This is a genomic window from Mesorhizobium neociceri, from assembly GCF_013520985.1.
GTDB lineage: Bacteria > Pseudomonadota > Alphaproteobacteria > Rhizobiales > Rhizobiaceae > Mesorhizobium > Mesorhizobium neociceri.
Genome location: NZ_JACDTY010000006.1, coordinates 224536 through 339878 on the forward strand (window position 1 = coordinate 224536; position 115343 = coordinate 339878).

Here is a 115343-nt window from a genome sequence, read left to right on the forward strand (position 1 = left end):
CGTTGACCGCCTTCTGCGCCGTCACCGGCCTGTGGGAAAAGACCATGGCGACGGTCTATCTCTGCGGCATCTCGGCCTTTATCGCTTGCCTGATCGGCATCCCGATTGGCCTGATGGCCGCGCGCAGCGACCGCTTCGAAAAGATCGTCACGCCCATCATCGACACGCTGCAGGTGCTGCCGTCCTTCTGCTTCATCATCCCGGTGGTGATGCTGTTCCGGGTCGGCGACGTCACCGCCATGATCGCTACGATCGCCTTCGCCGTGGTGCCGGCGATCCGCTACACCAATCACGGCATCAGGCAAGTGCCGCCGGCGTTGATCGAGGCAGCCAAGGTTTCCGGCTGCACGCCGCGCCAGACTTTCTTTCGTGTGCAGCTGCCGCTGGCGCTTCCGGAAATCATGCTCGGCGTCAACCAGACCATCCTGATGGCGCTGGCGATGATCATCATCTGCGCCATGGTCGGCACACGCGATCTCGGCCAGGAAGTGTTCATCGCCCTGTCGAAAGCCGATTCCGGCCGCGGCATTGTCGCTGGCCTCGCCATCGCCTTCATCGGCATCGTCGCCGACCGGCTGTTCAATGCCTGGACAGCGAAAGCCAGGGCGAGGCTGGGGTAAAGTTCAACCGCCGAACGCCGAAAGGAGAAAGTGATGACAGGCCGGACAGCTCGCTGCACCTGCGGCCAACTGCAGATCCATTGCCCGCAAGAGCCGGCCAAAGTCTCGCTTTGCCATTGCCTGGACTGTCAGCGGCGGACCGGCTGTCCGTTTGGAATCGCCGCTTTCTTCGATAGTGCCGCGACTGAGATCAGGGGCTCATTCCAGACATACCAACGCGATTCCGACAGCGGCTTTCCCGTCACCTTCCATTTCTGCGGAACGTGCGGCTCGACGGTCTTCTGGTATCCGTCACGAAAACCCGCAACTGTGGCCGTGGCAGTCGGCTGTTTCGGAGACCCGTCCTTCCCGGCGCCAACACAGTTTGTCTATGGCGAGAGTCGCCATAGCTGGGTCGCGGTGCCAGCGTGACGGCGAGCCGACCCGTTATTCCGCCGCCACACCCTTCACCTCGAGATAGCTTTCCATGGAATCGTCCAGCGCCTGCAGCCAAGGTGTGTGGTGCAGCGGCGCCATGGTGCCGGTCATCAGCGAGCGGTAGGCGTGGTCGCGGAAGCTCATAATGTCGTCCGCCTTGTGGTGCTCCCACTCCATAAAAGTCTGATTGACCGCCTCGACGTCGAAGCCGGGATAGTCGGTCTGATCCATCAGCTCCTTGGTGTAGTCGCCCTGGAACCAGATCATCTGCTCGGCGTCTTCGAGCGTTTCTTCACGCGCCCGCCACTTGGCGCCGTGCTCGGCCATCGCTTGCACCGACGGCAGCTTGATGCGGCCCATGATGACGTCGCGGGCAAACCAGGCCTGCGCGTCGAACATGTTGAAGGTGTAGAACTGGTCCTGCATGCCGATATAGGACAGCTTCGGGTTCTTCTCCCAGACGACGCCTTCATAGAGGTCGAGCGGCCACATGCGGTTGGCGGTCTTGAGTTTCAGGTCGTCGGTGAGGAAGGGGAAGGAGTGGAGATAGCCGGTGCAAAGGATGATGGCGTCGACATCCTTGGTGGTGCCGTCCTTGAAGTGCGCCGTCTTGCCGACAACCTTTTGCAGCAGCGGCACTTCCTTCCAGTTCTCCGGCCATTTGAAGCCCATCGGCTTGGAGCGGTAGCTGGAGGTGATCGATTTGGCACCGTATTTGTAGCATTGCGAGCCGATATCCTCGGCCGAATAGGAACGGCCGATGATCAATATGTCCTTGCCCTTGAACTCCATCGCGTCGCGGAAATCATGGCTATGCAGGATGCGGCCGTTGAAGGTCGAGAAGCCCTCGAAATAGGGAACGTTTGGCACCGAGAAGTGCCCGGAGGCGACGACGACATTGTCGAACTCTTCGGAGTAGGTGACGTCGTTGGTGCGGTCATGCGCGGTGACGGTGAATTTCTTCGTGACATCCGAGAAGGTGACCATGCGCACAGGGCTGTTGAAGCGCACCCATTTGCGAAGGCCTGATTTCTCGACGCGGCCCTTGATATAATCCCACAGCACGGCGCGCGGCGGGTAAGAGCCGATGGGACGGCCGAAATGCTCCTCGAATGTGTAGTCGGCGAATTCCAGGCATTCCTTCGGTCCGTTCGACCAGAGGTAGCGGTACATCGAGCCGTGGACGGGATCGCCATGTTCGTCGAGACCTGTGCGCCAGGTGTAGTTCCACAAGCCGCCCCAGTCGGACTGCTTTTCGAAGCAGACGATTTCGGGAATCTCGGCGCCCTTGTCGGCCGCCGACTTGAAGGCCCTGAGCTGGGCCAGACCGGACGGCCCGGCTCCAATGACGGCAACGCGAGTTTTCATGGCAGGCCTCCCGGTCTCATTTCGACTTTTGTCTCGACGCAATTCCCAAGGGAGAGCGCTATGAGCTTTTCCCCGGAAAGCTGTTCCACACTTTTCCCAGAATTGCTCTTACGAAACAAATTTCACTCACAGTCACACTAATTGCCTCTTCGATGCTGTCAACAGGCCTTGTGGCGAAACCGCGTTTCGCCCCAACGGATTTCCGGCAAAAACCGATGACAGCGCAAATCCTGTGCGGACACCATTCGACTTAAGGGGCTTGCTGTCGAGGTTGCGTTTCTGTATCGGCACCGAATATGTTCACCTTGAGTGAAATAAATCTGCGATTCTTGTCTGCGATTCTTGGGAGCGGCGACATGGCGAAGACAGCATCCGATCTCAAGCCCGGCCCCGTTCCAGCCAAGGCCTTGCCGAAGGCTGCCGACGGGCGCGCGATCCGCACGCCACTGACGCAGAACCCGCATGCCATTCGCGACACCCGCGAAAAGGTGCTGGAAGTGGCGATCGGCCGCGAAGTGCGCGCATTTCGCAAGAAGCTCGGCATTACCGTTGCCGATCTGGCAGTCGCCACCGACATTTCACTGGGCATGCTGTCCAAGATCGAAAACGGCATCACTTCGCCGTCATTGACCACATTGCAGGCGCTGTCGCGGGCGCTCGGCGTTCCCGTCACCGCCTTCTTCCGCCGCTTCGAGGAAGAGCGCAGCGCCGTCTTCGTCAAAGCGGGCGAAGGCCTCGATGTCGAGCGCCGCGGCACGCGCGCCGGCCACCAGTACAATCTCTTGGGACATATCGGCTCCAACACCAGCGGCGTGGTGGTCGAGCCCTATCTGATCACGCTGACCGAGGATTCGGACGTCTTCCCGACCTTCCAGCATGAGGGCATGGAGTTCCTCTATATGCTGGAGGGCGAGGTGGTTTACCGCCACGGCAGCAACCTCTACCCGATGAAGCCGGGCGACAGCCTGTTCTTCGATGCGGACGCGCCGCATGGACCGGAACAGCTGACGAAACTGCCGATGCGGTATCTGTCGATCATTTGCTATCCGCAGAATAGTGCGGGGTGAGACACTTGGGTTCCTCGCCCCCACGAAAGTGGGGGAGAGGTGGCTCGGCGAAGCCGAGACGGAGAGGGGGACCGCGCTCTACGAAGGCCCCCTCTCCGGCCGCTTCGCGACCACCTCTCCCCCGCTTTGCGGGGGCGAGGAACCCTGGTCTTGATCAATCCGGCCCAAACCCCGGTGACGTCGCGCTGCCATTATCCAGCTTCGACAGCCATTCGACCAGCGTCGGCCGATACCGCGTCAGGCCCTTATACGTTGCCAACTCCTCCGGCAGGTCGCGGATGACGCGGTGCAGGCGCCGTGCCCATTTCGGCTGCGTCACCAGCTCGTCCATCTTGATGAGATAGCAGCGGATCGGGAAGACGATGCCGTTCGAGCGCGGCAGCCGCCAGAAGCTCTGCAGCTCGACGCGCAGATGCACCTTGTCGCCGACATTTTCCGGCGTCACCGTCGCGCGGTCCGGTCCCCATTTGTGATAATTTTCAGGGCTGGTGTCGAGGCGCGGATTGATGGTCATCGTCCAGTTGAGCCGCCGTGCCGGCTTGCCCTGCTGGATGTTGGTGAGGAATTTCAGCGCCCTGACGAAGATCCCCTTCTCATGCGCAAGCGGCACCGGCGCGTGCCACTCGAAGAAGTTCATACCGATGTCGAAATCGAGCGACCAGTCGGCCTGGGTGGTGACCATGCCGGCATCCATCCACAGATTGCCGTCGCGCTGGTCGAGGATGCAGAAATCGCCCTGGCTCTGGCGGGTGATGTATTCCATCGGCCCGTAGGGCAGCGTCGAGGTGTCGCCGAAGGTGAAGGTGTCGTCGATGCCGAGCGGCCGGTTGATCCAGCGCCAGCGGTCGCCGTCGCGGGTCAGCGTGAAATGCTCGGGATAGCCGAGCGCCTGCTGCTCCATCAGGAGCTCGAGCAGGTCCCAGCCGGCCAGCGTCATATGCGGCAGCGACTGGCAGCGCAGCGGATCCTCGGCCAGCACCAGCGCGCGATCCTGCATCTCGGCGACATAGTGCTCGTCGACGTCGATCAGGTTTTCCAGCACCGAACCCTTGGGGCCAACCACATGCGGCTCGATGTTGACGGCATACATGTAGGCGTCTTCATGGAACGGGAACGGAAACCGCCTGATGTGCTCCGGGCTGTTCTTGAAGGTGAAATCGTCGCGGAACGTTTCCTTGCGAAAGGTGATGCCCAAGCTCGCCTCCTATCTTTCCAAGACCAGGGACTTGCCCTCGAAGCGCGACACGCACGGCATGATCTTGCAGCCGGAACGGTGGTCTTCCTCGCTCAGCCAGTGGTCGTTGTGGATGAACTTGCCGTCATACGAGATGACGTTGGTTTCGCATTGGCCGCAGACGCCGCCGCGGCAGAGATAGGGCGGATCGACGCCGGCGGCTTCGATGGCTTCGAGCAGGCTCTGCTGCTCGCCGACGCGGATTGTCTTGCCGCTGACGGCCAGCGTCACATCGAAAGGCAGGCCGGGCTGGGGTGCCGCGAAATGCTCGTAATGCACGGTCTCCGGCGGCCAGCCAAGTGCTGCCGCGCGCTCGCGCACCCAGTTGATCATGCCCGCCGGGCCGCAGACATAGAGATGCGTGCCGAGCGGCTGCGAAGACAAGAGCCGATCGAGCTCGATGCGCTCCTCCAGATCGTCGTGATAGAGCCGGATGCGGCGGCCGTAGCGCTCCTGCAGCACGTCGGCATAGGTGCCGAGCGAAGCGGTGCGGCAGGTGTAGTGCAGCTCGAAATTGCCGCCGGCCCCGGCGAGCTGCGCGGTCTGCGCCATGAACGGCGTGATGCCGATGCCGCCGGCCAGCATCAAATGCTTCTTCGCGCGCAAATCGAGCGAGAACAGATTGACGGGATAGCTGACCACCATCTCCAGGCCCGGCTTGACCGACCGGTGCATGAATAGCGAGCCGCCGCGGCCGACATCGTCGCGGCGCACCGAGATGGTGTATTCGCGGGTGTCGAGCGGCGACCCCATCAGCGAATAGGGGTTGAGCCGGGTGAGGTCGCCGTCGCGCATCTCGACCACGACATGGGCGCCGCCGGAAAAGGTCGGCAACAGCTCGCCGTCGCGGCGGCGGAAATGGAAGCGGGTGACGAGGTCGTTGACCGGGACGACATCGCTGACCACAACATCGAGCTTGGTGGTGCCGGTGCTCATGGGAAGGCCTCCTCGACAGGAGGAATTTCACTGCGGTCCTCGGCATTGATGCAGACGCCCTGGAATGCGGCGAGACGCCTGGAATAATGGTCGCGCACCAGAAGCAGCAGGCCGCAATGCGCACAGGTGGCCGGCTGCGTCGTCACGTTCTCGGTGATGCCCTTGCAATGCACGCACTGCATGCGCCGCGCCAGCGAGCCGCGATGCTCCGTCTGCATCGAGGTGTGGTCGATGCCAGCTTCGAGCGCCACCTGCATGGCCTGGCCGATCAGCCCTTCGGTGCCGGCGAGATAGAGGCGCAGGCCCATATGGGCGTTGGTCAGCGTCTGCTTCAGGCGCGGCAAAAGGCTCGCGAAGGATGGCGCAACGTGAAGTTGCGCCGACTTCAGCGCTTCGAGGGCTTCGACATACTTGCCGTCGGGACCGGGAATGAAGACGATCTCGGCGCCGTCGAAGAAGCCGGGCGGCGCTGTCTTTGCCATATCAACGATCGCAAGCGCGCCTTCCGCATCCGCCACGAAAAGATGATGCTTGCCGGGCTGCGGAGACAGGGTTCCGTAAATGGGCCGGCTGATGATCGTCTTGGCTGCCATTCTCTCTTTGTGCCCTAAAATCCCTCGCTGTCGATTATGCCTCAGCCTTTTGCCGTACGCTTGGTCTTCTTGGGATCGTCGAAGGGCAGCGGCTGCGCCGTCGCCTTGATCGAGCCGCTCTTGTTGCGGATCTCGAGCTTGGTGTCCTTGACCGCGCAGTCGACGTCGAGACGAGCGATGCCCATCGATTTCTTGACCAGCGGCGAGTACATGGCGCAGGTTACCACGCCGACCTTCTTGCCGTCGCGATAGACCGGCGCGCCCTCGTCAGCCGGTTCCTTGCCGTCGAGCAGAACGCCATAGATCTTGAAGCGTTCCTTGCCTTTCAGCCGATAATGCTCCTCCGCGCCGCGGAAGCCGGTTTTCCCTGGACTGACGGTGAAGTCGAGGCCGAGCTCCCACAGAGTGTCGCCGGGGCCTTCATTCTCGAAGGGATATTTCTGCGAATTGTCGTAGGGATAGAATAGCAAATAGCTTTCGACGCGCAGCATATCGAGCGTGGTGAAGCGGCAGGGAATGATGCCGGCGCTCTTGCCCTCATCGAGGATCCTGTCCCAGATCGTGCCGGCATCCTGGCCGCGGCAGAAGATTTCGTAGCCGCGCTCGCCGGTGTAGCCGGTGCGCGAGATCATGACGGGAAAACCGAAAAGCTGCGTCTGCATGTGATGGAAATAGTTGAGATCGCGAATACCCGGCACGTGCTTGGCGAGGTAATCGACAGCGGTCGGCCCCTGCAGCGACAGATCGTGCAGATTGTCGTCGAAACGCAGCGAGACGTCGCGGCCGACGGAAGCGCGCTGCAATTCCTCATGGCCGGTGCCGGAGCCGTGCACCACCATCCAGGCGTTCGGGCCGGTGCGGTAGAGGATGCAGTCATCGGTGAATTTGCCCGCCTCGTTCAGCATGCAGGCATAGGCCGACTTGCCGGGATAGATCTTTTCGACGTCGCGTGTCGTCGCCAGGTCTATCAGATGCGAGGCATGCGGGCCGGTGATGTGGACCTTCTTCAGGCCCGACACATCCATCAGCCCGGCCTTGGTGCGAATGGCGGTGTATTCCTCGTCGGCATCCTTGTCGTAGGTCCAGGCGGTGCCCATGCCGCTCCAGTCTTCGAGCTTCGAGCCGAGCGCGCGGTGGCGATCCGCCAAGGTCGAAAATCTCCAGGATGCCGTCATGGGCTTGCCTCTCCTCCGCAATTGCCGACGTTTCGCCACTTAAACGCACTGGTTAAGCCGGCGTGGCGTTTCGAACCATATTGACTCAAAACTCCAAAAGCGCGCAATACTAAGATGCAAAAAGTTTTACTGGGAGGCAAGGAATCCAACTGAGCTGAGGGGACATAAAATGGAAGGGAATCTGAACGCACTAACGACCATTTTCACCGAATTCTACTACTGGGTGACCATCGTCATGATGTTCCTCATCCATGTCGGCTTTTGCACCTACGAGGTCGGCGTCTCGCGCCGGCGTAATCACCTGAAAACCCTGATGAAGAACGCGATGGCGATTCCGCTCGTCACGGTGACGTTCTACCTTTTCGGCTGGTGGATCTATTTCGCCTTCCCCAACGGGCCGGGCTTCGTGTCGGGGGGGTTGATTACGGCACACTTCGCCGAACCCTGGAACCCGCTGATGGCCACCCACCTGTCGGGTGTCAACCCAGGCGAACCAGGCGTCACGGCTGCCGACGCCGCAATATGGCACCGGCTGAATGGCGTTTTCTGGGGCGCCTTCCTGCTGTTCTCCATAACCACGGCGTCCATCATCTCGGGTTCGATCATCGAACGCGCGCGCTCGGGCGCGTTTTGGATCATCGCCGTGCTTATCGGTTCGGTGCTGTGGATTCTCGACGCGGCCTGGGGCTGGCATCCGCAGGGATGGATGGTCAAGCTTTGGGGCTATCATGACGCCTATGCATCGGGTGTGGTGCATGCGATCGCCGGCGGAGCGGCCCTCGCCTTCCTCATAGTGCTCGGCCCGCGCATCGGCAAATTCCGGCCCGACGGCACGCCACGCGACATCCCGCCCCACAATGTGTGGCTGGTGACGATCGGCCTGTTCCTGATCTACACCGGTTTCTGGGGTTTCTATGCCGCCTGCAACATTCCCATCATCAGCCCGGCGGCGATCGCCGGTCAGATCACCGGCGACACCTGGACGGCGACCAACATCTATCTTGCGCCGACCTCGCTTTCGGCAATCACCTTCAACTTCCTGATGTCGCTGTCGGGCGGGATGATGGGCGGCTACATCGTCTCGAAGGGCGATCCCTACTGGACGTTTTCGATGGGACTTTGCGGAATTATATCCGCCTCGGCCGGCAACGACCTCTATCACCCGATCCAGGCGATGCTGATCGGCGCGATCGTCCCGGCCATCTGCTACAAGCTGCATTACTATGTCGAGCGCCGCTTCAAGATCGACGACGCGGTGGGCGCCGTTGCCGTGCACGGGTATGGCGGCTTCCTTGGCGTCGTGGTGGCGGGTTTCATGTTGTGGGGACAGCCGTCGTCACCCTATGAGGGCTTCGCGCATATCAATCCGCTCGGCAATTTCGCCGGCGCGGTGCTGATGTTCGGGCTCGGGTTCATTCCGACCTGGATCGCCTGCAGGATCCTCAACAGCATGAACCTGTTGCGCGTGCCGGAGAAGGTCGAACTCGAGGGTGTCGATTTTGCGCTCAATCACGCATTCATGGCGTCGGTGAGCGAAGTCGGGGCCGCTGAAAAAGCGATGATCAAGTAGTCAACGGACAGGAGAACCCGAAAAATGTCGACCAATGGAATGGAAAGCTGGGCCGTCGACCTCAAGGATATCGGCGCAATCTACCCGTTTCAGGGCCTGGAGGTGCTGATGGTGATCATCGGCTTTGTCTTCTGGATCGCCTGGCACGTCATCCAGACCCGCCACGAGAACGCGGAAATCGAGGCCGATATGGCTGCGGATCGCAGTGGCGACGAGACAAGAGAAGCGATCGATCGCTACTAGTCCGACATCCATCACCCGGCGCCGTTCGCGCGCCGGGTGACTTGTTTGTTATGAAAAAAACTTTCATGTGAGTTGAATTTGACAAACGAAGCTGGTAGCACCGAAATCATACTCATCTCGGGAGGCTGACATGTGTGGAATCGTCGGACTTTTTTTGAAGGACAAGTCGCTTGAGCCGCAGCTCGGCTCGATGTTGTCGCAGATGCTGATCTCGCTCAGCGATCGCGGCCCCGATAGCGCCGGCATCGCAATTTATGGCGCGCCTTCGAAGAATGAAGCCAAGATCACCATTCAGTCGGCCAGGCCCGAGCGCGATTTCCGCGGCCTCGACGCAGAGCTGGCCAAGGCAATCGGCGCGCCGGTGAGCATTGCGGTGAAGTCGACGCATGCGGTGCTCAGAACCGTGCCAGGCAAGGTCGACGCCGCGCGCGAGGCACTGCAGTCGATCCGGCCCGATGTGCGCATCATGGGCGCCGGCGAAGCGGTGGAGATCTACAAGGAAGTCGGCCTGCCGGAAGCGGTCGTCGACCGCTTCGACGTTCGCTCGATGACCGGCACGCATGGCATCGGCCACACCCGGATGGCGACGGAATCGGCCGTGACCACGATGGGCGCGCATCCCTTCTCGACCGGCGCCGACCAGTGCCTGGTGCACAATGGCTCGCTGTCCAACCATAACAATGTGCGGCGCGAACTGCGGCGAGAAGGCATGACCTTCGAGACCGAGAACGACACCGAGGTCGCGGCCGCCTACCTCTCCTCGCAGATGGCGCATGGCAAGAACCTCGGCGAGGCACTGGAAGGCACGCTTTCCGACCTCGACGGCTTCTTCACCTTCGTCGTCGGCACCAAGAACGGTTTCGGCGTGGTGCGTGATCGGATCGCCTGCAAGCCCGCCGTCATGGCCGAGACCAACCAGTATGTCGCCTTCGGCTCGGAATATCGCGCGCTGACCAAGCTGCCCGGCATAGACAATGCGAGGGTCTGGGAACCGGAACCCGCAACCGTCTATTTCTGGGAGCATTGAGCCCATGCCGGCAACCAAACTTTCGAAGGCGGCGCAAGACCACGCCTCCCGGGTCTTCGATCTTGATGTGTCGTCGCTGCGAGAGCTCAACCAGGCGCTTCACAATCTGACGTCCGGCTCCAACGAAACGGCGTGGGAAGTGGTGAACCCGAAGGGCAGTCATTCGGTTGCTGTCGGCGTCGACCAGCCGGTCAGCATCGATGTGCGCGGCAGCGTCGGCTATTATTGCGCTGGCATGAATGACGGCGCCGCGATCACCGTGCACGGCTCGGCCGGTCCCGGCGTCGGCGAGAACATGATGTCGGGCTCGATCGTCATCAAAGGCGACGCCAGCCAGTATGCCGGCGCCACCGGCAAGGGCGGACTTCTGGTCATCGAGGGCAACGCATCCTCCCGCTGCGGCATCTCGATGAAAGGCATCGACATCGTCGTGCATGGCAATATCGGCCACATGTCGGCCTTCATGGCGCAGTCCGGCAATCTGGTGGTGCTGGGCGATGCTGGCGATGCACTGGGCGACTCCATCTACGAGGCGCGGCTGTTCGTGCGCGGCAAGGTCGAGAGCCTGGGCGCCGACTGCATCGCCAAGGAGATGCGGCCCGAGCACATCGAACTGCTGCAAGGCCTGCTCGACCGCGCCGGCGTCACCGGCGTCAAGCCGTCGGAGTTCAAGCGCTATGGCTCGGCGCGCACGCTCTACAATTTCAATATCGACAACGCCGATGCGTATTGATCGCTGGATTCAACATCGCCGCGTGGCCGCTTCGTTTCTGGCCACAGCCCTTGTCGGCACTGTGCAACTTCCAAGCGTTGGACATGCGGAGCAGCCAGCCGAATTCGCAACTGTACAGTGCCCGACTGATGTCGTGAGGTGCGTCCGCAAGGCACACAGGCGCTGCCCCATAAATGTGACCTTTATCGCTGATCCTTCGAGGCAACTTGGTTTCAAGATTTATCCAAAAGGTGCGCCTTTGACCAACAACGCTATTCGGGGCAGACCTATGTTTGTCGTCTGCGGCAGGCGCACGAAATGAAAGCGGCCACGCTTTCTGCCGTTGAATGCACCGCGTTATTCACTTGGATTGCCCTGCGATCGGAACCAACAGCATGACCTACAAGAACCCGCCGACGACGCCGCGCAAATCCGCGACCTTCGACGACTACACGCTTTCTGAAATCCGCCGCGCCGCGGCCACCGGCATCTATGACATCCGGGGCGCCGGCGCCAAGCGCAAGCTGCCGCATTTCGACGATCTCCTGTTCCTCGGCGCCTCGATCTCGCGCTATCCGCTGGAAGGCTATCGCGAGCGCTGCGATACATCCGTGGTGCTGGGCTCGCGCCATGCCAAGAAGCCTATCGAGCTGAAGATACCGATCACCGTTGCCGGCATGAGCTTCGGCTCGCTGTCCGGCCCGGCCAAGGAAGCGCTTGGGCGTGGCGCCACGCTGTCGGGTACCTCGACGACGACCGGCGACGGCGGCATGACCGAGGAAGAGCGCGGCCATTCCAAGACGCTGGTCTATCAATATCTGCCGTCGCGCTACGGCATGAACCCGCGCGACCTGCGCCGCGCCGACGCCATCGAAGTGGTCGTCGGCCAGGGCGCCAAGCCCGGCGGCGGCGGCATGCTGCTTGGCCAGAAGATTTCCGACCGTGTCGCCGAGATGCGCACGCTGCCGAAAGGCATCGACCAGCGCTCGGCCTCGCGCCATCCCGACTGGACCGGGCCGGACGATCTCGAAATCAAGATCCTTGAATTGCGCGAAATCACCGACTGGGAAAAGCCGATCTACGTCAAGGTCGGCGGCGCCCGCCCCTATTATGACACCGCGCTTGCGGTGAAGGCCGGCGCCGACGTCGTCGTCGTCGACGGCATGCAGGGTGGTACTGCAGCGACACAGGAAGTGTTCATCGAAAATGTCGGTCAGCCGACGCTTGCCTGTATCCGCCCGGCGGTGCAGGCGCTGCAGGATCTCGGCATGCACCGCAAGGTGCAGCTGATCGTCTCCGGCGGTATTCGCAACGGCGCCGATGTCGCCAAGGCGCTGGCGCTTGGCGTCGACGCAGTGTCGATCGGCACGGCAGCGCTGGTCGCGCTCGGCGACAATGATCCGCGCTGGGAGGCGGAGTACAATGCGCTCGGCACCACCGCCGGCGCCTACGACGACTGGCACGAGGGCCGCGACCCCGCGGGCATCACCACGCAGGACCCCGAACTGATGAAGCGCGTCGATCCCATCGCCGCGGGACGGCGTCTCGCGAACTATCTCAAGGTGATGACGCTGGAGGCGCAGACCATCGCCCGCGCGTGCGGCAAGAACAGCCTGCACAATCTCGAGCCCGAGGATCTCGTCGCGCTCACCATCGAAGCCGCCGCCATGGCCGGCGTGCCGCTTGCCGGCACCAACTGGATACCGGGGAAGAACGGCTTCTAGACAAAGACTAGCCAGATCACATAAGCGAGGAACTATAATGGGGAACGATCTCGCCGCATTCGCCAAAGAGAACGGCGTCAAATATTTCATGATTTCCTACACCGACCTGTTCGGTGGCCAGCGCGCCAAGCTGGTGCCGGCGCAGGCGATCGCCGACATGCAGAAGGACGGGGCCGGCTTTGCCGGTTTCGCCACCTGGCTCGACCTGACGCCCGCGCACCCCGACATGCTGGCGGTGCCGGATCCGGCCTCGGCGATCCAGCTGCCGTGGAAGCCCGATGTCGCCTGGGTCGCCGCCAATTGCATCATGGACGACAAGGAAGTCGAGCAGGCGCCGCGCAACACGCTGCGGCGGTTGATTGCCGAGGCCGCCACCGACGGCATGCACGTCAAGACCGGCGTCGAGGCCGAGTTCTTCCTGATCTCGCCGGACGGCAGCGTCATTTCCGACAAATACGATACGGCCTCGAAGCCCTGTTACGACCAGCAGGCTGTGATGCGCCGCTACGATGTCATCGCCGAGATCTGCGACCACATGCTGGCGCTGGGCTGGAGCCCCTACCAGAACGACCATGAGGACGCCAACGGCCAGTTCGAGATGAACTGGGCCTTCGACGACGTGCTCGCCACCGCCGACAAGCACTCCTTCTTCAAGTTCATGGTCAAGTCCGTAGCCGAAAAGCACGGCCTGCGCGCCACCTTCATGCCGAAGCCTTTCCAGGGCCTGACCGGCAATGGCTGCCATGCGCATATCTCTGTCTGGGACAAGGCCGGCAAGACCAACGTCTTTGCCGACAATGCGATGGAGCTCGGCCTGTCGGCCAAGGGCAAGAATTTCCTCGGCGGCATCATGAAGCATGCCTCGGCCTTGGCCGCGATCACCAACCCGACGGTCAATTCCTACAAGCGCATCAACGCGCCACGTACGATTTCGGGCGCGACCTGGGCACCGAACACGGTGACCTGGACCGGCAACAACCGCACCCACATGGTGCGCGTGCCCGGCCCCGGCCGCTTCGAGCTGCGCCTACCCGATGGCGCCGCCAACCCCTATTTGCTGCAGGCCGTCATCATCGCCGCAGGCCTCGACGGCATCCGCTCCAAGGCCGATCCCGGCAAGCGCTACGACATCGACATGTATCAGCATGGCCACACGGTGAAGGGTGCGCCCAAGCTGCCGCTCAACCTGCTCGACGCGCTGCGCGAATACGACAAGGACAAATCGTTGAAGGCGGCGCTGGGTGAGGAATTCTCGTCGGCTTACCTAAAGCTGAAGCATCAGGAATGGAATTCCTATGCTTCGCACTTCACGCAATGGGAGCGCGACCACACGCTGGACATATGAGCGTCCTAAGCGGTGCGAGCGACCTCGGAATGACCTGATGAAATATTCGATCTTCTCGCTCGCCCGCGCCGCCCTTTCCGGCCACAAGAACTGGCAGCGAACCTGGCGCGATGCCAGCCCGAAAGACCACTACGATGTGGTGGTCATCGGCGGCGGCGGCCATGGGCTCGCCACCGCCTGGTTCCTCGCCAGCGAGTTCGGCATCAAGAACGTCGCCGTGCTGGAAAAGGGCTGGATAGGCTCCGGCAATGCCGGCCGCAACACCACCATCATCCGCTCCAATTACGGCCTGCCCGGCAATACCGGCTTCTACGAGCTGTCGATGAAGCTGTGGGAGCGGATGGAGCAGGACCTCAATTACAATTCAATGGTCAGCCAGCGCGGCGTTCTCAACCTCTACCACTCCGACGCCCAGCGCGACGCCTATGCGCGGCGCGGCAACACCATGCGAATCAACGGCATCGATGCCGAACTGCTCGACCAGGCCGCGCTGAAGAAGATGCTGCCGTTCCTGAATTTCGACCATGCGCGCTTTCCCGTGCAGGGCGGCCTGCTGCAACGGCGCGGCGGCACGGCGCGCCACGACGCGGTGGTATGGGGCTATGCGCATGCCGCGAGCGAACTCGGCGTTGACATCATCCAGAATTGCGAGGTTACCGGTTTTGTCCGGGACGGTAACGGCAAGGTCACCGGGGTCGAGACGTCGCGTGGCAAGATCGGCGCCGGCAAGGTCGGCATGGCGGTTGCCGGTTCCTCCTCGCGCGTGGCGGCGATGGCCGGCCTGCGCCTGCCGATCGAAAGCCATGTGCTGCAGGCCTTCGTCTCCGAGGCGATCAAGCCGCTCATCCCTGGCGTCATGACCTTCGGCGCCGGCCATTTCTATGTCAGCCAGTCGGACAAGGGCGGCCTGGTCTTCGGCGGCGACATAGACGGCTACAATTCCTACGCCCAGCGCGGCAATCTGCCTGTGATGGAGGATGTCTGCGAAGGTGGCATGGCGCTGATCCCGATGATCGGCCGCGTGCGGCTTCTGCGCCAATGGGGCGGCATCATGGACATGTCGATGGACGGTTCGCCGATCATCGACAAGACGCCGGTCGACGGGCTCTACCTCAATGCCGGCTGGTGCTATGGCGGCTTCAAGGCGACGCCGGCGTCCGGCTTCGTCTTTGCCCATCTTCTGGCGCGCGATGAATCGCACAAGGAGGCGGCGCTGTTTCGCCTCGACCGGTTCCAGCGCGGCGCCATGATCGACGAAAAGGGCCAGGGCGCCCAACCGAACCTGCACTGAGGACAGTTAGATGCGTATTGTCTGTCCCTTCTGCGGCGAACGCGAACTCAGCGAGTTCAGCTATCTCGGCGACGCCAAGCCGCAGCGCCCCGTCGCGAATGCCGGCGAAGATGCCGTCTACGACTATGTCTATCTGCGCGACAACGTCGCAGGCGTGATGGCTGAGAACTGGTATCACGGCGGCGGCTGCCGCGCCTGGCTGAAGGTCACCCGCAACACGCTGACGCACGAGATTTCGGCGGTGGAGCCGACGGCGGGTGCTGGTGCCGCAAAGGTTGGTGCGTGATGGCCGGCGCACAGACAAACCGGCTGGACAATGGCGGTCTCATCGACCGCTCGGCGCCGCTGAACTTCCGCTTCGACGGCAAGACTTTCCAAGGCTTCCAGGGCGACACGCTGGCGTCGGCGCTGGTTGCCAATGGCGTCAAACTGGTCGGCCGCTCGTTCAAATACCATCGCCCGCGCGGCATTCTCACCGCCGGCTCGGAAGAACCCAACGCGCTGGTCGAACTGCGCACCGGCGCACGTCGCGAGGCCAACACCAAGGCAACGACGGCCGAACTCTATGAAGGGCTCGAAGCGGCCAGCCAGAACCGCTGGCCGTCGCTGCGCCACGATGTGATGTCGGTGAACCAGTTGTTCGCGCCGATCTTCGTCGCCGGCTTCTACTACAAGACCTTCATGTGGCCGGCGAAATTCTGGGAGATGATCTACGAGCCGGCGATCCGCCGCGCCGCCGGTCTCGGCCGTGCCGCGATCGTCGCCGACCCGGATCACTACGACAAGGCCTGGGCGCATTGCGATGTGGTGATTGCCGGCTCCGGCCCGGCGGGCCTGGCGGCAGCTTTGGCCGCCGGTCGCAGCGGTGCCCGCGTCATCCTGTGCGAAGAAGATTTCACGCTCGGCGGCCGGCTGCTGTCGGATGGCGGCACAATCGACGGGCTGCCGGCCGCGGAATGGCTGACGCGGACACTGACCGAACTCGCCTCGACGCCAGATGTCCGCATCATGACCCGCACGACATTGTTCGGCGTCTATGATGGCGGCACCTATGGCGCGATCGAGCGGGTCAACGACTATCTGCCGACGCCGCCCGAACACCAGGTGCGGCAGCGGCTGTGGCGGATCGTCGCCCAGCGCTGCGTCGTCGCGGCCGGCGCGATCGAACGCCCCATCGTCTTTGCCGGCAACGACACGCCCGGCGTGATGATGGCATCGGCCATGCGGACCTATGTCACGCGCTATGCCGCGACGCCGGCAAAGCGCATTGCGCTGTTCACCAACAATGAGGATGGCTGGCGCACGGTCGAGACGGCGCTCGCAGCCGGGCTGCAGGTCGCGGCGGTGATCGACGCGCGGCCCGACGTCTCGCCCGCCCATCGCTCGCTCGCCTCCAGGAATGGCTTCACGGTGCTGCACGGCTCCGTCAGCGGCGTCGATGGCGGCAAGGACGGCGTGCGCAAAATCGCGGTGTCGCTCACCGGCGGCGCACGCGCCGAAGTCGAGGCGGACGGGCTTGCGGTTTCCGGCGGCTGGAACCCGGCGGTCGGTCTCACCTCCTACCATCGCGGCCGGCCGAAATGGCGCGACGACATCTCAGCTTTCGTGCCCGACGGCGCGCCTCCCGGAATGGCCGCGGCAGGTGCCGCCAACGGCGATTTCGGGCTCGGCGCCTGCCTCAGCCAAGGCTTTGCCACTGGTGCTGCAGCCGCGCGCGATGCGGGGCGCAATGGCAATGCGGGCGCAGCACCGATCGCCGACGACGAGGCGTTCTCGCTCACTCCGCTCTGGCACGTCGCCGGCAAGGGCAAGGCCTTTGTCGACCAGCAGCATGACGTCACCGCTTCCGACATCGAGCTGGCGCAGCGCGAGGGCTTTGAATCGGTCGAGCATCTCAAGCGCTACACGACGCTCGGCATGGCGACCGACCAGGGCAAGACGTCGAACGTCGCCGGCCTCGCCATCATGGCGGCGGTAACAGGCAAATCCATTCCCGAGACCGGCACAACCATCTATCGGCCGCCCTATGTGCCCGTCGCCATCGGTGCCTTTGCCGGCCATCATCGCGACGAAACGTTCCATGCGACGCGGCTGACGCCATCGCATCACTGGGCCGCCGAACAGGGTGCGATCTTCGTCGACACCGGCCTGTGGAAACGCGCGCAATGGTATCCGCGCGCCGGCGAGAAGGACTGGCTGGAATCGGTCACCCGCGAGGTCAAGGCGGTGCGCTCAGGCGTCGGCTTCTGCGATGTCTCGACGCTCGGCAAGATCGACGTGCATGGCCCCGACGCCGGCGCCTTCCTCGACCGCGTCTACATCAACACCTTCTCCAGCCTTGCCGTCGGCAAGGCACGCTATGGGCTGATGCTGCGCGAGGACGGCCTGGTTTATGATGACGGCACGACGTCGCGGCTGGCCGAGGATCACTACTTCCTCACCACCACCACGGCAAAGGCCGGGCTGGTAATGCAGCATCTCGAATTCTGCCGCCAGGTGCTGTTCCCGGAACTCGACGTGCAGTTGACCTCGGTCTCCGACCAATGGGCGCAGTTCTCCATCGCCGGGCCGAAGACACGTGACCTGTTGAAGGAAATCGTCGATCCAGCCGAGGATCTGTCCAACGAAGGTTTTCCGTTCATGGGCGCGCGCGAAGTGGCGCTGCGCGGCGGCATCAAGGCGCGGCTGTTCCGCATCTCCTTCTCCGGCGAGATGGCGTTCGAGATTTCGGTGCCGGCCCGCTATGGTGGGGCGATGGCGCGCAATCTGATGCAGGCCGGAAAACCGTTCGGCGTGACGCCCTACGGCACCGAAGCGCTGGGCGTCATGCGCGTCGAAAAGGGCCATGTCGCCGGGCCGGAACTGAGCGGCACGACGACCGCCGCCGATCTCGGCCTCGGCAAGATGATGTCGACCAAAAAGGACTTTATTGGGCGCGTCATGGCCGGCCGCGAGGCGCTGGTGGCGCCGGACCGGCAGGTCGTGGTTGGCATCAAACCGGTCGACAAGGCGCGCCGTTTGCGCTCGGGCGCGCACATCATTCCGAAGGGGCAGACGCCCGGGCCGGACAACGACCAGGGCTACGTCACCTCGGTCTGCTTCTCGCCGACACTCGACCAGTGGATCGGGCTTGGTCTGGTCGAACGCGGCCGCGAGCGCATCGGCGAGATCGTCCACGCGCATGATCCGCTGCGCGGCGAGGACTATGATGTCGAACTCTGCAATCCCGTCTTCTACGATCCGGATGGAGGACGCCAGCGTGGCTGAGTTTTCCTGGGATATTCGTAGTCCAATCGAGCGGGCACTTGTTGTCGGGCCTTACGGCGCACTAGGCGAAGCCGGTGTGTCGTTGACGGAGATCCGCAACTTCGACCTCGTCCAGGTGATGGCACGGCGCGGCAAGGCGGCCGAGATGACTAAGCCCGCGAAGGCGCGCTTTGGGGTCGCGGCTCCTGAAATGCCGAAGGCAGTCAGCACCGCCGACGCGACGCTGATCTGGTCGGGACCAGACCAGTTTTTCGTTTTGTCGAAGGGCGGCAAGCACACGACTGAAGCACTCGTCCAGACGTTTGCATCTTCCGCCTCCCTATCGGACCAGTCGCATGCACGCGTGTTGATCAGCATCTCCGGCCCGAAGGGGCGGATGATGCTGGCCAAGCTGTCGTCGATCGATTTGCATCCCGATGCGTTCCCGGCTGGGGCGGCTGCTACGACCTCGATGGACCACACCAGCGTTACGCTGTGGCGCGGCAACGACCGGCCGGATGGGCAGGCGGTGTTCAATGTACTGGTGTTTGCGACGTTTGCCGAAAGCCTGTGGCACACGATGCTGGATTCGGCTGCGGAGTATGGTGTCGAGATCGGGCATTCCGAGGATTTGGCGTAGCGCTTGTGCGCTTCTTCCTTCTCCCCCTGTGGGAGAAGGTGGATCGGCGCGAAGCGCCGAGACGGATGAGGGGTGTTCCAGGGAACGCCAACGTCTCACTCCGCTGGAACACCCCTCATCCGTCGCCTTCGGCGACACCTGCTCCCACAGGGGGAGAAGGGGGAGCTTACGTCACCTTCGCCTTGCCAAACGCGACCGCGCTGCTATTCTTGCTGCTAAAGTAATTTTACACACAGGCAAACTTGTTTCTTTAACCGCAAGGCTGAGATGAGCCAGTCGCCCTACCCCACAGTGACAGCCGGACCGCCCCGGCCGAGCCTGATCCTGAGGCCCGGCCAGATCGCGCTGCCGCCCGGCATGGAGCGGTATACGATACAGGGCAATGGCGCGGTGCTGATCGAGGTCGAGACCGGCGATACATTTACCGTCCGCAATATCGAGGGTGGGCAGGCCTGCGAGCTCGTTGCCTGGGACAAATCAGGCGTGACCGATCCTTCGATCCTCGGCGAGAAATCCAACAGCAATGCCGCCGGGATCAAAGCGCTGCTCGCCGACGGTGACAACGGTCTCGCGTCCGTGCGCCGTGGACTCGAGCGCCGCCAGGTGCAGCTCGACCAGCCCAAGGCCGTGCGCGTGTTCGGCGGCGCCACGCCGGCTGGCACGGAACAGGCCTTCACCGTCGCGCGCGACGCTGCTGTGCTAATTGCAGCGCCCGGCGGGCCGATGCTGGTCGATGGCCACGATACGGCAACGCCGCTCACCGTCATCGTACGCCGCGCGACCGTGCGCCTGAAATCGAAATCCCAGCTGGCCGATCCGCTCGCCGAGCCGGTGCTCGATTTGCGCGTCCATTCCGCAACCGCCGAATCCTATTTCGTCAAGGCGGGCGACTATCTGCAGATCATCGACGTCGATGGCCGCCAATGCACCGACTTCCAGTGTTTTTCGGCCCGCAAGCTGGACAAGGGCCTCGACCATCCTCTTGACGTGACGACGACGCGCACGCTGATGGGGTCGAGCTATCCGATGCCCGGCCTGCACTCGAAGTACTACGACCAGGACATGGAGCCGCTGGTCGAGGTGGTGCAGGACACGTGCGGTCGGCACGACGCGTTCGCGCTGGCGTGCGCTGCCAAATATTATGACGACATCGGCTATCCCGGCCACACCAACTGCTCGGAAAATTTTAACCGCGCGCTTTCGGACAAAGGCGTGAATGCCCGCGCCGGCTGGATGGCGATCAACTTCTTCTTTAACACGGCGATCGACGCTCATGGCGTCATGGTGTCCGACGAGCCGTGGTCGCGGGCCGGCGACTATGTGCTGCTGAGAGCCCTGACCGACATCGTCTGTGTCTCCTCAGCCTGCCCCGACGACACGACGCCGGCCAATGGCTGGGACCTCACCGACATCCATGTGCGGACCTATTCCGGCCAGCACAAATTCTCGCGAGCGATCGCCAGACGCATGACGCCCGATTCGGAACCCAAGATGACCCGCGAGACCGCCTTCCACTCATCCTTCGCCAAACACACCCGCAACTTCGCCGAATACAGGGGCTATTGGCTCGCCAATTCCTTCGCCAAGGAGGGCCCCATCGCCGAATACTGGGCCTGCCGGCAGGACGCGGTGATCATGGACCTGTCGCCGCTGCGCAAGTTCGAGGTCACCGGCCCGGATTCCGAAGCGCTGCTGCAGTACACGCTGACCCGCGACGTCAAGAAGCTCGGCGTCGGCCAGGTCGTCTATTCCGCCATGTGCTACGAGCATGGCGGCATGATCGACGACGGCACGCTGCTCAGACTCGGCAAGGACAATTTCCGCTGGGTCGGCGGCGACGATCTGTCCGGCGAATGGCTGCGCGAGACGGCGAAAAAACTTGACCTCAACGTGCTGGTGCGCTCCTCCACTGACCAGATGCACAATGTCGCCGTGCAAGGGCCGAAGAGCCGCGACATCCTCCGCGAGGTGATCTGGACCTCGCCGCTGCAGCCGTCGATCGACGAGCTCGAATGGTTCCGCTTTGCCGTCGCACGCATTGGCGGCGGCAACGGCATTCCGGTCGTGGTGTCGCGCACCGGCTATACCGGCGAACTTGGCTATGAGATCTGGTGCCATCCACGCGACGCCGAGAAAGTGTTCGACGCCATCTGGGAAGCCGGCCAGCCGCATGGGCTGAAGCCGATGGGCCTGCAGGCGCTCGACATGGTGCGCATCGAGGCTGGGCTGATCTTCGCCGGTTACGAGTTTTCCGACCAGACAGACCCGTTCGAGGCCGGCATTGGCTTCACCGTGCCGTTGAAGACCAAGACCGACGATTTCATCGGCCGCGAGGCGCTTATCCGCCGCAAGGAACACCCGCAGCATAAACTGGTCGGGCTCGACATCGACAGCAATGTCACGGTTGGCCACGGCGATTGCGTCCATGTCGGCCGCGCCCAGATCGGCGTCGTCACCTCGGGCATGCGCTCGCCGGTGCTGAACAAGAACATCGCGCTGGCCAGGCTCGATGTCACCCATGCGGCCATCGGCACAGAGGTCGAGATCGGCAAGCTCGACGGCCATGCCAAGCGGCTGCCGGCGCGCGTGGTGGCCTTCGCCCATTACGATCCGCAGAAGACCAAGCCACGCTCCTGACGGTCGCTGTCAAAGCCTGACCGAACTGCTTCGCCGGCTGTTGCCGACGTCGTTTTGGTCCTGTTTCGCAAGCGTGATGTGCACGACATCACAAATCGCTTGACGTGAAAGCGCGTCGGATCAATCTTCACTGTTAAGAAAAAAATACGACTGAGTGGAAACACCGGAGTCGTGACGGTCATGTGCCGGGGGAACAAGCTTCGCGCAGTCGAGGCATCGCCGGCGGGAACAGCGAAAAGGGGAATTCACAGACATGAGCACGATAAGCACGGCCCTGGAGCAGCCTGCGGAAGGCAAGCTGCACCGGAACATCGACTGGCGCGGCGCCTTCTGGGTGGCGAGCGGCGTCCCAGCGCTGGTCCTGTTTTCGATCGGCGGCATTGCCGGTACGACGGGAACGCTAGCCTTTGGGATCTGGATCGCCTCCATGATCATGGGCTTCCTGCAATCCTTCACTTATGCCGAGATCGCTGGCTTGTTCCCGAACAAGTCCGGCGGCGCCTCGATCTATGGCGCCACCGCCTGGCTGCGTTATTCGAAATTCATCGCGCCGCTGTCGGTGTGGTGCAACTGGTTCGCCTGGTCGCCGGTGCTGTCGCTCGGCTGCTCGATCGCCGCCGCCTATATCCTCAACGCACTGGCGCCAGTGCCGCTTTTCACCGATGCGTCGCCGGATGTCGTTGCTTATATCGCGGCGCATGCCGGAACGGCGCCTGCCGACGCCATCGCCGCGGTGACCGCGGCGGCCACGCCGGCGATCCGCAACTGGACGCTGTTCAGCCACACGCTGGGTCCTGTCTCCTTCACCCTCAACGCAACCTTCTTCATCGGCGCGGTGCTGATGCTGATCATCTTCGCCATCCAGCATCGCGGCATTCTCGGCACCGCCAATGTGCAGAAATACATCGGCCTCTTGGTCATCATCCCGATGCTGATCGTCGGCGTCGTGCCGATCGTGACCGGCCAGATCAACTGGGCGAACTTTTCGCCGCTGGTGCCGCTCGCCGCCGCCTATGCGCCGGAGCCTGGCTCGTGGAACATTGCCGGCTGGACGCTGGTTCTCGGCGGCATGTTCATCGCCGCATGGTCGACCTACGGCTTCGAAACGGCCGTCTGCTACACGTCGGAGTTCAAGAACCCGGGCACCGACACATTCAAGGCGATCTTCTATTCCGGCCTGCTTTGCATGCTGTTGTTCATTCTGGTGCCGTTCACCTTCCAGGGTGTGCTTGGCTTGAACGGCATGCTGGCGACGCCGATCGTCGACGGCTCGGGCGTCGCCGATGCACTGGCCGGCATGGTTGGCGGCGGCGCGCTCATCCACAGCCTGCTGGTGATGCTGATGATCCTGGCGCTGGTGCTGTGCATCATGACGGCAATGGCCGGCTCTTCGCGCACGCTCTATCAGGGCTCGGTCGACGGCTGGCTGCCGCGCTATCTCAGCCACGTCAACGAACACGGCGCACCGACCCGCGCCATGTGGACGGATCTCGTCTTCAACCTGATCGTGCTGGCCATCGCCTCGGCCGACGCGACGAGCTTCTTCTTCATCCTCGCCGTGTCGAACTGCGGCTACATCATCTTCAACTTCCTCAACCTCAACGCCGGCTGGATCCACCGCATCGACAACGGCCACATCAATCGGCCGTGGAAGGCGCCGAGCTGGCTGCTCGGCCTCGGCGCCATCTTCGCCTATGTCAATGCCATCTTCATGGGCGCCGGCGCCAAGGTGTGGAACCCGATGGCGCTGTGGGCCGGCCTGATCACCGCGGCCCTGATCATCCCGGTGTTCTGCTACCGGCATTACGTCCAGGACAAGGGCAAGTTCCCCGACCACATGCTGGCCGATCTCGGCATGGCGGGCGCCGACCTTTCGGTCAAGAAAGCTGGCATGCTGCCCTATTTGACGCTGGTCGCCGGCGTGGTGGTGATGCTGCTCGCCAACTGGTACTTCGTCATCTGAAAATGACGGCTTGAAATGAATGGGCGCGCTTCGGCGTGCCCGTTTCCTTTTGCGCTGAAGCGTCAGCCGGCCTTACGAACCGCCGCTTCCTCGCCTTCGAAGAACCGGTTCGGCGGCCGCTTCAGGCCGAGATTCTCACGCAAGGTCGTGCCCTCATACTCGCGCCGGAAGAGCCGACGCCGCTGCAGCTCGGGCACCACCTTCTCGGCGAAGTCGTCCAACCCGGCGGGCAGATAGGGGAACATGACGTTGAAGCCGTCGGATCCCTCGGCAACCAACCATTCCTCCATCGCGTCGGCGATGGTTTTGGGTGTGCCGACGAACGCAAGGCCGGAATAGCCGCCGAGCCGCTGCGCCAGCTGGCGGACGGTCAAATTCTCCCGGCGCGCCAGTTCGATGACGCGCTCGCGGCCGCTCTTCGAGGCATTGGTCTCGGGGATTTCGGGCAGAGGCGCGTCGGGATCGAAGCCGGACGCGTCATGGCCGAGCGCGATCGACAGCGAGGCAATGCCGCTCTCGTAGTAGACCAGGCTGTCGAGCTTCGCCCGCTTGGCCTGCGCTTCTTCGACACTGTCGCCGACGATGACGAAAGCGCCGGGCAGGATCTTGATGTCGTCGCGCGAGCGGCCGAGCTTTTGCGCACGCCCTTTCACGTCGGCAAAGAAGCGCTGTCCGGCCGCGAGATCGCTGTGGGCGGCGAAAATCACCTCCGCCGTTTCGGCCGCCAGTTGCCGCCCCGCCTCCGAGGCGCCGGCCTGAACGATGACCGGCCAGCCTTGCACCGGACGCGCAATGTTGAGCGGGCCACGCACCGACAGATGCTCGCCCTTGTGGTCGAGCACATGTAGTTTGGCGGGATCGAAATAGAGCCCGCTTTCGGCGTCGCGGATGAAGGCGTCGTCGGCAAAGCTGTCCCACAGCCCGGTGACCACATCGTAGAATTCCCGCGCATTGTGATAGCGCTCGTCGTGCTCGACATGTTCGTCGAGGCCGAAATTCAGCGCGGCATCGGGGTTGGATGTGGTGACGATGTTCCAGCCGGCGCGGCCGCCGCTGATATGGTCGAGCGAGGCGAAGCGGCGAGCGATGTGATAGGGCGCGTCGAAGGTCGTCGATGCGGTGGCGACCAGGCCTATATGGTCGGTGACGGCGGCGAGCGCCGACAGCAGCGTGAACGGCTCGAACGAGGTCACCGTATGGCTGCGCCGCAGTGCCTCGATCGGCATGTTGAGCACGGCCAGGTGGTCGGCCATGAAGAAGGCATCGAACTTGGCCGCTTCCAGCGTCTGCGCGAAGCGCTTCAGATGGGCGAAGTTGAAGTTGGCGTCGGGATATGAGCCGGGGTAGCGCCAGGCGCCGGTGTGAAGACTGACCGGGCGCATGAAGGCGCCGAGCCGCAATTGCTTGTTGTCTGCCATGGGATGATCACCTGAGGTGGACGAGCTCTACCTTTATTGGAGCATGATCTTTTCCAAAAACCGGTACCCACTTTTTGGGATCATGCTACCGCTCCGATATATCGCCAAGATCGGACGGCTTTGCCGTGCTGGAAAGGAATTCTGTTTTGCAAAACCCTTGTTGCGGAGCATTTTCCTACGGGTGCCGTTCAATCTATTTTGATGAACACGCCCTTGGTGTTGAGATATTCGCCGAGATGCTCGGCGCCGCCCTCACGGCCATAGCCGCTCATCTTGTAGCCGCCGAAGGGCACCGCCGGATCGATGGCGTGGTAGGTATTGACCCACACGGAGCCGGCGCGGATTTTTCGCGACAGCTGGTGCGCCGTGGCGACGTTCTGTGTGAAGACCCCGGCGGCAAGGCCGTAGGGTGTGCTGTTGGCGCGCTCGACCGCTTCGTCCAGCGTGTCGAAGGGCAGCGCCGAAATCACCGGCCCAAAGATTTCCTCGCGGGCGATCTTCATGTCGTCGGAGACGCCGGCAAAGACGGTCGGCGCGACGAAATTGCCGGCCGCCAGCGCGCCCTCCGTCAGGCGGGTACCGCCGGTGACTAGCTTGGCACCCTCGGCAGCGCCGGCTTCGAGATAGCCCGTGACACGTTCGAGCTGCCGCAGCGAAACCAGCGGGCCGATCTCGGTTGCCGGGTCGATGCCGTCACCGATCCTGAGGCCCTCGGCATAGGCAGCGAGCCGCGCGACGAACTCGTCATGGATGGAGCGCTCTACGAACAGGCGCGAGCCGGCAATGCAGATCTGGCCGGAATTGGCGAACACCGACATCGCTGCCACCGGCACCGCTTTGTCGAGATCGGCATCGGCACAGACGATGACCGGCGACTTGCCGCCGAGCTCGAGCGAGACGCGCTTCAGATTACCGGCTGAGGCGCGTACGATCGACTGGCCGGTCGCGGTCGAACCGGTGAAGACGATCTTGTCGACGCCCATATGCTCGGCAAGTGGGGCACCCGCCTCGGCGCCGGTGCCGGTGACGATGTTGACGACCCCTGCGGGAACGCCGGCCTCGTTCATGATGTCGGCGATCAGCAGCGGCGTCAGCGGCGCCTCTTCCGACGGTTTCAGCACGATGGTGCAGCCGGTGGCGAGCGCCGGGCCGATCTTCCAGACCGACGCCGCGGTCGGCGCGTTCCATGGAATGATGGCGCCGACGACGCCGACCGGCTCCTTGCGGGTGAAGGAGACGATTTCGCCGGCCAGCGAATTGTCGATGGTCTCGCCATGCAGCGCCGTCGCCATGCCGGCGTAATAGCGCAACATGCCGATGACGCGGTTGCGGTTGGCGCGCGTGCGCACGATCGGCATGCCCATGTCCGTGGTGTCGGAGCGGCTGATCTCTTCCCAATGCTTTTCGAAGAGGTCGGCGATCTTGAGGAGCAGCACCTGCCGCTCATAGGGCTTGAACCGGCTCCACGGTCCTTCGAAGGCTTTTCGCGCCGCGGCCACTGCCAATTCTATGTCCTGACGGTCGCCGCGCGGCACCGTGGCGATCACCGCGCCGGTCGCCGGATTGCGGGTTTCCATGGTCTGGCCCGAGCGGGCATCAACCCAGGCACCGTCGATGAACATCTGCCGATGGCGTCCGTCGATCGGCAGGCGCAGGGCGATCGAGGTCTGGGCCAGGGTCATGATCATCCTCCACGCGAAAGGTGGGGCACCATGGCCGCCGGAACGCCACAACGCCGCACGTCAAACGTACGGCGTTGTAGCATCTTTCCAAGAGCGCATCCTATGCGCCAGCGGGGATCACTCGGCTGCCAGGGCGAGTTGCGGCTGTTCATTGTCCTGCACAGCCTCGCCCGCCGGCTCCTTGGCCTTCTTCGGCTCGCGGCCGAAGAACAGCGCATAGCCTGCCGGCAGCACCAGGATGGTGAGCACGGTGGCAACCAGGATGCCGCCCATCATGGCGTAGGCGAGCGGGCCCCAGAACACGGCGCGCGAGATCGGGATCAGCGCCAGCACCGCCGTCATCGCCGTCAGCACGATCGGCCGGAAACGGCGCACAGCCGAGCCGATGATCGCCTCTGATCGTTCCATGCCTCGGGCTATGTCCTGGTCGATCTGGTCGACCAGGATGATCGAGTTGCGCATGATGATGCCGAGCAGCGCGATGACGCCGAGAATGGCGACAAAACCGAACGGCGCGCCGCTGATCAGCAATGCCGCCGCAGCACCGATGATGCCGAGCGGGCCGGTGGCCAGCACCAGCATCGCCTTGCCGAAATGCTGCAGCTGGATCATCAGAAGCACGACGATGATGGCCAGCATGACCGGCGCCTTGGCGGCAATCGAGGCCTGGCTTTCGGCAGAGTCCTCGGCACCGCCCTGGATCTCGATCTTGTAGCCGGGCGCGAGGCCGGCGCGCATGCCCTGCATATCGTTGTAGAGCTTGGTGACGACGTCGTTCGACTGCACGCCGTCCGGCAGCGTGGCGCGCACCGAGATGGTCGGCAGGCGGTCGCGGCGCCATTCGACACCCTGCTCGAGCACCGGCACCACCTTGGCCACCTGCGACAGCGGCACGAAGCCGCCGAAATCGGTCGGGATATAGACCGAGTCGACCGACGACAGCAGGTTGCGGCTGGCGTCCGGTTCGCGGGCGACGATGGACACCGTCTCCTCGCCGTCGCGGAAATCATCCAGCGGCGCACCTGACATCGATGCCTGCAGCATCTGGCGGATGCGCTGCGAGGTGACGCCGAGCGCCCGTGCCCGATCCTGGTCGATGACCAGCTTCATCGCCGGCACCGGCTCCAGCCAGTCGTCGTGGATGGCGCCAAGCAGCGGATTTTCGACGAACTTGGCCTTCACCCGATCGGCGAGGCGGCGCACCTCCTGGCGGTCCGGACCCATGACTCGCATCTGCACCGGCCACCCGGTCGGCGGTCCGAGGAACAGACGATCGACCTTGGAACGGATCGAGGGAAAGTCCTGCGCCAGGACGGAGCGCAGCTTGAGGATCAACCTCTCGCGTGCCGGCTCGTCATTGGCCATCACCAGAAGCTGGGCAAAGTTCGGGTTGCGCAATTGCTGGTCGAGCGGCAGGAAGAAGCGCGGCGCGCCCTCGCCGATATAGGTGGCGATGAAGCGCTTGTCCTTGTCATCCATCATCCTCGCTTCCAGCGCCTTGGCCTGCGTCTCGACCTCCTTGATCGAGGTGCCTTCCGGCAGCCAGAGATCGACGAGGATTTCCGGACGCGAGGACTGCGGGAAGAAGTTCTGCGGGATAAACTGGAACGCCCACAGGCTGGTTGCGAAGGTGACCAGCGTCATCACCAGCACGATGATGCGGTGGCGCACCGCCCAGCCGACCGTGGCGCGCAGCCGCCGGTAGAAGCGGGTGTCGAAGGCGTCGTGGTGATTGCCGGCATGTTTGCGCTGCTTGAGGATCATATAGCCGAGCCACGGCGTGAAATAGACCGCGACGAACCACGACACGACCAGCGCGATGCCGACGACATAGAACAGCGTGCGCACATATTCGCCGGCGGTCGAGGCGGCGAAGCCGACCGGGATGAAGCCGGCGGTGGTGATCAGCGTGCCGGTCAGCATCGGGAAGGCGGTCGAGGAGTAGGCGAAGCTCGCCGCCTCGATCTTGACCAGCCCCTCCTCCAGCTTGCGCTCCATCATCTCGACGACGATCATGGCGTCGTCGACCAGCAGGCCGAGCGCAATGATCAGCGCGCCGAGCGAAATGCGCTGCAGGTCGATGCCGAGCTCGTACATGATGGCGAAGGTCGCTGCCAGCACCAGCGGGATGGCGATGGCGATGACCAGGCCGGAGCGCCAGCCGATCGACAGCAGCGAGACGGCCAGCACGATCAGCAGCGCCTCGCCGAGCGCCTCCATGAACTCCTTCACCGCATCGCGCACGACTTCCGGCTGGTCGGAGATCTGGTCGACAGAAACGCCATAAGGCAGCGCCTCTTCGAAACGCTTGTAGGTCGCCTCGACATCCTTGCCGACATCGGTGACGTTGAAGCCCTTGGCCATGACGACGCCGACCTGGACACTTTCGTGGCCGTTGAAGCGGTACTTGCGCTGATAGGGATCCTCGAGGCCGGAGGACACGGTGGCGATGTCGCCGAGACGCGTCACCTGGCCGCCGGCGCGCAGCCGCAATTCCCTGATGTCCGCGGCCTTGGTGACATCGCCCTCAACCGAGATGCGCACCGAGCGCAGGCCGGTGTCGACCGAGCCTGCCGGGTCGACATTGTTCTGGCCCTTGATGGCGTTCTGCAGGTCGGTCAGCGTCAGCCCGCGTTCGGCCAGCGCCTTGGACGAGATGTCGATATAGATCTTCTCGGGCTGGTCGCCGATGATGACGGCCTTCTCGACGCCTGGCGTCGTCAACAGCATGTCGCGCGCCTGGATGGCGAATTTCTTCAGCTCGGGATAGCTATAGCCGTCACCGCTGATCGAATGCAGCGTGATGAAAGTGTCGCCGAATTCGTCGTTGAAATAGGGGCCGAGCAGGCCCTGCGGCAGGTCGCCTGAGATGTCGCCGACCTTCTTGCGCACCTGGTAGAACGCGTCCTTCACCTCCGAGGCATTGGTGTCCCCCTTGATCTGAACGGTGATGATGGCGCTGCCGGCGCGGGTGTAGGAACGAACGAAATCGAGATGCGGCGTTTCCTGCAGCTTGCGCTCGATCTTGTTGACGACCTGGTCCTCCATCTCCTGGATCGAGGACCCCGGCCAGATCGCCTGGACGACCATGACGCGGAAGGTGAAATCGGGATCTTCCTTCTGGCCCATGCGCATCAGGCCGAGCCCGCCGGCGATGATGATCAGACCGAACAGGAAGCGCGCAATGGAGGGATGGCCGATGGCCCAGCGCGAAAGATTGAAAGGCCGCTTTTCACTGTCGTTGGTGGTGGTCATCGGCGTCAGTCCAATTCGTTGATCGTACGGGCATGCGCTTGGCATGCCATGGGGATTTCCGATGCTGGCTTCCGGGCGGCGAGGCTTTCCGAGCGGGAGAGACTCTCATCGCGGTGGGACGCGTGGATCGATGCGGGGGAACTCGACCTGGCGTCTCGACCATCGGGCGCTCGCCGCCCGGAAACCCTGAATTGCTTGGCCTGCCCTTTCGCCGAAGCGATGATCAAGCCGGCTTCATGCGTCTGCCTTCAGCGCAGGGCCTTTGCGGCGTCGCCTTCCGCGGAGGCGGCCTGCACCGCGTCGCCGGTCAGCTTGACCTTGAGATTCTCGGTCATGAACTGCGTGCCGGCGGCAACGACGACATCACCAGGCTTCAGCCCGTCGGCGACACTGACGCCGTCGGCGGTAAATTCCGCTACCTTGACCGGGCGCTCGTGCACCGTCTCGCCGGCGCGGTCGACGGTCCAGACAATCTTGCGACCATCCTTCTCGGCCAGCGCGCTGAGCGGGATCGATACCATCTCCTGCTTCTTGGCCACCGAAGCCTCGATGTTGGCGGTCATGCCGAGCAGCACGCGCGGATCGTCGGGCAGCGAGACACGCACGGCAAATGTGCGCGACTGCTGGTCGGCGCTGCCGGCCACTTCACGCACCTTGCCCGAGAGCTTCAGCGCATCGTCGGACCAGAAGCTGGCCGTGACATCCTTGCCCGGCTTGAAGGCGGCGATGTCCATTTCGGGAACCGCGATCAGCACTTCCTTTTCGCCGTCGACGGCAACCGTCATCACCGGGGTTCCGGCGCCGACCACCTGGCCGACATCGGCGGAGACGGCAGTCACGATGCCATTCTCGCTCGCCTTGAGATCGGTGTAGACGACCTGGTTCTGCGCCTGTGAAAGGGTTGAACGGGCGGCATCGCGCGTAGCCACCGCCTGATTGTAGCTCAGCGTCGCCTGCTCGAGCTGCGACTTGGACGTGAAGTTCTTGGCAAAAAGCTGCTCGGCGCGCTTTCTGGTCAGATCGACCGTCTCGACCTGCCGCTCGGCGGCATCGAGGCTGGCCTTGGCGCTCTTGACCGACAGCTCATAGTCCGTGGGATCGATGCGGGCGAGCACGTCACCTGTGGTCACGTGCTGACCGATGTCGACCAGGCGCTCAGTGACCTTGCCCGAGATGCGAAAGCCGAGGTTCATTTCGGTGCGGGCGCGCACCGAACCGGAATAGGCGAGTTCGCGGCTGTTTTCGGCCTGGCCGATCTCGACCACCTTGACCGGGCGTATGATGTCCTGGACCTCGGTCTTTTCCTGGCTGCAGGCGGCGAGCCCGAGCGTGGCGACGATCAGGCCGGCAACCGGCAGCTTGCGGATGATGGAACTGGACAAAGACACTTTCGTACTCCCGACTGGAGATGAACGGTCGACACCGGCGCCCGGCGGGCGGCGGCTATTTCAGGGCCTTGATTGCGTAATCGATGAGGTCGTCGGGCATCGCCCGATTGGTCTTGGCAAGGCATTGCGCCACCATTTGCGGGTGGCACAGAATGACGGTGGCGGCGCCGAAGCAGCGCGATGCGATGACCGGATCCTGGTCGGCAAACTCGCCGGCCTCGATGCCTTCGCGGATCACCTCGGCAAACAGGTCGTGGATGCTGTCGATATGCTTGTCGATGACACCCCAGTCGCGCTCGAGCGCGACGATGACCATCTCGTGGACCTTCTGGTCGTCGAGCATGACTTCCAGCGTCATCTTGTACTGCGCATGCACGTAGCGGCGCAGCCGCTCCTCGGCACTGATCGGCAGGCGACAGATCTCGTAGGCCATATTGTAGCTGGCGAGCAGCATCCGGCCGCAGACGGCCTGGTGGATTTCGACCTTGGAGGCGAAGAAACGGTAGATGTTGGCCGGCGACATGCCGAGTTCGCGGGCGATATCGGCAACATTGGTCTTGCCGTAACCATAGTGGCGGAACAGGCGCTCGGCACAGTCGAGAATGCGCGTGACATTCTCCTGGCGGGCGGCGTCGACTATGATGTTGGCGGCTTCGGACATAGCTCTCTGTCAATTAACGAGTGACGAATTTCAATTTTCGTCAGTCGTAAATCCAAAAGAGCGGGATGTCAACGCGGAATCGACGTACGCGTATAATTGGTGACAGATGGTGACAGTTGCGAGTGGCGCAGTTCGTCACACCGAAGGTTGGCGAACGACCCCTGTCCCGTCGTCATCCTAGGGCGAAGCAAGGAGCGAAGCGACGCGGCGCAGACCCTAGGATCCATGCCGGGACGCCGATCAAAGAGTGAGGCAGATCAATGTGTTACGCTGATCAGCGAGCAGCAGCCATCCTCTGCCGTCGGAGTACGGCCGCAAGGTCACGGCATGGATCCCAGGGTTTCCGCGACGTCGCTGCGCGACTGCTCCACCCTAGGATGACGAAGGCACGAAGGCCCGCGGCAAATTGTCAACGCGATGGGCGGCCTACGCCCCCTTCGCCATTTCCCTCAGCCGGAACTTCTGGATCTTCCCTGTCGACGTCTTAGGCATCTCCGCAAAAATCACTGCCTTCGGCACCTTGAAGCGGGCGAGTAGCGCGCGGCAGTGGTCGATGATCTCGGCCTCGCTCGCCGCTTTGCCGGGCTTCAGCTCGACATAGGCGACCGGCACCTCGCCCCATTTGTCGTCAGCCTTGGCGACGACGCCGCAGGACGCTACGGACGGGTGCTTGTAGAGCGCGTCCTCGACCTCGATCGAGGAAATATTCTCGCCACCGGAGATGATGATGTCCTTGGAGCGGTCCTTGAGCTGGATGTAGCCGTCCGGGTGCATGACGCCGAGGTCGCCGGAATGGAACCAGCCGCCGGCGAAGGCCTCGTCTGTCGCCTTCCTGTTCTTGAGATAGCCCTTCATGACGATGTTGCCGCGGAACATGACCTCGCCGATGGTCTCGCCGTCGGCCGGCGTCTCCTGCATCGTTTCCGGGTCCATCACCGTCAGGCCTTCGAGCGCGGCATAGCGCACGCCTTGCCTGGCCTTCTTCTGCGCCTTCGATCCCTTGTCGAGATCGTCCCAGGCGCCGTGCCACTCGTTGACCACCGCCGGACCATAGGTCTCGGTCAGTCCATAGAGATGGGTGACGGCAAAACCGGCATCGGCCATGCCCGACAGCACGGCTTCCGGCGGCGGGGCGGCCGCGGTGTTGAAGGTGACCGTCTGCGGGAAGTGGCGCTTGTCCTCGTCCCTGGCGTTGATCAGCACCGACATGACGACCGGCGCGCCGCATAGATGGGTGACGCCGTGATCGGCGATGGCATCGTAGATCGGCTTCGGCCGTACCCAGCGCAGGCAGACATGGGTGCCGGCCTGGACGGCCAGCGTCCACGGAAAGCACCAGCCATTGCAGTGGAACATCGGCAGCGTCCAGAGATAGACGGCGTGCTTGGCCATGCCGGCATGGATGGTGTTGGTGTAGGCCATCAGGGCAGCGCCGCGATGGTGGTAGACGACGCCCTTGGGATTGCCTGTTGTGCCGGAGGTGTAGTTGAGCGAGATGGCGTCCCACTCGTCGTCGGGCATCGACCAGGCGTAGTCCGCATCGCCGTCGGCGACGAAATCCTCATAATCGATCGTGCCGATACGCTCGCCCTTCGGATAGGGCGCATCGGCGGCATAGTCGGGATCGTCGTAGTCGATGACCAGCGGCTTGACCTTGGCCAGCGCCAGTGCCTGTTTGACGACGGCGGCAAATTCGCGGTCGACGATCAGCACCTTGGTCTCGGCATGGTCGAGCTGAAAGGCGATAACAGCAGCATCGAGCCTTGTGTTGAGCGAATGCAGCACCGCCTTGGTCATCGGCACGCCGAAATGCGCCTCCAGCATCGGCGGTGTGTTGGACAGCATCACCGTGACCGTGTCGCCCTTGCCGATGCCGCGCTTGGAGAGCGCCGAGGCGAGCTTCAGCGAGCGCCGCCAGAAGGTGCGATAGGTGATGCGCTGACTGCCATGGATGATGGCGACATGGTCGGGATAGGTCTTCGCCGCCCGCTCCAGATAGGTGAGCGGCGTCAGCGGCTGATGATTGGCGGCGTTCTTGCCGAGATCCTGATCGTAGGCATTGCCCATCCCGTCCTCCCCGAATGTTCTTTGTTGAGAACTTCTAACCACAGGTTCCGGCCACGTCACCATCAGCGATTCCCGACCGGACGCATTTGGCGCAATGATCATCCAGATTTTGCGGGCAAGAAGGTACTGCGTACCCACGCCAATTTGACTTTTGTCGAGAGCCGTGAATAATGTCAGCCGAGGAGACGGCATGGCGATCCGACCGGCAGAACAGCTTATCCACAAGGCCGCCTGGCTCTATTATGCCCATGGCCTGCGCCAGGACCAGGTCGCAAGCCAGCTTAACATTTCCCGCGCCTCGGTCGCCATGTATCTGCGCAAGGCGCGCGAGACCGGCATCGTCAACATTTCGACCTCGACGCAGCTGTTTACTGACGATGTGCTGGCGCGCAAGCTCGAGGATGCGCTCAAGCTCGATGCCGTCTGGATCGCGCCGGAGAACGACTATGTCCTCGATCCGTCGACAGACATTGCGGTGCTGGCGGCGAGCGTCTTTCTGGAGCTGGTGAAGAAAGGCGACCGCATCGGCGTCGCCTGGGGCCGCACCGTCTATACCATCGCCGACATCATGTCCTATGCCGACCTGCAGGACGTCACCGTGGTGCAGCTCTGCGGCAATCTCGGCGCGCCCTATTCCTACAGACCCGACCAATGCACGATGGAAATCGCGCGCCGGCTCAACGCCAAGGGGCTGAACTTCTACGCGCCGCTGGTGCTGACGACGGAATTGCTGGCGCATGGGCTGCGCGCCGAACCGGTGATCCGCGAACAATTGGCCAATATCAGCAACTGCGATCTGGCGCTCTATTCGGTCGGCACCGTCGATGCCGACTGCCATGTCGTCAAATGCGGCGCGCTGAGCGCCGGCGAGATGACCCTGTTGCGCGAGTTGGGTGCCGCCGGCGTCATCGCCGGCCAGATCATCGATGCCGCCGGCAAGGCGCTCGACTGCAGCTACAACCGCCGCGTCATCTCGGCATCCCTGTCGTCACTGCGACAGATCGAAAAGCGGCTGATGGTGGTGCAGGAGGACAGCAAGTTCGAACCGCTGCTCGCCGCACTCGCCGGCGGGCTCTGCACGCATCTGGTCGTCGGTGCCAGCATGGCGCGGCGGCTGCTCGACCATGCCGGAGCCAGTGCGGGGGCAAAAAAGGCTTCCTGACAAACGAAATCCCTGCAGCCGGCGCATTGTCATCAAGGCGTCGCGGCGTTCCTGTTCACACCAACACAACAAAGACAGCAAAGCGGACGAAAGCGATATGAAGAACCTTTGGAATGATGGCGAGGCCGAAAAGCTGGTTGCCGATTATGCGAAAAAGGGCGTTGCCCGCGACCTCGCGCTGCGCGTCTACACGACCCGGCTGCTCGGCGGCGAGCCGCGGCTGGTGCTGCATGGCGGCGGCAACACGTCGTGCAAGACCAAGGCGACCGACCTCGTCGGCGACGAATGGGATGTGCTGTGCGTCAAGGGCAGCGGCTGGGACATGGGCGTCATCGAGCCGCAAGGCCTGCCGGCGGTGAAGATGGGCGCGCTCTTGAAAGCGCGTGCGCTGGACACCCTCGCCGATGAGGATATGGTGGCGCTGCAGCGGGCGAACCTGATCGACCCCGCCTCCCCCAATCCTTCGGTCGAGACGCTGCTGCACGCCTTCCTGCCGCACAAGTTTGTCGACCACACGCATTCGACCGCGATCCTCGCCATCGTCGACCAGGCGGACAGCAAGGCGCTGATCAGGACCGTGTTCGGCAACAGGATGGGCTATGTTCCCTACATCAAGCCGGGCTTCGACCTCGCCAAGGTGGCGGCCGATGTCTATGACGCCGACCCTAGCGTCGAGGGCCTGATCCTCGACAAGCACGGCATCTTCACCTTCGGCGACGATGCCAGGCAGGCCTACGATCGCATGATCCACTATGTGAACGTGGCGGAAGAGTATGTCGCCAAGAACGGCAAGCCGCAGCCGGCCAGGGCAGCGCTGCCGGCAACGCTTGCGACCCCTGCCTCCATCGCGCCGACACTGCGCGGCGCTGTGGCGGTATCGCGTGGCGAGGGCCGCTTCGACCGCATGATCAGCGACTTCCGCACATCCGATGCCATCGTCGATTTCATCAATTCGGCCGCGATTGCCGACTATGCCGGGCGCGGTGTCTCGACGCCCGACCTGTCGATCCGCATCAAGACCGGGCCGATGGCCGTGCCGGCGCCGGATGCCGACAGGGCCGGCGACTACAAGGCCGTCATCAAGAGCCATGTCGACGCCTTCGCCAACGACTACCGCACCTACTTCGAAACGAATGACGCGCTCGACGACGTGAAGCGCACCATGCTCGACCCGATGCCGCGTCTGACGCTGGTGCCGGGCCTCGGCATGTTCGGCCATGGCCGGACGCTGAAGGATGCGAAGATCGCGTCGGATGTCGGCGAGATGTGGATCGAGGCGGTGCGCGGCGCCGAGGCCGTCGGCAGCTTTTATCCGCTGTCTAAGGCCGATCTGTTCCCGCTCGAATACTGGTCGCTGGAACAGGCCAAGCTTGCCTCAAACAAGCCGAAGCCGCTGACCGGCCAGGTGGTGCTGATCACCGGCGGCGCCGGCGCCATCGGTGCAGCGACGGCAAAGCTGTTTGCCGCCAATGGCGCCCATGCCGTCGTCGTCGATCTCGACGCGGCGAAGGCGGCGGAAGCCGCCAAACAGGCCGGCAACAATTCGATCGGCGTCGGCGCCGACATCACCGACCCCGCACAGATGCGCGCCGCCTTCGACAAAGCGGTCGCCGTCTATGGCGGCGTCGACATTCTGGTCTCCAATGCGGGTGCGGCCTGGGAAGGCAGGATCGGCGAACTCGACGACTCTCTCCTGCGCAAGAGTTTCGAGCTCAACTTCTTCGCCCATCAATCGGCGGCGCAGAACGCGGTCCGCATCATGCTGGAACAGGGTACCGGTGGTGTGCTTCTGTTCAACACCTCCAAGCAGGCGGTCAATCCCGGTCCGAAATTCGGCGCTTATGGCGTGCCGAAGGCGGCGACGCTGTTCCTGTCCCGGCAATATGCGTTGGACTACGGCGCGCATGGCATCCGCTCCAACGCGGTCAATGCCGACCGCATCCGCTCCGGCCTGTTGACCGACGCCATGATCGCCAGCCGTTCCGGCGCGCGCGGCCTGTCGGAGAAGGAATACATGTCTGGCAATCTGCTCGGACAGGAAGTGACCGCCGAAGACGTGGCGCAGGCCTTCCTGCACCACGCGCTGGCTGAGCGCACCACTGCGGACGTGACGACCGTCGACGGCGGCAACATCGCGGCGGCACTGCGCTAAAGATAGAACTGGAGCGGTTCATCGTTTCACCAAAATGGCGAACCGCTCCACCTCCCGGTCTTAACGGACTGCAGGCTGAAAATCGCTTTCGCACTTCGTGCTGAAAAACTGCTCGAACCGGTCAAAATCCCACTCCAATCCTTCGCTTATTGCTCTACCAGTTTAGGGGGCACCATGTGTTTCGCATGCGAGCGCCAACCCTGATCATTGGTGGAGTTGTCCATGGCAGCGAAAAGACTTCGTATCGGCGTGCTCTTCGGCGGGCGCTCCGCCGAACATGAGGTTTCGCTGCTCTCAGCGACCAACGTGATGGCCGCGCTGGATCCGGCGAAATACGACGCCGTTCCCATCTTCGTCAGCCGCGAGGGACAATGGCTGCTGAGCAGCTTCGAGAATGGCGCGCTGGCGACGCCGTCTGATGGGACGCAGATCTGCCTGGTGCCTGGCGGGCATGGACGGATGCTGGCGATCCCCGCTAATAGCGCGCCGCACGACTTGCCTGATATCGATATGCTGTTCCCGGTGCTGCACGGCCTGCATGGCGAGGACGGCGCGGTGCAAGGGCTGGCCGAGGTGGCGCGCGTGCCGCTCACCGGCTGCGGCATATTGGGGTCCGCCACTGCACTCGACAAGGACATCGCCAAGCGGCTGCTGAAGGCGGCCGGTGTGCCCGTCGCCCGCTCGGTGACGATCGAGGAGGGTGCGGTCCCTCCCCTCGCTGCGCTGGAAGATCAACTCGGCCTGCCACTGTTCATCAAGCCGGCACGGCAGGGCTCGTCGGTCGGCGTTGCCAAGGTCAATGGCAGCCAGGAATTCGACCGGGCGCTGGCAGATGCCTTCCAGCATGATCGCAAACTGCTGGCGGAGGAATTCGTTCGCGGCCGAGAGATTGAATTCAGCGTGCTGGAGAGCCCCGAAGGCAAGCTCTTCGTTTCGCGGCCGGGCGAGATCGTGCCGGCGGAAAGCCACGGCTTCTACAACTACAACGCCAAATATATCGACGAGATTGGCGCCGCATTGATCGTGCCGACCGAACTACCGCCGGCGGTCGAGGCAGCCATGCGCGCCATGGCGGCAAAAGCTTTCCGAGCCGTCGGTTGCGATGCGATGGCACGCGTCGACTTTTTCCTGATGCCGGACATGACGTTCGTGATCAACGAGCTCAACACCATCCCTGGCTTCACCGACATCAGCATGTACGCCAAGGCGATGGCGGCAAGCGGCGTCAGCTATACCGAAGTCATCGACCGGCTTATGGCGCACGGGCTGGCGCGCGCGGGGCGGCCACGATGAAAGGGCAGCTTTAACTGCTTGCCTGAGTTTTCGTGCTTGGTGGTTGTGCCTGTTTTTCGACGAGTGCGCGTTTCATGAGCGCCTTCCCCCACTCCGTCGCCGCTTCGCGGCGCCACCTCTCCCCCCTCCGGAGGGAGAGGAAGGCGCCAGCTGGAATAAGGTCGCGCCTTTCCTCTCCCCCGTCGATCGGGGGAGAGGTGTCGAGCGAAGCTCGACGGAGTGGGGGTCGACGGCTCCCCTTTCGCTTTTATCAGACCTTACTTCGCGTTCGGGTTTGGCATCCAGGCCGGCATGGCGACATCGGCATGGGCGAACTGCGGCAGCTTGGCCGACAGGTCTTCCATGTTCTTGATGTCTTTGTCGATCAGGTCTTTCTGGGTGATCAGCGTCGGCGGCACGATGACGTTGTGGCCGGGATCTTCACCGGCCAGCAGCTGCGCAAGCGCGCGCACCGAAACCTGACCGACGACGGCCGGGTTGGTGGCGGCGGTGGCGGCCCAGGCGCTGTCGGTTTCGCGCATCGCCGCGATGTCCGAGGTCGAGATGTCGGCGGAGTAGATCTTGATCTTCTTGTTCAGGCCCGCCTCGTCGACGGCGATCTTCACGCCCTTGGCGAATTCGTCATAGGGCGCGAACATGACATTGATGTCGGTATGCGCCTGGAGCACCGAGCGCGCCTGGTTGGCGACGGAGTTGGCGATCGGGTTGTCGAGCGTGCCGAACATCGCGGCTTCCTTGATGCCGGCATACTTCTTCTTCACATCGACCCAGGTCTCGTTGCGGCGGTCGAGCGGCGCGATGCCGGCGACATAGACATAACCGGCGTTCCAGCTCTCGCCATTGTCCTTGACCGCTTGCTCAAGCGCGAGGCGCGCAAGGTCCTTGTCGGACTGTTCGATCTGCGGGATCTTGGGGTTTTCGACATTGACGTCGAAGGCCACCACCTTGATGCCGGCGTCGACCGCGCGCTGGGCGGCGTCCTTCATCGATTCCGTCAGGCCGTGCTGGATGATGATGCCCTGCACGCCAAGCGCAATGGCCTGGTCGACCATGTCGGACTGAAGGGCGGCATCCTGGCGGCTGTCGAGCACGCGCAGATCGATGCCGAGCGCCTTTGACTGGGATTCGACACCCGAGAGATAGGCCTGAAAGAAATCGCCGGTCGAGAGATAGCGCACCAGCGCGATCTTGACGCCCGGCTTGTCGAACGGCGCCGGCTTGTCGGCGGCAAATGCCCCCGGCATCAGCATCGTTGCACCGGCCAATCCGAGCACGACCTTCCCCAGAAGTCTTCTTGTAATGTTCACTTTGTTTCCTCCACTTGTTGAACCCAAAACTGTCCCGGCAGCCGTTCTATCTCCTGCCCCGGCCGGAAAGGGCGAAGGTGAAGACAAGGGCGACGACGAGAACCACGCCCTTGACGAAATCCTGCGTGTAGTAAGGCGCGTTCATCATCGTCAGGCCTTGCAGCAGGATGCCGACGAACAGCGCGCCCACTGCAGTTCCGAAGGCGTTCGGCTTGGCGGCGCCGAGCACCGCGTAACCGATCAGCGCCGCGGCAACCGCATCGAGCAGCAGATTATTACCCGAGGCGATGTCGCCGCGTCCAAGTCGTGCCGCGAGCAAAATGCCGCCGATCGAGGCAAAAACTCCTGAAATGACGTAGGCCCAGATTTTGTATGCCTTGACAGGCGCACCGGCGAGTTCCGCGGCGCGCTCATTCGAGCCGACCGCATACATCATGCGGCCGAAGCGGGTGTATTCGAGGAAGAACCAGATCAGCACGGCGAGCACGATGAGCACGACGACCGACACCGGGATGAGGTTCGGGATGAAGAAGTCGAAGCGGTGGCGGCCGAGCGCCAGGAAAGCATCTGAGAATTTGCCGTTGGCGACGGAGCCGTCGGGCATGGTCATCCCTGTGGCGATGGAGCGCCCTTCGGTCGGGATGCGCTGCAGGCCGACGAGCAGGAACATCATGCCGAGCGTCGCCAGCAGATCGGGCACGCGCATATAGACGATCAGCCAGCCATTGATCAGGCCGACGATGGCACCGATGAGCAGGCAGACGACGACCGCGACGACGACATTCTGCTCCAGCACCACCATGACATAGGCCGCCGCCATCATGGCCGACGTGGCGACCGAGCCGATCGACAGGTCGAAACCGCCGACGACAAGCGTGGCGGTGACACCGAGCGCCAGCACGCCGGTGATGGCGACCGACTGGAAGATGAAGACGGCACTTTGCGGCGAGACGAACCCATCGGCGGCGATGGCGAAATACGCGATCAGCCCGAACAGAAGCACGATGAACCCATAGCGGATGGCGTAGTCGCGCAGCGTCATTCAGCGCCCGCCGTCAACATCCAACTCAAACCCATGCGCTCCATTCCAATTCTCATCGTTCTTCAATCATCGTGGCTCAGGCCGCGCTGTGCAGCGGACCGCCCGCCACTTCAGCCAGCAGGCGGTCGAGATCGACATCGGTGTTGCGGTGCTCACCGACGATGGTCTGCTCGGACATCACCAGGATGCGGTCGGCGGTCTCCAGTGCCTCGTCGAGTTCGGTGACGAACAAAAGCGTGGCGCGGCCATTGGCGCTGGCCCTCAGCTTGGCGGCGATGTCGCGCCGGGCCGAGATGTCGACGCCCTGGAATGGCTCGTCGAGAATGAACAGTCTCGCGTCCTGCGCCATCCAGCGCGCGACCATCACCTTCTGCTGGTTGCCGCCGGACAGCGTCGGCATCTCGTCTTTCTCCGAGCGGCAGACGATGCCGAGCTCGTCGATCTGCCGGCGGGCCGTCGTGCGTTCGAGCCCGCGCTTGAGTACGGCAAAGCGCGACATGCGCTTGTGGAAGGGAAGGCTGATGTTTTCCTGGATGTTGAAGCCGCCGACAATACCGTTTTCGCCACGGTCCTTGGCGACAAGGAACACGCCGGCCGCAATGGCCTCGCCTGTCGATGCGGGCGCATACGGCCTGCCGTTCAAATGCATCGTGCCTGACAGTGGCTTGCGCAGGCCGAACAGCGTCTCGGCCAGTGCAGTCTTGCCGACGCCGACGAGACCGGTGACGGCAACGACCTCGCCGTCGCCGAGTGTCAGCGAGAGGGGTCGCGCGCCCGGCGCAATGCGCAAGGCATCGATGGTCAGGATCGGCTTGGCCGCATTCCTCACTTCGATCCGGTCGAGATGGATCTTGCGGCCGAGCATGGCGTTGACAGCGCCCTCATAGTCGAGCGGTTTCTGGTCGAAGACGCCTGCGATGACGCCGTCACGCATCGAGACGATGCGGTCGGCCAGCCGCCTGATGTCGGACATACGGTGTGAAATGTAGAGGATGGCGACGCCTTGCTCGCGCAGCCGGTCGAGCAGGGCGAACAGCCGATCGGCCTCGGCGCTGGACAGCGACGAGGTCGGCTCGTCGAGGATCAGCACTTTCGGCTGATGCGCCATGGCGCGCGCGATAGCCACCATCTGGCGGTCGGCAAGCGACAGGTCGCTGACCCGCGCCCTGAGGTCGATGGCGAGCCCCAAGCGGTCGGCGACCGCCCTCGCCTCACGGCGCACGCGGCCGGGATTGAAGAGCAGCGGCGCGCCCTTGCCGCTCAATCGGTCAAGCGTCAGATTGGTGGCGACATCGAGGTCGGCAACGACGCCGTCATTGATGTTCTGGTGAACGGTGACGACGCCGGCGCGGATCGCTTCAGCCGGCGTGTTCGGCGCGAAGTTGTCGCCAGCGAGGTGCATGGTACCGCCGGCATGGTCGTAGACGCCGCTGATGATTTTCACGAGGGTGGATTTACCGGCGCCGTTGGCGCCCATCAGCACGGTGATTTCACCGGCATGCAATTCGATCGAGACGCCGCCAAGCACCTCGATAAGGCCGAAGGACTTCCTCAGGCCGTCCACGCGGAACACGGCATCATTGCCCATTCGTTCCTCCCTGACGATGACGCTATGGGCTATGTCATCAATTGTCAACTCGATTGACAATTGCCAAACAGCTTCCTAGCTTGGCCCGGCCGCCATCGCTCCACTATGATTGGAGCGAGCAAGCGGGAGGATGAGGAATGACTGGGAAATTGCCGTTCGAAGCACTGTCGGTGGAGACGCTTACCGCGCGCCTCGGTACGAACGAAGCGCTGTGCGCCAGCATCGGCAAGGACACGAGCGCCTGGAAGGTGCGCGAGGTCGGCGATGGCAATCTGAACCTCGTCTTCATCGTCGAGGGCGCCTCGGGCGCAGCCGTCGTCAAGCAAGCCTTGCCCTATGTCCGCCTTGTCGGCGACAGCTGGCCGCTGCCGCTGAAGCGTTCCTTCTTCGAATATCACGCACTGACAAGGCAGGAAGCGCGCGCGCCGGGCTCGGTGCCGGCGATCTATCATTTCGACGAAGGCCAGGCGCTGATCATCATGGAGTATCTGGCGCCGCCGCACGTCATCCTACGCCGCGCCCTCATCGATGGCCGCCAGCTGCCGAACATTGCCAAGGATATCGGCCTGTTCATGGCCCGCACTTTGTTCCGCGGCTCCGATCTCTCGATGACGACCAAGGATCGCAAGGCCGACCTGGCGCTGTTCGCCGACAATGTCGAGCTCTGCGGCATCACCGAGGATCTGGTGTTTTCCGATCCCTATTTCGACGCCAAGCTGAACCGCCATACATCGCCGCAGCTTGACGGCCTGGTCGCCGAGCTGCGCGTCGACCGCGACCTCAAGGTCGAGGCGCAGCGGCTGAAGCATATCTTCGCCGCCAATGCCGAGACGCTGCTGCATGGCGATCTGCATTCCGGCTCGATCATGGTCACCGATACCGAGACAAGGATGATCGATCCGGAGTTCGCCTTTTACGGTCCGATGGCCTTCGACGTCGGCATGCTGCTCGCCAATTTCTGGATGTCCTTCTTCTCGCAGCGCGGCCACGAGCAGAACGGCAAGCGCGACGCGATGCGCGCCTATCTGCTCGAGGTCACCAACGAGACATGGTCGGTGTTCCGCGCCGAATTCTCGGCTCTGTGGCGCAGCGAGCGCACCGGCATGCTTTACCAGAAGAGCCTGTTCGAGGATCAGGGCGACGTCCTCGCCTCCGAGCAGGCGCTCGACCATGTGCTGCACCAGATATGGACCGACCTGCTCGGCTTTGCCGGCATCGAGGTGCACCGCCGCATTCTCGGCCTCGCTCACAATGCCGATTTCGAGACCATTGAAGACGAGGATCTGCGCGCCTCCTGCGAGGCCAAGGCGCTGAAGTTCGGACGCCACATCGCCGTCAACCGGCGCCATATCCACAGCATGGACGAGGTCAACAATCTGGCCACGCTGATCGAACGGGAGAGCAGGATTTGAACGTCGGCGATCGCCATTACCGCACCATCTGGCTGAGCGACGACAAGCGTTCGGTCGAGATCATCGACCAGCGCTGGCTGCCGCATGAATTTCGCGTGGAAAGGATCGGCACGGTCGACGGCATCGCCACCGCGATCCGCGACATGTGGGTGCGCGGCGCACCGCTGATCGGCGTCACCGCGGCCTACGGCGTCGCCATCCAGATGCTGGACGATCCGTCGGACGAAGCCCTCGACGCGGTCTGGGAGAGCCTGCACAAGACGCGGCCGACTGCGATCAATTTGCGCTGGGCGCTGGACGAGATGCGGCGCTCCTTGAAACCGATCGCACCGGCGCAACGCGCAGAAGCCGCTTACAAGCGCGCCGCCGAAATCGCCGACGAGGATGTCGGGTTAAACCGCGCCATCGGCGAAAACGGGCTTGCCATCATCAAGGAGATCGCGGCGCGCAAGAAGCCGGGCGAGCCGGTCAACATCCTTACCCATTGCAATGCCGGCTGGCTGGCGACGGTCGACTACGGCACCGCCACGTCGCCGATCTATCTCGCCGTCGAGGCCGGCATTCCTGTCCATGTCTACGTCGACGAGACGCGGCCGCGCAACCAGGGCGCCCAGCTGACCGCCTGGGAGATGGCCGGCCACGGCGTGCCGCACACGCTGATCGTCGACAATGCCGGCGGCCATCTGATGCAGCATGGCGACATCGACATGGTGATCGTCGGCACAGACCGCACGACGGCCAACGGCGATGTCTGCAACAAGATCGGCACCTATCTCAAGGCGCTCGCCGCCGCCGACAATGACGTGCCGTTCTATGTCGCGCTGCCGTCGCCGACCATCGACTGGACGGTGGGTGACGGGCTGACCGAGATCCCGATCGAGGAGCGCTCCGGCGACGAGGTGTCCTTGGTCTGGGGCAAGACCGCGGACGGCAAGATCGCGCAGGTGCGGGTTTCGCCTGAGGCGACGCCAGCGGCCAATCCTGCCTTCGATGTGACGCCGGCAAGGTTGGTGACCGGGCTGATCACCGAGCGCGGGGTGGCGAAGGCCTCGCGTGAGGGGTTGAAGGCTATGTTTCCGGAGCGGGGATAACAGCCAATCTCCCCCCTCGTGGGGGAGATGTCCGGCAGGACAGAGGGGGGCGCTGTCCCGCCAGCATAGCAATACTTGGATTGAGCCTGCTAACTTTCCCAATCCGATGGCTTCACGAACGAGATCGGCCGCGATCCTTCGCGCCCCCCTCTGCCCTGCCGGGCATCTCCCCCACGAGGGGGGAGATCGGCTAATCACCGATTGACAGCCCCTTCCCACCCTTCCATACCTCCCTCGTTAATGTTCTCAGGGCGGGGTGAAAGTCCCCACCGGCGGTAAGGGTTTCGGCCCAAGCCCGCGAGCGCTTTCCGGCAACGGAAGGGTCAGCAGATCCGGTGTGATTCCGGAGCCGACGGTTACAGTCCGGATGGAAGAGAACGAAACGGAAAACGGACCATTCGCGCGGGCCGGATTTCGTATCGTGCGTCCTGATTCTGGTTCGAAACGGAAGGATGGACCCATGAATCAGCATATTCCAAAAGACTATGAAACGACCCGCATCGCCGTCATTCGCGCGCGCTGGCACGCCGATATCGTCGACCAATGCGTGCAAGCTTTCGAGACGGAACTTGCCGCTCTCGGCGGTGGGCGCTTCGCCGTCGATGTGTTCGACGTACCGGGCGCCTTTGAAATCCCGCTGTACGCCAAGACACTGGCTGCGACCGGCCGCTACGCCGCGATCCTCGGCACCGCTTTTGTCGTCAATGGCGGCATCTATCGCCACGATTTCGTGGCGGCCGCCGTGCTCGACGGCATGATGACAGTGCAGTTGTCGAGCGGCGTGCCGGTGCTTTCGGCGGTGCTGACGCCGCACAATTATCACGACAGCGGCGAGCACCACCGCTTCTTCTTCGAGCACTTCACCGTCAAGGGCAAGGAAGCGGCCAATGCCTGCGTTCAGATCCTGGCCGCGCGGGCGTCAATCGCCGCCTGAGCCAAGGAAAACGCCCGGATTTCAGCCCTGCAACAAGAATTGCGGCCTCGGCGGCTGCTGACGGTTGCCGTTCTGCCGAAATCCGGCCAGAAGCATCTGGGTCGGCAACCGGCCGGCCCGCGACGTTGCGCTTGAAACCAGATACGGGAGACTATTGGGTGGCTCGCATAACACTGAGACAATTGCTCGATCACGCCGCCGAATACGGCTACGGCGTACCCGCTTTCAACATGAACAATATGGAACAGGGCCTCGCCATCATGGAGGCGGCCGAGGAGACCAAGTCGCCGGTCATCCTGCAGGCCAGCCGCGGCGCCCGCGCCTACGCCAATGACGTGGTGCTCGCCAAGCTGATCGACGCGCTGGTCGAAATCCACCCCGACATTCCGGTCTGCATGCATCTCGACCACGGCAACAACGAAGCCACTTGCGTCACCGCCATCCAGTACGGCTTCACCTCGGTGATGATGGACGGCTCGCTGAAGGAAGACGGCAAGACGCCGGCCGACTATGCCTATAACTCAGGCATCACCCGGCGCGTCGTCGACATGGCGCATTGGGGCGGCGTGTCGGTCGAAGGCGAGATCGGCGTGCTCGGCTCGCTCGAGAGCGGCGGCGGCGAGCAGGAAGACGGCCACGGCGTCGAGGGCGCGATCAGCCACGACCAGCTTTTGACCGATCCGGTTCAGGCGGTGGAGTTCGTCAAGGACACCCATGTCGACGCGCTGGCGGTGGCCATGGGCACCAGCCACGGCGCCTACAAATTCTCGCGCAAGCCGGACGGCGCGGTGCTGGCGATGAACGTCATCGAGGAGATCCACCGCCGGCTGCCCAACATGCATCTGGTCATGCACGGCTCGTCCTCTGTGCCGGAGGACCTGCAGGAGATCATCAACAAATATGGCGGCCAGATGAAGCCGACCTGGGGTGTGCCGGTGGAGGAGATCCAGCGCGGCATCAAGCACGGCGTGCGCAAGATCAACATCGACACCGACAACCGCATGGCGCTGACCGGCGCCATCCGCAAGGTGCTGACCGAGAACCCGAGCGAGTTCGATCCGCGCAAATATCTGACGCCGGCGATGGCCGCGATGAGGAAGCTGTGCAAGGAGCGCTTCGAGCAGTTCGGCACCGCCGGCAACGCGCAGAAGATCAAGCCGCTGCCGGTTGCTGAGATGGCCAAGCGGTACAAGTCAGGTAGTCTTGATCCGAAGTTTGGGTGAGTTGACCTGACCTTACCTTCTCCCCTTGTGGGAGAGGGTGTCGCCGAAGGCGACGGATGAGGGGTGTTCCAGCGGAGTGAGGCGTTGGCGTTTCCTGGAACACCCCTCATCCGTCTCGGCGCTGCGCGCCGATCCACCTTCTCTCACAAGGGGAGAAGGAAAGAGAGGGCGGTGCCGCTCTCACGCTCTTCTTAGAAACTCAATCACCATCGCCGCCGTCCAGGTGAAGCGGCCGCCACCTAATGGCCCCCCGGTGAGCGGGTCGTAATATTCGGCAAAGCCGCTCTCCCGGATCAGGTCGAGGCTGGACTGGGTGATGCGCCGGGCGACGTCGCCACGGCCGCCAGCAGTAAGCCCGTCGGCGATCATGTAGTTGACGACCAGCCAGACCGGGCCGCGCCAGTAGCGCTTGGCGTCGAGGCGCGGATCGTCGGGATCGTGTGATGGCACGACATAGCGCGCTCTGCCGGCAAGATGCTCGACGCGCGCCGCGAGCGCCGCCGCGCGAAGTTCTGGAATGGCCGCGAAGGCGGCCAAGATACCGCCGACGGAGGCGCTGTCGATCAGCTGGCCTGTGGTGCGGTCGAGACAGAGATATTGGCCGTGCGCGTCGCTCCACAGCCGCTCCATCGCCGTCAGGCCCTTTTGGGCACGGTCGCGGTTGGCTTCGGCGATCTTGCTCTCGCCGAGCGCTTCGGCGAGATCGGCAAGGTCGGCGCAGGCGCGGATGAGGATGGCGTTGAAGCCGGGGTCGACGACCTGGAACGGCGAAGCGTCGTGCAGCCTGGCATTGTCCCAGCCGAGTGAGCGAAAATGCTGCAGCAGCCAGAGATAGCGGTCGTATTGCTCTTTCGTCGGGCGGTGCGCCGGATCGGCATGCAGCGTGTCGCGACGCGTGTAGGGCTCGACGCCTTCGGTGGGCACGCGCTCGAACGCATCGTCCCAGTCGATGGAATTGTCGCGGCCGGATTCCCAGGGATGGATGATGGCGACCAGCCCCTCGCCTTTGGGATCGCGGTTTTCGTAGAACCAGCGGTGCCAGGCATCGATCTTGGGCAGCAGAGCGCGCGCCCGCGCGGCCGCCAATGTCTTGTCCCTGGCGCGGTCGAACAGGCGGCGCACGGCAAAGCCGGCGACGGCCGGCTGGGTGATGCCGGAAGTCTCTGTCGGCCGACCCGTGCGCCAGACATCGGGCCCGGGAAAATAGCCGTCGTTCCAGACATGGAAGATGATGTGCGGCACCATGCCGTCCGGCCATTGGTGGGCAAACAAAGTGTCGATCTCGGTCCAGGCGCGCGCCTCGTCGTAGTGGGCAAGACCAAGCGCGGTCAGGCAGGAATCCCAGTTCCACTGGAAGGGGTAAAGACCTTTGGTCGGGATGGTGTAGGCGCCTTGGTCGTTTTCCCTGAGCACCTCGACGGCGCGGGCGATGGTTTCGTCGACGGCTAGAGAAGTCATGGAAGGCATTTGTCTTTCTGGTTCAAAGGGCATTGGTGGTTTCGGGATCGAACCAGCGGATGCGGTCGGCTTTGGGCGCGAGCCGCAGATCCTCGCCGACCTTGATGCCGGCGTTAGAGTCCAGGGTGGCGCGGAACAGGCCGCCCTCAACATCGCAAGTGACCAGCGTGTGCGGCCCGAGCGGCTCGATGACGCGCACGGTTGCGTGCAGGCCTTCGCTGCCGGCATCGACGTCTTCCGGGCGGATGGCGAATTCTATTGTCTGCTTGTCCGATTTCGGGCCGGCCAACGTCAGTCCGGCGACGCTCCAGCTGCCATTTCCGGCCTTGGTCGCTGGGACAAAATTCATCGGCGGATTGCCGATGAAGGAGCCGACGAAACGCGCCGCCGGATTGCGGTAGACCTCGACCGGCGACGCGGCCTGGACGATGCGGCCCTGATGCATGACCGCGATGCGGTCGGCAAGGCTCATCGCTTCGACCTGGTCGTGGGTGACGTAGATGGTGGTGGTCTTCGATGCCGCGAGCACGCCCTTGAGTTCGGCCCGCATTTCCAGCCGCAGCAAAGCGTCGAGATTGGACAGCGGCTCGTCCATCAGGATGACATCCGGCTCCATGGCGAGTGCGCGGGCGACCGCGACACGCTGGCGCTGGCCGCCGGACAGCTGGCCGGAATAGCGCTTCAACAGTTGCTCGATGTGCATGAGTTCGGCGGTGCGGTTGACGCGGCGCTCGACATCGGCCTGCGGCAGTTTCTTCATGCGCAGGCCGAAGGCAATGTTTTCGAACACGGTCAGATGCGGGAAGACGGCGTAGTTCTGGAACACCATGGCGATGCCGCGCTCGCGCGGTGTCAGATGGTCGACACGGCGGCCACCGATCCAGACCTCGCCCTGGCTCGGCGTCTCCAGCCCGGCGACAATGCGCAGCAGCGTAGTCTTGCCGCAGCCGGACGCGCCGAGCAGCACCATGAATTCCTGGTCGGCAATGGCGAGGTCGACCTGATGCAAAGCGGTGAAGCCACCGAAGCGTTTGGCCACGCCCTTGATCGCGATTTCAGCCATGGGCCTTCTCCGTGTCGCGTGTCATCGGTTGGCGATCCCCCACATGGCGAACAGATATTTGCGCACGGCGAAGATGAAGATCAGCGCCGGCACGACCAGCGCCGCGCCGCCGGCAAATTTGAGGTAGAGCGGCGACTCGCCGAGGCTTTGCAGAAGGAAGGCGGTCAGCGTGCGGTTCTCGATGGTGAGCACTGCGGCGGCAAACACCTCGTTCCAGGAGATGGTGAAGGCGAACACGGCCGAGGCCGCGATGCCGGGCAGCGCCAGCGGCAGGATGACCTTGCGAAAGGCCTGCAGCCTGGTGCAGCCCAATGTCCAGGCGGCTTCCTCGAGTTCGACCGGAATGCCGGAGAACAGCGAGAAGGTGATCAGCACCGCAAAGGGCAGCGCCAGCGTGGTGTGGACCAGCGCCAGGCCGATGGCGGTGTCGTCGAGGCCGGTGCGGATGAACATCACCGCCAGCGGCAACGCCAGCAGCGGCAGCGGGAACGCCCGCGTCATCAGCACCAGGAAACGGAAGGTGCCCTTGCCCGGGAAATCGAAACGCGACAGCGCATAGCCGGCCGGCGCGCCGAAGCCGATCGACAGGATCATCGTCAGCGTGGCGACGAGAACCGAGTTCCACAGTGCCCTGGCAACGCCGGCGAAATTGACGAAGAACGACAGACTGCCGAGATCGAAGGCGGGGAAGAAACGCTTGGGGAAAGCGGTCACCGCATCGGGTGACGACAGCGCATTGACGATCAGCAGATAGATCGGCAGCAGCACCCAGACGCAGAGCAGGATGGCGGTGGCGATCAGCAGCCAGTCGCCGGCCTTGCGCGCATCCGCGACTGCCGCGACCGGGGCCTGCGTGACCGCGCTCATATGCGTGCCTCCTTGGGCACGCGCAGCACTCTAAGGAAGAACAGCGTGAAGCCGATCGAGATGGCGAGGATGAGCAGCGCCGAGGCGGCGGCGACGTTGCTGTCCTGTAGCGTGAATTGCCAGTTGTAGGTCTCGCCCATCAGCACCGGCAGATTGGTGCCGCCAAGGGCTGCGACGACGGCGAAGACCTCGAAGGCGAGGATGACGCGCAGGATGATCGCCGTCTGCAGACTGGGGCGCAGCAACGGCAGCGTGATGCGCACGAAGCGCTTCCACGGGCCGGCGCCGAACACTTCCGCCGCTTCGTAATATTCCTTGGGGATGAGCCCCATGCCGGCGACAAGGATGACCATCATGATGGCGGTTGCGCGCCAGATCTCGGCCAGCGCGACGGCGATGAAGATGGTGAGTTTGCTCTGGTAGCCGAGGAACATGATCGGGCGGTCGACGACGCCGAGGTGGGAAAGCAGCGTGTTGAGGAAACCGGACTGGTCGAAGATGGCGAGCCAGATCAGGCCGGCGGCAAGGTCAGAGATGCCGAGCGGAATGGCGAAGATGTAGAGCGCTGCACTGCGCCCGGTTTCCAGCCGCGACACCACGCTCGCCATTAGCAGCGCCATCACCAGCTGGATCGGCACGACGATTGCCGCGAGCAGCAGCGTGTTGCGCACGGTGACCGGAAACTTCCAGCTGCCGGCCATGGTGCGGAAATTGTCGAGCGTGAAGGCGCCATCGCGGGTCACGGCCTCAAAGGCGACCAGCACGAACGGATAGAGGAAGAAGATGCACAGGAACAAGGTCGCCGGCATCAGCAGCAGATAGGGCAGAGCCTTGCCGTGCATGGTGATGTCCTTTGTTGCGGCCAAGTGGTGCGGCCAAGCGGTGCGGTCAAGCGGTGCAGTCTGGGCGCCCGGAGTGCAACAAACTCCGGACGCCCCTCGGGAGGAAGTCTTATTGTTTGACCATGATCTTTTCCGAAAACCGGCCTCCACTTTTCGCTTATGCGGTCCTTCGGTTCGGGATCGTGGCCTAGTCGACCGGGCAAGCGCCCGTGGATGGCTTGTCGGGCGCCCAGCACGGCGCCTTGGCCTGTTCGATCAGGGCTTTGAGTGCGGCCGCCTGCTCTTCGAGCACGCCATGCACATCCTCGCCACCGAGCACGATGCGCTCGAAGGAGTCGGTGTAGACCTGGTTGAACTTGCCGCCGAGATCGCCGAGCCCCATCGGCAGCAGCGCCGGCAGCGCGTCGGGTGCACCGGTCATGGTGGTGATCGCCGGGCCGAACGCCTTGACCGAAGCCGGCATGCCGTCGGGCAGCTTGACGTCGACGACGGGGAAGAAATTGGTCGCCTTGAGCGTCGCGATCTGCGTCTCCGGCTTCAGCATATAGGCGACCAGCGCCTTGGCCTTGTCCATGTCGGGCGAGGTCTTCGGGATGGCGACACCGGCCACCACCGGCATGAAGCCGCGGCCGGCGGGGCCGGCTGGTGCGGGGAAGGCGACGAACTCGTCCGGCTTCTTGTTGAAGGCATCGGCGAGCCGCGCGACATGGTCGAACGCGACCCACACTTCACCCGAGAGCAGCGGTTCCTGCATGAAGGCGTAGTTGGTCGAGTTCGGGTTGGTATACTGCCAGAGCTCCTTGAACTTGTTCCAGGCGGTCTCGGCCTCGGGTGAGCGGAACTTGGTCACCATCGAGCCGGTGTAGGACGGATAAAGGAAGCCTTCGAAGAAGCGGTGCTTCAGCCCCTTCGGGCCGGCCGGAAAACCGAATTTGGGCGAGCCGGTTTTCTCGGCGATGTTCTTCGACCATTCGATCAGCTGGTCGTAAGTGATGGTGTTGAGATCGACGCCTTGCGGCAGATATTGCAGTGCCTGCTTGTTGGCCGCCATCAGGTAGGTGGCCTGCATCCACGGCATGTATTTCTGTTCGCCGGTGCCGAGCATGCCGAGCTTCTTGTAGGCCTCGTTGACCTTGACGCCGCCGACATCGACAGCGGAGAGATCGACAAGGTTGGCGCCGACGGTGGAGAAGTCGCCATGCAGGCCGCCAAGCAGGCCGATGGTGCCGGTGCCGGCCTGCAGTTCGGCCTGCAGGCGGGTGAGCCAGGGACCGTCCTCGGCGACCTGATAATCGACGGCGCCGTCAAAGCCCTTCAGCACCTCGTCGCGCATCTTCTGGGTCTCTTCGACCGGGCGCGCCTGCGTCGACCAGAACAGCACCTGCTGCGCCTGCGCACCGCCAATGGCAAACGACAGCGCCATCGCGGCCCCCGCCAATGTCCTCAACATTTTCATCATGGTCTTCCTCCCTGGATATGCGCCGTCGTTGCGGCGTCAGCTTCTTGTCTGCGGTGCAGGCCCGTGGCTGGCGCGCGGCACCAGCGTCGGCCGGATCAGCCGCGTCAGCGGCGCTGTGGGCCGTTCGGCGATGACGGTGAGCAGCATGTCGGCGATCTCGCGCGCGCACTGGCGGATCGAGGCGTCGAAGGTGGTCAGGCCGGGCGGCGCATAAGCAGAGGCGACGACATTGTCGAAGCCGACGACCGAGAGATCGCGCGGCACGCTGAGGCCGGCGCGCACCGCCTCCTCCATCACCGTCAGCGCCAGCTCGTCGAACAAAGCGATGACAGCCGTCGGCCGCTCGGGCTGTTGCAGCATGCGGTTGATCGCCTGGATGCGGGCGCCGCGATCGAAGCGCGGCGCTGTCGCCACATCGAGGCGCACCGACGGATCGCCGCGCCGGCCGATGGCGGCGGCAAGGCCGTCCTGTCGCAGATGACGGAAGGTCATCGGCTCGGAAATCGTCACCAGGCCGAAATGGCGGTGGCCGAGATCATAGAGCATGTCGAAGGCTTCGCCGAAAGCGTGGGCGCCATCGGTATCGAGCCAATTGTAGGCAAAGTCGCTGTCGAGCAGGCGACCGTGGGCGACGAAGGGAAAGCCGCGCTCGCGCAGATAGGCGAGCCGCTCGTCGACCTCGGCGATGCGGGTGACGACGACGCCGTCGGCGCGACCGGATTCGACGACATGGCGCAGCACCGACAGTTCGGACTGGCCAAGAGCCGCCGTGGCGAGGATGAGGTCGGCGCCATGCGACACCAGCCCTTCGCCAAGCCCGGTGACGAATTCGCCGAGAAAGGAATCGACGAGGTTGGGGCCGCGGATCGGCAGCACCAGGCCGACGAACCCGCTGCGGCCAGAGACAAGCGTGCGCGCCGCCGTGTTGGGGACGTAACCGGCCTGGCGCGCCGCTTGCGCGACACGCTCGCGCGTCCTCAGGGCGATCTGCTCATGTCCGGCAAGGGCCCGCGACACCGTCGTTATCGACAGGTCGAGGCTCGCCGCAAGCTCCTTCAACGTGGTGACGCGGGGTGGCAACCGTTCCTCCCGAAACGAAGTGTTGAAACGTTTGTAATGCGCTCTGGGAAAATTGCAAACGTTTTAAATCGACGTGAGGCGGAAGCGCCGATTTGCGAAATAGCTATCGAAACGGTTGGGATAAAAAAGGCCGGGCGCGAAAGCGGCCCGGCCAAAAGAAGGTCAAGAACCTTCAGAGGGGAACACCGTTCGGTGGAATGGGAGGAAACCGCCGAACGATAATTCCTGTATGCGCGTATTCGCGGCGGTTGACGACGAACAGCTTTCTAAAACAGCGTGAGATTCAGAAATTTCGTTCTCGTCTTCGAAGATTTCAGCCGGCTGAGGCGCCGGTCTCCAGGAGATCCGCATAGTGCCGTCGCGCCACGTCGGGATGCGAGCGCAGGCGGCTTTTCAGCACATTGGTGCCGACATTGCGAAACAACGGATTGTCGGGATCGCTGGCCGGCCCGCGCGCTTCGGCCGAAAGTTCCTCGGGCAGATCGAGCAGCGGGATGGTCGCATCGAGCCGGGCACTGAAGAAGAACGGGACCGAGACGCGCTCAACACCGGCCGGCGGCGTCACCACGCGGTGGACGGTTGCCCGGAGATAGCCGTTGGAGGCCAGTTCGAGCAGTTCGCCGATATTGACCACCAGCGTGTCGGGCAGCGGATCGACATCGACCCAGCTGCCGTCATATTCGACCTGCAGCCCCTTGTTTTCGTCCTGCAACAAAAGCGTCAGGAAACCGCCATCCTTGTGCGCGCCGACGCCCTGGTCGTCGCCTGTGGAATCACGGCCGGGGTAGCGCACGATCTTCATGCGATGATTGGGCTCGGCCCGGTAGATCTGATCGAAGGCATCCTCGGCCTGGTCGAGCGACAAGGCGAAGGCGCTGAGCAGACGGATCGCCACCGCCGTCGCCTTGGTCTGCCAGGCCAGCAGCGCCGGCCTCAGTTCCGGCAGTGCCGCCGGCCATTGGTTCGGTCCTTGCAGCCGCGTCCAGACGGGCACGCCGGGGCCTTGCGCGATGGTCGGGCGCTCGACACCGATGTCGAGCTGTTCGCGCCAATCGGCCTTGCCTTTGGTCAGCTCGCCGCCGGCGCGCGTATAGCCGCGGAACTGCGAGGATTTGACCATTTCGATGGCCAGCTTGTCGGCTTCCGGCAGAGCGAAGAAGCGGCGTGAGGCGGCGAGCACTTCGGCGGTATCCGCAGCGGATATGCCGTGGCCGGTCAAATAGAAGAAGCCGACGTCCCGCGCGGCCGTGCGCAGGTCGAAGAGAAACGTTCGCTGCTCGGAAGCGCCCTGTTCGAAGCGGCTGAGATCAAGCACGGGTACGATCCTGGGCATGGTCAAGCTCCTTGTTTGCCGGCCCCGCAGTCACGTTGGCACGCAGGCTGGTCCAATCAAAGCAATGCGCAATCCAATCTCGAGGCTGATGGAGAATGCCGGCGCTGTCTTTTGCAGACTGCCGGCAAATAATGTTCGCGGACACTCATCCGCGCCGATCCAGTCTTGCGACCAGCCGGTCGCCGACCCACTGGATGCCGCAGACGAGGATGATGAGCACGATGACGACGGCGACCATGACGCTTGTCTCGAAGCGCTGGTAGCCGTAGCGGATGGCGAGGTCGCCAAGCCCGCCGGCACCAATCGCGCCGGCCATGGCCGAGGCGCCGATCAGCGTCACCAGCGTCACGGTGAAACCGGCGACAATGCCGGGCAGTGCTTCGGGCACCAGCACCTCGCGGATGATCGTCCAGCGGTTGCCGCCCATGGCGCGCGCCGCCTCGATCAGGCCGCGATCGACCTCGCGCAGCGACACTTCGGCGATGCGGGCATAGTAGGGCGTCGCCGCAATCGACAGCGGCACGATCGCCGCCCAGGTGCCGATCGAGGTGCCGACGATCAGCCGCGTCACCGGGATCAATGCCACGAGCAGAATGATGAAGGGCACCGAGCGGAAGCCATTGATGACGGCGCCGAGAGCGCGGTTCACCCACAGGTTTTCGGCAATGCCGCCGCGCTCGGTGGCAATCAATGCCAGGCCGAGCGGCAGGCCGAACACCAGCGAGATGAGGCCGGACGCCGCCGTCATCAGGATCGTCTCCCAGATCGAACGCAGCAGAAGTTCAAACAGAACCGGCGACATGACCAAGCACCTCCACCCGCGCTTCACGGGCCTTCAGAAAAGCGATCACTTCGGCGAGATGGCGCTCATCATCGCCCGCCACCGCCAGGAACAGCGTGCCGACGGGCTGCTGCTGGACATGATCGATGCCGCCATGGACGAGGCGGAATGGACCCGGAACAGCCACCGCAAGGTCGGACAGCAGCGGACCGCGCGCGGCCTCTCCGGCGACGTCGATCCTGAGGATGAGCTCGGCGCCGGCCCCGGGAACAAGCCGGCCGGCAATCTCGGCCGGCAGTTGCGGGCGAATGCCGCCGAGCAGGCTCCTGGTGATTTCGGAGCGCGGCTCGGCAAAGACCGACCATACCGGACCCTGCTCGACGATGCGGCCGGCATCGATCACCGCGACGCGGTCGGCGATCGAACGGATCACCTCCATCTCGTGGGTGATGAGCAGGATGGTGAGGCCGAGCTGCCGGTTGATGTCTTTCAGCAAGGCCAGGATCGAGCGTGTGGTCTCCGGATCGAGCGCCGAGGTCGCCTCGTCGGACAGCAGCAACGCCGGCCGCGCGGCCAGCGCCCTGGCAATGCCGACGCGCTGCTTCTGGCCGCCCGACAGCGAGGCCGGATAGGCTTTGGCTTTCTCCGACAGGCCGACGAGGTCGAGCAGTTCGGCGGCGCGTGCCAGCCGCTCGGCTTTGGGACGGCCTTCGATCTTCAGCGGCAGCGCGACATTGTCCTCGACGGTCTTGGCCGACAGCAGGTTGAAGTGCTGGAAGATCATGCCGATGCGCCGGCGCAGCGGCTGCAGTTCGCGCTCGGCGAGCCGGCCGATCTCGCGGCCCTCGATGAAGACGTCGCCGGAATCCGGCCGCTCCAGCCCGTTGAGGCAGCGGATCAGCGTGGACTTGCCGGCGCCGCTGCGGCCGATGATGCCGAGGATCTCGCCCTTACGCACCGTCAGCGAGACGCCGTCGAGCGCCGGCGTCGCGCCAAAGCGCCGCTTGAGGTCGACGAGGCGGACGACATCCTCCTGCCCGGCGGCAGCTATGTTGACCGGGTCGGCCAGTTCGGCCGTGACGTGCTGGTTCATCTCACTATCCGTTTCGACGGTGCACAAATGCGACAGCGGCCCGCTCAAAAGCGGGCCGCCTGCTCCTGACAACCAGGCGCCGATCAATAAGCACTGATCCCGGTGCCCTTGTAGACCTTGTCGAACTCGGCCTTGACCTTCTCGTTCTGGTAGGATGCGACCAGCGTCTTCACCCAAGCCTCGTTCTCATTGCCGGATTTGACGGCGATGAAGTTGCGGTAGGGATTGTCGGCAACCGGCTCCTGGGCGATGCGATTGTCGGGGCCAAGACCGCTCTTCAGCGCCCAGTCGGTGTTGACGACGGCCGCGTCGAGATCCTCGACCGAACGCCCGACGATACCGGCGTCTAGCTCCTTGATGACGACCTTCTTCGGGTTTTCGGCGATGTCGGCGGTGGTCGCCAGGATGCCGGTTCCGTCCTTGAGCTTGATCACGCCCTCGTTCTGCAGCACGCGCAGCGCGCGGCCTTCATTGGATGGATCGTTGGGCAGGCCGATGACGGCGCCTTCGGGCAGGTCGGCGACCTTGGTGTATTTCTTGGAGTAGAGGCCGATTGGCCAGACGCCAGTGTAGCCGACGCGCACGATGTGGTACCCTTGAGTCTTGATCTGGTTGTCGAGATAGGGCTGGTGCTGGAAGGCGTTGGCGTCGATCTCGCCGCGCTCGAGCGCCTCGTTGGGCTGGGTGTAATCGTTGAACACCACGGTCTCGATGGCCAGGCCTTTTTCGGCGGCCTGAGCAACCACCACTCGCCAGACATCTTCATCCTCGCCGCTGATGATGCCAACCTTGATCGCCTTCTTGTCTTCGGCAAAGGACGGTGTCGGCTGGGCCAGGCCGACAAGCGTGACGGCCGATGCAAAAAGTGCCGCAAGGGCAGCACGCCGGCTGATGGCTGATAAAAGAAGAGCGTTGGAAGCGTTTCCGCGTTCGGACATTGTCGATCCCTCGTAATCCTGAAGTCATTGCGGCTTGGTGGAATACCAAGCCTTGACGACATCATCGGCAATGCTGTTTGCCGGATCAAAGAACCGCATTTCTTCTCAAACGCCGAGCCGGGAATATTCTCTCAAAGATTGTGCACTTGCGAGAACGGCACGCCCGGACCGGTCAGAAAGTCTCGACCCACGGCCGAAGCTCGACCTCAAAACTCCAGGCGCTGCGATGCTGGCGATGGACAGCGAGATAGGTCTGCGCGATCGCGTCGGGCGACAGCTGGCTGTCCGGCCGCTCGGGCTTCTTCCCAACCGGCTCGATCTGGCCGTCGATGATGAAATGCGCGACATGGATGTTTTTCGGACCGAGTTCACGCGCCATGGACTGGGCCAGGCCGCGCAGGCCGAATTTCGGCATGGCAAAGCCGGCAGAACCGGGAAACCCCTTGATGCTGGCGGAAGCGCCGGTGAACAGGATCGAACCGGAGCCGCGCGCAAGCAGCCGCCGCGCCGCCTGCTGGCCGACCAGGAAGCCGCCATAGGCGCCGACCAGCAGCGCCTGCTTGACGGCATCGGCATCGACCTCGGCGATCGGGCCGCGCGTGCGGCCGCTGGCGTTGAAGACAGCAAGCGCCAGCGGGCCTTGCTTGTCGGCCGCCTCAAACAGGTTGGCGACGGAAGCAGGATCGGCGACATCGGTCTCGACGGCCAGCGCGCCGGTCTCCTCGACCAGCGCGGCGAGCTTGGCCGTGTTGCGGGCGGCCAGCACCACGCGGAAGCCTTCCGTGGTGAGAAGGCGTGCCAGCGAGGCGCTCAAGCCCGCGCCCGCGCCCGCGATCACTGCAACTTCGGATGCCATGTCATTCTCCCTGACGTACAGACATTCGGCCCGATGCCGATGTCGCTTGTCACATAGCTGGCGTCTTGAGCGGCAAGAGACAAGAACGGCGTTGCTCGATTTTCGCCGTTCGGTGGAAAACGCTGCCGGCATCAGGGATCCACAGCAGTCGCCTCGGACGGGTGGTCAATGTCAGCGCCGCCCCTCATTGCCCTGCCGGGCATTTCTCCCCGTAAACGGGGAGAAAGAGGCTGGCCGGGCCGTCGGCAGCTCTTCTGCAACGGCGGTGATTTGCGAAATCGTCGATGGCAGCCCCCCTCGCCCCGTTTACGGGGAGAGGATGCCGGCAGGCAGGTGAGGGGCAGCGCCGACGCGGGGAAATTCTGAGGCGCTGGCTTCGATCAATAAGGGCAAAAGACTTGCCTGCCCGGCCGATCCGTCCGACACGTGATTCAACGGCGATTCGAGAAAGCGACCATGGAACCAATCTGGGCCGTCGGCCTGATGACCGGCACCGTGCTTGACGGCAATATCGACGTCGCGCTGATCAAGACCGATGGCGAACGCATCGCCGATTTCGGCACCTATACGCTGGCGCCCTACCCCGCAGCGATTCGCGCCCTGCTGGAAGAGACGCTTCGCCAGGCCAGGGCGTGGAATTTCGACGGGCCGGAGCCGGCGATCTTTGCCGAGGCCGAGGAGGCGCTGACGCGGGCGCAGTCGGCGGCGGTGAAGGACCTCGTCGAGAGTTACGGCCTGACGATGGCCGATATCGGCGTCGTCGGCTTCCACGGCCAGACCGTGCTGCATCGCGCTCCGCAACCCGGACGTCTCGGCAATACGCGCCAACTGGGCGATGGCGAGCTGATGCATTCGATCCTCGGCGCCAAGGTGGCCTATGACTTCCGTTCGGCCGATGTGCGCGCCGGCGGCCAGGGCGCGCCGTTGGCGGCTGCGTATCACGCAGCGCTGCTGAGGGAAGCCGACGCCAGCGGCGACACGGCGGTGCTCAATCTCGGCGGCGTCGGCAACATCACGTGGTGGGACGGCAAGGACAACATCGTCGCTTTCGACACCGGCCCGGCCAACGCGCCGCTCAACGATTTCATCAAGGCCAACGGCCTCGGCGAGATGGACCGCGACGGCGCACTGGGTGCGGCCGGCACGGTCGACGAAGCGCGCCTGGCCAAGCTGCTGCAGCATCCATACCTGACCAAGCCCTACCCGAAATCGCTCGACCGCTTCGACTTCACCGCTGATATGGCCGATGGGCTCGGCGTCGAGGACGGTGCGGCGACGCTGACGGCCTTCACCGTCTCGACTGTCGGCAAGGCGCTCGACCTGCTGCCGCGCCGGCCGAAGCGGCTGGCAGTCAGCGGCGGCGGCCGCCACAACCCGACAATGATGGCGATGCTCAGCAGCCGCGCCGGCGTTGAGGTGGTGCAGGCCGAAACATTGGGTTGGAAAGGCGACGCGGTGGAAGCCGAGTGTTTTGCCTTCCTGGCGGTACGCGTGCTGCGCGGCCTGCCGATCAGTTTTCCCAGCACCACCGGCGCGCCGCAGCCGATGCAAGGCGGAAGGCTGGCGGGTTAGGCCACCAGTTTCTTCTGCAGAAAGATTCGGCTACGGCCGACGGGAAAGTCCGGCAGTTCACCGAAGCGCCGGTAGCCCTGCCGCTCATAGACTTTGGCTGCCGTCGGATTGAAGGTGTCGATCCAGGCGTTCCGGCAGCCGCGCTTGACTGCCTCCCGTTCGGCGGCGTCCAGCATGTCGCCAGCTGTATGTTGGCCGCGCAGGCGTTCGTCGACCCAGAGCCACTGCACATATAGCCAATCCCAGGCGGTGTAGCCCGAAATGCCGGCGACGACAGCGCCCTCCTCGTCGCGCACGAAGACGGCGAGTGCTTTGCGGCCGGAAGGGCCGACATCGCCGTCATTGAACGCCGTCAGCCGCTCGGCCAGAAAGGCGAGGTCCTCCGGTGAGGGATCGGCGGTCGTCTCAAGCGTCGTCTTCATCCGGGCGGGCTCGCATGGCGAGCCAAGCTCTAGCGAAGGACGGGATCAGAACGCAAGCTTTGCCGCATCAGCCTACGATTTGACGGGCGAGCGCCAGCTCCCCGCCGCCGTCGCGACCAGCATCAGCACGGCGGCGACCAGCGCGCAGGCGGCAAAGCCGAATGTCGAATAAAGCGGCCCGAAGCTGGTGGTACCGATAAACACCGCGAGGTAGGTCACCGAGCTGTTCAGGCCCATGATGGTGCCGCGGCGCGACGGATCGAGCGCGGTGAGGCGCATCACCAGCACGTTCAGACCAAAGTGATTGGCAAGGCCCCATATGGCGATCATGGCCAGGATCAGGGCGAAATTGCTGCTTGCAAGCGCGATCGCGACATAGACGGCGGCGACCAGCAGGTAGGCGAAGGGCATGACGCGCCGCGCGCCGATGCGGTCGATGATGCCATCGAGAAAGGCCGCCGTGCCAAAGCCGGCGCCATAGGCGAGTGCGGCGAGCGCATTGGCGCTGACGGGCTCACCGAGATCCTGGTGCAGATGGTCGCCGAGATAGCCGTAGACGCCGTAGAAAGCGGTCATGAAGGCGGTGCAGGCGATGAGCAGCGGCACGATGCCGGGAATGGCCAGCGCACCGAACGGCGTCGGCGCCGGGCCGCTTTTCCTGACGTCACTGAGCGAGGTCATCGACAAGGCGGCGAGCGCAATGGCTGAAAGCACCGCGACGGCAGCGAAGACGGCGCGCCAATGCACGAGGTCGGCAAGCACGGCCGACAGTGACACGCCGGCCACCATGGAGACCGTCCAGCCGGTCAGGACGACGCCGATCGTGCCGCTTTCGCGGCCGGGCGGCGCAATGGCCGCCGCACTGGCATAGATTGCCGGCATGGCGACGCCGGCAGCAATGCCGGCGACGGCCTGGGCCGCGACCAGCGCGATCACCGTCGGCGCCAGCGCGCTGGCAAGAAGCCCGACAGCCAGCAACAGCAACGCGCCTTGCAGCATGCGGCGGGCGCCGATGCCGTCGATATAGCGAGCAAGGAACAGGGCGCTGGCCGAAGTGCCGAGGCCGAAGGCAGCCGACGCGGCCATGACTGCGGGCACGCTGGTGCCGAAGGATGCCGCCACCGCCGGGGCGATCGGACCCAGAACCAGCGAATTCGAGCCGATGACGGCGATACAGCCGGTCAGGAGATAGGCCAGCGCCGGGATCGGGGCTGTTGCTGGGAGCGTTGCGGCTTGATGTGTGTTCGTCATATCGGCATAGTGGCCGAATTAAATTCTGCGACAACAAGGAATTTCGTTATGGATGAAGAAACAGATGGTGTTCTGCAGAACAAGGTAGCTGCCCGCGAGCTCGACGCGATCGACCGAAAAATATTAGGCGTGCTGGTCGAGGATGCAACGATCAGCTACGCCGAACTTGGCGAACGCGTCTGCCTGTCGCCGCCGGCGGCGCATGAGCGGGTGAAGCGCCTCCGGCGCAGCGGCGCCATCCGCGGCACAGCGGTGATCATCGACCCCAAGGCGGTGAAGAAGCCGCTGCTCACCTTCGTGCATATCGACACCAAGGGCTGGGGCAAGACGCCGGAGCTGATGGCCGTTTCCCAATATCCTGAGGTCGAGGAGATCCATTCGGTGGCCGGCGACACCTGCATGCTGCTCAAGGTTCGCACCGAGGACACCAGGGCGCTCGAAGGCCTGCTGGCGAGGCTCTACGAAACGCCCGGCGTCACCTCGACGCGAAGCTATGTGGTGCTGTCGACCTATCTCGAGCGGCCGGTGCAACCGGGCGTCACGACGGAATGGCCGACGCCCCGGCACATGGCCACGCCGCTGTACTGATCTGCGCGATCTTCGTCTTGCCGGAACCACAACAATCCTTCACAAACGGCACCCTATACTGATGCCAGGCATTGATTTGGGGTGACGAGAGGCGCGGCTTGGAATTCGACCTGAAAACCATCGAGGCGCTGGCCCCCGATCAGGCGTCGCTGAGCGCCGCCTCGAAGCTGACCAGGCGCTCGAACTGGCCGCGGCTGGAAAAGAACGAGCAGCAGGCGCTGATCTGGGGGGAATGCCAGGGCTCCGGCTCCAACCCCTATCGCACCGTGGTCGACACTGGCGACCATGGCTACAAATGCACCTGCCCGTCGCGAAAGTTCCCGTGCAAGCACACGCTGGCACTGATGTGGATTGCCGCGACCGCGCCGGCCAGCTTCACATCAGCCGAATCAACACCGGAATGGGTGAATGACTGGCTTGGCCGGCGCAGGAAGACGACGCCCCAGCCGGCTGGTGCAAAGCCGGGCGCCGCAGCCAGCACGTCCGGCAAGAGCATCGGCGAGGCCTCGCAAGCGGATGAAGCCATCGCCGTCGATGACGCCGCCGCGACGGAGCGCCGTGAGGCGGCACAACGCAAGCGGGCGGAAGACACGCGTTCGGCGGTGGCGGGGGCGCTCGACGAACTCGACCAATGGATCGCCGACCAGCTGCGGCTCGGACTCTCCGCATTTGCCGATGCCAGCAGCGAGCGCTGCCGGCGGATTGCCGCGCGGCTGGTCGACATGAAGGCAACGGCACTTGCCGGGCGCATCGACGAGATTCCGGCGCGGTTGATGGCGCTGCGCAGCGAGGAGCGACCGGATGCGGCGATCCGTGAGCTTGGCAAGCTGGTGCTGCTGGCCAAGGCCTGGCGCTCAGCGCCGGACGATCCCGAACTGATAAGGCTGGTTTCGGCGTCCGAGACCCGCGACCAGGTGCTGGCCAATCCCGATTCAAAACATGTCGACAGCCATTGGGAAGTCATCGGCGAGAAGATCGAGACCCGCCGCGACGGTCTCGTCAGCCATTCGACATGGCTGCTTGATCTGAAAAGTCCAACGCCGCAGTTTGCGTTGCTGCTCGATTTCTTCCCGGCCTCGGCCGGCCGCCGCTCGGCTGCGTTCACGCCCGGCGACCGGTTCGATGCCCGCCTGGTGTTTTATCCGTCGCGCCAGCCGCTGCGGGCGCTGGTGGCGGAGCGCAAGGGCGACGTAGCGTCCGGCGCCTGGCCCGATTTCGGGCTCGGCACTGTCAAGGATCCGCTGGCCGCGCACGCAGCGCATCAGGACACAGCACCCTGGTCCACCGACTGCCCGCTGATGCTGCCGGCCGGCGCGATCCTGCTCGACGAGCGTGGCGCTGCCTGGTGGCAAGCGGCGCAAGACCCGCAAGGGATCGCCCTGCCCGTCGCCGGCACTGTCGATCAGACCGTGCTTGGCCTCGATCTCGCGGCCACCGCAGCCCTTTGGAATGGCGCGCGGCTCGATCTATTGGCTGCGCAAAGCGGCTTCGGGAGGCTCGATCTGTCATGAACGAGCTCGAACTGACCGGCCTGGCGACGATGCGCGACTGCTGGATCACCGGCGGAACCACGTTCGATCTGGCCCCGGCCGCATGGAAGGAAATCGCCGCCGGTGCAAACCTGGACGAGCGGGAGCGGCTGTTGCTGGCCATCGCCGCGCAGGCTCTCGATGTCGGCTTGCGGCCCGCGGCGCCGAAGACGCTGAAGCGGCGTCCGCCGCTGCCAAGGCTTGGCCTGCCGCTGCTGCCGGAGCGGTTGCGGCCGCTGTTGCGGGCTGCCCTGAAGAACGCCGCCGATGCGCGGCGCAAATCGCGTGTCGCGACGCTTGTCGCCAGTCGTGGCTATGTGCTGCATCCCCTGGACTGGATGCCATCGGCATCGGATCAGAACAGCCCTGACGTCTACGCCCCATGGATCGACTGGCAGGCCAGCGTGGAGGGGCTGAGGATTGCGCCGCAGGAGCAACTGACGTTGCAGAACTGGGACGATTTCTACCCCGCCGCGCGCCGCAGCGCACTGGCCGAGATGCGGCGCCGCGATCCGGCCACCGCCCGCAGCCTGATCGAAGCCAAGGCGCCGGGCGAACCGGCGGAAGTCAGGCTGGCGCTGATCGAACTGATGCATTTCGGCCTAACGCCGGAGGACGCGCCGTTCCTGAAAAGCCTCGCCACCGACCGCTCCGGCAAGGTGCAGGAGCTGGCGGGGCGGTTGCTGGCAAGGCTGGGCGAGCACGGCCGGCCGGGCGATGGCGGAGCCGACGACCCCGTTGCCGAACTCGCCGCCTTCATTGCAGAAGGCAAATCCGGCTTCATCCGCCGCCGCACCACCTACACGCCGGCAAAGCTGAAGTCGCCTGCGCAAGAAAGTCGTCGCGTCGACCTGTTTGCAAGCTGTTACCTTGTCGATCTTGCCGCGCGTTTCGGCAAGACAGAGTCCGATTTCATCGGGGCATGGCAGTTCGGCGTCGACGACAGAGCTGATCTGTCTCTCGTTCGGATGGTCGCGGTATCCGGCAGCGATGCCACGGTGGCACTGTTGGCAGATACGCTGGCCGCCGAGGGCGGCAAGCCGGCGCTTTTTGTCTTCCACCTGATGTTGCGTTTGGACAGCGGTAGGAAGCGTACCCTGATCAGGCAGATCCTGAAGGACGCGCAAAATCTTGAAGCGCTCAACCTGGTCGAAGGCGCCGAAGCAAGCTGGCTTGAATGGGGCGATCTGACAAATGGCAAGGCGCTGTCGGCACTGCGTTCCAAGGTTGCGGGAAACGACGAGCCCGCGAAGCGAAGCGCAGACCACGCCTTGGAAACGATAGGCTTTCTTGCCACTGCGGCAACAGCGGAACGACTGATTGGCGACATCGTTGCGGCCGGCATGCCGCCGGCGGCGGCTTCGCTCGCTTTTCTGCGCCTCAACGCGGCCCTGACCGGGTCTGGACCCAACACATGAGCAATCGGAGAACAGCACCATGAACGCAGCCATCCGTCTCCCGGTCGAGCAGGCCTACGCGTCCGAATTGCAAGCGCTGGCGCGCAATGACGACCGGCAGAAGCCCGCCGGCTGGAGCCTGTCGCCAAAGGCCGTGCTGACCTATCTGCTCGGCGGCAAGGCAAGCGACGGCACGGTGATCTCGCCGAAATATGTCGGCCGCCGCCGGCTGATGGAAACGGCGGTGGCCACGCTCGCCACCGATCGCGCGCTGCTTTTGCTCGGCGTTCCCGGCACTGCCAAGTCGTGGGTGTCTGAACATCTGGCCGCCGCCATCATGGGCAATTCCACGCTGATCGTGCAATGCACGGCCGGCACCGACGAGAACCAGATCCGCTATGGCTGGAACTATGCGCAGCTTTTGGCCAAGGGTCCGAGCCAGGAAGCGCTGGTGCCGACGCCGCTCTACCGCGCCATGGAGAACGGCAAGCTCTGCCGGCTCGAAGAGCTGACGCGCATGGGGTCGGACGTGCAGGACACGCTGATCACCGTGCTGTCGGAAAAGATGATGCCGATCCCGGAGCTCAACACCTCGCTCTACGCCCAACGCGGCTTCAACATCATCGCTACGGCAAACAATCGCGACAAGGGCGTCAACGAACTGTCCTCGGCGCTCAAGCGCCGCTTCAACGTGGTGGTGCTGCCGCTACCCGAAGACATGGCCGAAGAGGTGGCGATCGTTTCCAAACGGGTCGACGAGATGGCCGGCGGGCTCGACCTGCCGGTGCCGAAAAATGTCGGCGAGGAAATCGCCCGTGTGCTGACCATTTTTCGCGAGTTGCGCTCGGGTGCGACCGCCGACGGCAAGGTGACGCTGAAGACGCCTTCAGGCTCGCTGTCGACCGCCGAGGCGATCGCCACCATGGTTGGCGGCCTCAGCCAGGCGGCGTGGTTCGACAGCGGCAAGCTCGGCGCCGAAGGTCTTGCCGCCAGCCTTGTCGGCGCCATCATCAAGGACCCGGTTCAGGACAAGGTGGTGCTGGAGGAGTATCTCGAAACAGTGCTCAAGAAGCGGCCCGATTACGCCGGCTATTACGCGGCGCTGAACGCAGCGATTTGAGGTCATGAGCGACGTCGCCTATTTCGGCATCCGCCATCACGGGCCGGGTTCCGCCGACAGCTTGGTGCAGGCGCTGCGGGACTTGCAGCCGGTCGCCGTGCTGATCGAAGGGCCGAGCGACGCGTCGGCGCTGCTGCCGCTGCTGGCGCGTGCGGAAATGCAGCCGCCGGTGGCGCTGCTTTGCTATCCAGAGGACGATCCGGCCGCGACCAGCTTCTGGCCATTCGCTGAGTTCTCGCCCGAATACCAGGCGGCGGTGTGGGCGGTGGAGAACAAGGCGGCGCTTAGGTTCATCGACCTGCCGTCGTCGGCGCGGTTCGCGCCAGCGACGGATAGCGCCGACAAGACCGATGAGGCCGAGGCCGAGCCCAAGGATGAAGCCGACGAGGATGGCGAGATCGCATCGCATCGCGACCCGATCGGCACGCTGGCTGAGGCCGCCGGCTACGAGGACGGTGAAAGCTGGTGGGCCGACATTATCGAGCAGAACCCGCAGCCGGGCCCGATCTTCGCGGCCATCGCCGATGCGATGACGACGCTGCGCGACGGCGAAGGCGCGATCGCGCCGTTCGAGGCCAAACGTGAAGCGCATATGCGGTTGGAAATCGCTGCCGCGCGCAAGGAATTCGACGGGCCGATCGCCGTCGTCTGCGGCGCATGGCACGTGCCGGCTTTGCAGGCCGCGCACACGCAGAAGAACGACCAGGCGCTGATCAAGGGAATTGCCCGGCGCAAAAGCACGATGACATGGGCGCCATGGACGGGACCGCGCCTGGCGCTGGGCTATGGCTATGGCGCCGGCGTCGTCGCGCCCGGCTGGTGCAAGCATCTGTGGCGCACGCGCGGGCGGCGCGACGCGGCGACGCTATGGTTGGCGATGATCGCGGCGGTGTTGCGGACGAAGGGCCATCTGGTCTCGACGGCGTCGCTGATCGAAGCCGAGCGGCTTGCGCGCACACTGGCTGCTATTCGCGAGCGACCGAAACCCGGCTTCGAGGAATTGCGCGACGCCGCGATCGCGGCACTGTTCAACGGAGAAGCGGTGCTGTGGACCCTCGTTGAAGCCGAGCTGCTTTTGGGCGCCGATGTCGGCGAAATTCCGCCCGACACGCCGCTGGCGCCGCTGATCGAGGATCTGCAGCGCAACCAGAAGGCGGCGCGGCTGAAGCCGGAGGCGCTGGAGCGCGAACTGTCGGTCGATTTGCGCAGCGAAAGCGGGCTGTTTCGATCGACATTGCTGCACCGGCTGAACGTGCTCGGCGTGCAATGGGGCCGGCTGGCCGATGCCGGCCGCAGCCGCGGCACCTTTCGCGAAAAATGGACGCTGGCCTGGGAGCCGGAATATGCCGTGCGCCTGGTCGAGAACCTGATCTATGGCCCGACCATCGAAAAGGCCGCCAATGGCCGCCTGATCCAAATGCTCGGCGCCGCGGCCAGCCTCGACACGCTGGCAGCACTAGTCCAGAGCGCCATCACGGCGGACCTGTCGGAGGCCTCGAGCGCCGGCCTTGCGGCGCTGGAGGCGCGCGCGGCGCACAGCAGCGAGTGTCTGGAGATGCTCGCCTCGGTGCCGCCGCTTGCCGACATCATTCGTTACGGCGAGGCGCGCAAGACCGAAACCAACCGGCTGTCCGGTTTGTTGGAACGGCTGATCGTCGAAGGCGCGATCGCGCTGCCCTATGCGGTGCGCGACCTGGACGAGCAGGCTGCCACGACACTGGTCGGCGCGGTGCGCAAGGCCGACGCGGCGATCCGCCTGGTCGAGCCGGGCGAAGACGTTCTCGTCGCCTGGCGCAACGGGTTGACCGGCGTGCTGGAAGGCCAGTGCTCGACAGCACTGCTCGCCGGCTGCGCCGCGCACCTCCTCTACGAGGCCGGCCAGCTGTCGGCCGAGGACGCCGCCGGACTGCTCGGGCGCAGGCTGTCGCCGGGGACGCCGGTTGCACAGGCGGCGGGTTTCTTCGAAGGTTTCTTCAGCACCGCCGGCCAGCGGCTGATCTATGATGAAGGCCTGCGCGGTGCCGTCGATGCCTGGCTCAAATCGCTCGACGAGGACGCCTTCATCGCGCATCTGCCGCTGCTACGGCGTGTCTTCTCCAATCTGGACAGCATGGAGCGCCGGCGGCTGATCGAGGCAGTGCTCGGCCGCACCGCGCGGCTGCCTGCCGGGCTGACGCCGGCGCCGGATGGCGGCGAGGGTTGGCGCCGGCATCTGGAGAAGCTTGGGCCCTTGCTGGCGGGCGGAGTATGACGATGGACGACGAAACAAGCGGGGAAAGCTTGGCCATTGCGTCGGCCGATGGCGGACGCGAGCGCCGCTGGCGGCTGGCGATCGGCGCCGATGACGAAGCTTCCTCGGCCCTTTCCAGTGACGACAAAAAACTGTCTTCGGCGCTCGATGCACTTTACGGCGACGGCGCCAATGCCGATTCCGACCCGCGCAAGCGGCGCGGCGGACTTGGCCGCTCGGCGCCGCGCGTCGCGCAATGGATGGGCGATATCCGCTCCTTCTTTCCTGCGCAGGTGGTCCAGATCGTCCAGAAGGATGCTTTTGAGCGGCTAAACCTGAAGCAGATGCTGATGGAGCCGGAATTCCTCAAGGCGATCGAGGCCGACGTCAATCTCGTCGCCGACCTGATTTCGCTGCGCTCGGTGATGCCGGCCAAGACCAAGGACATCGCCCGTACCATCATCGCCGACATCGTCGCCAAGCTGATGCAGCGGCTGGAGCAGAAGACCGCCGAGGCGATCCGCGGCGCGCTCGACCGCGCGCGGCGCACCAACCGGCCGCGTCAGCGCGACATCGACTGGCCGCGCACCATCTCGGCCAACCTTCGCCACTACCAGCCCGAGCACAAAACCATCGTGCCGGAAAAGCTCGTCGGCTTCATGCGCAAGCAGCGCCGGCTGGTCGATCTCGACGAGGTGGTGCTGTGCGTCGACCAGTCCGGCTCGATGGCGAGTTCGGTGATCTACGCCTCGATCTTCGCTGCGGTCATGGCTTCGCTGCCGGTGGTGCGCACCAAATTGGTCTGTTTCGACACCGCCATCGTCGACCTGACCGAAGAGCTCAGCGACCCTGTCGAAGTGCTGTTCGGCGTACAGCTCGGTGGCGGCACTGACATCAACCAGGCGGTCGCCTATTGCGCCGAGCGCATCGAGCGGCCGACCAAATCGCACTTCGTGCTGATCACCGACCTCTATGAAGGCGGCAACGGCCAGGAATTGCTGCGGCGGCTGGCGGCGCTGGTCCGATCCGGCGTCAATGTCGTCGTGCTACTGGCGCTCACCGATCAGGGCCGGCCAGGCTACGATCCGGCGATGTCGGCCTCGGTCGCAGCGCTTGGCATTCCGGTCTTCGCCTGCACGCCGGACCTGTTTCCCGACATGATGGCGTCGGCGCTGCGACGCGAGGATATCGGCGCCTGGGCTGCCGGCGCCGACATCAAGCTGATCCGCGCCGAGACCGAAGCGAGCAGTCAGGCCTGACTATTCGAACGAATAGGCAAACCCGTCGGCGGAAGCGCTGACAGTCACTTTCGTCATCTTCTCGCCATCGAGCGATCGGTTCAGCACGCCGCGGCTGAGCTCCGGCAGCAGCGTGTTGGTGAGGATGGCGTCGATCATGCGGCCGCCGGACTCGATCTCGGTGCAGCGCGCCTTGACCAGCGCCATGACGCCGTCGCCGATCACCAGTTCGGCGTCGTGGCTGGCGCGCAGCCGCCGCGCGATCTTGCCGAACTGATGGCGGGTGATGGCCTCGATCATCGAATCCGACAGCGGGTAGTAAGGTATGGTCACCACGCGGCCGAGGAAGGCCGCCGGAAAGACTTTCAGCAGCGGCGGGCGCAAGGCTGCGTCGAGACCGTCGAGCCCTGCCCTGACCGTGCCGTTGCCGGTGCGCTCCATGATGACTTCGGAGCCGACATTGGATGTCAGCAGGATCAGCGTGTTCTTGAAGTCGATGCGCCGGCCCTCGCTGTCGTCCATCATGCCCTTGTCGAAGACCTGGAAGAAGATTTCGTGGACGTCGGGATGCGCCTTCTCGACCTCGTCGAGTAGGATCACCGAATAGGGTTTTCTGCGCACGGCCTCGGTCAGGATGCCGCCCTTGCCGTAGCCGACATAGCCGGGCGGCGCGCCCTTCAGCGTCGAGACGGTGTGCGCCTCCTGGAACTCGGACATGTTGATCGAGATCAGGTTCTGCTCGCCGCCATAGAGCGTCTCGGCCAGCGCCAGCGCGGTTTCGGTCTTGCCGACGCCGGAGGGACCGCAGAGCAGGAACACGCCGACCGGCTTTTCCGGCGCGCCGAGCCCGGCGCGGCTGGTCTGCACCCGCTTGGCGATCATCTCCATGGCATGGTCCTGGCCGACGACGCGTTCGGACAAAGTCACGGCGAGCTTGAGCGCCTTTTCGGTCTGGCTGGACAGCATCCGTCCGGTCGGAATGCCGGTCCAGTCCTGGACCACGGCTGCGACCGCATTGCGGTCGACGGAGGGCAGGATCAGCGGCGTCTCGCCTTGCGCGGTGGCAAGCTCGGTCATCAGTTCGCGCAGACGCGCGAGATCGGCGACAGGGTCCGACGGCGCAGGTTCAGCAGCTGTTGGCGCCTCGGCCTCGGTCTTCGCCTTGGATGCTTTGGTCTTCGTCGTTTCCGTCTTCGCCGTTTCGGCCTTGGTCGGCTCCGTCTTGGGCACCTTAGTCTTTTCTTCGTCCGGCGCTGCCGCTTCGGCATCGGCCTCGTTCGCCGCTACCTCGTCCAGCGGCACGCCCTCGCCGCGCAGCCTGGCGCGCAATTCGAGGATCTCGGCAACCAGCGTCTTTTCACGCTCCCAGCGCTCCTCGGCGGCCGCAAGCGTGACTTCAGTCTCGGCAAGCCCGGCGTCGACCCGCGCCTGGCGCTCGGCCACCTCGATGCCGATCGCCGCCTCGCGGCCGATAATGCCGCTTTCGACCTCCAGCGCCTGGCGGCGGCGCAAAATGTCCTCGACCTCGGCCGGCGTCGCATGCTGCGAGACCGCGACCCTGGCGCAAGCGGTGTCGAGCAGGCTTACCGCCTTGTCGGGCAATTGCCGCGCCGGGATGTAGCGATGCGACAGGCCGACCGCCGCCTCGATCGCCTCGTCGAGGATCTGCACCTCGTGGTGCTGTTCGAGCACGCCGGCGACGCCGCGCAGCATGAGCACCGCGACTGCTTCCGACGGCTCGTCGATCTTGACCACCTGGAAACGGCGGGTGAGCGCCGGGTCCTTTTCGATGTGCTGCTTGTATTCGGCCCAGGTGGTTGCCGCGATGGTGCGCAGTTCGCCGCGCGCCAGCGCCGGCTTCAGGAGATTGGCGGCATCGCCGGTCCCGGCGGCACCGCCGGCGCCGATCAGCGTGTGCGCCTCGTCGATGAACAGAATGACCGGCGTTTCGGAGGATTGGACCTCGTCGATGACCGCCTTCAGGCGCTTTTCGAACTCGCCCTTGACGCTGGCGCCGGCCTGCATCAGGCCGACATCGAGCATGCGCACGCTGATGCCTTGCAGCGGCGGCGGTACGTCGCCCTGGGCGATGCGCAAGGCAAAACCCTCGACCACGGCCGTCTTGCCGACGCCGGCCTCGCCGGTCAGGATCGGGTTGTTCTGCCGGCGCCGCATCAGGATATCGATGATCTGCCGGATTTCCGGGTCTCGGCCGACGACTGGATCGATCTTGCCGTCATGGGCGCGCTGGGTCAGGTCGGTGGCGTATTTGGCCAGCGCCGAGTCCCCGCCCGGGGCCCGCCGCGGCGCCTCGGCGGCGGGAGTTGCCGCTGCCGCGGCGCCGGCTTCGAGCGAACCTTCCACCACTTCGGCGAAGCGGGCGATGACCGCGTCGGCGTCGATCTTGTCGAACTCGCCGCTGATCTTCGACACCAGGCCTTCCAGCACCGGCGTCTTCAGGCAGGCGAGGACGATATGGGCGGTGCGGACTTCATCGGTCTTGAACTGCAGCCCGGCCAGGCTCCAGGCCTCCTGGATGGCATGAAAGATATGATCGGAAAATTCCTCGATCGAGGTGGCGCCGTAGGGCAGCTTGTCGACGGCGCGGCTCATGTCGCCGGCCAGCTTGCCCATATCAACGTCGGCATCGTCAAGGATCATCTGAACGTCGCTGCGTTCCGAAAGCACCAGTTGCTCGATGAAGTGGACAAGTTCGACATAAGGGTTGCCGCGAAGCTTCGCCGCTGCGGCAGCTGCCCCGAAGGCCCGCTTGCCGGTCGGATTCAGCTTGTCGATCAGTTCCTTGCGTTTGAAACTCTGCGATGACCGGCGCTGTTCCATCGAACGTGCTCCTGCAATCTGCCTGTCGACAACCTGCCATATAAGCAGCTGCTGACAAAGCGCGTTTATTCAGCCGGCCTCTTCCATTTGTGGAAAGTCCCGCACCGCCAAATGCAGATAGCCACGAAATTACTTCTCCCTATGCGATGCGCTTCACATACGGGGTTCGGCAGCCACGCCATATATTGCGCCATTCGAGATGCAGTTGCACCGACATTCATTAGCGCCCGTTAACTTTTGAACGGATGACGAATTGTGGGAATATGCAACCGTGTGCTAACGTCAAGTCACGTACGGTTTTAGAGCCGGTCGCTGGGGGTAGCTGTGATCGATCTCGCACTCTGGCTTGCTCCGCTGGACGGTGAAAATCCGTCAGGCGAAGACTTGCGCAACGATCCGGCTTTTCATGAGCTCGAGCGCCTTACCGAGCCTCAGGTAAAGGTCGTGCATGACGGTCGTAACAAGCCTGCTGCGCAATCGACGATTCCCGTCGATTGGCCTGCCGTTCTTGGCAAGGCCGAGGAATTGCGTTCGCATGGCCGCGACCTGCGCCTGCTGGTCATCGTCGCCCGGGCGCTCGCCAATGAAGAGGGGCTGACCGGGCTGGCGCAAGGCCTGACGCTGATAGCGCGGACCTTCGAGGTGCATTGGGAGACGATGCATCCGGCGCTGCGGCCCGGCGGTCAGCCGCGCGACGCCGCCTTGCGCCGCCTCAACGCGCTGGCCGACCTGCAGAATGGCCAGGAAGGCCTGCTGGCGAACCTCAGGCAGATGGTCTTCTTCGCGCCGCGTCCCATCGGCCCGATCAGCGGGCGCGATCTCGAACAGGGCGCGCTCGACGATCGTGTCATGCTTCAGGAAGCGGCTTCGGGATTGAATGCCGCCGAAAAGGCAGCGCTGGTCAGCGCGCATGGACAACTCCTGAACCGGGTGGGCAGCGGATGCGCCGCACAGCTGGATCAGGCCGGTGAACAGATGACGGCGCTGATCGCCGGCGCACACGCGGCGATAGAGGCGCTCGACGCGGTCGATACGGCGCTGAATGCCCGCCTTGACGGCAGCGGCGCTGCCGTCCCGGACCTGAAGCGGTTTTTGCAGCGCGTGCTGACGACGCTGGAACGCAATACGGCGGTCGAGACGACAGAAGAGGCGGCGACAAACGGCGCGGCCAGCCCGGCGCCTGCCCCGGCGAACCCGGCAGTGCCGGCCAGAAACGGTCAAGGAGCCGAGACGATGGCAAGCTACGCAGAGCCAAATGCGGGGCTCCCCGACAGGATTTCCTCGCGCGACGATGTGGTGAAGTGCCTCGACCTTGTGGTGGCCTTCTACGACCGCACCGAGCCGTCGAGCCCGATCCCGCATCTCGCCCGGAGGGTGCGCCGGATGGTGCACATGGATTTCGTTGAACTGATGGAAGACCTCGCCCCGTCGGGGCTGAAGGAATTCCGGCTGCTCGCCGGCGTTCCCGACGCCAAGAAGACTGCCCAGAAAGATGAAAGGTAGCAACACATGCCAGCCGAAAGCAAAGCGAAGGTCATCGAGCGAAATCGCGCCCCGCGCGTGCAGATCGCCTACGATGTCGAAACCTACGGCAGCCCGACGACGATCGAACTGCCGTTCGTCATGGGCGTGATGGCCGACCTGTCGGGCGCATCGCAGACCAGGGAAGCGGCAAAGACGGTGCTCGACCGCTCCTTTGTCGAGACCGATGCCAACCGTTTCCCCAAATTCATGGAAGCGCTGGGGCCCAGGGTCAAGGCGCGGGTGAAGAACACCCTGCCGCAGGCCGAAGGCCAGGAGCGCGACGAAGAGCTCGCGCTTGACCTGACCTTCACCAAGATGGGTGATTTCGCCCCTGACAAGATCGCCGAACAGGTCCCGCAACTGGCCGAGATCCTCAAGATGCGGCGCCAGCTCGAGGAGCTGCTCGGCTTCATGGACGGCCGGGTCGATGCCGAAAAGCGCATCGCCCAATTGCTGAACAATCAGCCGCTGCTTGGCCAGATCGCCGCCCAGGCGCTGTCTGACGACAAGGGTGAGGAATAGATCATGGCCGAACAGCAAAAGACCGCAGCATCCGTGGCCGAAGCCGAGGCCGTCGATCTCGGCGAATTCAGCCAGCTCTTGGAGAAGGACTTCAAGGTCAAGAAAGACGACAGCGAGAAGCTGCAGCAGCTGGTGCGCAACCTGGCGCTGGCGGCGCAGTCGCGCTCCGAGACGACGACCATTTCGTCGAACTCGATCAAGTCGATCAAGTCTCTGATCGCCGGCATCGACAAGATGCTGACGACCCAGGTCAACGAGATTCTGCACGCGCCGGAAGTGCGGCAGATGGAAGGCACATGGCGCGGCCTCTGGTACCTCATCAACAACACCGAGACGGATCAGAAGCTGAAGATCCGGGTGATGAACATTTCCAAGGAGCAGCTGGCCGACACGCTGGAAGACTATGAAGGCCAGATGTGGGACCAGAGCCCGATCTTCAAGAAGGTCTACACCGACGAGTATTCGATGCTCGGCGGCGAACCGATCGGTTGCGTGATCGGCGCCTACGAGTTCTCCAACCATCCGCGCGATGTCGGCCTGTTGCGCAACATCTCCGGCATTTGCGCCTCGGCGCACACGCCGTTCATCGCGGCCGCCTCGCCACGCCTGTTCCGCATGGACAGCTGGCAGGAGCTGCCCAACCCGCAGGATCTGCAGCAGATCGTCTCCAACCCGGCCTACGCCTCGTGGCAATCGCTGCGCGAGAGCGAGGATGCGCGCTATATCGGGCTGACCATGCCGCGCGTGCTGGCGCGGCTGCCCTATGGTTCCGAGACCGTGCCGGTCAAGGGCTTCTCCTTCGAGGAGGAGGTGCAGGGCGACCACAACAAATATGTCTGGATGAACGCCGCCTTCCCGATGGGCGTCAACATCAACCGCAGCCACAAGCTCTATGGCTGGGGCACGCAGATTCGCGGCGTCGAGAATGGCGGCACGGTGCTCAATCTGCCGGTGCACTCCTTCCCGACCGATGACGGCTCGATCGCGATGAAGTGCCCGACGGAGGTCGCCATCGACGACCGGCGCGAGGCGGAACTGGCCAAGCTCGGCCTGATGCCGATCCTGCACCGCAAGAACACCGATCTCGCGGCCTTTATCGGCGCCCATTCGCTGCAGGACGACGAGACGCGGGCGGGACGCCTGGTCGACCCCGACGCCCAGTCCAACGAGCGGCTCTCCGCCAACCTGCCCTATCTGTTCCCGGTCTCGCGCTTTGCCCACTACCTCAAGGCGATTGCGCGCGACAAGGTCGGCTCGTTCAAGGAACGCACCGACATGCAGATCTGGTTGACCGAATGGATCAACCGGTACGTGCTGGCCAATCCGGCCTTCGCCGACGACAAGGCGCGCGCCAAGCGTCCGCTTGCCGCTGCCGAGGTGCAGGTCGATAGCGTGGAGGGCCGGCCGGGCTACTACAACGCCCGCTTCTATCTGCGCCCGCACTACCAGCTGGAAGGCATCAACGCCTCGCTCAGGCTGGTGTCGGAATTGCCGTCCGTGAAGACCTGATTGCAGCAACCAAACTTTTTTGAAAGCGGTGGAGAAAGACTATGCCAGTGAAAATTGATGGTTTCCTGAAGGTTCCGGATATCAAGGGCCCAAGCGTTCGCGATGGCCATGAGGACGAAATCGAAATCCACGGCGTCGACTACAAGATGGTCGCGCCCTACGATCCGAATTCGCTCTCACGCCGTGGCCGCGTGTCGATGGGCATGATCAAGTTCATCAAGCACTACGACAAAGCCTCGCCTTACCTGAAGAAGGCCCTGTTCGAGAACAAGGCCCTGGACGAGGTGGTGTTCTCGGCGCGCCGGACCATCGATGGCGAAACCAGCGACTATCTGGTCGTCACCCTGACCGACGCCTCGATCATGGAATACGACATGTCGCAGGCCGAGGACGAGGAAGACTTGATCCAGGAAGAGGTGTCCTTCGCCTACAAGAAGATCAAGTTCGTCTATGACGGCAACGACGAAGCCGAAATGGATGTCTATGTCGGCAAGTGAGGCGCGGTCAAAGCGCCCCGGCACGGACAAGTCACAGACCGGCGGGTCACGGGCCAAACGTGAAGCGGTCCAACCTTCGCTGTGGGACCGCTTGGTCAACGACCTGCCGGGCCTGAGCTCGGAAATAGACGGGCTCAGGCAGGCTCTGCAGGAGGAGCTTGGCGCAGAGCGTCTGGACGAGCTGCTGGCGGACGGGCCGAGGCGCGTCGACGCCGACGACGCATTGAACCCCGATCAGAAGCGCCGGCTGCACCGGCTGGCGTTTCAGAACCGGCATCGCGGCGAACTGGAAAGCCGCGGCATCGTGGTATCGCCCGACGTGCTGCGCGAGGCCGTGCGGCGCGACATCGAGGCGCTGTTCAATACCGAGCGTTTCGAGTCAGCGCCAATGCTTTCCGATCTTGAAGCCGAGCAGATGACCGACAGTCCGACATCGCTGGTCGACTTTCCGGAGGTGCGACGCAGCGTCGTCAATTATGGCGTGCCGTCCTTCTCGGGCCGTTCGTCGCGCGATTTCGATCGCGATGTGCTGGCGCGCGAGATCCGCGCCGTGCTCGCCACGTTCGAGCCGCGGCTGAAGGAGAGCGCGACGAAAGTCACGGTCAACCTTGGCGACAAGACCGGCCTGAAGATCGAGATCGACGCCGTGCTGATCATGACGCCGACGCCGGAGCGCATGCGCCTGCGCACGACGATCAATCTCGACAACGGCCTGGCGCGCACCGAGTTCAGGGAAGCCTGAGATGGACCGGGTCTTCGTAGAATATTACGAGGAAGAACTGTCCCACATACGCGGGCTGGCGGCGGAGTTCGCCGACATGCATCCGGCGGTCGCCCGCAATTTATCGCTCGATACGGTGCCGTGTCCGGACCCTTATGTCGAGCGACTGCTGGACGGCGTCGCCTTCCTCGCCGCGCGCACGCGGCTGAAGGTGGATGCCGAACGCTCTCGGTTTTCGCGCAGCATCCTCGACGTGCTTTATCCCGATCTCGTCACGCCGGCGCCGGCGACCGCCATGGTGGTGCTGAAGCCCGGCCAGCAGGTGCAGACGATGCTTGCCGGCCACGTCGTCAAGCGCGGTACGCGGCTGGTCTCCAGCTTGCAGGCCGGCCTGTCGACACGCTGCACCTTCACCACCGCCCAGGACATGACGCTGTTTCCGATCGCGATCAGTTCGGTCGGCTATTTTCAGGACCGCAGCGCGCTGGTCGCCACAGGTATCGGTCCGATCGGCGGCAAGGCCGGCGAAGCCGCACTGCGCATCACGCTGGCACGGACCGGAAAGGGCAAGCTCGACGAATTGGCGCTCGACCGGCTCGACTTCTATTTCGCCAACCGCACCAAGGCGCCGTTGATTTTCGACGCCATCTTCGGTGTCTGCTCTGGTGTCGGCGCGCGACCGGAAGGCAAGTCCAATCCATTGTCGCCGCTACCGGCGCCGGAGATGGTGGGCATCGCCGATGCCGAGGCGCTGATGCCGCGCACGCGGCCGACCTTCGAAGGCTACCGGCTGCTGCGCGAATATTTCATGATGCCCGAGCGCTTCCATTATGCGCGCGTCACTGGCCTGCTTCCGGTGGTGCGCAAATGCCAGGCCGGGCTCGAAATCATCTTCCTGTTCAGGCGTCCGGTGCCCGAGCTTGCCGATTTGACGCCGGCGGATTTCGATCTTTTCGCAACGCCGATCATCAATCTCTTCGAGCGCGAGTGCAACATCATCGAGCTCGATGAGCGCAAGACGCGCCAGGTACTGCACGCCGACCGCACGCGGGCGCGCGACTTTGAAATCTACCGGGTCATCCGCGTCGAAGACGCCGATGCGGAAGGGCCCGATGCCGAGATACCGGAGCTCTTCAGCCTCGGGCAGAATCGCGGCAGCGGCTGGGTGTATTCGACCGAGCGGCGTCCGCGCCGGCCGACCGAGGACGAACGGCGCCAGGGCGTGACCCGGACCTCCTATGCCGGCGACGATGTCTTCCTGGCGGTCTCGCGTCCGGTCCACAGTCAAGCCAACCGGCCGCTCAAGCGCGTCGACATAGTGGCGCTTTGCACCAATCGCGACCTGGCCATCCTCGACGACACGCCGACGCTGACGCTGGAAGCCGGTGACCCGGTGGAATCGGTCAGGCTGCTCGGCGCGCTGCGTTCGCCGCAGCCGGCCATCCCCGCAGCACTACCGGTCGGCGCCGACGGCGAGTCGCGCGCCGACGACCTGGCCTGGCGGCTGGTGTCGCAGCTGGCGCTCAACTTCCTCAGCCTGGCCAAGGAAGGCCGCGGCGTCGATCCGCTGCATGCGCTGCTCGATCTCTATGCCGAGCGCGGCGATCCCGGGCTTGCCCGCAATGTGCGCTCGATCGTGCGCATCGACTCGCGCGCGGTGATCGAAAGGCTGGCGATCGAGGGTCCGATGTGTTTCGGCCGCGGCACCGAGGTGACGTTGCATGTCGACCAGTCGGTGCTGGCGGGCCAGAGCACTTTGCTTATGTCAGGCCTGCTGTCGCGGCTGTTTGCCCGCCACGCCGGGATTAACGGGTTCGTGCGGACCCGCACGCGGTTGCTCCAGAAACAGGAGGATGTGCCATGGCCGATGACGCCCGGCAATCGCTACCTGATCTAGAGCGCGCCGCAACCCTGTCCGAGAGTTTCGACTTTTTCGAACTGCTGCGCCGGCTCGAACGGCAAGGCGGCCTGTTCGGCCATTCCGGCCGGCCGGACCGCGAGCCGGCTAGGCTCGGCCAGAATGTGCGCCTATCCTTCGCGGTGCAGGATGTGGTGGATTTCCGCGAGCCGACGGACACGTCGCCTGCGCGAGTCACGGTCAACAATCTCGGCCTGCTTGGGCCGGAAGGGCCGATGCCGCTGCATCTGACGCGCTGGGTGCTCGATCGCCTGTCGCAGCGCTGGTATGCCGGTGCCGAAGCGCGGCAGACCAGCGACACGACCTTCGTCGATTTCGTCAACATCCTGCAGCATCGGATGATCGCGCTCTACTATCGCGCCTGGGCCGATGCGCATCCGGCGGTGCAGGTCGAACGCGGTGTCGGCGGCCGCGTCCGCTCCATGCTGGAAGCGATGGCCGGCATCGGGCTGCCGGGTACGCAGGATGCCGAACTCGACGCGGTGAAGCTTCGCCAGGCTGCCTCGCTCGCCAGCCAGGTCGATGGCCCGGAGCGGCTGACGCTGTTCGTGGCCGAAGCCTTCAAGGTGCCGGTGGTGCTGAAGGAGTTCGTCGCCGCCTGGATGACCATCCCCAAGGCGCTGCAGACCCGGCTTGCCGGCAGCTATGCCACGCTCGGGCGCAGCGCCACGATCGGCCCGCGCAGCTTCAGCCGGCAAAGCCGGATCGAACTGCGCATCGGCGCGCTCAGCTATATCGACTACAAGGCATTCCTGCCGGGCGGCGAGCGGCTGAAGCTGTTGAAGCAAGCGGTGCGCGACCTGATCGGCGAAACCATCGATGTCGATCTGAGGATCGTGCTTGCGGCGAAAGCAGTGCCGCCGGCGAAGCTTGGAACCGTCCAGCTTGCCCGCACCACCTGGCTGGCGCGGCCGGTCGAAAAGGGCGACGCCGACGACATGCGGCTGCGTACCATCGTCGGCTGGCGGGAAGAGGTGGCGGCATGAGCCTGCTGCTGACACTCGAACAGGGACCACGCGCGCAAGTCACGCGGCAGGCGCGGCTGGACGAGGGTGAGCTGGTGATCGGCCGCAGCGCCGACGCCGACTGGCAGATCAACGATCCCGACATGTTCGTCTCGCGCGCCCACTGCAAGATCACCAGCAAGCAGGGCGGCTATTTCGTCACCGACACCTCCAGCAGCGGGTTGTTCATCGACGATGCCGCCAGCCCGCTCGGCGCGGGAAATTCGGCGCGCCTGCAAAGCGGCATGCGGCTGCGGCTGGGCGACTATGTGGTGTGCGTCGATCTGCAAACAGCCAAGACCGAGGCGCCGGTCAGCCTCGGCGGCGACGATTTCTTTTCGTCCACGACGGAAGAGGAGCCGGGACGGCCGCGGCCCGCCGACCTGCCCGATCCGTTCGAGAAGCCGGTGCCCGGCGCATTCGCGCGTGCGCAGTCCAACGAACGCAGCTCGCAGGCGTTCGACGATCCGTTCAGCCTCGACCCTGTGGCGACGCCGGCGCCCGAGCCCACTGACAGAAATGGCGCCAAGCCATCGTTCAACGATCCCTTCGGCCTCGACGCCGCGCCGCTGTCGAGAGAGCCGAGCAGATCCAGTTCCGAGCAGCCGCCGGCCTACGATAACGGGTTTGGTTTTGGCCCTGCCGAGTCCACCAGCCTCGACGCCGGCGTGACCGGTGGCGGCGCAATCGATGCACCCTCGCCTGCCCCGGCGCCCTGGGATCTGCCGGCCCGCGCGGCCGAGCCATCGCCACCGCAGCCACCCCCAGCCCCGTCTCCGCCGCCACCGCGCGCACCTGTCCGGCAGGCCGCGGCGCGGCCGTCGGCCGGACCGTCGGACGCGGAATTGCGCGCCGCCTTCCTGCGCGGCATGGGCATGGACGAGGCCGATTTTCCCGGCAGCGATCCGGTGGCCGACATGGAAAAATTCGGCCGCGAATACCGGCTGATGATGGAAGGGCTGATGCAGCTTTTGCGCAAGCGCGCCGAAGAGAAGGGCAACGCCCGCGTCGCTCAAACCGTGGTTGGCGCATCCGAGGTCAACCCGCTCAAATTCCTGCCTTCGGTCGACGATGCGCTGGTCACCATTCTTGCCGAGCGCAGCCCCGGTTTCCTCGGCGCCGAAGCGGCGATCAAGGACGCGGTGCGCGATCTGGCGCAGCATCACGTTCGCGCCTGGCGCGGCGTGCAGGGCGCGCTCAAACGAATGATCGATCGCTTCGACCCGGCGGCGATCGAGCAGGAACTGAAGTCGAGTTCGGCGATCGGCAATCTGCTGACCGGCGGGCGCGGCGCCAAGCTCTGGGAACTTTACCAGAAACGCCACCGTGAAATCGCTCACAGCGCCGAGACGCGCTTTCTGGGCGAAATCGGCGCTGATTTTAGGGACGCATATGAGGAGGACTGAGACATGATCGACAGACGCGAATTCATTCTGGCCATCGGGGCGACGGGACTGACGGCTTGCCAGAGCGGCCCGCCTAAACCGTCCGTCATAACGGTCAATCTGGCCGGTGGGGCCGGTATGAACCCGGGACCGGGCGGCGGCGACAGGCCGGTGACCGTGCTGGTCCTGCGGCTGAAGAGCACCGGCGCTTTCAACTCGGCCGATTATTTCGCCCTGCAGGGCGGTGCCGGTGCGGCACTTGGCGGCGACCTGATCGGCTCCGACACGATTTCCGTCGGGCCGGGCAAGACCGCGTCGAAGACGATCACGGTCGAGCCGGAAGTGGCAGCACTCGGCTTCGTCGCGCTGATCCGGGAACCCACCGGACGCAACTGGCGCACGACCAAGTCGGTTTCGCCGGGATCGAAATTCACCGTCAATGTGACGCTCGGCAGCGGCGGCATTTCCGCCTAGCGGCGGCAGGTCCGCAAAAGCCGCACAAGGGTGATGAGCAGGATAAAGAGAGTGCCGGCATGAGCGATGCAAACAGGGTGCTGTGGTCGGAGGGGCTGTTCCTGCGCACCCAGCATTTCCAGCAACAGGACCGCTTCTTCGAAGCGACGGTGCGCGGCGCCTTGCAAGCCGGGCATCTGCATACGTTCGGCTTTCGAACGCTGACGGTCGATCAGGCACTGCTCGATGCCGGCCAGATCTCGGTGCTCTCGGCGCGCGGCATCTTTCCCGACGGGACGCCGTTCGCGATCCCCGAGACGATGGATGCGCCGCGGCCGCTGGCGGTGACGCCGGAGATGGGCGCGGGGCCGGTGCTGATCGCGCTGCCGCTGGAGCCGCCAGGCGGCGTCGGCTTCGACCCTGCCCATGCCGAGCCTTCGGGCGCTCGCTATCGCGGCCGGATCGTCTCGGTGCGCGACGCTGTGCATGGCGGGTCCGATCCCGAGGAGATCGAGATCGCGCGGCCGCAGGCGCTGTTGCTGGCGCCGGGCACGGCTGTCGGCGGTTACACCGCTCTGCCGGTGGGCGAGCTCAAGGGCGTGCGCGCCGATGGCGGCGTGGCGTTGGACGACACCTTCCTGCCGCCGACCTTGGTCATCGGCGCGGCCTCCTGGTACAGCCGCCTGCTGCAGGAAGTGGTCACCGGCCTCGACCAGATCGCCGAGGCGCATGGCAAGATGGTGCTGGGCGGTCCGGGGCGCAGCGTCGAGGACCTTCTGATCCTGAACCTGGTCAACGCGGCGCGGCCACGACTGGCGCACATGCTGGCGCAAGACGTCTTCCATCCAGCCGAGGTCTATATGGAACTTGCCGGCCTTGCCGGCTCGATGGCAACCTACGGCTCGAGCGCGCGGCGGCTCGGCGAACTGCCTGTCTATGACCACATGGCGCCTGGCCCGGCCTATTCTGCGCTGGCCGACGCCCTGCGTTCGCTGATCCTCAGCCTGCGCTATATCGAGCCGAAATCGCGGGCGCTCCCCGTCATGCGGCATGCCACCAATGTCTGGAAGATCCGCATCGACAACCCGAAACTTCTGGTGGCGAGCCGGATCGTCGTGCGGATCGGCTCCGAACTGTCGGAGGATGCCTTGCGCAAGATTTTCGTCAATCAGGCGACCGTCGGCTCGGCCAGCGAATTCGAAGGACTGTGGAAGTCACGCTTGCCCGGCATTCCGTTGAAGCCGCTGCATTCGCAGCCACGCGAAATTCCCTATGACGGCGACCGGCTGTGTCTCGAACTCGACCAGAAAAGCGAGCACTGGGCCTCCCTTCTCGAAGCGCCCGGTTTTGTGATCGGCGTTTCGGGCGTGCTGCCCAGCGAACCGCAGGTCGACTGCTACTCGGTCAACAGGTGAGATGATGAGCAGGGACGATCCATTCGGACTGTCCGAGGATCGGGAGCGCACGCGCATCCGGCTGAGCGGAGCGCCGACGCCACGCGCCATGCCGCTGCCGGCGTCGGGCGTGACTGCAAAGCGCTCAGGGCGTGCGCATCCGAACGTGCTCGTCAACGCGTTCTCGCCGCTGCTCGAATTTGCGCCCGAACTGGAAAACGCGCAGCCGCCGGAGAATCCGGAGGCGCTGCGCACAAGGCTGCTCGAAGAGCTCGTGCGCTGCCGCGATGCCACCATGGCGCAGGGATCGTCGCTGGAGCGCGCCGACCAGGCCGCCTGGCTGGTGGCTGCTCTGCTCGACGATCTGGCGCTGAACACACCGTGGGGTGGCGCCAGCGCATGGCCGCGCCAGCCGCTGGTGGTGATGCTGCGCGGCGATGTCGACGCCGGCGCGCAGTTCTTCGCCCGGCTCGAAGACCTCGAGCGCCATCCCAACCGCGATCGCGAAATGCTGGAGCTGCAGTATCACTGCATGGCGCTCGGCTTCCGCGGCAAATATCGCGTGCCGGGCCGCTCCGGCGACCGCTCGCTCAATGCCGTTCGCGTCGCGGCGGCGCGCTTCCTGCGCGACAGCGACGCCGAAGGCGCGCCGCTGTCGCCGAACTGGAAGGGCGTGATCGCGTCCGACGAACCGCAGCGCTTCATCGTGCCGATCTGGGTGATGGCGGCGGCCGCGGCGGTGATCGCAACGGCCATCCATGTCGGCCTGTCGATGGGCCTGAGCAGCCAGGCGGTCGAGCTTTCGGCGCTGGTTCGCGCGCTGCCGCCGCCGACACGCGCCGATGTCACCCGCGCCTCGCCGAAGGTCGACGCGCCGCCGCCGATGGCGGTGGATTTCGCGCTGCTGCCGGAGTTCCAGGCGGCAGCACCGGACGAGCTCAAGAAAGCGCTGAGCGGCACCGAGAGTGTATCGCTGGCGCGGTTGGTCATCCAGGCCTCCAATCCCGAGCTCTTCCAGTCGGCGCGCGCAGAGCTGACCGACGGTTTCGATCCGCTCATCGCCTCGGTCGCCAAGGTGATCCTCGAAAACCAGGAGCTGATCGGCGATATCACCGTGGTCGGTCACACGGACGGCGTTCCGCTGCAAAAGACCAACCCGCTGTCGACCAACCAGCGGCTGTCGGAAGCGCGCGCCGCCGAAATTGCCGACATCCTGATCCAGAACGGCGTGCCGAAGGATCGCGTGCGCTCCGAAGGCCGCGCCGCCACCGATCCGGTCGCCGACGACGGCACACGCGAGGGACGGGCCTTGAATCGCCGCGTCGAAGTGCTGGTCGAGAAGAGGCTGTGACATGTTCATCCTGCGCTTCCTCTGGGCGGTCCTGACCTCGCGTTTCCTGTGGACGCTGATCGGTCTGGCACTGCTGTCACTGATCATCTGGGTGTTCGGCCCGATCGTGCGGGTCGGCGACTATGTGCCGATGGCGTCGGAGACGGTGCGCATCGTCATCATCGCGCTTTTGGTGATCTTCTGGCTGATCTGGCTGATCGTCGCCCAGCGCCGCGCCATCCGCGCCAACCGCATGTTCGTCGCGGAGATTTCCGCACCCGTCGAGGAAAAGCGGCTCAGCCCGGGCGAGGAGAATGTTGCCGCGGTCGGCGCCAAATTCCAGGACGTCATGGTCGAGCTGAAGCGGCGCAAGCTCGGCGGCCGCAAATTCCTGCGCGAGATGCCGTGGTATGTGATCGTCGGGCCGCCGGCGACCGGCAAGACGACGGCCTTGCGCCAGTCCGGCCTCAACTTTCCAATCGACCTGACCGACGATCTGCAAGGTATCGGCGGCACGCGCAACTGCGACTGGTTCTTCAGTGAAAACGCGGTGATGATCGACACCGCCGGCCGCTATGTCCAGCAGGAAAGCCAGCCCGATGTCGACGCCGCCGAATGGCTGGGCTTCCTCGACCTGTTGAAGAAGCACCGCGGCCGCCGTGCGCTGAACGGCGTCATCGTCGCGCTTGGGATCGATGCACTGTCCGAGGGCGACGAAGCCGTCAAGGCGCATGGCCGCAAGATCCGCAGGCGACTGGCGGAGCTTGAGGAGCGGCTGGAGATCCGCCTGCCGGTCTATCTCATGCTGACCAAGGCCGATCTCATCAGAGGCTTCGAGGCCTTCTTCGGCGGCCTGTCGACGGCGGCGCGCGAACAGGTGTGGGGAACGACCTTCCCACTCGATGCGCGCGTCGACGCCAAGACGATCGCGGGCGAAATCACGACGCTGTCGCGGGAGCTCGAAAAACGGCTGGTGCCGCGGCTGGAAGACGAAGACAAGCTGGCCGAACGGGCCGAGATCTTCCGTTTTCCTGCGCAACTGCAAAGCCTGTCCGAGCCGATCCAGGTGCTGGTCGAGGCGATGTTCGGCGAAAGCCGTTACGAGGAGGCGGCCTGGCTGCGCGGCCTCTATCTGACCTCGGCCACCCAGGAAGGCGCGCCGATCGACCGGCTTACCGCAGCGCTGGCCTCCTCCTTCGGTCTGCCGGCACGACGCTCGATGCCGGCGCAGCGTTTTGAGAAGCGCAGCTTCTTCCTGAAGAACCTTTTGACCGAAGTGATTTTCAAGGAAGCCGGGCTCGGCACGTTCGATCCGCTGGCACAGCGCCGCCGTAGCTGGATCTGGCGCGGCGCCGCCGCCGCATGCGCGGCCGCCGCCATCCTGGCGGGTTCGCTGTTCACCTGGTCCTATTACGACAACCGCAACGCCATCGCCGCGCAGGCCGGCCAGTTCGAAGCGCTGCAGGCACCGCTGACCTCGGCCGCCGCGACGCCCGCCTCGGTGCAGCAGCCGGCGATGGACGTCGCCCTCAACGCCATGGACGAGGTCGCCAATGCCAGGACTGCGCCTCCCGACAAGCCGCAGGATCTGCTCGGGCCATCGGCTTCCGCCGAGATGATGCGGGCGCAGACCGACACCTACGATCACGCTTTGCGCAATGTGCTGGAGCCGCGCATGGTGGCGCTGCTGGAAGCAACGATGTGGCGGCAGATCCGCGATCCGGACTTCATGCTGGGCGCGCTGAAGACCTACCGCATGATGACCGGCCTGTCGCAGATGGATCCGGATTTCGTGCAGAATTGGTGGGTGAACGACCTGCCCGAATTCGCGCCGGCCGCACCCTTCCCGACCGCCGATGCGGAAGAGCACCAGCTGGCCGCGATCCGCCGCATGGCGGTCGACGACAGCTACATTACGCCCGATCAGGCGCTGGTCGCCGAAGCGCTGAAAACGGTCTGCACGATCTCGCTGCCGGCGCGCGCCTACAAGCAGTTGCTGGCCGACCCAGCGGTAGCGGGATTGAAGGAATGGATCCCCGCCAATTTCGCCGGACCGAACGGCGCCAAGGTATTTTCGCGACGCTCCGACAAGACGCTGCGCGTCGGCATTTCAGGCGCCTTCACCTATGACGGTTTCCACGACGCGATCCTCGACCGGGTCGAGGACGTCGCCGCCCAGGCGGCACTTGATCGCGCGGTGTTTGCTGGCGGCTGTTCGGAAAACTCCGAGACCTCGGTGTCGGCGCTGTCGGAAGACATACTGAAGCTCTACTACGACGACTACATCGCGCAGTGGGACAGTTTCCTGCGCGACATGCGGCTGGCGCCGCTCAGCGACCTCAACATTGCCAGCGAGAATCTGAAGGACCTTTCCAGTGCCGATTCCGCGCTGAAACGGCTGCTGACGGCGGTGGTCCAGGAGGTTGACCTCACCCGCTCGGACGACGCACCCGCGACCGACGACAAGGCGGCGGGCAAGGGCGGCTCGAAACTTTTGGGCAAACTCGGCAAGCTGGGCAAGATCGTCAAGACCGGAGCCAAGCTGTTGCCGCGCGCAGGCTCGGCCAGCGAGGTCGACCTGACCGGCACGCTGGTGGCCGAGCACTTCAAGCCGCTCAAGAGCACGATTGCCGAAGTCGACGGCCAGCCGCCGGCGCTCGACGCCGCCGTCGTGGCACTGACGGCGCTGTCCAATGTGCTGCAGACGGTGACCGCCAATCCCGACCCGCAGGACGCGATCAAGAAACAGGGCGGGCTGGCCGAACTGACCGGCGCCGTCGCCCGCCAGGCGCAGATCCTGCCCGACCCGGTCAACACCTGGCTGAGCGGCATTGCCGGCGACACCAGCGGCCTGACGCAGAAGGCCGTGGCCTCGGAGCTCAACGCCATCTGGCGCGCCGACATCCTGCCCTTCTGCCAGGCCGCGCTCAACGACCGCTATCCGTTCAGCCCCGACAGCGCGGTCGACGTCAACGTGCGCGACTTCGCCCGCCTGTTCGGACCGGCAGGGATGATCGACAGCTTCATCAACGATCATCTGATCAGCTATGTGGACACCTCGGCGCAGCCGTGGAAATGGCGCGCCGACTTCGGCCTTGATCCATCCGCCCTTGCCGCCTTCGAACAGGCGCGGCGCATTCGCGACGATCTCTTTCCCGGTGGCCAAGGCCCGGTCATGGCCTTCACGCTGGAGCCGACGGACCTGTCGCCCAATATCACACGCGTCACCCTAAATCTCGACGGCCAGAGCTTGGTCTACTTCAACAATGCGACTCGGCCGCAGCCGATGACCTGGCCCGGCAAGGACGGCACCGGCGTCATCTCGCTCGCCTTCCAGCCGATCGACGGCTCGCCCGAAATCATGCTCAACGAGACCGGCAGCTGGGCGTGGCTGAGGATGCTGCGCGGCGGCCGCTTCACCGGCACCTCGCTGTCCGATGTCTACAGCCTGCGGCTGGGAACGAAAGGCATGTACGCCGACTTCAAGCTCAAGGCGGCGAGCGTCGAAAATCCCTACAACCTCCAGATGTTCAAGAAATTCTCATGTCCGCCGCAGATATGATCCTGCCCGGCTTTTACGGCAAAATGCCCGCCACCGGCGATTTCGTGACGCGGCGGCTGACGGGCGACTTCGTGCGCCTGTGGGACCGCTGGCTGGCGCAACATCTGGTGCCGCTGTTTGGCCAGGACATCTGGGCCACTGGCACCGCGCTTCGCTTTCTGGCCGGCGCGAATTCCTTCGGCGCGTCGGCGGGCATCATCCTGCAAAGCGCCGACAAGGTTGGCCGGAAATTCCCCTTGAGCGTCGTTGCCCTGCTACCCGAAGCGCCTGTCGCGCTGACGCTTGCCGAGGCATGGTTTGCCGGAATCGAGGAGGCCGCCGCCGCCGCCCAGCGGGGCGGGCTGACGCCCGACGAACTGGACGCAGCGCTCGGCGGACTGCCTGTGCCGCCTGCTGAGCCGGGCGAAGAACTGATCGCCGACATGGTGATGTGGACGGCGCGCTCCGACATTTTCGACATCGATCCGCACTCGCCGCAAGCGACGCTGGAGACAATCCTTGCCGGCAGTTGGGAGACCAGCTGATGAGGGCGAATTCGACGATGTGTAAAACAAGGCACAGACGCAGAACCGATCGATAATTTATGTCCAGAGCGGTCAAGGCCCGCTGTTTCATCATCGCGTAAGGATGCGTGGTTTCGAATGTGGAATCTCTGGAACGAGACGCCATTTGCCGCCCAGGAAGCTTGGACCCGCGACGAACGCGGTCATGAATGGTGGCTGATCGCGATCAAAGCATCATTCGAACTTGACCCCGACGGCAAGCAGCAACTTCTAAAGGATCAGGTCCCTGTTAACATGGCTCCTATCCACAGCGCTGACGCCTTGGAATTGCTTGATGACGACGATCTCGTCATCGAGAAGAAGCACACCGATGTCCTTGTTGAAGGCCACGTATATGCGCCCGATCAGCGACCGAATATCGAGTCGATAGCGCGTATCGCGATAGACGGCGTATTGGACAAGAGCGTGCGTGCGATTGGCAACCGTGTTTTCATGCCGGGGCCGGTATCGGTGCGCATGAGCCGACCAGAGCCCTTCATTCAGATTCCGATCTCCTGGCGGCGAACTTTTGGCGGCACAGACAATCAGGCCTCCAAACCCGATTGGGACCGGCGAAACCCGGTGGGAACCGGCTTCGCTGTCGATCCACGACATTTGATCGGCAAAACCGGCCCTAACTTCGAATATCCCGACTCACCCTATCGCGACCACCGGAGCGGTCGGCCCGCAGGTTTCGGTCCAGTGGCGCGGCACTGGATGCCGCGCGTCAAATATGCTGGCACCTATGGCGATGAATGGCAGAAGACGCGCGATCCGCTACTGCCTTTGGATTTTAGTCGAACCTACTACCAATGCGCGCCGGAAGATCAGCGAACCAGGACGCCACTTGTCGGCTATGAAATCGTGCGGTTGGGCAACTTCACTGGTGATGGTTTTTTCCAGTTCGTTCTGCCTCGTATCGCCTTCGACATACATACAGAGTTCTACAAGCGACCTTCCCGGCAACATGATGAGCCGACGATCCATACGCTACGGATCAATCCAGACAAGCGTCAGTTCTCCATTACATGGATGACCACGCTCTACGTGCCTTTTGACGAGGAACGGCTGAAGAGCACGACCATAAGCATACGTCATCAAACTGTTGCGGCCGCCGCCACGCGCATGGGTGTCTGGACGGAGAAATTCGCCGATGGCTAGCGACGATGTCATCGTCATCGTCGGCATCGGCGCGCGGACGCCGTTGGGGTTCGACGCCGCTTCCAGTGCAGCGGCAGTTCGCGCCGGTATTTCCGCGATCCAGCAACACCCCACCATGATCGACCGCTTCGGCGAGCAGATGAAGGTCACCCGCGACATGGGTATCGACCTCCATCTGCAGGGCCCGGATCGCGCTGTCGCGATCGCTGTCGATCCGGCACTGCAGGCATTGCGGCCGGTGCTTGGCACCATCAGCAACGCACCGGTATCGTTGATCGTGGCGACAGGAGAACCGCGGCCAGGCCAGGATGGCGATTTCGCTGTCCAAGTGCATGCTCGTCTGCGCAATCGTTTGTCGCAGTACGCTGAATTCACAGGCGGCGGTTCCATTGCCGGAGGCCATGCCGGCGGCATGATCGCCATACTGCAAGCAGCCAAAAGCCTGCGCGAGGGCAGCGCGACATTCTGCCTGGCTGGCGGCGTCGATACCTATCTGCAAACCGAGACACTCTTGTGGCTGGACGAAAATGAGCAGCTCCATTCCGAGGGCAATATCTATGGGTTCTGCCCTGGGGAGGCGGCGGGATTCTGCCTGATGACAACCCTGCGAACCGCCCGCAAGTACGCTATCCCGCCACTGCTCCAGTTGATCGGCATTGAAGGTGCGCACGAGGAAAACCGCATCCGAACCGAGACCGTCGTGCTTGGCGAAGGACTTGGCGCGGCGTTCCGTACCTTGTTCGAAAAGGCCGTAACCGATCCGGTCGATCGGATAATCTGCGATATGAACGGCGAACGCTATCGAGCCAATGAGTACGGCTTCGCAACCATCCGCAATCCAGGGCGATTCAAGGATGCGGCCGATTTCGAGACTCCTGCCGATTGCTGGGGCGATGTGGGTGCCGCGAGCGGACCGCTGTTTGTCAGCCTCGTGACGGAAGCCGAAGCCCGCAATTATCAGACCGGGCGCCTGTCGCTGATCTGGGCCAGTTCCGAGAACGGCATTCGCGCAGCCGCTTTGCTCGGCGGCATGCGAAGGGCTGCCTGATGCCGACGCATATCACCGTCAACGGCCTCGGCCTGACCCACAAATCGTCCACCGGATTCTCCAAGGCGACGATTCCCGATGTCTGCAAGACTCCCAGTCCTGGCGGGCCGGTTCCCTTGCCTTATCCCAACTTCGCAATGAGCAGCACATTGCAGAATGGCACGACAACCGTCTTCGCTAAGGGCGGCGCCATGATTGCCAACAAAGGCTCACAATACGGGATGAGCACGGGTGACGAACCGGGAACGGTTGGCGGCGTCAAATCCAATACGTTCAAACAGGCAACGGATTGGATACTCTACTCGTTCAACGTCAAGATGGACGGCAAGAACGCCTGCCGCCACACCGACAAGAAGTATCACAACAACAAAAATACGGTCGATCTGCAGGGGAATGCAAATCCAGCCCCGCTGCCTACGGTCGTATTCGATTCGGCAACCTTTCCTAACAAGGTAGCCAACATGAAGAAGCGGATGGGACCCGGCAAGAAGAAGCTGACGCGCCAGACAAGCCGAAGCGCAATTCGCAAAAACCGGCGGGCCGCGCTCAAAGGCGAGAAAAAAGGCAAGAAAAAAACGTCGCTTGACGAATTTCCGTTCGCCTCTTCGACCCAGGGGGGCAAACCTCCGGGTAAGCCGAAAGCCGCGGTCGCAGCGATTCCGGTCTCGGAGCAGAACGCCCAAGGCGGCAAACTTTCGTCGTTCTATCAGGCTAACGGGATTGGCGACGGCGATTCATACTGGGTGGAAATTACCTAAGGACAGGCTCCTACAATGATCGAAGAACTGGACCGGATCGTTCAATTTCTGGCTCGTCTGGGACGCGCAACGCCAGCTCTGCTTCAGCCCGGGCTGTCCAGCGTGGACATCCGCGCCTGGGAGGCGCGCTTGCCGTTCCTGCTTCCTCTGGAGCTGGAGCAACTATATCGCTGGCGCAACGGAACCAGGGTGAATGAAGGCGACCAGTTGGACACCGTTTATTTCTTTCCCGGTTTCTATCTGCTGTCTCTGGAAGAAGCCGTCGAAATTTTCATGGAACGCCGGGACGCGCCGCAGTGGCGCGAAGGGTGGTTTCCGGTGTTTGCCGACGGAGGCGGGGATTTCTACCCCGCCTTGTGCAGCAATGAGAAGAAGGAAACTGCAGAGATAATCGGCTTCATCCACGGCGAGCCTCAACAACCTGTGGAGTATAAGAGCCTTGCGGCAATGATCAAGACGATTGACGCGTGTTATGCTGAGGGTGCTTTTTTTGTCAGCGAAGACAACACCCTCGAAATCGATGACGACCTTCATCGCGAAATTGCCCATAGATTTAACCCGGAGATTCCCGAATGGCAAAGTTGACGCAGCTTGAGGCGGCACAAAGGAAGGCCCTGGGCGGAGACATTGGCGAAGCGGAACAGGCATTCGCGGTCCTGGTGGAAAAGGGTACGGCCCGGGCCGCCGCGGCTCTCGCGGAGATCGCTGCGTACCGCGGCCGATGGGACGACGTGCTCGGACATGTCGAGACGTCCGTCGCCGTACTCGACCAATTCGAGACGTTCGACGTTCAGATTGATCAGGTCACGATCTGCGCGCTCGCGGCGCGCAAAACCGAAAGCTGGGATCGGGCCGCAAAGACCGCCGAGATCGGCCGTCGCAGCCTAGGAAAGAAAGGGGACGCCGACCTTCTGAAGGTACTCGCAAGCCTGGCTGCGTTCGCCGCGTCGCGCGGCTCGGAGGACTTTCGCTTGCCGCAGGGTGCGCAGCTTGGTGGCGCAGTTCGCTTCGCGGAGGCAGTGGCGAAGATTGAGGGCAGCAAGAAAAAGTTTTCGGATCTGCAGGCACGGGCCGATCATATGATCGCACTGGCGCGAGTCTATGAGTACCATGAGGGTGCGGTGCAGGTATTTGAAAAAGACAACACCCTGCCCGGTATTTTCGACAACGTCGTGTTCCTCGCCGCCGCGCTGGCCAAAGCCGGGCGGCCAGACGACGCATGGGCAGCCATAAGGGGCGGAATCGGCGACTGGTGGCCGGTGGAGGAGACCCAGATTGCGCCAGTTGTGCTTCTGACAGACGCATCATTGGGACCGATCATGACGGCGGAACGCTGCGCCGAAATTCTCGATACCCCCCGGGGTTCGTGATCAATCGGCTCGTGGCGCGCTTCTTGGTTATTTCTGGAGCACGCTGTCGCTCCACGTCCTGACGTTCTCCGCCACGGGCACCTTCACTGCAAAATCACCGAAGTGCTCCTCGAAGTCAGGCCCAAGCGTGGTCGGATCAAGCGTGAACAAACCGTCGATGCCGCGTGCTTCCGGGAAGGTCTCGAGCAGTGCGCCACCAGCGGCCACCGCGAGCGCTGGAGCGCGCATCTGCTGCACCAGCCAAGGCAGAATTGAGCGATCGCCCAACATGCCGGCGCCGCGCACGGCTAGCGACGTCGTATCGGGCGATTTCAGCAAGCCACCCATGAAGGCGCGGACGTCGTCCTGTGGCCCTGCCTGGATCAAGGCCCGCAAGGCCGTCAACGCATTCGGCCCATTTGCGGCCGCAACCTTTCGCAACTCCGCCCGCGCCAAGTCCCCGCGACCAAGTTCGTTCAGTGCCCAGGCTGCCCACAGCCGCACTCTTCCGTCGTCGGAGTCCAGCGCGCTAATAACGTCGTGCGTTAGATCGGCGCGCTTCAGCACCCCCGCCAGATGCAGGCTGTTTGCACGCACGCGTCCGTCGGGATCACGCAACAGATTCGTCAAGAGGGACTTCGGGTCAACGCCGTGTTCGCGGCAAGTCGCGACGGCGAGGTAGCGCAGGAACGCGTCTTGCGCGCTGATCCAACGCCGCACCAGGGGACTGATCGTTTCGGCCTTGTGCCAAGCCAATGCTCCGACCAGGCCCCGCGCATCATCATCCGATGCCCGGCCAAGCTCAACGGCTCGTCGGACCTTGCTATCGTTGTCCTGCTCAATTGCCAGCCATGCAAAGAGGAATAACTCTCCCTTTTCGGGGAAATCCTCATAGGCGGCCTCAATGAACGGCCACGCGGCTGTCCCGGAAATGCGCAACCCGTCAAGGTTCGGCTCAAGCCGCCTGTCGACGCCGGCGACCACGTTTCCGTCAGGTGGATCCTCGGCGGCCAATGTGTCGCGCTGCGCCCAGAAAAAGGCCGCCTGTTCGGCATGCTGTCGCACAACATCCTGCACGATGCGACGTTCAATGGTGCCGCCAGATTGTTTGCTCCCAGCAACCATCATCAGTTCAAGTCGATCGAACCGCCGCGGATACGGTTGGCGGCACTGGCGTGACTGGTGACGAACGTACCTCTGATAGTGATGCGACCGTCCTTCTCCATCAGGATTGTTGCCTTGCCGCAGCGTAATTCAATCCGCTCTTCGGCGTGAACCCGCACACGCTCGCCATCGCGAATGACTTCAGGTGCCGCAGGCTTGCGTGCCAGTTCCACGATGCGCCCGACGATGAGGGGCCGCCGGGCATCTCCGCCTTCGAACAACAGCGCGATCTCCTGCCCGATCATATCTGACGACAGTTCGGCGAGGCTGCGCGCCGTCAATGCGGTTTCCTTCGAATTGCCCGGAAACACCACCAGGGGACCATCTTCGCCGAAACCGAGAAACTGGCCGATTACGACGCCATCGACGCGATCACGAACTTTTGCCATGTTCTAGTTCTCCCCGATTTTCGAGCCCTTCATCGTGATGTCGCTCGAGGCCTTGATGGATATCTTGCCGGACGCCTTCACCGAAATGTCCTTGCCGTCGATGACGATGGTCCCGTCACTCTTCATCAGGATTGAGGCCGAACCGGATTTTAAAAGAATCTCATCAGCTGCATCGAGCACGAATTTCTTGCCGACCTTGATTGTCTCGCCGCCGGTAACCGATATGTTGCTGTCCTTGCCGACGGACAACGAAAAGCCGCCGGACACCGAATTCGAGTCGTCCGCGCCGATCGTGGCACTGCGACCGCCACCAACGCTCGAACTTTGATCGCCGCCAATCGACTCGCTATGGCCTCCACCGATGCTGACGCTTTGAGCCGCAGCAATAGACCAGCTATCCGACGCGCCAATGCTGTGGCTCTGTCCCGCCCCCACCGTGACTGACCGCGACGCGCCGATGGTGTTCGTCTGTACCGCACCCACGCTTCGGGTTTCGGCGGCACCGACAGAATCGACTCGCGCCGCGCCAACGGTCACCGTCTGAACGAGCGCGACGGCCTGCGTGTGGCTGGCGCCGATCGTCTCGGTCGAGTTCGACCCAATGTTGATCGTTTCGTTGGAGCCCACCTTCAGCGAGCGATTGGCGCCGACCGTCTCGGTGTCATTGCTACCAATATTCGTGGTCTGGTCGACGCCGACCTTGACGGTCTTGTTGTTGCCGACGTCCTCGTCGAGGTTGTTGCCGACGGAGTGCCTGGCGTTGTTGTCGATGCGGTCGGACTGGTCGTGCTGCACCGTCTTGTTGCGGTCGTTCTTGATCAGAAGGTGATGGTCCTTCTGCGCCTGGAAATTGACCAGCTCGGAGCCGGCCTTGTCCTCGAACATCAGTTCGTTGTAGCCGCCACCCCCCTTCGACGAGTTGGACTTCCAGCCCGATTGCGTGGCGTTGCCGGGCAGGCCGTAGGGCGGCATTTGCGAGGCGTTGTAGACCCTGCCGGTGATGATCGGCAGGTCCGGATTGCCTTCGATGAAATCGACGATGACTTCCTGGCCGATGCGCGGGATCTGGATGAAGCCCCAGCCACTGCCGGCCCAGGTCTGCGACACTCGCACGAAGCAGGAGCTCTTCTGGTCCTTCTTGCCCAGGCGGTCCCAGTGGAACTGCACTTTAACCCGGGCATATTTGTCGGTGAATATCTCCTCGCCGGACGGGCCGACCACGGTGGCCGTCTGCGGCCCGCGCATGATCGGCCGCGCCGTAATCCGCGGCGGCCGATAAGCAACTGAGGTCGGCGCCACGCCGAGCACGACCTTGAAATTCTCGCCGTCGGTGTCGACACCGGCGCGATAGCCCGGATCGAACAGCCGGTATTCGGCGCTGACCACCAGATATTCCTTGTTCTGGTCGTCGCGCGGAAAGCCGTCGAGCTTGAAGGTGCAGCCGGAGAACAGGCCGCGTACGGTGCCGACGGCGGCAATGCGCATGTGCGGCGCCTGGATTTCCTCGCGCCTTATCGCCGCCAGACTATCGCCGCGGCCGACTTCCAGATGCGCGCCGGGGTGGCGATAGTTCTCGCCTGCGGCCTGCTTGTGGCCAAAGGGCTGCGCCGACTTCGCCATCAGGTCTGCGGCGGGCTTCTCGAAGTCATAGTCGGTGTGGGCATAGGCGCCCGGACGCACCGCGCTGCCTGGAATCCATTCGGTGATGTACTCGACGTCGCGGCGCGAGCCCTGCCCTTCGAATTGATAGAGCACCGTCTCATAGCCCGGCGCGGGCTTCAGCTTGCTGATGGCGTCGGCCAGGATCAGTTTGTGCTCACCCTCGGCATGCTCGAAGAAATACAGGATGCCTTCGTGCTCGAGCAGCCGCTGCACGAAATCGAGGTCGCTCTCATCGTACTGCACGCAATATTCGCGCGGCGGATAGGACCCCTGCAGCCGCTTCTCGAACTTGGCGATGCCGCCATATTTGGAGAAGATCTCCTCGACGATCTCGACGACGCTCTTGTCCTGGAAGATGCGACAGTCGGTGGTATTGCCGAGGAACCATAGCCACGGCCTGACGACCGCCTCGTAATAGGCCAACCGGTCTTCGATGCGGGTGAGGCGAAACTCGGAAATAAGGCCGCTGAACCAGCGCTTCGGGTCGGCCTCGCCTTCGATCGAGACGACGCCGCCCAGCATCTTCAGTGGATCGATGTCGGCATTGGTGCTGACAAATCCCACGGTGTAGGCAAGACAGCGGCTGATCTCGTCGCGACCGACGAGATGCGTGAAGGTCAGCAGCTCGGCGCCGACCGGCGTCTGCACAAGTGCGGCGCGTTGTTCACTCGGCATGGCTCGTGCCCCTCCTGGACGCTAGTGTGGCAGGTTCGAAGCCCTTCTTGTGTTAACGACCTCACGTTCAGGGACATTTCGGAATTTGCCAACCCAGGCCATGTTGAGGCTACCACATGTTCTGTGGCAGACCAACGAGGGCAAGCGGCGATCAGGGTATGTTTGCGCCGCTTTCGCCAGTGTGAAACGCCGCTCTCCCCCTGTGCCCGCAAGCTGCTAGACTGTGGCGCATCGGATCAACTGCAAAGCCAGCGGTCGACGGGCCATATTGGATGTTCATCAGTCTGCAGATCAGCAATGTCGATGTCCTGCCCGGCGGACTGCCCCCCGGTTACGCATCGCGCGACCGCGGCTTCGAGATCGGGCGCGAGAACTGCGCCTGGACCTTGCCCGATCCGGACAAATTCATCTCCGGCCGGCACTGCGAAATCCGCTATGAAGGCGGCGCTTTCTTTCTCTACGACGTCTCGCGCAACGGCACCTTCGTCAACGGGTCGAGCCAGCGCCTGACCGGCCCGCACCGGCTTGCGCAAGGCGACCGGCTCCGGATCGGTCGCTATATCGTCTCGGTATCGATCGATGACGGGAACCAAGCCTTCGGTGGCCATGGCTCGACGCAACGGCAAATGCCCGTCGCCGGATCCTTTCCAGACCATATTGCGGCGCCACGGTCGCCGACCGCGCCACCCGTTTCTGTCTCCGGCCGGCCACAGCCAGCCGACGAGATCCTGCGCGCGATTGCCGCCGGCGCCGGCATCCCGCCGGAAGTGCTGCTGCTGCGCCAACCGCATGAGGTGGCGGGCGAGATCGGCGCGGTGTTGCGGATCGTCGTCGACGAGCTGGTGCTGCTGCTGAAGGCGCGAGCCGCCGCGAAGGTCCTGGCCAAGACCAGCGATCGAACGATGATCAACGCCGCCGACAACAATCCGCTGAAGTTCGTGCCCGGGACGGACGAAATCCTCGACATCATGTTCGCGCGGCGCAGGGCCGGCTATCTCGATGCCAGGCACAGCATCGAAGACGCCTTCCACGACCTCAAGACGCATGAATTCGCCACCTTCGCCGCCATGCAAGCAGCGCTGGCGCGGCTGCTCGACGATCTGTCGCCCGAGGCAATCGCCAAAAAACTGCCGCCGACTTCCTTTGCCTCGAAGAAGACGCGCGCCTGGGACGCGTTGGTCGCGACCTGGCGCGCCAAGGAGGAGGCGCACGAAAACGGCCTCCTGGACATATTCCTCACCTATTTCAGCGAGGCCTACGCCAAGGCCGCCAAACAGAAACCGGCAAGCAAGAGCTGAGCGCAACTGTACCTCCAAGCCGGTCCCATGACCGGTTGGCGACCAAAATTGCGCCGGGTTTCAATCGGAACCTTCTGAGACTACGATCACATACGACAATTGAGCACGCGGGTACGGTTGGTCGACCTAGGGGTCTGCGGCAGATGTCATGTCACGGCGAGATAGCGTCCTGCGGTCCGCGTTCGCGCGGACTTGGCGCTGTGCGTCGCGCGGCCGCGCGGGCGTTTATCTCTTTGTTTTTACGCAATTCCGGACGGAAAACCGCTTCACACTTTTCCTGGAATTGCTCTAGGCAGGGTCGGCGATGAGCTCGAAGGACGATCCTTTCGATCCGGCCGGCAAGACCGTCATCCGCCCCAGCCGTCCCAATCCCGGCCGCAAGCAGAAGACGGTTCTCGCCCGCGATGCGCCGGCGCCCAACAGCACCGTGATCGCCCCTGCCAGCATCCCGGAATCGACGATTTTCGATCCCAACGCCGGCCGCCAGCAGCCACCACCGGCCGACGTAACCGGGACAGTTATCTATCAAGGCGCGCCTTTCGCCGCAGCGCCCGCTGGTCCGTCGTTTCCGACCGAGACGGCGGGGAAAACGCCGTGGGATGCGCTGCTCGGCGCCAGCGACGGCGTCGACTACGGAACCGCCAACCCGATCGTCGCTGCCGCAGCACCCTTGCTTATCCTGCTAGGGCACCTTCGGCTGATGGCCGTCGAAAGACAGGCTGAGCCGCTGGCGGAGCATGTCGCCGGCCTGATCGAGGATTTCGACCGCAAGATCGCCAGGACCGATACTTCGGAAGAGGATGCACGCATCGCCAGCTATGTGCTTTGCGAAACCGCCGACGATATCATCGCCAACCTGCCCGGCTCCGGCCGGGAGATGTGGGCACAGCATGCCATGCTGTCGCGCTTCTTCCAGGTCAAACCCACCGGCGCCGGTTTCTTCCAGGCGCTGAACACGGTGCTGGCGACGCCCGAGCCGCATCGCAATCTCATCGAACTGATGCATATCAGCCTGTCGCTTGGCTTCGAAGGCCAGTATCGCGGCCAGCCACGCGAAGGCCTCGAGCGTGTCCGCCGCGACGTCTACGAAACGCTGGCCTATTTCCGCGCCCCCGGTGACGACGACATCTCGCCGCGCTGGCAAGGCCTGGCGCTGACGTCAGCGCAAGGCTCAAGGCGGGTTCCGCTCTGGGCCGTAGCCGCTGCAACAGCAGCCGTTTTGACTGCAGCCTTTTTCACGCTGCGGGTTCTCATCACCAATGACGGCGAGGCCGTCGCAGGCGAATTGCTGGCGCTCAACCCGGCGACGCCGGTCACCATCGAGCGCACCGGCTTCGTGCCGCTGACCGAGGAGGTGAAAGTCGTCGCCGCACCAACGACGATTGCGCAGGTCGATCGCATCCGCACCGCGCTGGGCAAGGAGATCGAAGCCGGTGGCGTCAGCGTCGGAACCAAGGGCGATTTCATCGTCGTGGAAATCAGCAATGCCTTGCTGTTCCAGTCCGGACGGGCCGACGTCAAAGCCGAGTTCGAGCCCGTGGCCATCAGCATCGCGGCGGCTCTCAATGCCGAGCGCGGGCCGATCCGGATCGTCGGCCACACCGACAACGTCAAACCGAAGAAGACCAGCGCCTTCAAATCGAATTTCGACCTCTCCGTCGCCCGCGCCCAGTCGGTCGAAAGGATGATCGCAGCGCATTTCAGCGATCCGTCGCGGACAAAGGTCGAGGGCAAGGGCGAGGACGAGCCCATCGCCGACAATGCAACACCGGAGGGCCGCGTCAAAAACCGCCGTGTCGATGTGATGATCCCGCGAGAGGAGACGCTGTGACCGGCTGGCTGCTGCGCATCTTCAGCACGCTCGCGCTGGCCGGCTTCGCCGCCGCGGTCTGGTTCGCCGGCCCGTTGATCCGCTTCGCCGGCGCCCGGCCGCTGGACCCCGTCTGGCTGCGGGCAGTGATCATCGGCGTTGTCGTTGGAACGGCGGTGGTTATTTATGCAGTCCGGTTCTGGCGAAGGCGCAAGGCGCAGAAGGCGCTGGAAGCCGCCATGGCCAGCGCCGAGGATGACGGCAGCGACGCAAAGGTGCTGGAAGCCCGCATGAGCGAGGCGGTAGCGACGCTCAGGCAGTCTAGCGGCAAGCGCAACTTCCTCTACGAGGTTCCCTGGTACATCGTCATCGGCCCGCCGGGGGCCGGCAAGACCACCGCACTGGTCAATTCCGGGCTGAACTTTCCGCTTGCCGGGTCGGGCCAGGCGCAGCCGGTGGCAGGCGTCGGCGGCACGCGCAATTGCGACTGGTGGTTCACCGATGAGGCAGTGCTGATCGACACGGCCGGGCGCTATACGACGCAGGATTCCAACGCGCGGACCGACAGCAAAAGCTGGCTCGCCTTCCTGTCGCTGCTCAAGCGGCATCGGGCCAGGCAACCGATAAATGGCGTCATCCTGGCGATCAGCCTTGCCGACCTGATGGCGGACGGCGAGCAGGCGGCCCATGTCGCCGAGATCCGCAGCCGATTGCAGGAAATCCACGCGATCCTGAAGGTCCGCTTTCCGGTCTATGTGCTGTTCACCAAGGCCGACCTCGTCTCCGGATTCATGGAGTATTTCGGCACCTTCGACGAAGCACGCCGGCGCCAAGTCTGGGGTGCAACCTTCCAGACCGCGGAGCGCGGCCTGAACATGGTCGCAGAAGCGCCGGCCGAATTCGACGCGCTGGTGAAGCGCCTGACCGAGGAGATGAGCGAGCGGCTGCAGGCTGAGACCGACCCCGTCGCCCGCATCGCCATTTTCGGCTTTGCCGCGCAGCTCGGCGCGCTGAAAGGCCGGATCGTGAATTTCCTCGATGGAGTCTTCGAGCCGACGCGCAAGCAGCTGAACGCCCCCTTGCGCGGCCTGTATTTTTCCTCCGGCACGCAGGAAGGCACGCCAATCGACCAGCTGCTCGGCAGCATCGGCCGCAGTTTCGGCAAGAACGCCCAGGCACATCTTTCCGGCACCGGCAAAAGCTTCTTCCTGCACGATCTGTTGAGCCGCGTTATTTTCGCCGAGTCCGGCTGGGTGTCCTATGACAGGGCAGCCGACAGGCGGGCTGCGATCGCCCGCTATGCCGGTCTGGCGGCGATAGCGGCCATAGCGGTCGCCGGACTTGGCGTTCTCGGCCTGAGCTTTACGACCAACAGATCGCTGATTGCCGCGACCAATCAGGCGGCCGGCCAGTATCGCGAGACCGCCGCCCCGCTACTCGCAAGCACGACAGTGTCGGATGCCGACCTCGAAACCGTCATCGGCGCGCTCGATGCGCTGCGCGGCCTGCCGGCCGGCTATGACGCAAAAGACCAGCCGACGCCGGCCAAGGCGACATTCGGCCTCAGTCAGCGTGAGCGTATCCTGTCCGCCTCCGAGACCGCCTACAGGCAAGGGCTAGAGCGCATGTTCCGCTCGCGCTTGCTGTTCCAGCTCGAACGCACGATCGAGGCCAGGATGGCCGATCCGATGGCGCTGTATGAGCCGCTGAAGATTTACCTGATGCTGGGCGGCAAGGCGCCGAAAGTCGACGATGAACTGGTCGTCACCTGGCTGAAGCGGGACTGGGAACAGAACCGCTATCCCGGCGCCCACAATCGCGATGGACGGGCGCAGTTGGAGAAGCACCTGCGCGCCATGCTGGCGCTCGACGACGACCAGGATCCCACCTTCGAACTCAACCGCACGCTGGTCGAATCCGCCCAGCGCTCGCTCGGCCGCATGACGCTGGCCGACCGCGCCACCGCGCTCATTCAGTCGGCGACCTATGCGGCGGAGCTGAGTGATTTTTCGGTGTCATCGCAAGCCGGCGCGGAAGCGCCGGTGCTGTTCGAGCGCAATGACGGAAACGATCTCGCCGGCCTTCGCGTCCCCGGCCTCTACACCCATGCCGGCTTCGACTTCTATCTGGCGCAGCTCGCCAGGAGCGCGCAGGCGCTGGTCGACGATCAATGGGTGATCGGCAGCGGTGGAGAGCAAGGCGGCTTCGACCAGGAGTTGCTCAAGCTCGGCCCCGAGCTTCTCGATCGCTATGGCAAGGGTTTTGCTGCAGCGTGGAATGAGGTGCTCGACAGGTTGAAGTTCAAGGCGATGGCCGCCGACAAGCCGCAATATCTAGCACTGTCCGCCGCCGGCTCGCCGACCTCGCCGCTGATGCAGCTGTTCGAGGCGATCGCGCGCGAAACAGCTTTGACGCAGGAGCGCAATCCGGCCGCGCCTTCCCAAGACAGCGATCAGGAAGCCGCCGCGCGCGCCAAGGGTCTCGCCCGCATCGGCGTCGAGCTCGCGGCACGCAAATCGCAGAGCCGGGCCGGAACCGCCTTCGTCAGCATGCAGAGCCAGGATCCCGGCGCCAACATCGAAGCCCAGTTCCGGTCTTTCCAGGCTTTGGTGGCCGGCGCGCCCGGCCAGCGGCCGCTCGATGCCCTGACCCAGAATTTCCGCGAAATCTATCAAAGCGTACGGCTTGCGGCCGATGTCCCCGCGCAGACGGACCAGGCCAACGCCAATCTGCAGCTGCAGATCTCGACGTTGCGCGCCAATGCCTCGCGGCTGCCAAAGGCACTGGCCAGGATGGTGAGTGCGGCGGCGGATGATTTCGAGGGCACCGTCGCCGAAACATCGACCACGCATCTCAACGAAATGCTGGAAGAGACCGTCGGTCGTCCGTGCGAAGAGGTGATTGCCGGGCGCTTTCCATTCGCCCCCGCCGGCACCGACGATGTCGCCATGGCGGATTTTGCCAGGCTGTTTTCTCCTGGCGGTGTCCTCGACCGGTTCTTCGCACAAAACCTGGCGTCGCTGGTCGACATGAGCGGGCAGGACTGGGACTGGAAACAGGACACCAGGTTCGGCCGCAATCTGGCGAAATCGACGCTCAGGAACTTCCAGCTTGCGGCACAAATCCGCGCCGCTTTCTTTCCGCTTGGCGGGCCGGTGCCGTCGATCAACATCACCTTCACGCCGCTGTCGTTGCATGGCGATGCCGACATGGCGCTGCTCAACATCGATGGCCAGGTGCTGCAGGCCACCCAGGCCGGCAACACACCGGGCCTGATTCCGTGGCCGGGCAAGACCGGCTCGGCCAGTCTCAGCCTGACGCCGGAGCTGCCGGGGCGCGAGTCGGCGATCAAATTCGACGGCCCCTGGGCGCTGAAACGATTGCTGGACAAAGGGCAGGTCACCGCCAATGGCGACAGTCTCGAAGCGCATTTCGTCATCGGCGGGCGCGATGTCGCCTACACGATCAAGACCGGGGAGGACGGCAACCCATTCACGCTGCCGGCGCTTTCCGCCTTCAGCTGTCCGAAGGCTTTCTGATGGGGAATTGCATGGCGGGATCGGCGATTGCGGGGCGCAGAGAGAGCAGCGGCACCCCACCGTCCGTCATCGGCGGCTTAGATTTCGATACTCTAATGGATAGGCCTGTGGCAGACTGGCCAGGCACGGCCGACAACGCGTTGCGGAGGGTAGGCAAGTGAGCGGTGCCGCCTTTGAGAGCTACGGCGTGAGCCACCAGGGCTGCGTGCGCGACCACAATGAAGACAGCTATCTGGTCGAGCCGCAGATCGGCCTTTGGGTGGTTGCCGACGGCATGGGCGGACATGAAGCCGGAGAGGTGGCCTCGGCAAGCATCGTCGAGCATCTGGCAACGATCGGCATCGCCAGCTCGGCGCCGGATCTGCGTGCGCGCTTCGAGGACCGGCTGAACCGGGCGCATGCCGAGATCCGCCGGATTTCGCGATCGCGCGGCGTGACCATCGGCTCCACCGTTGCAGCACTGCTGGCCATGGACGGCAGGTTCGCCTGCCTGTGGTCGGGCGACAGCCGCGTCTATCTGGTTCGCGACGCCGCGATCTCCCAGATTTCGCGCGACCACACCGAGGTCCAGGAACTGCTGGACAGCGGCGCGATCAGTGCGGCCGAGGCTGAAAACTGGCCGCGGCGCAACGTCATCACGCGTGCCATCGGCGTCAACGACGAGATCGCCATCGACTTCCAGCAGGGAGAGACCCTGGCCGGCGACATTTTCATCCTGAGCACTGACGGGCTGACGGCGCATGTCAGCGACGCAGAGATCGCTGCCGCAGTGCTGTCGGCAGCGCCGCAGGCAGCCTGCGAAAAGCTGCTTTCCATGGTGCTGGAGCGCGGGGGCACCGACAACGTCACCATCGTTCTGGTCAAGATCAGAGACAAAGGCAATGGCCTGTCCCGAGCAGAAGGCCACGACCGATGAGCTCAGACGACAAGACTCGGCTATTGCCCAATATGGCGGATACCAGCGTCGGCACGCAGCTCAGCGGCATCTACGAGCTCGACGAACGCATCGCGTCGGGCGGCATGGGCGAGGTCTATCGCGGCCACAACATCCAGACCGGCGATCATGTCGCGATCAAGATCGTGCTGCCGGAATTCGCCCGCGACCAGACGATCCTGTCGCTGTTTCGCAAGGAAGCCTCGATCCTCAACCATCTGTCGCATGACGCTGTCGTGCGCTACCACGTCTTCACCATCGATCCCGGCATAGGGCGGCCCTATCTGGCGATGGAATTCGTCGACGGGCAGTCGCTGTACGACGTCATGCGCGGCGGCGCGATGGCGACGCAGGATGTGCGCAAACTGTGCCACCGGCTGACGTCGGGCCTGAGCGCGGTGCACCAGGCCGGCGCCATCCACCGCGATCTCTCGCCCGACAACATCATCCTGCCGGGCGGCCGGGTGGAGCGCGCCAAGATCATCGATTTCGGCATTGCGCGATCGGCGGCGGTCGGTGGCGAGACGCTGATCGGCGGCAAGTTCGCCGGAAAATACAACTACGTCTCGCCCGAGCAGCTCGGGCTCTATGGCGGCGAGGTCAGCGAACAGTCCGACATCTACAGCCTGGGGCTGGTGCTGGCGGCGGCGCTGCGCGGCAAGCCGATCGACATGGGCGGCTCGCAATACGAAATCGTTGAAAAGCGGCGGACCGTGCCTGATCTCTCCGGCATCGATGCCGATTTCAGGGACGTTGTCGAAGCGATGCTGCAGCCCGATCCGCAGGATCGGCCGGCCAGCATGGCCGAAATCGCCCGGTTGACGCGCGACGACAGCGACGCGACCTTGCCGCCGGCCTCGCTTGCGCCCCGGCCCGGTCTGCCCCGAACCGCCGGGCCTGTCTCAAAGGTCGAGGACTCGCAGGGCCTTAGTGCGCCCCCCGCAAGCGGCACGGCAGAGCCATCCTTCGTGCCGCACGTCCGCCCGGCGCATCTGTCGCAACCGAAACCGGTTGCTGAAACTCCCAGGCGAGCAAGCACACCGACGAAGCCTGCTACTTCGGGCCGAAGCCTGACGATCGCGGCACTGGCAGCGGTGGTCGTGGCATCGCTGGGAGGACTCTATGCATCGGGCATTCTGGGTTTTGGAGACCGGCCTCCTGCCAACGAAACCGGCAAGACACCGCCGCTCCAACCCGAGCTGACAAAGCCGGTCGTCGCGGACAAGCCCGCTACTGCGCCGGTGGAAGAGGTCGTGCCAAAGCCGCAACCGGCAGAGACTCCGGCTGAAGATCATGCCAAAGCGCCGATCGCGCCGCCAGTCGCGTCGAGCGCTACGGCCCCGCAGCCAGCCGCACCAACCGACAAGACCGTTGCGCTGCAGCCGCCATCCGGCCCGTCACAGCCCGATGCCGCGAAGAACCCCGAGCCTGCCGGCCCGCCGGTAGAGACCAAGGCGACAGAGCCGACCACGCAAATACCTGAACCAACGGCCGAGGCACCCAAACCCGTAGCACCGACGCCGGAACCCACCGCTCAAGCCCCCAAACCCGAGGCGCAGGCGCCTGAACCGACCGCGGAGCCCAAGCCAAGCCAGCCCGATATCGCCGGCGGTGAGCAGGCCGACAAGCCCGCGGAGCCCGACATTGCCATGAATGTGCCCAAACCGGAGGTGCCGCCGCCGGCCGCTGCGGCCGCGGAGCGGGTTACCTGGGTACGCGCCTTCAATGGTGGCGACTGTTTTTATGCGACGGTGACATCTGCCACCGACAAGGGTGTCGCGATTGAAGGCTTCGGCACGTCGGTGCCGCCCTTCGAACAGTTGCTTGGGCAATTCCAGGCGAAGTTCCATGTCGAGCCGGACATCAGCGTCCGCCTCATCCAGCCCACGCAATGCGGGATCACTGACTTTCTGCGTTTCATGGGGGCAAGCACGGCCGACAGACCGCAGCTGGTGCTCGACCAGACATCGGTGCCGGACGGTTCGCCGATCGACGGCACGCTGGTGACGCATGGCGGGCTGGTGTCGAGCGTGATCCTGATCGACCACAGGGGCATTGCCTTCAACCTCGACGACCGTGTTGTCGCACAAGCCGACAAGGCGACCTTCTCGATCCCGATCGGGCTCGGCGCCGCCGACAAGGCGGCAGGCAAGGCGCTGCCGCAGATCATCATGGTGATCACCGGTCCGGACGAGATCAAGGCAGCGGACTTCTCGACGCCGACGCCGGCCTCGGTGCTGTTGCCCAGGATCCTCGACGAGATCGGCGCCAGGACCTCGGCATTTTCGGCGACCGCCAAATATTTCCGCCTCGGCGGGTAGCACGGACGTCGATGCAACGCCGTCGCCGTGATCCCATCCTGCTTGCCCTGAATGCGCGCGTGAAGTTTGCCACGATCGCGGTTGCGACGCTGTTGCTGGCGCTTCTTTCCGCCGGACAGGCGCGCGCCGAATTCACCGTCTGCAACCAGACCCTCGACGTCGTCAACCTCGCCGTCGGGCAGAAGGTCGACGATGCCGATCAGACCGATGGCTGGTGGACCATCGGCGCCAATCAATGCGTCAACGTCATCCGCGAGGAGCTGACCAACCGCTACATCTACATCTACGCCACGGATGTCTTCGGCCACGCCATCCTGGCAGGTTCCACCGAGATGTGCATCGAGCGGCGGCGGTTCTCGATCCGCGGCATCACTGAATGCTGGCAACGCGGCCATATCGCGGCGAAGTTTCTCGAAGTCGACACGCAGGAACAGGTGCGCTGGACCTTCTTCCTGACCGGAAGCGCGCCGTGACGCACAGCATCGACACCAGCTTCAAGGCAAAGAAGCAGGCGCGCGCCGCGCTGCGCAGGCGCAGGATCTGGCTCGGGCTGGCGGCTGGCCTGGCGACAATCGTCCTTGCGGCGATCGCCACCGGCTTCTACCTCACCGCCGACTACTGGTCGTTTGGCGACGAGGATGAGGAGCTGCACGCCGTCGAAGGCTCGGACGACGTGCCGGCCGACGCATCGGTCTATGTGCCCGCCATCATCGATCTTGCCGGCGACCCGATGTGGATCACACTGGCCCCCGAGGCGGGTGCTGCAACCAAAGGCCGCGCGATGCCGCGCCCGGCGGAGCTCGACCAGGCCGGCATCTCTCCGCAAATCGAAGTCCTGTCCGACGTGATGCTCAGCGCCAGCGAAAAATTCATGACGACGATCCCGTCGACGCAGGAGGATTTCGCCTTCTTCCAGGCGCAGCGGAAGACCGCGGTCGCGCCGCCGACGGAACCCAGCGATCCGCAGAATGACCTGCAGAACGATCTTCAGCCCTCGCCTGGCGCGGACGAGGCTCCGGCGTCCCCCGGCCCAGAGGCAGCTCCGGATACACAGGCGGCTCCAGGTGCGCCGGCGGTTTCAGATTCCGCGGCCGCCGATGACCCGGAAGCCGGCTGGGGCGAGACCATCGATGAGGGCGAAGCAGCACTGCCCGCATTCCAGAAGACAGCGGTCGAAAACAACACCAGCGTTGCCACCGTCACCTCAGAATACCAGCGCTTCGAGGCGACCGAGGACACCTTCGTGAAGATCCTCAACGACCGCAGCCTGGACAGCGTTGCGCTGGATGCGCATTTTTCCGCCGACGACGCAAAGCTTGCCGGCGAGGCGCTCAAGGCGCTGTTCGACAAGGACGGGCTGCAGCCGGGCTATGTCGTGGCCATGCGCGGCTTCAGGCCGGCGCGCGAGACCACGACAATGTCGCTGATGCAGGTCTCGATCTACGCCAAGAATGTCTTTGTCGGCACGCTGACGCGCAATGCGGCCGGCGCCTTCGTGTCGGGTGTCGACCCCTGGGTGCGCGAAGACCTGTTCAACTATTCGGGCGCCGAGACGGAAGGCACACAGAAACGGCAATACCGCCTGCTCGATGCGATCTATTCGACGGCCGCGCGCAACAATGTGCCGAGCGGCATCATCGGCGAAGCCATCATGTATCTGTCGCGCGGACAGGATCTCGACGCCTTTGCCAGCGAGGACCAGCGCCTTGTGCTGATCTATTCGCAAACGCCGCGCGGCAAGAACGAGACCGACGGGCGGGTGCTCTATGTCGGCGTGCAAGGCACGCAAAAGACCCTCGACTGTTTCGTCTTCCAGCAGAGCGACGGCCAGTTTTCCTGCGTCTCAGGCGACGACCAGGTGCGCTCGCTGACAGTGGCCAACGGCATGGTGACGCCGGTCAGCGGTGTCATGACGTCGACCTTCGGGCCGCGCAAGCATCCGATCCTCGGCGTGGTCCGCATCCACAAGGGCGTCGACTGGGCAGCCCCGGTCGGCACGCCGATCGCCGCCGCCTTCGATGGCGAGATCATCTTCCAGGGCGACGGCGGCGGTTACGGCAATGTGGTCAAGATCGCGCATGCCGGCGGCCGCGAGACGCGTTATGCGCATATGTCGAAATTCGCCATTGCCAGCGGTGTCGGCACCAAGGTGAAGGCCGGCGACATCATCGGCTATATCGGCACCACCGGCCTGTCGACAGGTCCGCATCTGCATTTCGAACTCTATCAGGGCGGCGAAGCGATCGATCCGCTGGGCACCGCGACCGCCGCGATCGCCGCCACGTCCAGCGATCCCGCCGTCGAAACGCTGACCGACCGTATCGTCCATGTCGAATCGGGCGGCAGCGCGCGGGCGAAGAACCCGCTGTCTTCGGCAACCGGCGCCGGCCAGTTCATCTCGAAGACCTGGATCCGGATGATGAACACCTACCGCCCGGAACTGGCGCGCTCGCTGTCAACCGCAGACCTTTTGGCGCTGCGCTACGACGCCACCATCTCGCGCGAGATGGTGCGCAATCTGGCGCGCGAGGGCGAGGCCTATCTCAAGGCGCGCGGCCATCAGATCACCGCCGGCCGGCTCTATCTCTGCCATTTCCTCGGCATGGAAGGCGCCCATCAGGTGCTGGCGGCGCCGGGATCGGCGCAGTTGAGCGCGGTGCTCGGCTCGGCGGTCATCCAGGCCAACCCTTTCCTCACCGGCAAGACCGCCAGCTATGTCGTCGACTGGGCGGAACGGAAAATGGGCCGCAAGCTGCCCACGCCGGCGACGACCGATGCAGGCCAGCAGACGACGACGGAAGTTCGCCAGACATCGCCGGAGTTCGAAAAATACAAGCAGGCCATCACAGCGCTGGTCGGTTCGCTTCAGAACAGCCTTGAGCCTGGCTAGCCGCAGTTTCCGCGGGTGGCCGCCCCAGTTTTCGCCGAGCCGATTGGTTTTGAGGCCGGAAAATGGTATATTAGCGGATATTTGGAAGGTTTTTTGGGTCCTTGTGAACCAAAACTGTGGCTGGGATCACATACGCCCAGGAGCCATTTTGGCAGAAGCGACGCTGTCGCTGGTGAAATTTAGCATGCGCAGACATCAATAACGCGCCCCACCGGGGCGGAGGGCTGATCCTATGAAAGCGTTTGCCGTCCTTTTGAGCGGATTTTTTCTGTTAATGCTGACAGCACTCTGTACCGTCCAGGCTGCGGCGCCGGACGCCGGCGCACCGGGCGCGAAGCGCGTCGCGCTGGTCATCGGCAACAGCAAATACGTCCATGCCGTCGAGTTGCCCAATCCGGCCAATGACGCACGCCTCATCGCCTCGACGCTGCGCAATGCCGGCTTCGAGGTGATCGAGGGCGTCGACCAGGACAATGCCGGCATGCACAGCCTGATCAGCAAATTCACCGAGCAGTCCTACGATGCCGACCTCGCCGTCATTTTCTATGCCGGCCACGGCATGCAGGTCGACGGCAAGAATTTTCTCATCCCGGTCGACGCCGAGTTGACGTCGCCGGCCTATCTCAAGACCCGCACCATCCAGATCGACGACTTCATGGCAGCACTGCCGCCGGACCCGGCGGTCGGCGTCATCATCCTCGATGCCTGCCGTGACAATCCGCTAGCACGGACGCTGGCGGCCGCGATGCCGAAGACCCGCTCCACCGCGTTGGGCACCGGCCTGGCGCCGATCGATCCGAAATCGGAAGGCGTCGGAACCGGCGGCATCCTGATTGCCTATGCCACCGACCCGGGCGCTATCGCCTTTGACGGCAACGGCGTCGACAGCCCCTACTCCACCGCGCTCGCCAGGCACCTGACCGAACCGGGCGTCGAGATCCAGAGCGCGCTGACCCGGGTACGCGGCGAAGTCGCCGAGACCACCCAAGGCCGCCAACGGCCATGGCACAACGCATCGCTGGGCCGCGAGGTTTTCCTTGGCAAACCGGCCGCCGAAGCCGCGCCAGCGGCAAAGCCGACCGCCGATGCAGCGAACGCCACGGCAGCGCCCGCCCCTGCCCCCGTCGCCAGTGAGCCGCCTTCGTGGGAAGTCGAGCAGCGCCTGTGGGACGAGGCCTCGAAGCGCAACACCGCGCCATTCTACGAAGCCTATCTCGAGCAGTTCCCGAATGGCCGCTTCGCCACGGTGGCGCGGCTGAACATCGACGCGCTGAAGGATCCGAAAGCCCAGGAACGGCAAGTCGCCGCGCTCGATGCTGCCGAAGCGAACCCCGGCTCCGCCGTGCGCACCTCGGTCGGCATTTCGGACGACATGAAGAAGGTGCTCGGCACCGCGGAGACGGAGAACGCCATCGGTCTCGATCGCCAGGGCCGCATCGACCTGCAATTGCGGGTCGAGGCGCTGGGCAATGAGCTTGGCCGCGTCGACGGCAACATCGGCGCCAAGACCCGGCAAGCGATCGGCGACTGGCAAGAGGAGAACGGGCTGCCGCCAACCACTTTCCTGACGCGTGAGCAGCTGGCGTTCCTGGAGATCCAGACCGATCCGATGATGGAGGCCGTGCGCGCCAAGCATGAGGCCGACCAGGCCGGCGTGGACAAGCCGAAAAAGCAGGTGGTGCAGAAGGCCCGCACGCTGAAGCCGGCGGCGGAGAAACCGCGCAAGAAGCAGTACGCCCAGAAGCCGCGCAGACAACAGCAGTTCGTGCAGAAAAGGAGCAACCGCGAGGTCGTGCGCGAGGATGAACCGCCGCCGCAGGACAACAATGATTTCCTGACCAAGGCGCTGATCTTCGGCACCGGTGTAGCGGTCGGCGGCGTGCTCAAGAACTGATCGATCACGTCAAACAACAAAAACGCCGCGTGTCCGTTGGACGCGCGGCGTTGTGTTTAATGACGGCCGGAAGACGCGGCCGGCGACGCTACTGCGCCTTGATCCGCATCTCGACCCGGCGATTGGTGGGATCGTAGGGGTTGGGGTTGCGTGGATTGGCCTCGCCGAGGCCGACCGCCTTGATGCGCGTGGATTCGATGCCGTTGGATTCCAGGAAAGCCGTCACCGATTGCGCCCTGCGCTCCGACAGGCCCTCATTGTAGTTCGCCGAGCCGGACGCGTCGGTATAGCCTTCGACGACAAAGGACAGCGTGCTCAGCCGGTCATCTTTCAGCGCCTTGGCGAACTCGTCGAGTTCGCTGCGCGCCTTGGCATCGAGCTCGGACGAATCCAGGCTGAAATTGATCAGCATATCGAGGCCGGTCTTCTCCGGCGGCTTATCTTTCTGGCTGGTCTTGCTCTTGCACTCGTCCTCGGTGCCGACGCAAATCCCGCGCGCCGCGCCATGATCGATCGCGCCGGCAAAAAACTTCACAATGTCTTCCGATTTCTGAAGTGGGTCGGCATAGGCGTGCGTCGAAAAAAGCACGGCCGCCAACGCTAAGACTGAAGTGCCCAGCTGCATAACGGTTACTCCTGCTCTGACTCATTGTTTCGACGCAATTCCGGACGGAAAGCCGCTTCACACCTTTCCTGGAATTGCTTTCGCTCCGATATCACCAAAGCCCGATCCGTCGGACCAGGACGGTCAGGCTCCATGTTCCGTTCGACCATCTCTCCGAAAGCCGGCTTCGCCTTTTTTCGGAATCGTGGGTCAGGTTGTGGAATATACCAAAGCGCGGCGCGTTTGTCTGTGAACAACGTCATGGACATGTGGCGGTCGGCAGGCTTGACCCGCGCCTCGCAGGCGAGTTGAGTGAGAGCTGGGGAGGACAACAGCAGCGATGGTCAACGGGCTTCAATTCCAGACCGCACGCGATCTCTTCGCCGCAAACAGCGCTGTTGCCTGGGACATGACGGCTGTTCCCACCGACCAACCCTCGCTCGAGTTCTGCCGCCGGCTGATGGCCGGGCGCATCCCCGAGGAAGCGATCACCTTTTGCGCCTATCTCCTGCCCGACCGGGCAGCGATCTGGTGGGGCCATGAGTGCCTGGGTCATCTGACCGAGCTGCTCGAAGAGCAGGATCTCGAAACGCTGGCGCTGGTTCAGGACTGGGTCGGCGAACCCAGCAATGCAAGCCGCCGCGCTGCTGTCGCCGAGGCGGCGATGGCGCGGCAGCACACGCCGGCCGGCTGGATCGCGCTGGCGGTGCAACGGCATGTCAATGGCCTGGCGGATCAGACCAACGGGTCGAGGCTGCGGCCGCTGCCCGCGGCCCATGCCGTCAACGCCGGCATTCTGGCCGGACTGGCGCGGGTTGCGGTGGCGGATCGTTTCTCGGTGCTCACCGCCTTTGTCGAAATGGGCATCCATCTGGCCGAAACCGAAGCGCTGCGCAGAGCCTGATTGCCTGCACTTGCGACGGTTTCATTTGCAACCGTTTTGCGCCCATTTGCCCAGCGCCACCTTGAAGCGCGTGCCCAGCGGGTGTTGCAGGCGCAACACCGAGATATCATTGGTGACGTAGGTCTTGGCCTGGTCGCACAGCCGCTCCTCGGTCCATTGATGGCAGTTGCTGCATTGGTTGTCCCAGACGGACTTTTCCAGGCCCTCGACTGGACTGAAATGCGGCTTTCCCTGGATGAGCTGGGCGATGCTCTTGCCGTCGATCGCCGGGTCGCCAAAGTTGACCGGAACATCGAAAAGGACCGGCGCATCCGAGCCCAGCTTCGGAATTTCCTCACGCAGCTGTTCCAGCGCCTGCTCGCCGGCGTCGGCACCCGGCGCATTGGCGGCCGCGCCGGTGCGCGCCTGTGAATCGCCTTCGGGCGCAGCCGCGCTGGAATCGCCGACGATCAGCGGCGCATTGAGATCGACCTTGTGAAGCACGACGTCGGTGGTCAGCGAGACGTTGATCCAGGGCCGCTGGCGGCCGGCTGTGGCCTTGAACACATCTGACGTAACCCGGTTCATCGCTTCGGTGATCGAGACATTGGCCTCGCCGATATGGGCAAGCAGCGCTGCCGAAAACGGCGAATGCTCGCCCGATCCGTCATAGGCCAGCTGGTTGGGACTGGCGGCGAAGGCGACCAGCGTGCCGGCGCCGCCATTCTCGATCGAAATTTCGGCAAGGCCGCTGCTTGCCGTGCTGTCGCCGCCGGTCTCCTTGGCCAGCACGTCGGCGAGCGGGTTGTCGCGGCAGGCGTCGAGGAACACCAGCCTGATGCTGGTCTCGCGCGACATCTGCCGCAGGATGAAATCCACCTGCACGGCTTCGAAGTCGAGCGAGGTCTCGTCCTCCAGCGCCGCATCGACAGGCAGCAGGTAATTCCTGCCGGAGACCTGCAGCCCGTGGCCGGCATAGAAGAACAGCGCGACATCGGCGCCGCGAACCTGTTTGGCGAATTGCGCGATCTTTTCCTGCGTCTGCGCCTTGGTGAGGTCGAGGCCGGAGACGATTTCGAAGCCCAGGCCCTTCAGGCGATCGGACATTGCCTGCGCGTCGTTCACCGGATTGGGCAGCACCGGCGCATTCTGGTAGTGGGAA

Annotated in this window: 89 protein-coding genes and 1 riboswitch (2 of these 90 only partly in view); of the genes, 56 read left to right on the forward strand and 33 right to left on the reverse strand. The window is 64.0% G+C overall.

Going from position 1 to position 115343, the window contains the following annotated elements; all coding sequences use genetic code 11:
• Nucleotides 1-620, forward strand: partial view of an ABC transporter permease gene (locus tag H0241_RS14990; RefSeq protein WP_181058435.1) — the 3' end only. It extends 1360 nt beyond the left edge of the window; 620 of the gene's 1980 nt are visible here — the last part of the coding sequence; its start codon lies beyond the left edge, outside the window; the stop codon is at nt 618-620.
• Nucleotides 621-653: 33 nt separating this feature from the next.
• Entirely contained in the window at nt 654-1031 is a 378-nt protein-coding gene (locus tag H0241_RS14995; RefSeq protein ID WP_181058436.1) for a GFA family protein, read from the forward strand.
• A gap of 15 nt (nt 1032-1046) precedes the next feature.
• Here H0241_RS14995 and H0241_RS15000 read toward each other — a convergent pair whose 3' ends face one another.
• Nucleotides 1047-2405 carry an NAD(P)-binding domain-containing protein gene (locus tag H0241_RS15000; protein ID WP_181058437.1) on the reverse strand — a complete coding sequence of 453 codons (1359 nt, stop codon included), beginning with the start codon at nt 2403-2405 and terminating at the stop codon, nt 1047-1049.
• A 356-nt stretch (nt 2406-2761) separates the two neighbouring features.
• On the opposite strand from H0241_RS15000, the gene H0241_RS15005 reads away from it, so the two are divergent.
• Nucleotides 2762-3472 carry a helix-turn-helix domain-containing protein gene (locus tag H0241_RS15005; RefSeq protein ID WP_181058438.1) on the forward strand — a complete coding sequence of 237 codons (711 nt, stop codon included), beginning with the start codon at nt 2762-2764 and terminating at the stop codon, nt 3470-3472.
• A gap of 154 nt (nt 3473-3626) precedes the next feature.
• Here H0241_RS15005 and H0241_RS15010 read toward each other — a convergent pair whose 3' ends face one another.
• Genes H0241_RS15010 through H0241_RS15025 form a run of 4 tightly spaced genes read right to left on the reverse strand, consistent with a single transcriptional unit; the run spans nt 3627 to nt 7410 of the window.
• Nucleotides 3627-4667: a heme-dependent oxidative N-demethylase family protein gene (locus tag H0241_RS15010; protein ID WP_181058439.1), complete on the reverse strand. Its 1041-nt coding sequence runs from the start codon at nt 4665-4667 to the stop codon at nt 3627-3629.
• 9 nt (nt 4668-4676) lie between these two features.
• Complete coding sequence (locus H0241_RS15015; protein WP_181058440.1) at nt 4677-5642, reverse strand: PDR/VanB family oxidoreductase; 966 nt, start codon at nt 5640-5642, stop codon at nt 4677-4679.
• Nucleotides 5639-6235, reverse strand: a complete 597-nt coding sequence (locus H0241_RS15020; RefSeq protein WP_181058441.1) for a dimethylamine monooxygenase subunit DmmA family protein — start codon at nt 6233-6235, stop codon at nt 5639-5641. Before H0241_RS15020 ends, H0241_RS15015 begins: the two co-directional genes overlap by 4 nt.
• A 41-nt stretch (nt 6236-6276) precedes the next feature.
• Nucleotides 6277-7410, reverse strand: coding sequence for an aminomethyltransferase family protein (locus tag H0241_RS15025; RefSeq protein WP_027041338.1), 1134 nt, complete (start codon nt 7408-7410; stop codon nt 6277-6279).
• Nucleotides 7411-7579: 169 nt separating this feature from the next.
• Here H0241_RS15025 and H0241_RS15030 point away from each other — a divergent pair, with 169 nt between their 5' ends.
• The 12 genes from H0241_RS15030 (at nt 7580) to H0241_RS15085 (ending at nt 23808) form a co-directional block, all read left to right on the forward strand.
• Entirely contained in the window at nt 7580-8980 is a 1401-nt protein-coding gene (locus tag H0241_RS15030; protein ID WP_181058442.1) for an ammonium transporter, read from the forward strand.
• A 24-nt stretch (nt 8981-9004) separates the two neighbouring features.
• Complete coding sequence (locus H0241_RS15035) at nt 9005-9223, forward strand: hypothetical protein (protein WP_181058443.1); 219 nt, start codon at nt 9005-9007, stop codon at nt 9221-9223.
• A gap of 130 nt (nt 9224-9353) precedes the next feature.
• Nucleotides 9354-10250: a class II glutamine amidotransferase gene (locus H0241_RS15040; protein WP_181058444.1), complete on the forward strand. Its 897-nt coding sequence runs from the start codon at nt 9354-9356 to the stop codon at nt 10248-10250.
• Between the two features lie 4 nt (nt 10251-10254).
• Entirely contained in the window at nt 10255-10983 is a 729-nt protein-coding gene (locus H0241_RS15045) for a GltB/FmdC/FwdC-like GXGXG domain-containing protein (RefSeq protein ID WP_181058445.1), read from the forward strand.
• A gap of 374 nt (nt 10984-11357) precedes the next feature.
• Nucleotides 11358-12686, forward strand: coding sequence for an FMN-binding glutamate synthase family protein (locus H0241_RS15050; RefSeq protein WP_181058446.1), 1329 nt, complete (start codon nt 11358-11360; stop codon nt 12684-12686).
• Nucleotides 12687-12723: 37 nt separating this feature from the next.
• Nucleotides 12724-14031, forward strand: coding sequence for a type III glutamate--ammonia ligase (glnT, locus tag H0241_RS15055; RefSeq protein ID WP_181058447.1), 1308 nt, complete (start codon nt 12724-12726; stop codon nt 14029-14031).
• A gap of 37 nt (nt 14032-14068) precedes the next feature.
• Nucleotides 14069-15322, forward strand: coding sequence for a sarcosine oxidase subunit beta family protein (locus tag H0241_RS15060; RefSeq protein WP_181058448.1), 1254 nt, complete (start codon nt 14069-14071; stop codon nt 15320-15322).
• A 10-nt stretch (nt 15323-15332) separates the two neighbouring features.
• Entirely contained in the window at nt 15333-15608 is a 276-nt protein-coding gene (locus H0241_RS15065; RefSeq protein ID WP_181058449.1) for a sarcosine oxidase subunit delta, read from the forward strand.
• Nucleotides 15608-18589, forward strand: a complete 2982-nt coding sequence (locus tag H0241_RS15070) for a sarcosine oxidase subunit alpha (RefSeq protein ID WP_181058450.1) — start codon at nt 15608-15610, stop codon at nt 18587-18589. Before H0241_RS15065 ends, H0241_RS15070 begins: the two co-directional genes overlap by 1 nt.
• Nucleotides 18567-19208, forward strand: a complete 642-nt coding sequence (locus tag H0241_RS15075) for a sarcosine oxidase subunit gamma (protein WP_210284916.1) — start codon at nt 18567-18569, stop codon at nt 19206-19208. The genes H0241_RS15070 and H0241_RS15075 overlap by 23 nt, the downstream gene beginning before the upstream one ends.
• 267 nt (nt 19209-19475) lie before the next feature.
• Nucleotides 19476-21845, forward strand: coding sequence for a DUF1989 domain-containing protein (locus tag H0241_RS15080; RefSeq protein ID WP_181058451.1), 2370 nt, complete (start codon nt 19476-19478; stop codon nt 21843-21845).
• Nucleotides 21846-22098: 253 nt separating this feature from the next.
• Complete coding sequence (locus tag H0241_RS15085) at nt 22099-23808, forward strand: APC family permease (protein WP_181058452.1); 1710 nt, start codon at nt 22099-22101, stop codon at nt 23806-23808.
• A 62-nt stretch (nt 23809-23870) separates the two neighbouring features.
• On the opposite strand, the gene H0241_RS15090 is transcribed toward H0241_RS15085, so the two are convergent.
• The 6 genes from H0241_RS15090 to H0241_RS15115 form a co-directional block, all read right to left on the reverse strand.
• Nucleotides 23871-25226, reverse strand: a complete 1356-nt coding sequence (locus H0241_RS15090; RefSeq protein WP_181058453.1) for an LLM class flavin-dependent oxidoreductase — start codon at nt 25224-25226, stop codon at nt 23871-23873.
• A gap of 188 nt (nt 25227-25414) precedes the next feature.
• Nucleotides 25415-26908: an aldehyde dehydrogenase family protein gene (locus tag H0241_RS15095; protein WP_181058454.1), complete on the reverse strand. Its 1494-nt coding sequence runs from the start codon at nt 26906-26908 to the stop codon at nt 25415-25417.
• Nucleotides 26909-27025: 117 nt separating this feature from the next.
• Nucleotides 27026-30163: an efflux RND transporter permease subunit gene (locus tag H0241_RS15100; protein WP_181058455.1), complete on the reverse strand. Its 3138-nt coding sequence runs from the start codon at nt 30161-30163 to the stop codon at nt 27026-27028.
• A 248-nt stretch (nt 30164-30411) separates the two neighbouring features.
• Entirely contained in the window at nt 30412-31551 is a 1140-nt protein-coding gene (locus tag H0241_RS15105) for an efflux RND transporter periplasmic adaptor subunit (protein ID WP_181058456.1), read from the reverse strand.
• A gap of 55 nt (nt 31552-31606) precedes the next feature.
• Complete coding sequence (locus H0241_RS15110; RefSeq protein WP_181058457.1) at nt 31607-32212, reverse strand: TetR family transcriptional regulator; 606 nt, start codon at nt 32210-32212, stop codon at nt 31607-31609.
• 426 nt (nt 32213-32638) lie between these two features.
• Nucleotides 32639-34279: an acyl-CoA synthetase gene (locus tag H0241_RS15115; protein WP_181058458.1), complete on the reverse strand. Its 1641-nt coding sequence runs from the start codon at nt 34277-34279 to the stop codon at nt 32639-32641.
• A gap of 190 nt (nt 34280-34469) precedes the next feature.
• Here H0241_RS15115 and H0241_RS15120 point away from each other — a divergent pair, with 190 nt between their 5' ends.
• The 3 genes from H0241_RS15120 (at nt 34470) to H0241_RS15130 (ending at nt 38886) form a co-directional block, all read left to right on the forward strand.
• Nucleotides 34470-35441: a sugar-binding transcriptional regulator gene (locus H0241_RS15120; RefSeq protein WP_181058459.1), complete on the forward strand. Its 972-nt coding sequence runs from the start codon at nt 34470-34472 to the stop codon at nt 35439-35441.
• A gap of 97 nt (nt 35442-35538) precedes the next feature.
• Entirely contained in the window at nt 35539-37593 is a 2055-nt protein-coding gene (locus H0241_RS15125) for a bifunctional aldolase/short-chain dehydrogenase (protein WP_181058460.1), read from the forward strand.
• A gap of 222 nt (nt 37594-37815) precedes the next feature.
• Nucleotides 37816-38886, forward strand: a complete 1071-nt coding sequence (locus H0241_RS15130; RefSeq protein ID WP_407941746.1) for a D-alanine--D-alanine ligase family protein — start codon at nt 37816-37818, stop codon at nt 38884-38886.
• A 257-nt stretch (nt 38887-39143) separates the two neighbouring features.
• On the opposite strand, the gene H0241_RS15135 is transcribed toward H0241_RS15130, so the two are convergent.
• The 3 genes from H0241_RS15135 to H0241_RS15145 form a co-directional block, all read right to left on the reverse strand.
• Nucleotides 39144-40193, reverse strand: coding sequence for a substrate-binding domain-containing protein (locus H0241_RS15135; RefSeq protein WP_181058461.1), 1050 nt, complete (start codon nt 40191-40193; stop codon nt 39144-39146).
• 46 nt (nt 40194-40239) lie between these two features.
• The gene (locus H0241_RS15140) at nt 40240-41235 is read right to left on the reverse strand and encodes an ABC transporter permease (protein WP_181058462.1); all 996 of its coding nucleotides are present in this window, start codon (nt 41233-41235) and stop codon (nt 40240-40242) included.
• Between the two features lie 76 nt (nt 41236-41311).
• Nucleotides 41312-42823 carry a sugar ABC transporter ATP-binding protein gene (locus tag H0241_RS15145; protein WP_181058463.1) on the reverse strand — a complete coding sequence of 504 codons (1512 nt, stop codon included), beginning with the start codon at nt 42821-42823 and terminating at the stop codon, nt 41312-41314.
• 137 nt (nt 42824-42960) lie between these two features.
• Here H0241_RS15145 and mtnK point away from each other — a divergent pair, with 137 nt between their 5' ends.
• From mtnK to fba, 4 genes are all read left to right on the forward strand, one after another.
• The gene (gene mtnK, locus H0241_RS15150; protein WP_181058464.1) at nt 42961-44235 is read left to right on the forward strand and encodes an S-methyl-5-thioribose kinase; all 1275 of its coding nucleotides are present in this window, start codon (nt 42961-42963) and stop codon (nt 44233-44235) included.
• Nucleotides 44232-45326: an S-methyl-5-thioribose-1-phosphate isomerase gene (gene mtnA / locus H0241_RS15155; protein WP_181058465.1), complete on the forward strand. Its 1095-nt coding sequence runs from the start codon at nt 44232-44234 to the stop codon at nt 45324-45326. Before mtnK ends, mtnA begins: the two co-directional genes overlap by 4 nt.
• A gap of 238 nt (nt 45327-45564) precedes the next feature.
• A riboswitch (FMN riboswitch) is annotated at nt 45565-45709 on the forward strand.
• A 77-nt stretch (nt 45710-45786) separates the two neighbouring features.
• Nucleotides 45787-46260, forward strand: coding sequence for a 6,7-dimethyl-8-ribityllumazine synthase (locus H0241_RS15160; RefSeq protein ID WP_181058466.1), 474 nt, complete (start codon nt 45787-45789; stop codon nt 46258-46260).
• Between the two features lie 158 nt (nt 46261-46418).
• On the forward strand, nt 46419-47483 hold the full coding sequence (gene fba, locus H0241_RS15165) for a class II fructose-bisphosphate aldolase (protein WP_023729260.1): 1065 nt from the start codon (nt 46419-46421) through the stop codon (nt 47481-47483).
• A 180-nt stretch (nt 47484-47663) separates the two neighbouring features.
• Here fba and H0241_RS15170 read toward each other — a convergent pair whose 3' ends face one another.
• The 11 genes from H0241_RS15170 to H0241_RS15220 all read right to left on the reverse strand — a co-directional run bounded on the left by H0241_RS15170 (nt 47664) and on the right by H0241_RS15220 (nt 59253).
• Entirely contained in the window at nt 47664-48941 is a 1278-nt protein-coding gene (locus tag H0241_RS15170) for an MGH1-like glycoside hydrolase domain-containing protein (RefSeq protein WP_181058467.1), read from the reverse strand.
• Between the two features lie 22 nt (nt 48942-48963).
• Nucleotides 48964-50004 carry an ABC transporter ATP-binding protein gene (locus tag H0241_RS15175; RefSeq protein ID WP_181058468.1) on the reverse strand — a complete coding sequence of 347 codons (1041 nt, stop codon included), beginning with the start codon at nt 50002-50004 and terminating at the stop codon, nt 48964-48966.
• A 21-nt stretch (nt 50005-50025) separates the two neighbouring features.
• On the reverse strand, nt 50026-50871 hold the full coding sequence (locus tag H0241_RS15180) for a carbohydrate ABC transporter permease (RefSeq protein ID WP_181058469.1): 846 nt from the start codon (nt 50869-50871) through the stop codon (nt 50026-50028).
• Entirely contained in the window at nt 50868-51719 is an 852-nt protein-coding gene (locus H0241_RS15185; protein ID WP_407941747.1) for a carbohydrate ABC transporter permease, read from the reverse strand. The genes H0241_RS15180 and H0241_RS15185 overlap by 4 nt, the downstream gene beginning before the upstream one ends.
• Before the next feature lie 181 nt (nt 51720-51900).
• On the reverse strand, nt 51901-53172 hold the full coding sequence (locus H0241_RS15190; protein ID WP_181058471.1) for an ABC transporter substrate-binding protein: 1272 nt from the start codon (nt 53170-53172) through the stop codon (nt 51901-51903).
• A 36-nt stretch (nt 53173-53208) separates the two neighbouring features.
• Nucleotides 53209-54252: a substrate-binding domain-containing protein gene (locus tag H0241_RS15195; protein ID WP_181058472.1), complete on the reverse strand. Its 1044-nt coding sequence runs from the start codon at nt 54250-54252 to the stop codon at nt 53209-53211.
• 313 nt (nt 54253-54565) lie between these two features.
• Nucleotides 54566-55585 carry an isopenicillin N synthase family dioxygenase gene (locus H0241_RS15200; RefSeq protein ID WP_181058473.1) on the reverse strand — a complete coding sequence of 340 codons (1020 nt, stop codon included), beginning with the start codon at nt 55583-55585 and terminating at the stop codon, nt 54566-54568.
• A 145-nt stretch (nt 55586-55730) separates the two neighbouring features.
• Nucleotides 55731-56387 (reverse strand): methionine ABC transporter permease, encoded by a 657-nt coding sequence (locus tag H0241_RS15205; protein WP_181058474.1) that lies wholly within the window; start codon nt 56385-56387, stop codon nt 55731-55733.
• On the reverse strand, nt 56368-57459 hold the full coding sequence (locus H0241_RS15210) for a methionine ABC transporter ATP-binding protein (protein WP_181058475.1): 1092 nt from the start codon (nt 57457-57459) through the stop codon (nt 56368-56370). The genes H0241_RS15205 and H0241_RS15210 overlap by 20 nt, the downstream gene beginning before the upstream one ends.
• A gap of 83 nt (nt 57460-57542) precedes the next feature.
• Nucleotides 57543-58397 (reverse strand): MetQ/NlpA family lipoprotein, encoded by an 855-nt coding sequence (locus H0241_RS15215; RefSeq protein ID WP_181058476.1) that lies wholly within the window; start codon nt 58395-58397, stop codon nt 57543-57545.
• Nucleotides 58398-58569: 172 nt separating this feature from the next.
• The gene (locus H0241_RS15220; protein WP_181058477.1) at nt 58570-59253 is read right to left on the reverse strand and encodes an SDR family NAD(P)-dependent oxidoreductase; all 684 of its coding nucleotides are present in this window, start codon (nt 59251-59253) and stop codon (nt 58570-58572) included.
• Nucleotides 59254-59709: 456 nt separating this feature from the next.
• Between H0241_RS15220 and H0241_RS15225 the strand changes: the two genes are divergently transcribed.
• A complete protein-coding gene (locus H0241_RS15225; protein WP_181058478.1) occupies nt 59710-60825 on the forward strand; it encodes an anhydro-N-acetylmuramic acid kinase in 1116 nt (371 codons plus the stop codon).
• Here H0241_RS15225 and H0241_RS15230 read toward each other — a convergent pair.
• Both H0241_RS15230 and H0241_RS15235 read right to left on the reverse strand, forming a co-directional pair.
• A complete protein-coding gene (locus H0241_RS15230; protein ID WP_181058479.1) occupies nt 60822-61247 on the reverse strand; it encodes a GNAT family N-acetyltransferase in 426 nt (141 codons plus the stop codon). The two genes, H0241_RS15225 and H0241_RS15230, sit on opposite strands and share 4 nt — an antisense overlap.
• Nucleotides 61248-61319: 72 nt before the next feature.
• The gene (locus H0241_RS15235; RefSeq protein ID WP_181058480.1) at nt 61320-62498 is read right to left on the reverse strand and encodes an MFS transporter; all 1179 of its coding nucleotides are present in this window, start codon (nt 62496-62498) and stop codon (nt 61320-61322) included.
• Between the two features lie 48 nt (nt 62499-62546).
• On the opposite strand from H0241_RS15235, the gene H0241_RS15240 reads away from it, so the two are divergent.
• From H0241_RS15240 to H0241_RS15265, 6 genes are all read left to right on the forward strand, one after another.
• Nucleotides 62547-63086 carry an Lrp/AsnC family transcriptional regulator gene (locus H0241_RS15240; RefSeq protein WP_142868845.1) on the forward strand — a complete coding sequence of 180 codons (540 nt, stop codon included), beginning with the start codon at nt 62547-62549 and terminating at the stop codon, nt 63084-63086.
• Between the two features lie 98 nt (nt 63087-63184).
• Complete coding sequence (locus tag H0241_RS15245) at nt 63185-64597, forward strand: SWIM zinc finger family protein (protein WP_181058481.1); 1413 nt, start codon at nt 63185-63187, stop codon at nt 64595-64597.
• The gene (locus H0241_RS15250) at nt 64594-66033 is read left to right on the forward strand and encodes a DUF5691 domain-containing protein (protein ID WP_181058482.1); all 1440 of its coding nucleotides are present in this window, start codon (nt 64594-64596) and stop codon (nt 66031-66033) included. Before H0241_RS15245 ends, H0241_RS15250 begins: the two co-directional genes overlap by 4 nt.
• A gap of 19 nt (nt 66034-66052) precedes the next feature.
• The gene (locus tag H0241_RS15255; RefSeq protein WP_181058483.1) at nt 66053-67132 is read left to right on the forward strand and encodes an ATP-binding protein; all 1080 of its coding nucleotides are present in this window, start codon (nt 66053-66055) and stop codon (nt 67130-67132) included.
• A 4-nt stretch (nt 67133-67136) separates the two neighbouring features.
• Nucleotides 67137-69383 (forward strand): DUF5682 family protein, encoded by a 2247-nt coding sequence (locus tag H0241_RS15260; protein WP_181058484.1) that lies wholly within the window; start codon nt 67137-67139, stop codon nt 69381-69383.
• 2 nt (nt 69384-69385) lie between these two features.
• Entirely contained in the window at nt 69386-70621 is a 1236-nt protein-coding gene (locus H0241_RS15265; protein WP_181058485.1) for a VWA domain-containing protein, read from the forward strand.
• Here H0241_RS15265 and tssH read toward each other — a convergent pair whose 3' ends face one another.
• The gene (gene tssH, locus H0241_RS15270) at nt 70622-73441 is read right to left on the reverse strand and encodes a type VI secretion system ATPase TssH (protein ID WP_181058486.1); all 2820 of its coding nucleotides are present in this window, start codon (nt 73439-73441) and stop codon (nt 70622-70624) included. It abuts the gene before it with no gap.
• Between the two features lie 324 nt (nt 73442-73765).
• On the opposite strand from tssH, the gene tssA reads away from it, so the two are divergent.
• The 18 genes from tssA (at nt 73766) to H0241_RS15360 (ending at nt 94139) form a co-directional block, all read left to right on the forward strand.
• On the forward strand, nt 73766-74944 hold the full coding sequence (tssA, locus tag H0241_RS15275; protein ID WP_181058487.1) for a type VI secretion system protein TssA: 1179 nt from the start codon (nt 73766-73768) through the stop codon (nt 74942-74944).
• A gap of 6 nt (nt 74945-74950) precedes the next feature.
• On the forward strand, nt 74951-75487 hold the full coding sequence (tssB, locus tag H0241_RS15280) for a type VI secretion system contractile sheath small subunit (protein ID WP_181058488.1): 537 nt from the start codon (nt 74951-74953) through the stop codon (nt 75485-75487).
• 3 nt (nt 75488-75490) lie between these two features.
• Complete coding sequence (gene tssC, locus H0241_RS15285; protein ID WP_023682611.1) at nt 75491-76996, forward strand: type VI secretion system contractile sheath large subunit; 1506 nt, start codon at nt 75491-75493, stop codon at nt 76994-76996.
• A gap of 41 nt (nt 76997-77037) precedes the next feature.
• A complete protein-coding gene (locus tag H0241_RS15290) occupies nt 77038-77493 on the forward strand; it encodes an Hcp family type VI secretion system effector (RefSeq protein WP_181058489.1) in 456 nt (151 codons plus the stop codon).
• Nucleotides 77480-78235, forward strand: coding sequence for a type VI secretion system baseplate subunit TssE (gene tssE / locus H0241_RS15295; RefSeq protein WP_181058529.1), 756 nt, complete (start codon nt 77480-77482; stop codon nt 78233-78235). Before H0241_RS15290 ends, tssE begins: the two co-directional genes overlap by 14 nt.
• Before the next feature lies 1 nt (nt 78236).
• On the forward strand, nt 78237-80111 hold the full coding sequence (gene tssF, locus H0241_RS15300; RefSeq protein ID WP_181058490.1) for a type VI secretion system baseplate subunit TssF: 1875 nt from the start codon (nt 78237-78239) through the stop codon (nt 80109-80111).
• A complete protein-coding gene (gene tssG / locus H0241_RS15305; protein ID WP_181058491.1) occupies nt 80075-81118 on the forward strand; it encodes a type VI secretion system baseplate subunit TssG in 1044 nt (347 codons plus the stop codon). Before tssF ends, tssG begins: the two co-directional genes overlap by 37 nt.
• Nucleotides 81115-82542, forward strand: a complete 1428-nt coding sequence (gene tagH, locus H0241_RS15310) for a type VI secretion system-associated FHA domain protein TagH (protein WP_181058492.1) — start codon at nt 81115-81117, stop codon at nt 82540-82542. The genes tssG and tagH (H0241_RS15310) overlap by 4 nt, the downstream gene beginning before the upstream one ends.
• Before the next feature lie 3 nt (nt 82543-82545).
• Nucleotides 82546-82995: a type VI secretion system lipoprotein TssJ gene (gene tssJ / locus H0241_RS15315; protein ID WP_181058493.1), complete on the forward strand. Its 450-nt coding sequence runs from the start codon at nt 82546-82548 to the stop codon at nt 82993-82995.
• 59 nt (nt 82996-83054) lie between these two features.
• On the forward strand, nt 83055-84389 hold the full coding sequence (tssK, locus tag H0241_RS15320) for a type VI secretion system baseplate subunit TssK (protein ID WP_181058494.1): 1335 nt from the start codon (nt 83055-83057) through the stop codon (nt 84387-84389).
• Nucleotides 84390-84393: 4 nt separating this feature from the next.
• Nucleotides 84394-85719, forward strand: coding sequence for a type IVB secretion system protein IcmH/DotU (gene icmH, locus H0241_RS15325; protein ID WP_181058495.1), 1326 nt, complete (start codon nt 84394-84396; stop codon nt 85717-85719).
• Nucleotide 85720: 1 nt separating this feature from the next.
• Nucleotides 85721-89260 (forward strand): type VI secretion system membrane subunit TssM, encoded by a 3540-nt coding sequence (tssM, locus tag H0241_RS15330; RefSeq protein ID WP_181058496.1) that lies wholly within the window; start codon nt 85721-85723, stop codon nt 89258-89260.
• Nucleotides 89242-89784: a type VI secretion system-associated protein TagF gene (gene tagF, locus H0241_RS15335; protein WP_235984285.1), complete on the forward strand. Its 543-nt coding sequence runs from the start codon at nt 89242-89244 to the stop codon at nt 89782-89784. The genes tssM (H0241_RS15330) and tagF overlap by 19 nt, the downstream gene beginning before the upstream one ends.
• 117 nt (nt 89785-89901) lie before the next feature.
• Entirely contained in the window at nt 89902-90963 is a 1062-nt protein-coding gene (locus H0241_RS15340; protein WP_181058497.1) for a DUF2169 family type VI secretion system accessory protein, read from the forward strand.
• 115 nt (nt 90964-91078) lie between these two features.
• The gene (locus H0241_RS15345; RefSeq protein ID WP_235984286.1) at nt 91079-92011 is read left to right on the forward strand and encodes a beta-ketoacyl synthase N-terminal-like domain-containing protein; all 933 of its coding nucleotides are present in this window, start codon (nt 91079-91081) and stop codon (nt 92009-92011) included.
• Entirely contained in the window at nt 92011-92769 is a 759-nt protein-coding gene (locus tag H0241_RS15350; protein ID WP_181058499.1) for a PAAR-like domain-containing protein, read from the forward strand. Before H0241_RS15345 ends, H0241_RS15350 begins: the two co-directional genes overlap by 1 nt.
• A 15-nt stretch (nt 92770-92784) precedes the next feature.
• Nucleotides 92785-93354, forward strand: coding sequence for an SMI1/KNR4 family protein (locus H0241_RS15355; protein WP_181058500.1), 570 nt, complete (start codon nt 92785-92787; stop codon nt 93352-93354).
• Nucleotides 93342-94139, forward strand: coding sequence for a hypothetical protein (locus tag H0241_RS15360; RefSeq protein WP_181058501.1), 798 nt, complete (start codon nt 93342-93344; stop codon nt 94137-94139). Before H0241_RS15355 ends, H0241_RS15360 begins: the two co-directional genes overlap by 13 nt.
• Nucleotides 94140-94166: 27 nt before the next feature.
• Here H0241_RS15360 and H0241_RS15365 read toward each other — a convergent pair whose 3' ends face one another.
• From H0241_RS15365 to H0241_RS15375, 3 genes are read right to left on the reverse strand one after another with little or no spacing between them, the layout of a single operon-like run.
• Nucleotides 94167-95246 (reverse strand): HEAT repeat domain-containing protein, encoded by a 1080-nt coding sequence (locus H0241_RS15365; RefSeq protein WP_181058502.1) that lies wholly within the window; start codon nt 95244-95246, stop codon nt 94167-94169.
• Nucleotides 95246-95671 carry a DUF6484 domain-containing protein gene (locus tag H0241_RS15370; protein ID WP_181058503.1) on the reverse strand — a complete coding sequence of 142 codons (426 nt, stop codon included), beginning with the start codon at nt 95669-95671 and terminating at the stop codon, nt 95246-95248. Before H0241_RS15370 ends, H0241_RS15365 begins: the two co-directional genes overlap by 1 nt.
• 3 nt (nt 95672-95674) lie before the next feature.
• A complete protein-coding gene (locus tag H0241_RS15375; RefSeq protein ID WP_181058504.1) occupies nt 95675-98008 on the reverse strand; it encodes a type VI secretion system Vgr family protein in 2334 nt (777 codons plus the stop codon).
• Between the two features lie 272 nt (nt 98009-98280).
• On the opposite strand from H0241_RS15375, the gene tagH (H0241_RS15380) reads away from it, so the two are divergent.
• From tagH (H0241_RS15380) to H0241_RS15415, 8 genes are all read left to right on the forward strand, one after another.
• Entirely contained in the window at nt 98281-99306 is a 1026-nt protein-coding gene (gene tagH, locus H0241_RS15380; RefSeq protein ID WP_181058505.1) for a type VI secretion system-associated FHA domain protein TagH, read from the forward strand.
• Between the two features lie 304 nt (nt 99307-99610).
• Nucleotides 99611-101137 (forward strand): type VI secretion system protein TssL, long form, encoded by a 1527-nt coding sequence (tssL, locus tag H0241_RS15385; protein ID WP_181058506.1) that lies wholly within the window; start codon nt 99611-99613, stop codon nt 101135-101137.
• On the forward strand, nt 101134-104655 hold the full coding sequence (tssM, locus tag H0241_RS15390; protein WP_181058507.1) for a type VI secretion system membrane subunit TssM: 3522 nt from the start codon (nt 101134-101136) through the stop codon (nt 104653-104655). The genes tssL and tssM (H0241_RS15390) overlap by 4 nt, the downstream gene beginning before the upstream one ends.
• Before the next feature lie 157 nt (nt 104656-104812).
• Nucleotides 104813-105571: a PP2C family protein-serine/threonine phosphatase gene (locus H0241_RS15395; RefSeq protein ID WP_328824694.1), complete on the forward strand. Its 759-nt coding sequence runs from the start codon at nt 104813-104815 to the stop codon at nt 105569-105571.
• Complete coding sequence (locus H0241_RS15400) at nt 105568-107910, forward strand: serine/threonine-protein kinase (RefSeq protein ID WP_181058508.1); 2343 nt, start codon at nt 105568-105570, stop codon at nt 107908-107910. Before H0241_RS15395 ends, H0241_RS15400 begins: the two co-directional genes overlap by 4 nt.
• A gap of 59 nt (nt 107911-107969) precedes the next feature.
• Nucleotides 107970-108383: a DUF1036 domain-containing protein gene (locus H0241_RS15405; RefSeq protein ID WP_181058509.1), complete on the forward strand. Its 414-nt coding sequence runs from the start codon at nt 107970-107972 to the stop codon at nt 108381-108383.
• Nucleotides 108380-110800 (forward strand): M23 family metallopeptidase, encoded by a 2421-nt coding sequence (locus H0241_RS15410; RefSeq protein ID WP_181058510.1) that lies wholly within the window; start codon nt 108380-108382, stop codon nt 110798-110800. Before H0241_RS15405 ends, H0241_RS15410 begins: the two co-directional genes overlap by 4 nt.
• A 274-nt stretch (nt 110801-111074) precedes the next feature.
• The gene (locus H0241_RS15415; protein WP_235984287.1) at nt 111075-112694 is read left to right on the forward strand and encodes a caspase family protein; all 1620 of its coding nucleotides are present in this window, start codon (nt 111075-111077) and stop codon (nt 112692-112694) included.
• Between the two features lie 88 nt (nt 112695-112782).
• Here the strand turns inward: H0241_RS15415 and H0241_RS15420 are convergent, their stop codons facing one another.
• A complete protein-coding gene (locus H0241_RS15420) occupies nt 112783-113319 on the reverse strand; it encodes an OmpA family protein (RefSeq protein ID WP_181058512.1) in 537 nt (178 codons plus the stop codon).
• Between the two features lie 319 nt (nt 113320-113638).
• Between H0241_RS15420 and H0241_RS15425 the strand changes: the two genes are divergently transcribed.
• Nucleotides 113639-114202 (forward strand): DUF6931 family protein, encoded by a 564-nt coding sequence (locus H0241_RS15425; protein WP_181058513.1) that lies wholly within the window; start codon nt 113639-113641, stop codon nt 114200-114202.
• A 21-nt stretch (nt 114203-114223) separates the two neighbouring features.
• Here the strand turns inward: H0241_RS15425 and H0241_RS15430 are convergent, their stop codons facing one another.
• A protein-coding gene (locus H0241_RS15430; protein ID WP_328824695.1) for a caspase family protein crosses the window boundary here: on the reverse strand, nt 114224-115343 show its 3' portion. It continues 125 nt past the right edge of the window; 1120 of the gene's 1245 nt are visible here — the last part of the coding sequence; the start codon falls outside the window, past its right edge; its stop codon occupies nt 114224-114226.

Coding starts and splice junctions, on each gene's coding strand:
- H0241_RS15420 (WP_181058512.1), bottom strand. CDS start 113,319: ATGCAGCTGGGCACTTCAGTCTTAGCGTTGGCGGCCGTGCTTTTTTCG.
- H0241_RS15265 (WP_181058485.1), top strand. CDS start 69,386: ATGGACGACGAAACAAGCGGGGAAAGCTTGGCCATTGCGTCGGCCGAT.
- H0241_RS15250 (WP_181058482.1), top strand. CDS start 64,594: ATGAACGAGCTCGAACTGACCGGCCTGGCGACGATGCGCGACTGCTGG.
- tssK (WP_181058494.1), top strand. CDS start 83,055: ATGAGCGATGCAAACAGGGTGCTGTGGTCGGAGGGGCTGTTCCTGCGC.
- H0241_RS15350 (WP_181058499.1), top strand. CDS start 92,011: ATGCCGACGCATATCACCGTCAACGGCCTCGGCCTGACCCACAAATCG.
- H0241_RS15045 (WP_181058445.1), top strand. CDS start 10,255: ATGCCGGCAACCAAACTTTCGAAGGCGGCGCAAGACCACGCCTCCCGG.
- H0241_RS15425 (WP_181058513.1), top strand. CDS start 113,639: ATGGTCAACGGGCTTCAATTCCAGACCGCACGCGATCTCTTCGCCGCA.
- H0241_RS14995 (WP_181058436.1), top strand. CDS start 654: ATGACAGGCCGGACAGCTCGCTGCACCTGCGGCCAACTGCAGATCCAT.
- tssL (WP_181058506.1), top strand. CDS start 99,611: ATGAGCTCGAAGGACGATCCTTTCGATCCGGCCGGCAAGACCGTCATC.
- H0241_RS15180 (WP_181058469.1), bottom strand. CDS start 50,871: ATGAGCGCGGTCACGCAGGCCCCGGTCGCGGCAGTCGCGGATGCGCGC.
- H0241_RS15145 (WP_181058463.1), bottom strand. CDS start 42,823: ATGGGCAATGATGCCGTGTTCCGCGTGGACGGCCTGAGGAAGTCCTTC.
- H0241_RS15260 (WP_181058484.1), top strand. CDS start 67,137: ATGAGCGACGTCGCCTATTTCGGCATCCGCCATCACGGGCCGGGTTCC.
- H0241_RS15170 (WP_181058467.1), bottom strand. CDS start 48,941: ATGACTTCTCTAGCCGTCGACGAAACCATCGCCCGCGCCGTCGAGGTG.
- tssM (WP_181058496.1), top strand. CDS start 85,721: ATGTTCATCCTGCGCTTCCTCTGGGCGGTCCTGACCTCGCGTTTCCTG.
- H0241_RS15160 (WP_181058466.1), top strand. CDS start 45,787: ATGAATCAGCATATTCCAAAAGACTATGAAACGACCCGCATCGCCGTC.
- H0241_RS15035 (WP_181058443.1), top strand. CDS start 9,005: ATGTCGACCAATGGAATGGAAAGCTGGGCCGTCGACCTCAAGGATATC.
- H0241_RS15240 (WP_142868845.1), top strand. CDS start 62,547: ATGGATGAAGAAACAGATGGTGTTCTGCAGAACAAGGTAGCTGCCCGC.
- H0241_RS15345 (WP_235984286.1), top strand. CDS start 91,079: ATGATCGACCGCTTCGGCGAGCAGATGAAGGTCACCCGCGACATGGGT.
- H0241_RS15230 (WP_181058479.1), bottom strand. CDS start 61,247: ATGAAGACGACGCTTGAGACGACCGCCGATCCCTCACCGGAGGACCTC.
- glnT (WP_181058447.1), top strand. CDS start 12,724: ATGGGGAACGATCTCGCCGCATTCGCCAAAGAGAACGGCGTCAAATAT.
- H0241_RS15255 (WP_181058483.1), top strand. CDS start 66,053: ATGAACGCAGCCATCCGTCTCCCGGTCGAGCAGGCCTACGCGTCCGAA.
- H0241_RS15370 (WP_181058503.1), bottom strand. CDS start 95,671: ATGGCAAAAGTTCGTGATCGCGTCGATGGCGTCGTAATCGGCCAGTTT.
- H0241_RS15015 (WP_181058440.1), bottom strand. CDS start 5,642: ATGAGCACCGGCACCACCAAGCTCGATGTTGTGGTCAGCGATGTCGTC.
- H0241_RS15070 (WP_181058450.1), top strand. CDS start 15,608: ATGGCCGGCGCACAGACAAACCGGCTGGACAATGGCGGTCTCATCGAC.
- H0241_RS15125 (WP_181058460.1), top strand. CDS start 35,539: ATGAAGAACCTTTGGAATGATGGCGAGGCCGAAAAGCTGGTTGCCGAT.
- H0241_RS15375 (WP_181058504.1), bottom strand. CDS start 98,008: ATGCCGAGTGAACAACGCGCCGCACTTGTGCAGACGCCGGTCGGCGCC.
- tssG (WP_181058491.1), top strand. CDS start 80,075: ATGGCCGATGACGCCCGGCAATCGCTACCTGATCTAGAGCGCGCCGCA.
- H0241_RS15030 (WP_181058442.1), top strand. CDS start 7,580: ATGGAAGGGAATCTGAACGCACTAACGACCATTTTCACCGAATTCTAC.
- tagF (WP_235984285.1), top strand. CDS start 89,242: ATGTCCGCCGCAGATATGATCCTGCCCGGCTTTTACGGCAAAATGCCC.
- H0241_RS15415 (WP_235984287.1), top strand. CDS start 111,075: ATGCTGACAGCACTCTGTACCGTCCAGGCTGCGGCGCCGGACGCCGGC.
- H0241_RS15365 (WP_181058502.1), bottom strand. CDS start 95,246: ATGATGGTTGCTGGGAGCAAACAATCTGGCGGCACCATTGAACGTCGC.
- H0241_RS15225 (WP_181058478.1), top strand. CDS start 59,710: ATGGAACCAATCTGGGCCGTCGGCCTGATGACCGGCACCGTGCTTGAC.
- H0241_RS15085 (WP_181058452.1), top strand. CDS start 22,099: ATGAGCACGATAAGCACGGCCCTGGAGCAGCCTGCGGAAGGCAAGCTG.
- H0241_RS15220 (WP_181058477.1), bottom strand. CDS start 59,253: ATGGCATCCGAAGTTGCAGTGATCGCGGGCGCGGGCGCGGGCTTGAGC.
- H0241_RS15290 (WP_181058489.1), top strand. CDS start 77,038: ATGCCAGTGAAAATTGATGGTTTCCTGAAGGTTCCGGATATCAAGGGC.
- H0241_RS15130 (WP_407941746.1), top strand. CDS start 37,816: ATGGCAGCGAAAAGACTTCGTATCGGCGTGCTCTTCGGCGGGCGCTCC.
- H0241_RS15400 (WP_181058508.1), top strand. CDS start 105,568: ATGAGCTCAGACGACAAGACTCGGCTATTGCCCAATATGGCGGATACC.
- H0241_RS15235 (WP_181058480.1), bottom strand. CDS start 62,498: ATGACGAACACACATCAAGCCGCAACGCTCCCAGCAACAGCCCCGATC.
- tssE (WP_181058529.1), top strand. CDS start 77,480: ATGTCGGCAAGTGAGGCGCGGTCAAAGCGCCCCGGCACGGACAAGTCA.
- icmH (WP_181058495.1), top strand. CDS start 84,394: ATGAGCAGGGACGATCCATTCGGACTGTCCGAGGATCGGGAGCGCACG.
- H0241_RS15120 (WP_181058459.1), top strand. CDS start 34,470: ATGGCGATCCGACCGGCAGAACAGCTTATCCACAAGGCCGCCTGGCTC.
- H0241_RS15175 (WP_181058468.1), bottom strand. CDS start 50,004: ATGGCTGAAATCGCGATCAAGGGCGTGGCCAAACGCTTCGGTGGCTTC.
- H0241_RS15355 (WP_181058500.1), top strand. CDS start 92,785: ATGATCGAAGAACTGGACCGGATCGTTCAATTTCTGGCTCGTCTGGGA.
- H0241_RS15215 (WP_181058476.1), bottom strand. CDS start 58,397: ATGTCCGAACGCGGAAACGCTTCCAACGCTCTTCTTTTATCAGCCATC.
- H0241_RS15095 (WP_181058454.1), bottom strand. CDS start 26,908: ATGACCCTGGCCCAGACCTCGATCGCCCTGCGCCTGCCGATCGACGGA.
- H0241_RS15000 (WP_181058437.1), bottom strand. CDS start 2,405: ATGAAAACTCGCGTTGCCGTCATTGGAGCCGGGCCGTCCGGTCTGGCC.
- tssJ (WP_181058493.1), top strand. CDS start 82,546: ATGATCGACAGACGCGAATTCATTCTGGCCATCGGGGCGACGGGACTG.
- tssH (WP_181058486.1), bottom strand. CDS start 73,441: ATGGAACAGCGCCGGTCATCGCAGAGTTTCAAACGCAAGGAACTGATC.
- H0241_RS15110 (WP_181058457.1), bottom strand. CDS start 32,212: ATGTCCGAAGCCGCCAACATCATAGTCGACGCCGCCCGCCAGGAGAAT.
- H0241_RS15200 (WP_181058473.1), bottom strand. CDS start 55,585: ATGCCCAGGATCGTACCCGTGCTTGATCTCAGCCGCTTCGAACAGGGC.
- H0241_RS15040 (WP_181058444.1), top strand. CDS start 9,354: ATGTGTGGAATCGTCGGACTTTTTTTGAAGGACAAGTCGCTTGAGCCG.
- H0241_RS15050 (WP_181058446.1), top strand. CDS start 11,358: ATGACCTACAAGAACCCGCCGACGACGCCGCGCAAATCCGCGACCTTC.
- mtnK (WP_181058464.1), top strand. CDS start 42,961: ATGACTGGGAAATTGCCGTTCGAAGCACTGTCGGTGGAGACGCTTACC.
- H0241_RS15090 (WP_181058453.1), bottom strand. CDS start 25,226: ATGGCAGACAACAAGCAATTGCGGCTCGGCGCCTTCATGCGCCCGGTC.
- H0241_RS15020 (WP_181058441.1), bottom strand. CDS start 6,235: ATGGCAGCCAAGACGATCATCAGCCGGCCCATTTACGGAACCCTGTCT.
- H0241_RS15005 (WP_181058438.1), top strand. CDS start 2,762: ATGGCGAAGACAGCATCCGATCTCAAGCCCGGCCCCGTTCCAGCCAAG.
- H0241_RS15100 (WP_181058455.1), bottom strand. CDS start 30,163: ATGACCACCACCAACGACAGTGAAAAGCGGCCTTTCAATCTTTCGCGC.
- H0241_RS15360 (WP_181058501.1), top strand. CDS start 93,342: ATGGCAAAGTTGACGCAGCTTGAGGCGGCACAAAGGAAGGCCCTGGGC.
- tagH (WP_181058492.1), top strand. CDS start 81,115: ATGAGCCTGCTGCTGACACTCGAACAGGGACCACGCGCGCAAGTCACG.
- H0241_RS15060 (WP_181058448.1), top strand. CDS start 14,069: ATGAAATATTCGATCTTCTCGCTCGCCCGCGCCGCCCTTTCCGGCCAC.
- tssB (WP_181058488.1), top strand. CDS start 74,951: ATGCCAGCCGAAAGCAAAGCGAAGGTCATCGAGCGAAATCGCGCCCCG.
- H0241_RS15205 (WP_181058474.1), bottom strand. CDS start 56,387: ATGTCGCCGGTTCTGTTTGAACTTCTGCTGCGTTCGATCTGGGAGACG.
- tagH (WP_181058505.1), top strand. CDS start 98,281: ATGTTCATCAGTCTGCAGATCAGCAATGTCGATGTCCTGCCCGGCGGA.
- H0241_RS15210 (WP_181058475.1), bottom strand. CDS start 57,459: ATGAACCAGCACGTCACGGCCGAACTGGCCGACCCGGTCAACATAGCT.
- H0241_RS15340 (WP_181058497.1), top strand. CDS start 89,902: ATGTGGAATCTCTGGAACGAGACGCCATTTGCCGCCCAGGAAGCTTGG.
- tssC (WP_023682611.1), top strand. CDS start 75,491: ATGGCCGAACAGCAAAAGACCGCAGCATCCGTGGCCGAAGCCGAGGCC.
- H0241_RS15075 (WP_210284916.1), top strand. CDS start 18,567: ATGGAGGACGCCAGCGTGGCTGAGTTTTCCTGGGATATTCGTAGTCCA.
- H0241_RS15140 (WP_181058462.1), bottom strand. CDS start 41,235: ATGACGCTGCGCGACTACGCCATCCGCTATGGGTTCATCGTGCTTCTG.
- H0241_RS15190 (WP_181058471.1), bottom strand. CDS start 53,172: ATGATGAAAATGTTGAGGACATTGGCGGGGGCCGCGATGGCGCTGTCG.
- tssF (WP_181058490.1), top strand. CDS start 78,237: ATGGACCGGGTCTTCGTAGAATATTACGAGGAAGAACTGTCCCACATA.
- H0241_RS15080 (WP_181058451.1), top strand. CDS start 19,476: ATGAGCCAGTCGCCCTACCCCACAGTGACAGCCGGACCGCCCCGGCCG.
- H0241_RS15025 (WP_027041338.1), bottom strand. CDS start 7,410: ATGACGGCATCCTGGAGATTTTCGACCTTGGCGGATCGCCACCGCGCG.
- H0241_RS15065 (WP_181058449.1), top strand. CDS start 15,333: ATGCGTATTGTCTGTCCCTTCTGCGGCGAACGCGAACTCAGCGAGTTC.
- H0241_RS15115 (WP_181058458.1), bottom strand. CDS start 34,279: ATGGGCAATGCCTACGATCAGGATCTCGGCAAGAACGCCGCCAATCAT.